Here is a 92,620-nt window from a genome sequence, read left to right as displayed (position 1 = left end):
TTCCCAAACTGATTGACGATTCGCGCGCCGTCGATGCACGACACGGGCGCGATCCGTCCTGCCTGATCCGCGCTTCGGGCGGCCGGCGAGGTATTCGGGGGATAGTTCTGGCCCGCGCACTGCGCGATAGCGGTATTTTGTCGCGCGATTGATATACTGTCCAATATCTATCTCGTCTTTCTGAAATAGCTTTTACAGATATCGCATGGAATTGCGCCATATCCGCTACTTTCTGGCCGTCGCCGAGGAACGCAACGTGACGCGCGCGGCGGAACGGCTCGGCATCGGTCAGCCGCCGCTCAGCCAGCAGATCCACGCGCTGGAAGATGAACTCGGCGTGCGGCTCTTCCGGCGCACGGGGCACGGCGTCGTGCTGACCGAAGCCGGCGAGACCTTCGCCGCCGATGCGAAGCGCCTCATGAACGACGCGCGTCTCGCCGTCGAGAAGGCGCAGAGCGCGGGACGCGGCGAAATCGGGCAGCTCAACATCGGCTTCACGGGGTCGGCGGCGTTCAATCCGGTCGTGTCGAAGCTCATCCGCTCTTATCGGCAGGCTTATCCGAATGTCACTCTGACGCTGACCGAAGGCAATACCGCGCAACTGCTCGCGCATCTCGACGCCGGCCGCGTCGATGTCGCGTTCGTTCGTCTGGGCAGCCAGTCGCCCGCTGGCGTGCAGATCAATCACATCGCGATCGAGCCGATGAAAATCGTGCTGCCCGCCACGCACACGCTCGCGAAAAAACGCAAGGTGCCGCTCGCGGCGCTCGCCGACGATCCGTTCGTGCTGCTGCCGCGCGAGGCCAGTCCGACCTTGCACGACGTCATCATCGGCGCGTGCCGCGAAGCCGGATTCGAGCCGGTCGCCGGGCAGCAGGCGCCGCAGCTTTCCTCAGTCGTGAATCTGGTCGCGGCGGAATTCGGCGTGTCGCTGGTGCCGGCGTCCGTGTGCCAGATTCAGGTCGATGGCGTCGCCTATACCGACGCCCTCGGCAGCGCCATCACGATTCGTCTCGCGCTGGCCTCGCGCATCGACGCGACAGCCGCCAAGACCGCGAACTTTCTGGACATCGCGCGGCGCGTCGTTATGTCATCGGCGTGACATTGTCATCAGAACAAGCGCGCATTGCATCGGACGCATTTTCGTTGAACACTTCGACTCGCAAGAAGAGCGTTCAGAAGGCCGAATCCCGTGAGATCGAGGAGCAAGGTCATGCGCGAAGAAATGAAGCATCCGTTGCAATGCACGCCCGCGTGCCGCCGGGGCTTTCTCAAATCAGTGGCATCCGCAACGATCGCCGGGCTCGCCGCACCGCCGCTTTTCACGACGCCCGCACATGCCGATGCCCTGACGCACGCGCAACGCGACGCCATGTCGCCCGAGCAGATTCTCGAAGCGATGAAGCGCGGCAACGAGCGCTTCCGCAAAGGTGAACGCAAGCCGCGCAATTACCTGAGCGAGCAAAAGGCGAGCGCGAAGGGACAATATCCCGCGGCCGTGCTGCTCAGTTGCATCGATTCGCGCGCGCCCGCCGAAGTGATCATGGATCTGGGCATCGGCGATATCTTCAATTGCCGCATCGCGGGCAATATCGAGAACAGCGATATTCTCGGCAGCATGGAATTCGCGTGCAAGCTGATGGGCGCGAAGGTCGTGCTCGTGATGGGGCACACGTCGTGCGGCGCGATCAAAGGCGCGATCGGCAATGTCGAACTGGGCAATCTCACCGGCCTGCTCGCGCGCGTCAAGCCGGCCGTGGACGCCACGCAGTACGACGGCGAGCGCACGGCGACCAATTACGCGTTCGTCGACAAGGTGGCGCGCAAGAACGTCGAGCTGACGATCGCGCAGATTCGCCGCGACAGCACCGTGCTCAGCGAACTCGAAAGCCAGCACACGATCAAGATCGCCGGCGCGATGTACAACCTGAGCACGGGCGCGGTCGACTTCTTCGGCTCCTAACTTTCGACGCGCTCGCAGCGCGCTTCCTTGCGCACGGCAGCACGCTGCGCCGCCGACCAATACTCGGTGCGCACGCCGATATCTTCCGACACGAAGCGTGCGCCGCGCGTCGCCCGGTAGTGCGCGAGCGCCTTGTACACGAGCGTCTGCCCGACCAGCAGGATCGGCACGTTGAGCAGCACCATCACGATATTCATCAGATCGGACAGCGCCCACAGATTCGGCAATTCGAGTCCGGCGAGCACCGTGAGCGCGCCGAACGGCACGAACACGAGCGAGCCGACGACACGAATGCCGATGATGAAACCTCGGCTGCGCGAAATGAAGTTGGCCGAGATTTCTGCGAACGAAATCATGCCGAGCAGCGTGGTGAACGCGAAAAGCCCATAGCACACGCACATCACGACTTTCACGACATGCGCGACGGAAACCGGCACGAGCGTTTCGACCGACGCGAGATAGACCGTGATCTTCGATGCCCTGACCGATTCCCACGCCTGCCCGTCGACCGTGCCGGTCCACACGTGCGCCATCACGACGATGAAGCCGGTCATCGTGCAGATGACCATCGTGTCGAAGAACACGCCGAGGCTCTGCACGAAGCCCTGCTCGCACGGATGATCGTTGTCGGCGATCGCGGCGGCCATCGTGATGGTCCCCTGCCCCGCTTCGTTCGACATCAGCCCGCGCTTGACGCCCTGCGCGAGCGCGGTGCCGATCGCGCCGCCGAAGAGCGCATGCGGCGCAAACGCGCCGACGATCACTTCATGAAAGAAGTACGGAATCAGCGGCAGATTGATCAGGATGATGACGAGCGACATCAGGCAGAAGAGCGTCGCCTTGATCGGCACGAGGACATCGGTGTAAGCGGTCACGCGGCGAATGCCGCCCATGATGATGAACGAGCACGCCGCGATGAGCACGACCGCGATGCCGTAATACACCGTCGACTGACGCGCGAGATGGGTGCCCGTCACGGTGTCGGCAATGGTCCCGATCGCGGTGAACACGTTGAAGGTCTGCGGCGGCACGTTGAAAAGCGCATAGATGATGAACACGAGCGATAGAAACGTGCCGACGGCGCGCTTGTCGCCGAGAATGCGCCGCCCGTAGAACGGCAGACCGCCGACGAACTCGTCGTGCTTCTTCTCCTTGAAAAGCTGCGCGAGCGTCGATTCCATGAACGCGGTCGCCATGCCGAAGAACGCGGCCACCCACATCCAGAACAATGCCCCCGGCCCGCCGACGGAAATCGCGCCCGTGATGCCGACGATATTGCCCGGCCCCGCGCGCATCGCGAGCCCGAGCATGAACGACGCGAGCGCGCTCACGCCGGTTTTCGACGACTGCCTGCGCAACATGATGCGCACGATCTTGCCGACGTTCATCGTCTGGATGAAGCGCGTGCGAATCGTGAAATGAATGCCCACGCCGACGAGCAAAAGGATCGCGAAGGAAAACTGCCCGAGCACGGGAATCTGCGACCAGGCCTTGAAATGAGTGGGGAAATCCCACAAGAAGTCCGAGACGGGTGCAATGAAGGCAAATAATGCGTTCACGGATTGGAAGAGACTTTCCACGCTTAGGCGTTCCTTTCTTGCTTCGACCTGTCTCAAACAGGCGTTCGGAATGTTGAGAAACCAGCGTCGTTCGAAGCTGGCGGACGTGCCCGCACGGGCACGCAAACGTATGCGAGGCCGCGATTATACGGCTCTGCGTCGGGTCGCTAACGGCCCGAGGCTTTCGGCAGACTCATGCTCAAACGCATGCGCAGACTCGTGGCCGTCTGCTCAGGCACGACGAGTTGCGCCCGAATGCTCTCGCAAAGCTCACGCGCCATTTCGATCCCGAACGGGTCATCGAGGGCATCGGACATGTTCTGTACGTCATGGCTTTTCGAACACACGATGTCGATATCGATTGCGACGAGCGCGCGGCTCCTGAGCGCGCTGTGCATCGAGATATCGATGCGCTCGCACACGAACGCGCCGCCGACATGCTCGATCAGGCTCGCGATGACCGACGCGCTGCGTGCTTCGTCCATCCAGACGCGCGTCGCGCGAACGGCGCGACGCTCGGCAAGGGCGCGTATCTCGTCGGCGGCGCGGTATCGGGCGAAGTGTCGGTCGGCGCATCGGGCAATGCGCGCCGCATCACGAATCTGTCGGCGGGCGCGGAGGACTCCGATGCCGTCAACGTCTCGCAACTGAAGGCGCTGGATAGCAGCATCCGCAACAATGCGGTGATGTACGACGGCGACACGAAACAATCCGTGACCTTCGCGGGCCACGGCGGCACGCAACTGAAGAACGTCGCCGACGCGACCGACGCCACCGATGCCGTCAACCTCGCGCAACTGAACGCGCTCGGCTCGGGCCTGCGCGACGGCGCGGTGATGTACGACGGCGACGCGAGCGGCGCGCCGGACTTCGGCCGCGTGACCTTGCGCGGAAACGGCGGCACCGCAATCGACAACGTCGCGGCGGGCGTGATTTCGTCGAATAGTCTGAAGTCGGCGCGGGACGGCATTGGTGAGCAGCGTCGTGAAGGCTTCGTTCGCACGAGCGAGCCTTCTTCGCGATGCGCGATGTCCGATGCTTCAAGGCGAAGTTGAACGAAGACCGTTAGTTGCGGCACATCCTCATGCGCATCTCGTTCTTCTCTTGCACAATCTCGTGCACGACGCCACGGGAGAACGAGATGACCGAACGACTCGCGAAACTTTTAGCCGTGGCTTCGATGGCCCTGCTCGCCTCGCTCGTCAGCTTCGGCAATCTGACCGACTACGGCAGCAACCTGCAATTCGTCGTGCATGTGTTGCGGATGGACACGACGTTCCCCGGCAATGCCAACATGTATCGCGCGATCACGTCGCCGATGCTTCAGCATCTCGGCTATGACTTGATCATTCTTCTCGAAACGGTCACCGCGCTGCTCTGCTGGGCGGGCGTCATCACGATGTGGCGGGCGCTGCGGCGGGAGAGCGAGGCATTCGCGCGAGCCAAACGCTGGGCGATCGCCGGTCTCACGCTCGGTTATCTCACGTGGCAGGTCTGTTTCATGTCGATCGGCGGCGAATGGTTCGCCATGTGGCAGTCCCAGCAATGGAACGGCACCGAAAGCGCGTTTCGCTTCTTCATGACGTTTCTCGTGATTCTGCTGTTCGTCACGCGTGCGGAACCGGAACCTCGTTCGCGAGGCGCGGACGAATGAATGCGAATGTACGATTCAGGCGCCGGCCGACTCGCGCCTGCGCAACCTCACGCGCACGCCGTTGCCCGAGCGGATCGTCACACGGCCGACGACGCGTGGCACATGGCTCGTATCGGGCTCGATGCGATAGCGACGCACGATGCTCGCGAGGATCAGCACCGCTTCCTGCGTCGCGAACGCCGCGCCGATGCACACACGCGGCCCCTTGCTGAACGGAATGTAAGCGCAGCGCGCCGCTTGCTTGCCGGCGTCGGTGTCGAAGCGGTCCGGATCGAACTCGTCGGGCCGCTCCCAGATCTGCCGGTGCCGATGCAACAGCCACGGCGAGATGAGAATGGGCGATCCGGCGGCCACGTCCTTGTCGCGAATGCACTGCGATTGCGTCGCCTCGCGCACGAAGAAGCCCACCGGCGGATAGAGACGCAACACTTCGCGGAACACGTTGCCGATCGTCGGCAGGTTCTTCATGTCGCTCATTTCGAACTCGCGCTCGCCGACATGCTCCTTGATCTCCAGATACAGGCGTTCCTGCAGATGCGGACAATTCGACAGCAGGTAGAGCGCCCACGTCAGCGCGCTCGCCGACGTCTCATGTCCCGCGAGAAAGAGCATGCAGACCTGATCGACGAGTTCGGCAAAGCCGAAGCGGTCGCCGCTGTGCGGATCGCTCACGTCCATCATGCCGCCGAGAATGTCGCCGTATGCGAGGGGCGTGCCTGCATCGCGTTCCACGCAGCGCCGCTCGATGATGCGCGACAGAATCGCGCGGATGCGCTTCGCCGAGCGCCGGCTCGCGCGCGTCCAGAGAAACGGCGGAAGACGATAGATCATCAGGATGGCCGCGCGCTGCGCGTGTCCCTGAAACTCGGTGAACGCGGTGTAGATCTCCCTCGCCTCGCCTTCGGTCAGGTCTTGCGAGAGGATCGTGCGGAAGATGATGTCGGCGGTGACGTAGGTCATCTCCTCGTCGACCTCGTACGAGCGGCCGTCGGCCACGGCGTCGAGACGCCCGAGCATGTTCGACGTCGATTCACGCATCAACGAAAACACGAGCTTCAGACGCGCCGCCGAAAACGCGGGTTCCATGAGACGACGCTGACGCTCCCACACGTCGCCGTTGGTCGTGAAGATGCTTTCGCCGAGCAGCGGCTCGAGCATCCTGTGCATCAACGCATGCTTCGGATAGCGCTTCGCATCGGCGAGAATGCCGGGAACCCATTTCGTGTCGTTGAGCATGAAGATCTTCATGCCGAACTGCGAGATGCTGCCCATCTTCATCGAATAGCTACGCTCGAAGAGCACGTCGATCCACGAGTTCCAGCCGCGCAGGAAACGCAGCAGCAGCGAGCTCTTGTTGCTGTGCGGCTTCGGATAGGGTGGCGTGAAGTTCATCGGTATCAGTAAGGGGTCAGGCGATAGGGGCCCGCGGTCATGCGGAAATAGTCGTATTGATTGGGCAGATCGCTCGCCATCAGATACTGGAAATGCAGGCGCATCTTGTCGCGCCGGATCTTCGCCCAGGCCGCGTCGCCGAACATGCGGAACGGCCGCACCAGCTGTGCGACGGGACGCCCGGCCGGCGCGCCCGCGACGCCCGACGCATCGAGCGGATTGACCTGCGAGAACGCGAGCGCGTCGGCGCGGGCATTCATGTCGAGCCACGGCAGATCGCGATGCTCGGCGAGCGTGCGCAGACACGCGCGAAATGCTTCGGCCCGCGGCTGCATGCCGAGCAGCGGAATGCACTGCCCGAGCGTGAGCATCGAGAGATTCGTGTGCTCGCCGGCGCGCGCGAGCGCGGCAAGACGCGCGCCCACCATCACCGCGACGATCGATCCGACGCTGTGGCCGATGAGCAGCACTTCATCGCAAGGCGCGCGACGGTGCTCGTCGACGATGTGTCTCGCGAGCGCGTCGGCGCGCGCCTCGATTTGTCGTTGCTTGTCGTCGTTCCATGCGCCGACGAATTCGTAGATCCTCAGCAGCCAGAACACGGCCGTGCGATTCGCGAGGCGCACGCCCGTCATGCACAACGCCGCCGCCGTGACGATGCCGCCCGCGACGCCCGCCACGCCCTGACCGCCTGCGCGTGTGACGAGGCCGGTCGCGGCGAGCCCGCCCAGAAGCGCCAGCAGCAGGATGAAGAACAGACAAGCGTGCGGATAGATCGAGCTCAGGAACGGGCCGCGGAAATCGCGACGCAATTGCGCCCACGCGCCGCAACGCGCGTATTGCACTATGCTCGCGAAACCGGCCCATGCGAGTTTCGCGAGATTGCGCTCCCAGTTGACGCGCACGATATCGTCCCAGTGCAGGAACTGATATTCGGTCGACACCGCGTGGCCCTTCCAGTCGGCGTCGACGCGCCACACGCTCGCATGCTCGCTTCGACGGGTACGCGGACCGGTCGTGATCTCGACGCCCAGCAGCGCGGCCTGCTTGCGCGCCTCGTCCTTGTAGAGCCGGTGATAGTAGCCGGGGCCGCGCGGGTCGAACCCGCTCACGTAGTACACGCGACGCGTCTTCACGCGCGCGCCGGCATCGATGGACGGCGTTTGCATCATCACAAGGTCCGGTCGTTCAGCCGCTTGCGCAGCACCAGATCGACGACGGGCTGCTCGCGCTTGTTCGCGCGGCGGCAATGATCGGTCTGGAAGCGGTCGGTCACCGCGATGATGAGCCTGGCCCAGCGGCGGTCGCGCTCGCGCCATGCGTGAGAGGAGATCGACTCCCACGCGTAGCCGTTGAACACGGTGGCGTTGACGAAATGATCGAGCGCACGCACGCCGGCGCGGCCTCGTTCCGTCCTGCCGAAGAACCCGACATAGACGATCAGCAGGTAGCCGAGCACGGCGAGCGGCACGATGACGGTCATCAGCATGACGCCGGCCAGGCGTTCTTTGAGGGAGTCGAACATCGGCGTTTCGGGTCGTATGGTTCAGGCGAGTTCGGCTTGTGCCACGGCCTGCTCGGGCACGGGGAGACGCACAGGTGCGTGCCGCTCGATCAGCGCGATGAAATTGCGCAGCGCATCGGCCTGATACTGCTGAGCATCGAAGCGTTTCGGCGCGGTCCAGCCGTTGAGCAGTTCAGTCAGACCATGCACGACGCCGCTTTCGCTGTTTTCGACGAGCAGGCCGTAGCCGCCTTCGAGCACGCTGTGCGGTCCCGGGATATCGGTCGAGACGACCTGCTTGCCGAGCGTGAGGGCTTCGAGCAGGACGAGACCCTGGCCTTCGTGGTCGGACGAGAGGATGAACGAATCCGCCCGGCGCATCAGCGGGAAGGGGTTGGCATGGCGTCCCGCGAATCTGACATACTCGCCCGCGCCCATCTCCCTGACCAGGCCCTCGAGCTTCGCACGCAGCGGCCCGTCGCCAATGAGCATCAGCTTGATGTCGGGAATCGTTTTGCGGACCGTGGCAAAAGCACGGATGAGCTTCTCCTGTCCCTTTTCGGGCGACAGGCGCGCGGCCGTCGCGATGACACGCGCGTCACCGATCCACGTCTCGATGGTCGGATCGACCGGTTCTTCGGCGAGCGCGAGAATGCGGTCCGTGTCGATCAGGTTGTTCAGCCAGGCGAAGCGACCGGCATCGATGCCGAGGCGGGGAGCGAGCGTCGTCAAATTCGCTTCGTGGACGCTGTCCGAGACGGACACGAGATCGTCGAATTGTCGATATAGGCTGAACAGCGCCTCCAGCTTCGGAAAGCGGACCTTCGACTCCTCCAGCATGTTGTTATGCAAATAGACGATACGGCCGATGTCGGACGTACCGGCTTCCGCGAACAATGACATCCAGAAAAGGTTGTAGCCTTCGAAAGCCACATACAGATCGAAGTGCGACTCGCCGAAGAGACGCCGGTACTCGCGCCGGAAGGCGCGCGCGTGTATCTCCTTGCGCTCGCCCTGGATCGGCGCTTCGAGAGGATCGTAGAACCTGTCGACAATGTCCCTTTCCTCGAGCGTCGCCACCATCGCGCCGGTCCGGCCCAGAATGGGAACCCTGTGGTCCAGCGCGTCGAGGGCGGCCCGGCACGCCGGATTCGCGTCGATCGTCTGATGATCCATGGCGACCGCGATGTCATAGCGCCCGTCGCGTGCCAGCTTGTTGATGAGACTGATGAACGACGACGTGATGCCGTTCACGTCGAAGAAGTTATAAAACAGCAAGCGAGGGCGTTCGCTTCGCGCAGTGATGACCTTGCCTGTCTGCTCGTCGTCGAAGAAGAAGGACATGGCGCGCTGCGTCGCCTGACCGTCGTCGTACATGCAAAACTTCGCGGCGGCAGAGGCATGGTCTTCGTCGTATTCGGGCCAGCGGCCGATCAGACCGGCGAGCGTGGACGAGAGTGCATCGATGTCGAAGCACTGGCTGCCCGGCATGTCTTCGAAACCGAAGTACAGGCCGCGCTGCGTCGAGTATTCCTCGTAGTCGTACGTGTAATAGACAATCGGCCGGCGCGTCGGGATGAAATCGAAGAATATGCTGGAGTAGTCCGTGATCAGGATATCGACGATCGACAACAGCTCGTTGGTATCGATGCTGCCCGGCACGCTCGCAATCTTTTTCTCCGCGAGCTTCTTCTCGACCAGATGATGTCCCTTGAAGAGCAACTGGCACGGCAGCGTCCTGAGTCGCGCCAGGTCGTTGATCATCCGACTGACTTCCGTCTGCTCCTTGCCGAGCTCGCCCCGCCAGGTCGGCGCATAGAGCACGACAGGCCTGTCGTTCGACAGCCCGAGACGTTCGCGCAATTCGAGCCGTGCCGACTGAGTCAGATTCAGCGTCGCATCGACACGCGGATAGCCCGCTTCCAGCATTTTGCCGGGGAAGCACCCTGCGACATCGTGGGACTCCAGGAGAATGCGGGACGTATGCGCATTCGGACTCAGCAGGTGAGTCGCCTGAAGCATGTTGCGCGCGGCGTTCGGCTGCAGCGTGCGCATGTCCTTGCCGAGCGTCTTCAGGGGCGTGCCGTGCCATGTGAACAGATAACGCTGCTCTTCCCTGCGGACGAAATACGGCGGGAACGTGTTGTTGTTGATGAGATACTTCGCGCTCGCCAGATAGCGGCGATAGCGATCGGATTCGCGCGTGACGAACACCACGTTCGCCCGCGTCCGATACTCCGGCGGAATCAGCCTGCGATCATTGAGCGCCCACACGTGAAGCCACGAACGATAGCGCGGGTCGTCCACGATCTGCCTGAACATCGCATAGGGATTGCAGCTCATGTTCGCGCCGTGGAAGGACTCGTAGACAATCACGTTCTCTTCAACGGGCAACGTCTCGTAGTATTCCGCATAGGCGAGCGCGCGCGTAACGTCGACTGTCTTGTACTTTTTCGCGTCGACGCCGTGAGGCAATCTGAAGGCGACCGTCTCGGCGAATGCCGCGCAAGCCTTCTCGTACGACCCCGCCCGCATGAGCGCGCGACCGAGACGGTAATACCAGTCGGGCTTGTAGCTGCTGCAACGCAAAAGCGCATCCTGACAGGCGCGCGCGGCAGCTTCCCATTCTCCGATAGCCTCGTGAGCGCGGGCGAGTTGCAGGTGAAGGTTTTCGTCGGTGGTGTTCGCCTCGATCCGCAGCGTCAGATGAGCGATGCGCAGCATCCAGTTGTCACGATCGCGCAGCGAAAGATGCTCCGGAATCTGCACCGCATAAGCGACGTTCTTGCGCACGTTCAGATAGGCAGAGCAGGCCGCGCGATGATCGCCGGCTTTCGAGAGCACGTAGCCGAGGCGATAGTTGCGATACGGACGATGCACCGCATCCGCGACGATCGCCGCGTTGTAGGCCTGCGCCGCTTCACGCCATTTCTGCTGACGCTCGAGCACGAATCCGAGGCGATAGTGCCAGTCGGCCTTCGCGTTGGGCGCAAGCGCCAGCGCTCGCCGATACGAGGCTGCGGCGAGATCCCAACGATAGGCGCGCTCTTGCGCGAACCCCACGCGAAAGCGCAGTTCCGCGCTATTGGGCGCAAGCCGCACGCGATCGAGATAAGACGCGAGCGCCAGCGCCCACAAACCGTCCTTCTGATGCCAGGCGCCGGTGCCCAGTCTGCGCAACTGCCCGCTCGCATCGAGCCTGGTCGCTTTCGCATACGCCTTCTCCGCGCCCGCCAGATCCCCCGCGCGCTCCATTGCCCGTCCGAGCCGGTATTGCCAGACCGAGCGCCCGGGCTTCAACGCCACCGCATCGCCGAAGGCCTCGGCGGCCTTGTCGAAACGCTTCATGCGCTCGCGCGCCTTGCCCAGCTCGTAATGCCACCGCGCATGTTTTCCCGCGCCTTCCACCGCGGCCTCGAACGCCGCGACGGCCTGCCACCATTTGCTCTTCTTGCTGAGCGCCAGCCCGAGCAGATAATGCGCGTGCGCGCGGCGCGGATCGCGCGCGATCGCCTCGCGCAGAGTCTGGTCCGCAGCCACCGTCTTGCCTAGCGTGAGCAGGCACAGTCCGCGCAGATACCGCGGATAGCCCCACTCGGGGAACCACTGCGAGATCCGCTGCAGATTCGCAGCCGATTGATTGAGCAGAAACACGCCGTAGCGCTTCTTGGCTTTCTTGTATGTCGCGACGAAATTCATGGCTTATGCAAATTGACGTCATCCGACGTCGGTGAAAATCGGCTAGGTTGACCTCGATGCCACGAACGCGCGCAGCACGTGCAATCCCTTGCGCCATTGCCGCGCCAGCCGATGGCTTCCGGCCGGCGCCCGAGCGCCCGCGCCCTGCGCGACGAGCAAACGGATCGCATCCTCGATCGAGCAGAATCCCCGCACGCCCGGCAATCGATATCGCGGATAAGCGCACAGCGCGACGTACACGAGCTCATCGAGCGTGAGCACGCGCGTGCGATGCGGCAGCGCCATGTGATCGACGGTCAGGCCCCAGCCCGCGTAGAACGGCCCGCCGTAGCAATGCACGGTCTTGTCGCGCAACAGCGCCTCGAAACCGGCGAGCGAAGTCATCGTGTGGACTTCGTCGACTTCGGCGATGCAATCGGAAATGTTGGCGTCGACGACGCATTCGTCCGCGAGCGACGCTGACAGCGCCGCATCGACGCCGCCGCTGCGGTTGCGCGCCACGACATCGGGATGCGGCTTGTAGACGATCCACGCATCGGGATTCGCCGCGCGGACCATCGCGAGCAGGTCGAGATTTCGGCGGACATGTGGCGAGCCGGCGAGAATCGACTGGTCGTCCTCCACCTGGCCCGGCACGAGAATGCGCCGTCTGCCGGCCGCCGCGTTTGCGCAGCGATACGCGACGCCCACGTTGTACTTGCTGATGCGCATGCGCACGAGCGCCTCGCGTAGCCACGCGGCGCGCGAGCGCTGGTGCGGGTCGAGTCGAACCTCGTGCGCGAGGCGCTCGAAGCGGCTTCCCGAGGCAGGATCGTAGTAGATCCCGTCATCGTCGACGGCGAGCGAAAGCGGCCCGCGCAAATCCGATCCGAGACCGACCGAGCGCACGAAGCCGTCCTCCACGCGCGAAACGCCGATGCCGCGCGCCTTCGCCTCGCGGCACAACTGCGCGTGACGGCCGCCCCAGACGACGAGCTTCGCATCGCGTTCGAGCTTGTCGAGCTGCGCCGTTTCGAGACCGGGCACGAAGCGCAGCCGGTTCGACGGCGTGCTCAGGAACGGCCGGATCACCGCGCGCTTCCACATGCTCATGCCGACGCAATACAGCGTGCCCCGGCTCGCTTCGTTGATCTCGCGATTGCGCGCGAGCCATTCGATCACATCGAAGAGCGTGCCGCGCCGCCCGCTCGCCGGATCGAGATAGCGCGCGTATTGCAGATACGCCGCCGTAAAAAGCTGCTCGACCGATCTCGGCACGGCGCGACGACGGCGCACTTCGTCGATGCCGGGATGACGGTCGTCGGTCAGGCTCCATCCCGCGTACCAGGGCATGCCGAAGCACGTCACGCGCTTGCCCAGCATCAACGCCTCGAAGCCGAGCTGCGAGGTCACGACATAGACGTGATCGAACTGCTCGATGAGCGACAGCGGACAACATGCCTGCGCGAGCACGTGTAAGCGTTCCCGCGCCCGCACGCCGCCCAGATAGCCGCGCTTGCGTCCGCTCGACACGTCGGGATGCGTCTTCACCCAGACTTCGGCGTCGGGATGTTCCGCTTGCGCGGCGGCGAGCATCCGCGCGAAGGTGTCGGCGTCGGCGCCGCCGAGCGTCACGGACACATCGCCCGCCGTCTGATCGACGACCAGCACGCGCGCGCGGGCCGTCGCGGGCGGCAATCGCAACGCGGGCGCGTCGTTGTACTTCGACAGGCGATGCCGAACGATCGCATCGATGCCGCGCCGCGCTTCCTGAGGCCCGGCTGCGTCGTCGGTGCAATCGGTTATCAGACGCTCGAGCCGCGAAGGACGACGTGCATCGTAATAGATGCCGAGATCGTCTTCGACGATCGACAGCGGCGGTGCGCCGTTCACGCCGAGACCGAGCGAGCGCAGGAATCCGTCCTCGAGCGCGAGATACGGCAGACCGCGCGCACGCGCGAGACGCCGCGCGCGCTCCGCGCCGGGCTTCGCGCCCCATCCCGCGATGGCGGCGAGCTTTCCCGTTCGCGCGCCAAGGCGCGCGCGCACGGGCGTCCCGGACAGCAGGCTGTCGAGATGCGGAATGCGCCAGATACCCGGCGACATGATGCCGATCGCGCGTGTCATCGTTCCGCGCCTCTCAAGTTTGCGTGCGCGGCGGCGAGCGTCGGCACGTCGAAGAACAGATCGATGCAGCGCCGGGTGCAGGAGCCAGCGAGCCGGTCCGGTGGAAGAAACAGCCCTGCGGCCGCGTCGAGACGATGCGCATCGGCCGGCTCGAAATTCGTTCGGGCCAGGCGTTCGAGGTCCGCGAGCACGGCTCGCCAGTCCCGATGCAACGGCCCGGGAAACACCGATTCCTGCGTGTAGACGAAGCCTCGTTCCTCGCTGCAATAGCGATCGTAATCGGGCACGAGACCGAGAATCGGCTTGCGCCTTGCGAGGAAGTCGACCCAGATGCTCGAATAGTCGACGACCAGCGCATCGGCGCGGCGCAGCAGCAGCGCGGCTTCGGCGAAGCGCGCGGGCGATGCGTCGATGATGTCGATGCCGTCGCACACCGCGTCGAGCGGGCGCTTCTCGTAGGGATGCGGGCGCAGGCCGAGCACGAGACCCATGCGCCGGCACAGCGCGCGGATCGCCGCGACGCAGGCGTCGTCCATCCAGTCCAGCGGCGAATTCGCGGTTTCGCGGAAGGTCGGCGCATACAGCACGAGCCGGCGGCCGCCGATGAGGGTATCGAGCGCGGCGGCCTGACGGCGCAGATCGCGCGGCAACGGCCAGTCGGCGCGCATGTAATCGAAGCGCGGCAGGCCGGTCGCATGCACGTTCTCGAAAGGCAGGCCGAACGCCTGCGCGTTCACCACGCGATCGACCGGGCTGCTCGCGATCAGCGCGTCATAGAGGCGCGCATTGCGGACCATGAGCGAGCGCCGCGCGCGCGATTGCGCATCGTCGCGCGGCTCCATCAAAAGTTCGATGCGCTTGAGCGCCACGCCATGCCACAGATTGATCACACGCCGGCCACGACGGCGGCCCGGCAGAAAGGCATCGCGCGCTGAATGGCTCAGCACCACGGTCGCGCTCGACAACACGAAGCACAGCGCTTCGATGCTGAAGCGCTCGAAAACCTTCACGCCCTTTTCCGCGAGCGCCGCCGCGGTTTCGGGAGCGATGGGACCGTCCTTGAACACGGCGAGCTCGCGACGCGACGTGCCCGCGGCCGCATCGGCCAGCGCGTCGAGCACGATGCGCAGATTGCCCGCGATCGCAACGTTTGGCCGCGTCACGAACACCGCGCGATGCGGGCGAACCGGCAGCAAACGATCGAGCAGCCGCGCCAGCCAGAGCCGGGTGCGACGCCGCGCGATCATGTTGTCGACGAAGCGCATTCAGGCAGCGAGCCAGCGGGCGTCGCCGTGCTTCGCGTGCGCCTTGCCGAAGCCGCCGGCCGCGAGCGGGCCGGACGCGCCGTCGCGAATGTGGCGCTTCAGTTCGGTCGACGAGATCGCCTCAGTGCGCGGCAGATAGACGACTTCGCAGTGCTCGTTCAGGAAATCGAACTTGCCGGCCCAGTCGTCGCCCATCACGAAGGTGCCGATCTGATAGCGGCCCACGTCGAGCACTTTCTGCTCCCAGTTCTCCTCCGGAATCACGAGGTCGACGCAGCGCAGCGCTTCCAGCATGTGGCGCCGGTCCTCGTAGGGAATCACGGTGCGCTTGTTCTTCATGTCGAGATTGAACTCGTCGGTCGACAGCGCGACGACGAGCCGGTCTCCTAAAGCCCTCGCGCGCCGCAGCAGGTTCAGATGACCCACGTGCAACAGGTCGAACGTTCCATACGTAATGACTGTTCTCATCGCTATCCCCGAGAATGATTGCCGGCCTCGCAACCGGCGCGTGGCCACTTTCTTTCGTTGTTCCCTGCAAACCTGCTCACGCTCAGAGTCCGAGCGCCACCTTCGCGCTGATCGCGATCTGATACAGAATCTGGAAGACATCCTTCGCGAACTGGCGCGTCTTGAAGTCCACCTTCGGCAGGACCATGATCTGATCGCCCGCGACGACCGTCTTGTCGCGCTTGCCGTCGCTGAACGTGCCGTCGAGATGCGCAACCACGACGCGCGACGTATCCGCGTCCTGCGAGAAGCCGCCCGCCTTGCCGATGTAGTCTTCGACCGAATAGCTCGAGTCCGCCGCGATCGCCGTCGGGAACAGCACCTCGCCGCCCACCAGCACGAGCCCGTCCTTCACCGGCACGAACAACACATCGCCGTTTTCGAGCAGCAGTTGATCGCGAATCTCGGGCTTGCCGACCACGGTCTGTCCGAGCGGCTGAATATGCTTCGCCCGCTCGACCCACTGCAGCACGAGGCTCGCCTCGTCCTTGCGCAGCGCCGCTTCCTCCTGCGTGCCCGAGCGCGCGGTCAGCACCGCCTCGGCGAGATGATTGAGCTCGGAGTCGAGCATCTGCTTCTGGCGCAGCTTCACGCTCGGCCGGAACAGTTGAATGTCGGCGACATCCGAGCGCTCGGTCATCGATACTTGCTGCAGCAGGCTGCCCAGACGGCTACCGTACGGCAACACGTATTCCTGCGGGCCGAGATGCTCGCCTTCCACGCGCACCGTGATCGTGCCGGGCTGCTTGTCCGCCGTGAAGCTGATCGCATCGCCGTTTTGCAGCCTGACATTGGCGGCGTCGGCGAGCGCGACATACTCGACATTCAGCGTCGGCCCCGTATTGCGCGTGATGCGCACGTGCGTCGCGGAAGGCTGAGGATGCGCAGCCGCGAGGATGCTCTCGAGCGGCGTGGTCTCGCCGAGGAACTCGATCTGCTTCGCGTTCTCCGCGAGTCCCGCGACCGTTACCGTGCTATGACGCGGGCCGACGAAGATCACGTCGCCATCCGCGAGCGGCACCGAAGGCAGCGTGCCGCGCAACAGGAAGTCGTACAGGTCGATCGTGCCGCGCACCTGTTCGCCGCGCTTGACCTGCACGTCGAGAAACGAGCCGCGGCTCGGATCGATGCCGCCCGCCTGGTCGAGATAGCGCAACACGCTGTCGTTCGACGTGCCGTTGTACATGCCCGGATGACGCACGAAGCCCGCGACATACACGCGAACCGGCTGCGCCATCTGCAGGTTGCAGTACACCGACACGCGGCTGCTGAATACCTTGCGCAGCGCGCCCGTGACCGTCGGCTGAAGCTCGGCGTTGCTCACGCCCGCCACGTGCAGCGGCCCGACGTGCGGCAGGAAGATGTTGCCCTGCTGGTCGACCGTCAGCACGGAGTCGAACTCGAAGCCGCCCCACATGCGCACGCGAAGCTGGTCGCCGACCGAGATCACGTAACCAGGATTGAAGTCGACCGATGTACCGTACGCGAACGCACCCGTGAAGAGATTCGCGCCGAACACGTGACTCGCGCTGTTCGCCTGATAGTCGGCGCGCTGCGACGGCGTGAGCGCGGCGAGCTTCGCCTGCGTTCCGGCCGAAGTCTCCTTGTGCGGCTCGAATTGCCCAGGCGTGTCCGCATTGAGCGCGGCAACGTTCATGGCATTGCCGCGCGCCATCGACGGCATGTTGGCGAAGTCGCTCGTTCTCAGGCGACTGATAGTCGAGGCATCGCCTGCGACGTCGCCGCCGTGCGCGGACGATGCGGCTTGCGCGCAAGCCGAACCGAGGACGCCGCAGAGAAAGCAGGTCAGGACAAAAGAACGGAACATGAATCAGTCAATCCCGGTGATCGCGGATGATCGCGCCGATCAGGTGAACGACACCGGCCACGAGCAAGGAAACGATGATGAAAACGACAATGTTGTAGAGACGCCGAGGCTGCATCGATGCCTGCGGCAGGGTCGGCGATTGCAGCACCTGAACGCTCTTGATCTTGCGTGTCGCCTCGACGCGCGCCTTTTCGAGCGCGGCGAGTCCGGTCTTGTAGACGTCTTCCGCGAACGTCGCCTCGACCTGAAGCCGGTGCTGCTCTTCCGCGAGGTGGTTGAGCGCGGTGCCGTTCTTCGACGCAACGCGATTACGCTCGACATTGATCTGTTGCTGCAGCGCGGATACCTGCCCTTCGATCTGCACGATGTCCGGCGCCTGCGGCGTCAGATAGCCGAGCATCGCGAGCTTCTTCGCTTCGAGCTGGCTGCGCTCCGATTCGAGGCGCTCGACCACTTCCGATACGCCTTGCGCCGTCGCGAGCGGCGATGCGAGACCGTTCTCGTTCTGGAAGGCGAGCAGACGCTTCTGCGCCGCGAACATCCGGTCGCGAATGGTCACTAGTTCGTTCTCGATGAACGCCACCTGCTGCTCCGCCACGGCGTTGTCCATGCGGTTCAGGTCCGACTCGCCTTCGTCGACCAACATGCGAACGATCGCCTGCGCCATCTGCGGCGTATAGGCCTGCGCCGTCACGACGAGATCCTGGCTGTAGTCGTCGTAGGTAACCGAGACGCGGCCGAGCAGATAACGCTGGAACTCTTCGTCCGGCGCGCCGCGATCCCAGAGAATCGACAGCCAGTCATGCTTGCGATCGCTGTAGTGCGCGCGCATGCCGAGCCGATGGTCGAGCTTGCGCATCATGTCGATCGACAGCAGCCGGTCGCGGAACAGCATCATGTCGCGCGAGTTGCCCGAGCCCGATATGAGCGACAGCAGGCCGCTCGCCGCCTCGTTGGCTTCCACATTCGTGCGCGTCACCACGATGTGCGCCTCGGACACGTACTGATCCGACTCGATCGCCCCCCAGTAGAGCGATGCGATGCCAACCGCGACGACAAGCACCACGCGCAGCCAGTGGCGGCGCCAGCGCACGGCCTTCATGCGCTCGCGCAGCGTGGGCTTGCGCGGCGCGAGAACGTCCATCGGTAGATCCCGGTTCATGCTGACAGACTCTCTTTGTAGCGAGCGAGGCCTTCGCTCAGATCATCGAACCAGAGCGCCTGACCATCATGCAGCCAGAGCGCGGTGTCGCAGAAGGTCTTGAGCGTGGCTTCGTCATGCGAAACCATGATCAGCCCGGCGCGCGCGGCGATGTCGCGGAATGCATCGCGCGACTTCTTGCGAAACGCCGCATCGCCGACCGACGTCAGCTCGTCGACGAGATACAGGTCGAAATCGAATGCGAGGGAAATGGCGAACGCGAGCCGCGAGCGCATGCCCGACGAATAGCTCTTCACGGGCCGCTCCAGCGCATCGCCGAGCTCCGAGAATTCGCGGATGAACGCGATGTGCCGATGCAGCGCCTCGTCTTCGACGCCGTGAACGCGCGCAATGAACTTGGCGTTCTGCGCGCCGGAGAGCGAGCCCTGGAAACCGCCCGAAAGCCCGAGCGGCCACGACACGCGGCATTGCCGCGAGACGCTTCCGCGCGTGGGACGGTCCATTCCGCCGAGAAGATTGAGCAGGGTCGACTTGCCCGCGCCGTTGCGGCCGATCACCGCGAGCTTGGACGAGCGCGGAATGTTCAGGCTGACGTCTCGCAGCACGTACCGTTCATCGTCGCTGCCGCGATAGCGCTTGCTCATGTTGCTGACTACGATCATCGCTCCACCAACCGCTTTGCAAAGCGAACGTGAAGGAAGAGGCCGGTAAGTATCCAGCCGAATACCCACGCCATCAGATATGCGGGACTGACGAGATCACTCGGCCGATACGACGTGAAGTACCCTTCGCGCATCAGTTCGACGGCATGCACGATCGGATTGAGGAAATAGACGGGTTGCCAGGAGGCCGGAATCCAGGACGTGGGATAGAGCACGCTCGATGCGAAATAGATGATCCCGAAAGCCATCCGCGTCAGGGTGCCGATCTCGTGAACGATCTCGGTAAGTACGGAAAGCGCGAGCCCGAGACCGAGCCCGAACAACCAGAAAAGCATGAACACGCCCGCCACCTGCAGCGGATGCCCCACGGAAACATCCACGCCGCACAGCGCGAATCCGACCACAAGTACGACGCCCACAACGAGAAAGATGAGCCCTTCGAGAATCGCACGCGCGATGACCGCGTCGACGGGCTTGATCTGCCGATAGACGAACAGCGCACGATTCGCCGGAATGGAGTCGATCCCGCGCAACGCGATGCTTTTCATCATGAAGTACGGCAAGATGCCGAGACCGACGAAAAGCGGCACGCTGACGCCGGGAATCAGATGGTGCTGCACGATGCCGTGCCAGATGATCAGCAGAACGATATGTTCGCCCTGCTCGATGATGATCCACACCCAACCGCCACGCCCGATGGAAAGACGCGTCACGGCTTCGCGAAGAAACAGGGCATGGATCACCGAGCGCATCACCGCCCATGACGAGCGCGGCGCGGGAGTATTCAACTCGCTATTCATCGCAAGCTGCCATGCCCGCGCGAGGTTGCACGAACCTTTCAATCGTCCATCGAGCGTTGAAATCAGGTTCAGAACTGAAAGATTCAAGTAAGCCAGGATTGTCAAATTTACTGACATCCCGCCATGCACCAGCCGTCACCTCGTGCTCCTTGCCATATTTCTGTTACGTATGTGTTACAGACATTGGTAAAAAAATGAATTATGCGTTACATTCTTTGACATTGCCAAGTAAGAAATACGGGTTTTTAAACAATTAGCTGAACCTTGCAACATATTTGCAACACGCGTTGACGGCGATAAATTAGTTTTTATTACAAACAGAAAAATCTTCCGGTCATGCGAAAAATAACGCGCATCCCGGTCAAAATTACCCGAACACGTTTCATATGCCCGCTCACGCCTTTGCCCGTTCAAGGCTTGATGAACTGAGCCATCATCAAAATCTTCTGCTGCTTCAGGGACCCAACGGACCGTTTTTCAAACAGGTTGCCGATCGCATGCGCGAACTGGGCGCCAATGTCGCGAAGGTCAATTTCAACGGCGGCGATTCATTTTTCTATCGGGATTCCTCATCAATTAGATTCGACGAATCGATCGAGAGATGGCCCGCTTTTTTGCGGCTTTTGATAGAAGAACGGAAGATCCGCGCGATACTGCTCTTCGGGCAGTGCCGTCCAATGCATCGGGTCGCGCTCTCGGTCGCGCGCGAGATGGGTGTGAGCGTCGTGGTATTCGAGGAGGGCTATGTCAGGCCGTGGTGGATCACGATGGAAACAGGCGGCGTCAATCACGCATCGCAACTTGCCTCTGCCGTGCCCGCCGCACTGCCGATCTATCCCCAGGTTCAACGGCCACGTCAATTCCGTTGGGCATTCACGCGCATGGGCTGGTATTCGTTTCTCTATTTCGCGGCGGGCTTGTTCGGGCGTCGTCTTTATCCGCACTACGAGCACCATAAACCGTTCCGAATGGCGGAGATGTTCCGGTGGCTGCGATCCGCGTATCGCAAGCATCTTTATCGTTCGATGGAGCGGGACATCATCGCTCCCCTGCTCGACACGTATGGACCCGATTTCTTCCTCGTGCCGCTGCAGATCAGCACCGACAGCCAGATCACGCATGCGAGCGGATGGAAAGACAACGGCGCGTTCATCGCAGCCACGATTCGGTCCTTCGCCGCGCACGCATGCGACTCGGATCTGCTCGTCTTCAAGCATCATCCGCTCGAACGCGGACACTCCGACTACGCGGCGGCGATCCACGCCACTGCAAGACAGTGCGGCGTGGCCGGGCGCGTGCTCTACATTCACGACGGGCACGTTCCTTCGTTACTGAAGCGCAGCAAGGGCGTGGTGACGATCAATTCGACTGTCGGACTGCAGGCGCTCTATCACGGCGTGCCCGTGTGCGTGACGGGCTCTGCGTTCTATGCGCGGCCGGGCATCGTCGAGGATGTCGGGATGGACGACTTCTGGCAGGAGCATGTCGAGCCGAACCGCAAATACTTCACGCGCTTTTATCGCTACATGATGCATACGACGCAAATCAACGCGTCGTTCTATGTCACGTCCAGCCTGCGCACACCGCGACGCGAAATAGGCCGCGGCGTGCTGATGCGCTTCGCCGGCGCGGGCGCGGCGCTGTTGCTCTTCGGCTCGGGTGAAGCGCCTTCGTTCGTGGAGAGGTCGGTTGCGTGGCTGACCTACGCGCTGCACGGGCTCTGATCAGCGCAACACCGTTACGGGCGCAACCGCCGCGGGGTCGCTGACGCCGGGCTCGCCGTTCTCGAGGTGTCCCGCGAAGCGGCACAGGAACACATCATCTTCAGCGACGGTGACGCTCAGGTCGTACCAGCGCGAGCTACGCTCGAGCGACCACGCCTCGGCGCGCTCGCCGTGCGCCGCGAGTCTGATCTTTCGCGCCGCCACGCCGTATGCGTTGTCGGTGATCGTCACGTTCGCGGGCGCGCTGCTTGCGCTCGATAGTTTGACCCGAAGGGCTGTCGCCTTCACATCGTATTGAACCGTCACGCCGACGCCGCTTCCCTCGCCCCTGCCGCGAAAGCGGCGCACGAATCCGTTCGGACCGTGGACTTCATACTCGTACCTCTTCTCCTGCGCGACGAGCGGCAAATTCGCCGTGAGCGACTTGCCCGCCTCGACGGTGTAACGCCACGGTCCATCCTCGCGGGCGATCGCGTAGACATAGAAATGCGCCCCTTGCCGGCCCGTGTTATCGAAAGCGAGTTCGAACGAGCGACCGTCGCGGCTCGGCGCGCCGCTCGCATGCAGTTCATAGGGCAGCGCGCGCGCCGGACGAACGCCGGGCTCCTGCGCATCGATCGTCCCCGGCACCGCGGGAACGATCGGCTTCGGATTGACCATGCACTGCCGCGTCGCCGCGGAGACTTGCGCCGTGGCATCGGGCAACGAAGGCACGCGCGCATCCGGCGCGCCGAAATCGAATGCCGAAGTCAGATCGCCCGTCACGGCGCGACGCCACGGCGTGATGTTCGGCTCGTGCACGCCGAACCGCGCCTCGATGAAACGAATGACCGACGTATGATCGAACACCTGCGAACAGACGAAGCCGCCCTTGGTCCACGGCGACACGACGGTCATCGGGACCCGCGGACCGAGGCCGTATGGCAGGCCGTCGGCGGTATAGCCCTTGCCCCGCCCGGGATTCACGATCGTATGCAACTCGTCTTCGACGCCGACCGTCGAGCGGCCTTGCAGGTCGTTCGCGGGCGGCTGCGGCGGCGGCACGTGATCGAAGAAGCCATCGTTCTCGTCGTACATGACGAATAGCACGGTCTTGCTCCAGACGTCCGGATTCGCCGTGAGCGCATCGATGACCTGCGCGATATACGCCGCGCCGAACGCCGGCATGAAATTCGGATGCTCCGAATAGATCGCCGACGGCAGAAGCCACGAGACTTGCGGAAGCTGGTCGGCCATGACGTCAGCACGCAATTCATTCAAGGTACGCGCGGTCAACGCGCGATCGTGCAGCGGCGTGCCGCGCTTCGCGTTGATGTAGTTCTCGAAATTCTGCAGGATGTTGGTGCCGAAGTTGCCTTGATAGAGGTCGCGTCCGTTCGTGCCTTGCTGATAGATCCGCCACGAAATGCCCGCTTCCTGCAGACGCTCCGGATAAGTCGTCCACGAAAGCACTTGATACTCAGGCGGCTTTCGATGGGTGATGTAGTCGTTATTGTCGAGCAGCGGGCCGCCCTTCGTGCCGCTCGAGTCGACGGTGCCGGTCATCAGATACGTGCGGTTCGGATGCGTCGGACCGGGCATCGAACAGAAGTAGGCATCGCAAATGGTGAATGCATCGGCGAGCGCGTAGTGGAACGGAATGTCGCTGCGCAGGTGATAGCCCATCGACATGTCGGTCTTGTTGGCCGGCCAGCGATCGTTGCGTCCGTTGTTGATCGCGCGATGCGTCGGATACCAGGTGTGATCCAGATCGCCGATGCATTGCGCGCTCGTCGCCGACGTGTCGAGATGAAATGGCAGGACGGGTCTGGCTGGATCGGACTTCGATGGCTGACACCACACCGGCTGCCCGTTCGCAAGCGGCACCGGGAAACGATCGTTATAGCCGCGCACGCCCCGCAGATGCCCGAAATAGTGGTCGAACGAGCGGTTCTCCTGCATCAGAACGACGATGTGCTGCACGTCGGCGATCGTGCCGGTGCGCGTGGCCGCGGGAATCGCGAGTGCCTTGCGGATCGATTCGGGCAGCGCGCCCATTGAACCTGCCGCACCGGCCAAGGCCAGCAGCCGCCCGAGAAATCGGCGGCGATTCACAGACACCATGACTACGGTTTCCTTTCGTTTTCTATCGGTATATCGCGGGTCGCATGCGCGAACCAGCGAGGCAATATACCGGAGACGCTCGTGTTGAGCATCAAAAGAAAACCGTCATCTGCTCATAGGCGAAGACCGCTCCCTCTCAGTTCAACGCCACCGCGGCCGCAGCGCCGACGGGCGAGCCTTCGATCGCCGCCGACTTCTGCCCGTCCGGCCCCACGGGCACATCCCCGACGAGCGTCGTGCGATACAACTGGCGATCGAAATCGAGATCGAAGATATCCGTCGGCGCGAGATGCGCGGTCGTGCGGTTGTCCCAGAACGCGATGCTGCCCGGCTCCCACTTGAATCGCACCGTGAATTCCGGCCGCGTCACATGCTCCCATAGCAGTTCGAGCAGCACCTGACTTTCACGCGGCGCCAGTCCCGCGATGTGCTTGAGAAAGCCCGGACTCACATACAGCGCGCGTTCGCCGGTCTCCGGATGCACACGCACGAGCGGATGCTCGCTCACGAGCGTGTGATCCGTCACGGCCTTCGTGAACGCATCGGTGCCGCTCGAGCCTTGCGGCGGCGCGAAGCGATGCACGCCGCGCAAGCCATCGACGAACGCGCGCAGCGGCGCGGACAGCTTCTCGTAGGCGATCACCAGGTTGGTCCATTGCGTATCGCCGCCGTACGGCGGAATGGTCACGCCGCGCAGGATCGATGCAAACGGCGGATTCACCGCGGCCGTCACGTCCGTGTGCCAGCCGGTCCACGGACGCACGAGCGACTGCCCTTCGAAGCGCGTGGCCTTGCGGAACTTCGAGATCGAGTAGATTTGCGGATGACCGTCCACGTGCCCGAATACCGGATGCCCCACCGTGAGCTCGCCGAACCGCGCCGAAAACGCGATGTGCTGCTCGTGATTCAGAAACTGCTCGCGAAAGAAAATCACGCGCCATTGGAGCAGCGCCGCGCGGATCGCGGCTGCCTGCGCGGAGGACAAAGGACGCGTGAGATCGACACCGCCGATCTCCGCGCCGATATGCGCCGAAAGCGGACTGACGGTCAATTCTGCTTCGTTTTCGATGGCGACTGCATTCATTTCGGAGTCCTTTTTATATGGGATGTAATGTCACGCAACCGCGCTGCAGCGGCAGGCAAGCGCCGCCATCGACGCGAACGCTGCGAAGCGGCGAGGCAATGAAGTTGTCGTCGTCATCGGGGATATCGTGGAAGAGCGGCGGCGAGCGATCAATGTACTAGCCGCTTCCTCACACGCGAACGAAGAAATCCCGATACGGATAGCTTCGTTCGCGATAAGCGCCGGGGCGGCGCTCACGACGATTCGATGCACCGCGCCGTCAGAAAGACGCGGTGCGTTGCAACGTGCTTACCAGTGGTAATTCATGCCGGCGAACACCTGGCGTCCGTAGCCGAACGCGCACCAGCTGCCGTAATAGCAGGACGCGACATATTCCTTGTTGAAGAGGTTCTGCGCGTTCACATAGAGGTCCACGCCCTTGAACTGCGGCAATGCACGACCGAGGTCATAGTTGAGCGTGGCATCGACGAGGAAGAAGCTCGACACCTTGAAGCTGTTGTCGCTGCTATACGTCGTGCCCGTGTAGCGTCCACCCGCGCCCATCGATAGGCCGGCGAGCGGGCCGCGATTGACCGTGTAATACGCCCACAACGAAGCCTGGTTCTGCGGAATGGCGGGAAGGAACTTGCCTTCGAGCCCGCTGTTGTCCTTCGTGTACTTCGTGTTGAGGTACGTATAGCTCGCCGTGACATTCAGCGAATCCGTGAGGCTCGCCTTCGCTTCGAGCTCGACGCCGAGCGATCGCGCTTCGCCGACGGCCGACTGGAAGTTCGGGTTGTCCGCGTTGACGGTCAGCAGATTCTTGCGCGTCAGGTCGAACAATGCGGCCGAGAAAAACGCGTTGTAGCCCTTCGGCTGAAACTTCACGCCGACTTCGTACTGACGTCCCTTCTCGGGCGAGAACTGCTGGCCGTTGATGTCGGTGCCCGCCTGCGGCGTGAACGATTCCGTGTAGCTGACATACGGCGCGATGCCGTTGTCGAACACATACGTGAGACCGGCGCGACCCGTGAATGCGCGATCGAACTGGTGCGAAACGATGCCGTATGTCGTGTTATTCGAATCGCTGCTCGCCCAGTCCTCGCGCCCGCCGAGCGTGAGGATCACGTTGCCCCAGCGCGCCTGGTCCTGCGCATAGACGCCGTACTGCGTGCCGCTCAGCACCTGGTGATAGCGGTCCGGCGGCGTGATCGTCTGGTTGTAGTTCGGCGCGTACATGTCGAGCGACGGCGCGGTGCCGAAGCCCGCATCGAAGTTGCTCGCGTAATGCTGATAGTCGAAGCCGAACAGCACCGTATGATCGATCGGACCGGTCGAGATATTGCCTTCGATCTGGTTATCGAGCGAGATCGTGTTGAGGTTGTCCTTCGAGGCCGCCGTGCCGCGATCCAGCGTGCGCAAATCGTCTTCGAGCTGGCTCGCGTAGACGCTCTTGTAGTCCTGCGCGAGGTGCAGCAGGCGTCCGTTCGAGCGGAACGTCCACGCGTTGTTGAGCTTGCGATCGAACTTGTAGCCGATCGATTCCTCCACGCGATTGAAGCTCTCGAAGTTGTGATCGCCGTCGTAGAAGTCGCTCGGCAGCTTGCCGTTCGGGTTATAGAGCACCGTACCTTGCGGCGGCACGCTGCCGTACGACGTGCTGCGCGGATCGTGTTGATACAGGCCGAACAGCGTGAGCGACGTCTGGTTGTCCGGACGCCACGTGAACGACGGCGCGATCGCGATGCGCTTGTTGTACGTCGATTGCACCTGGCCGTCTTCCGAACGCGCGATGCCGGTGATGCGGTACAGATAGCGGTCGTCGCCCGCGATCGGACCCGAGAAATCGAACTTGGCCGCCTTATGCGCGTAGTTGCCGAACTCGATGCCCACTTCGTGCAGCGGCACGACCGTCGGCATCTTGCTTTCCTGATCGAGCAGACCGCCCGCCGCCGCCTGGCCGTAGAGCACGGACACCGGCCCCTTGAGCACTTCGACGCGCTCCATCAGATACGGATCGATCTGCGGCACCGCGTACCAGCCGTTGTCGAGCAGCTTGAGGCCGTTCCAGTACTTGTCGGCGTCGAAGCCGCGCACTTTCAGCATGTCGTAGCGTGTCGCGACGCCGCCGCGCGTTTCGGGCGTCACGCCCGACACATAACGCACAGCCGCATTGAGCGTCTGCGCGTTCTGCTGATCCATCTGCTCGCGCGTGACGACCGACACGGACTGCGGCGTTTCCAGCAGCGACGTGCCCGTCTTGAGCGCGGTCGATTCCTTCGCGACGTAGCCTTTCGTCGGACCATACGGCTCGTCGACGTTCTGCGCCGTGACCTTCACCGCAGGCAGCGCGCTTTCGGCCGGAGCGTTCGCAGCCGGGGCCGCCGAGGCGCCCGATGGCGCGTCGGCCGATTGCGCGTAGGCCAGCGGCGCCGCCGCGAACAGCAGCAGCGCAGCCAGTTTCAGAGGCCGCATCGCGACCGGGCTCGTCGTACCTGATTTCATGCTCGTTTCTCTTGAATGTCGTTGCGTGTGTGAATGCGAATCGTTATTATTTGCGAGCGAATTGTGACTGGATGTTTTGTCCTTGTAAAGAAATGATTCGAGCTTTTCGATCCGAAAACGACACAGTCCGTCGAAAGCCGGCTGAAAAATCAGCGAGGGGAACGTGAAATCCGGCGCGCAGCCACTACCATGAAAAGCGAGGCCGCCAGGCCGGTTTGGCGGCGCGACATGGCGAGGCCACGCTCATGAACTCCTCTCTGTCAACCGCCAGCGCCTACGTGCTCGGCCATTCCGATCCGGAAGTGCAGCGACTCGAAAATCAGGCGCGCTTCATCGGCGATCTGACCGACGACATCCTGCGCCGCGCGGGCCTCGCGCCCGGGATGCGCGTGCTCGATCTGGGCTGCGGCTCAGGCGATGTCTCGTTTCTGGCCGCATCGCTGGTGGGGCCGGGCGGATCGGTGCTCGGCATCGATCAGGCGCCCGGCGTGATCGAGAAAGCGCGTGAACGGGCGCGGCACGTCAGCCTCGACAACGTGCGCTTCGACGTTGCGAGCGTCGCGGATTTCGATCTCGCGGAACCCGTCGACGCCGTCATCGGCCGTCTCATCCTGCTGCATCTGCCCGATCCCGCCGCGACCTTGCGCCGCCTCGCTGCTCAGGCAGGCGCCAGCACGCTCTTCGTGTTTCACGAAATGGACATGAGCACCGCGCGCTCGCTGCCCGAGTCGCCGCTCTGCGCGCAAGGCCTGCACTGGATCAGAGAGACGTTTCGACGCGCCGGTGTCGAGACCGACATGGGATCGAAGCTTTATTCGACGTTTCGACGCGCCGGCTTGCCCGGCCCGCAGATGCTGCTTTCGGGCCGCTTCGAAGGCGGTCCCGATTCGTTCGCCTATCGGTACATGGCCGAGGTATTGCGCACGCTGTTGCCGCTCGCCGAACGCTTCGGCGTCGCGAGCGCGGATGCGGTCGGCATCGATACTTTTGCCGCGCGCCTGCGCGATGAGATCGTCGCGCTCGATGGCATCATGCAGCCGCCGGCTTTCATCGGCGCATGGGCGCGCGTGGCTTAGCCGGTTGCTTTCTTCTTCGATTTCGCCTGATTGAACTCGATCGCCGCGCGCACGAGATTCTTCAGCGCGCGCGCGTCGATCTTGTCGCCCTCGAAGAAATCGATCGCGCGCCGCGCATTGCCTTCGAGTCCCGCGTTGAAGAGCTTGTCCGGATCGGGCAGGCTCGCGCCATGGGCAAAAGTGAGCTTCACCTTGCCCTTATGGGCATTGGCGACGGCGATCATGCCATCGCGATACCACACCGGGCTGCCCATGTACTTCCACTCCTCGACGATCCCGCCGTCCGCCGCGAGGATGACCTTGCGCACAGTGGCGAACGTCTCGCCGCGCCAGTCGGTGATGCCTGCGATCAACGCGTCGATGCGTTCCGATGCATTCATGGTTTCTCCGTGTCCTGCGATTTTCGATGGGCGATATCAACGGATGAGACCCGGGCTGCCTATCGTGATTTGCAGCCGTTGCGCCTGATCCAGATGAAAAATGAATGACGGGCGCGAGCGTATCAGCAAGGTCCGCGCTTCCGCGCTGCGCGCCGTCCGGATATAGCCTTCGACCGTATTGATCAGCTTCTGCAGAAAGACGATTTCGTGTTCGAGATACGCTTCGTCGAAATCGTAGGTGCTGGTCTGGTCGAGCTCGGCGAGATCGTCGTTGCTTTGTTTCGTCAGGGCGTCGCTCGTCGCGCTGCGTTGCGGCCGGGTGCCGAATCGCTGCGTGAGCGTGAAGATCTCCTGATTGACCTGCGCATGTTCCGACACGATCCGCTTCGCGAAGACTTGCAGGCTGTTCGAGCGCGTCTTGCGCAATGCGAGATTGGCCGCGGCAATTTCCGCCTGATTGGCGACGAAAACGACGCCGAGCATCTGTTCGTCCGAGAGTTGCGATTCCTGCGCGAACGCACGAGCCATGAACGCCAGCAGCAATAGCAGCGCCGCCGCGATGCGTTTGCCATTCATCCGTGCCTCCTATCATGTCGACGCCGATGACTTTACCGCGAAACACCCGCATCACGTTTGTCGAATCACGCGCGCCTTCGCCCAGTCCGCCTTCTTCGCGAGCGTGATGAACGCCGCAAGATAGTCGATGCCGGCATCGGCCTCGCGTGTGCCCAGAAAGATCTGCTTCGCGATGCCCTTCCTGCCGAGCTTGAGCACGGCGAGCGGCATGCGGTCCGCGTATTCCTCCGCGAGCCAGCGCGGCAGCGCCGCGACGCCGCGCCCGCTCGCGACCATCTGCATCATGATGTCGGTCGTCTCGATCACCTTGTGCCTGCGCGGAACGACATTCGCGGGTGTGAGAAACCGCGTGTAGATATCGAGGCGATCGGTCTCGACCGGATACGTGATGAGCACTTCGTGCGAGACCTGCTCCGGCGTGACATAAGCAGCTTCGGCGAGCGCGTGTCGTTCAGGCACGACGAGCACCTGCTCGTAATCGAATACTGGCGTGAAACGCAAGCCCGGTTTCTCCAGCGGATCGGGGGTCACGAGCACGTCGATGTCGTAACCGAACAGCGCGCCGATGCCGCCGAACTGAAAGCGCTGCTTCACGTCGACATCGACATCCGGCCAGCGCGCGAGATACGGCGACACGACCTTGAGCAACCACTGATAGCACGGGTGGCATTCCATGCCGATGCGCAAACTGCCGCGTTCGCCTTCGGCATATTGCCTCATGCGCGCTTCGGCCAGTTCGAATTGCGGCAGCATGCGGTTGGCAAGACCGAGCAGATACTGACCCGCCTGCGTGAGCCGCATGCTGCGCCCCTCGCGCGTCCACACCGGCGTGCCCAATTGCTGCTCCAGCTTCTTCACGGTATGGCTCAGCGCCGACTGCGAGAGATTGAGCATGTCGGCGGCGGCGGTCAGCGAGCCTTGTCGCTCGACCTCTCTGACGACCATCAGATGCGCGCGTTCGAGCATCGGCGTCTCCATGAATAAAGTTAATCGATGCATGAAATTAAACCATTTTTATTCATGCATCGAAAATTCTATCATCGCGGTCATTCGCCCTCATTTCGACAAGAAGACACACGATGGTCACGACACATAACCTGGGCTTCCCGCGCATCGGCGCGAAACGCGAACTGAAGTTCGCTCTCGAAAACTACTGGAAAAACCAGTCGTCGCGCGACGCGCTGAAGGCCGCCGGCAAGCAATTGCGCGCGCGGCACTGGAAAGATCAGGCGCACCTCGATCTCGTGCCCGTCGGCGATTTCGCCTTCTATGATCAAGTGCTCGACATGAGCTTCACGCTCGGCAATCTGCCCGAGCGCGTGCGCGGCTTTCACGGCGACGCGCTCGACAACAGCTTCCGCGTCGCGCGCGGGCGTTCATCCGAGAGCGCCGACGAACATGCCGCGTGCTGTGGCGGCGTGGCCGCCGGCGAGATGACGAAGTGGTTCGATACCAACTATCACTACATCGTCCCCGAGTTCGATGCGGCGACGCAGTTCACACTCGATACATCGCGTCTGGTCGAGCAACTCGGCGAAGCGCGCGCGCTCGGCGTGAACGCCAAGCCGGTCATCATCGGGCCGGTGACGTATCTGTGGCTCGGCAAGGCGAAGGACGGCTCGGACAGGCTCGCGCTTCTGCCGCGCCTGTTGCCCGTCTATGCGGCGCTGCTCGATCACTTCGCGGCGCTCGGCATCGAGTGGGTGCAGATCGACGAGCCGGCGCTCGTCACCGAACTGGATGCGCAATGGCGCGACGCCTTCGTCACCGCCTACGATGCGCTCTCGGCGCGCCGCGTGCGCCTGCTGCTCGCGACTTACTTCGGCCAGTTGCAGGACAACCTCGATCTCGCATGCAAGCTGCCGGTCGACGGCCTGCATATCGATGCGATCCATGCACGCGACGAAGTGGCAAGCGCGGCGTCGCGGTTGCCGGATTCGTCGGTGCTGTCGGTCGGCGCGATCAATGGCCGCAATATCTGGAAGACCGATCTGAACGCCGCGCTCGACTGGCTCGAACCGCTGCATGCGTCGTTGGGCGGCCGGCTCTGGATCGCGCCGTCGTGCTCGCTGCTGCATACGCCCGTCGATCTGGCGAGCGAGGTCGAACTCGACGCCGGGATCAAATCGTGGCTCGCGTTCGCGCTGCAAAAGCTCGACGAACTGAACGTGCTCGCGCGCGCGTTGAACGAGGGCCGTGGCTGCGTCGCCGATGCGCTCGCGCACAATGCGGCCGCGATCGAGAGCCGCCGCACCTCATCGCGCGTGCACAATCCGTCGGTGCAGGCGGCGCTCGCGAAGATCGACGCGGCGCTCGGCCAACGCGCGAGCCCATATGAAGCGCGCGCGAGGAAACAGGCGGAGATGCTCGATCTGCCCGCCTATCCGACGACGACCATCGGATCGTTCCCGCAGACGAGCGAGATCCGCCATGCGCGCAGCCGGTTCAGGAAGGGCGAGCTCGATGCCCCGGGCTATCGGGCCGCGATGGAACGCGAAATCACGCGCGCCGTGAAGGAACAGGAAGCGCTCGGACTCGATGTGCTCGTGCATGGCGAAGCCGAACGCAACGACATGGTCGAATACTTCGGCGAACAACTCGACGGCTACGCGTTCAGTCAGTTCGGCTGGGTGCAATCGTACGGATCGCGCTGCGTGAAGCCGCCGATTCTCTTCGGCGATATCAGCCGCCCGAAGGCGATGACCGTCGAATGGATCAAGTATGCGCAAGCGCAAACGACCAAGCCGATGAAGGGCATGCTGACCGGTCCGGTCACGATCCTGAACTGGTCTTTCGTGCGCGATGATCAACCGCGCTCGGTGTCGTGCCGGCAACTCGCGCTCGCGATCCGCGAGGAAGTGCTTGATCTGGAAACGGCTGGCATCCGCGTGATCCAGATCGACGAGGCCGCGCTGCGTGAAGGTCTGCCGCTTCGCCGCGCGCAATGGAGTGACTATCTGCGCTGGGCGGTGGAAGCATTCCGCATTGCGGCCAATGGCGTGCGAGACGAAACGCAGATCCATACGCACATGTGCTATTCGGAGTTCAACGACATCATCGCGTCGATCGCGGATATGGATGCCGACGTCATCACGATCGAGACGTCGCGCTCCGACATGGACCTGCTCGATGCCTTCGACGACTTCGCCTATCCGAATCAGATCGGGCCGGGCGTGTACGACATCCATTCGCCCAACATTCCGAGCGAAGCGCATATCGTGAATCTGATGAAGAAGGCGGCGGAGCGCATTCCGGGCGAGCGCCTTTGGGTGAATCCCGACTGCGGGCTCAAGACGCGTCAATGGGACGAAGTGATTCCCGCGCTGCGCAACATGGTCGCGGCCGCGCACGCACTGCGCGCATCTGCCTGACCCGGCTTCAGACGGTCAGCGTGTTGCGGCCCGCGAGCTTCGCCCGATACAGCGCGACATCCGCGCGTTGCAGCGCGTCGTGATAGCTCGCATCGTGCGCGCCGATCTGCGATACGCCGATGCTCGTCGTCCATTCCGGCATGCCTTCGGTGTATTTACGGCACGCGGCGTGGATCTGATTCGCGCAGGCTTGCGTGTCCGATGTGCGCGACGCCGGCAGAATCGCGACGAACTCGTCGCCGCCGAGCCGGCCGAACTCGCCGCCGAGGAACGCGACTTCCGCGCCCGCGAGCCGCGCGAGTTCGATCAGCACGTTATCGCCCGCGAGATGACCATGGCGATCGTTGATCTGCTTGAAATGATCGAGGTCGATGGCGAGCACGGCCGCGCCCGGCGCGGCGAGACGCCGCCCGTGAAGATCGAATCCGGCGCGGTTCCACACGCCCGTGAGCGGATCGCGCAGCGCCGCGTCGCGCAGACGCCGCTGCGCGCGTTCGGCGGGAATCGCCAGCAGGCCGAGATTGAGCACGCCCAGCAACAACTGATCCGAAAGCATCGGAATCAGTGCAAGGTAATTGATGCCCGAGTCCGTCCACACATAGGCCGCGAGCGTCACCGCGTAGCCGGGCAGATAGCCCAGCATCGCGAGGCCCGCGATGCACCGCGCGCTGCTCTTCTCGCGCCGCCCGCTCGACCAGAGCGTCGCACCGGTGATCGCAGCCGATATCGCGACGCCGATCGTGTCGCCCGCGTGCGTCAACAACGAGGTCATCGGACCCCGCCCGCCGATCCATCCCGGCAAAATATGCAAGCCGATGCAAGCGAGAACCGGCGCGAGCATCCATCCGCGCAACGGCGGCTTGCCGTCGAACGCGCGCAGGCCGGAAATGATCAGCATGTTGGTGGCCGCGAGCGCGCCGAGCAGCAGGCCGATCAGGAGCGGATTGCCCCGGGCAGGCTCGAAGCCGGTCAGCACGGCGGCGTAGAGGAACGCGCTCGCCGACCAGTGCACGAACTGCGGCTCGATCCGCCGGCCGAAACGCACTAGCGCGAAGACGAGCCCGAACGCCGTGCTCGCGAGCACGCTGCAAAGCCGGAGTGTTTCTGTATCAGGTGTGTGGAACATGGAAAAGCCCGCCGGATGCGGTGGCCGGCCGTATCATAACTTTCGCCTTCGACCGCCGCGAAACCCGCGCATTCATGTCATCGGCAGTTGTGCAGCGAAACTTTAGTCAATTCCGGGTGCGTGCGGCATACGCCTTGCTCGCCGTATGACGTTCCCGCACAGCCAAAACGGAAAGGAGACGCGCATCATGAAACTCTATTACGCGCCCGGCGCGTGCAGTCTCGCCGATCACATCGCGATGCACGAAGCAGGCCTGAACTTCGATCGCGTGAAAGTCGATCTCAAGAACAAGCTCACCGAAGGCGGCGAACCGTTCAGTGAAATCAATCCGAAGGGGTATGTGCCCGTTGTCGAGTTCGACGATGGCGGGCGTCTCACCGAGAACATCGCGATTCTCTGGTGGGTCGCGCAGAAAGCGCCGTCGCTCGGGCCTTTCGGTGAGGACGGCGGTATGCGTCTGCTCGAAATGCTCGCGTTCATTTCGACGGAAATCCACAAGCAGTTTGGACGCCTGTTCCGCCCCACCTCCGACGCGGAAGCGACGGCGGCCCGCGACAAGATCGGCCAGCGCTTCGCGCTCATCGCGAAGATGCTGCGCGGCGATTATCTGTTCGGCGACAAGGTGAGCGTCGCCGATGCTTACCTTTTCACGATGCTTACATGGGCGCGAAAAATGGGCGTCGATATGCCCGCCGAACTTCAGGCGTTCTACACGCGCATGCGCGAGCGGCCTGCCGTCAAGCTCGCGTTCGAGCACGAAGGTCTCGAGTGATGCATCGGAGAACGCCGCTTGCTCGCGTCGCTCGAAGCAAGCGCGTTCTCCATATGGCCGCGCGTTCCTGGCCATAACTGTTTGCGGATCAAAGCACGACCTGAACCCCCAATTCGACAACATCCTCGCTTCGAAGTCCGAAATATTCCGCACTCGATGCGGAATGAAACGACATCTCGCCGAAGAGCCGCTCGCGCCAGCGCGGCATCCGTCCATGCGAGCAGCCGGGCGTCGCCTCGTCGCGCGGCAGGAAGAAGGTCGTGTGCTTCGGGTCGAAGCGCCAGTCGCCGAGCTGTCCATCGAGCGACGCAAGCAGGCGCGGCAGATTCGGCCGCTCGACGAAGCCATGACGCGAGATCACCTCGTAGCAGCCCGCTCCCAGATCGCGCACTTCGATGCGCGTGTGCTCGTCGACACGCGGCGCCGATTCCGAGCGGTTCGCAAAGATCACCGTCGTCTCGTGCAGCACGCGGTTATGGCGCACATTGCTCGTGAGCGCGGAAGGCGTCGCGCCCGGCGTGCTGCCCGGATAGACGGCGGTGCCCGGCACGCGCGCGGGCGGCTCGCCATCTCTCAGCACATCGTGCAGGAATTCGGCGAGCGGCTGCGCGCGCGCCGCATGCGCCTGCGCAAGCTGGAGCCCGCGATGCCATGTCGCCATCAACACGAAAAGCACGACGCCGATCGCGACAGGAAACCACCCGCCTTGCGGAATCTTGTGAATGTTCGCCGCGACGAGCAGCGCGTCGATGCCGATGAGCGGCGCGCTGAGCGCAGCGACCGCGAGCCACGGCCAGCGCCAGATGTTGCGCGTGACGCTGACCATCTGCACGGTGGTGATCAGCATCGTCAGACCGACCGCGATGCCGTACGCGGAAGTCAAGCGGTCGGAGCCGCGAAACGTCAGCACGAGAAACATCACAGCCGTGAACAGAACCGCGTTCACAGCGGGCACATACACACTTGCCCGCGTTGCGACCGCGACGTCTGGATCACGCGCAAACGCGGCAGAAAGCCGAGTTCGATCGCCTGGCTCGTCATCGAGAACGCCCCTGAAATCACGGCCTGCGATGCGATCACGGTGGCGAGCAACGCGATCAGCACGGTCGGTATCAGCGCCCATGAAGGCGCGGCGAAAAAGAACGGCTGTTTCGCCGCGCCAGGCTGATGCAGGATCGTCGCGGCCTGTCCGAAGTAGCCGACGATGATCGCCGGAAACACGACGATGAGCCACGCGAGCCGGATCGCCCGCCGCCCGAAGTGACCGATGTCGGCATAGAGCGCCTCGGCGCCCGTCAACGCGAGAATCACGGCGCCGAGAATGGTGAACGCAAGCCCGGGATGCGCAAGCACGAGCGATCCCGCATAGGCCGGCGAAAACGCGCGCAATACGTCAGGATGCTCCACGATCCGATAGGCGCCCACCGCCGCGAGATAGACGAACCACAGCAGCATGACCGGCCCGAACGACTTGCCGACGGCCGCCGTGCCGCGCGACTGAAACAGAAAGAGCGCAAAGAGAATCGCCGCCGCGAGCGGCACGATGAATGGCTCGAACTTCGCACTCACCTGGCTCAGGCCCTCGACCGCGGAAAGCACGGACACAGCGGGTGTGATCATCGAGTCGCCGTAGAACATCGCCGCGCCGAAGAGTCCCGCCATCAGAAGAACGTGCGGTACGCGCCGCCCTCGCTGCTCGTAGCCCGAACGCGCGAGCGCCGTCAACGCGACGATGCCACCCTCGCCCTCGTTGTCCGCGCGCATCACGTAGCACACGTACTTGCCCATCACGACGATCACGACGGCCCACACGATCATCGAAAGAATGCCCAACACGATCGCCGCGTCGACCTTCCCCGCTTCGCTCACGCCTTGCCTGAGCGCATAGATCGGGCTCGTGCCGATATCGCCGAACACGACGCCTAGCGCACCCACCATGAGACCCGGCAGCGCTTTTTGCGACGCTCCCGCCGACTGACGATCGCTGGCTTCTCGTACGTCTTCGCGCGCGGGGCGCCGGGAGTGATGCTCGCGAGCATCGTTCGATGTCGATGTCATCCGGCGTATACATCCGATATTCGGTGTCGATCGCGAAGCAAAGCGCGTTCCGCTGGCTTGCATCATTCACTTGCTTCGCTGGATTGGTAATCCAAGGTAAGCGTTGCTTACACAAACTCACGTCATTTTTCCCTTTGATTGCGTAGAGTCCGGGCATCGATAACATTACTTCGTGAAGGAAGAACATGAAGAAGAGTCGAATCTTCGCCGCACTGGTTTGCGCAAGCATCGGACTGACGACCGGCGCCGCCTTCGCCCAGCCCTCGCCCGGTGGCCCGGACGGCTATCACGACGCGCATCGCGCTCCGGGTGGTCCCGGTGCGGCCGGCGGTCCCGGTGCGCCTGGTCACGGCCCCGAGATGAACGACCGCAACGGTCCGCGCCCGCCCGAGCACGCGAACAACGAGCCGCGTCATCCGGACTGGCGCAAGGGCGAGCGTCTTTCGGGCGATTACCGCAATCGCCAGTACGTCGTCGACGACTGGCACGGCCACGGCCTCCGTCAGCCGCCGCGCGGCTATCAATGGGTCGGCGTCGGCGCGGACTATCTGCTGGTCGCGGTCGCGTCGGGCATCATCGCGCAGGTCGTGATGTCGCAGTAACCGGAGTTCCGCTGCTCTCGGGCGCTCGAGCGCCGGAAATAAAAAGCCCGCCTATACAAGGCGGGCAATATGCGCTTGACGAGAGGGGGTCAAAGCGCACATCCAACACAGCGCGTCACAGCTTGAATCAGGTTTTTTAAGCCTTTCGGTGGATCGCTTCGGGCGGACTGCTCCGTTCCATCGCCCGGCCCGGCTGATCCGGCGCACTGGCCGTCTGATCGAAGATAAAGCCCATCGCGATATGCTCGGTGTTCGTGGAGCCGCATGCGGGGCACGTATCGTCTTCGAGAGCATCATCCGAGTAAATTAGCTTATTGCATGCTACACAGCGAATTAGCATTTGCACTCCCGATGTTCCATTGAGAACGTTTGATTTATATGTCAAAACGCACGCGTGGCCAATACTTTAATTCGCACTCTTTGACCTCGCTACGGAATCCGTATCCGGCCCGATCAGCCAAACTCGCTATCGCCACTGAAGACTGTAGCAATCGCCGAGCCTGCTTCCGCGAATCGCAGTGTTCGAACGCGTGAGTAACTCCGCCCCCTTCAATGCTGTGCCCGGACGATACGGCCACGAGCCTTCCGCGCTGCATCGGCTGCGCGTTTCAACGCGGATTGGCCGCGATAAGGTTCTTGATCGCCGTGTAAACCGGCTTTTTCGTCACGCCATCATTCAATATGATGCCGTACGGACCCTCGCCGGTAGGCGGATCGTCGTAAAGCTGATAGACCTGAATCGACTGGATGTTGTACTGCGGCGCAATCGCGAGCAGCGCGCCCATCATGTTGTCCGCCAAGAAGGCCGCTGCCTGATCGGCCGTGCCGGGGAAGTCCGGACGCATGCCCAGCTCATTGATCCAGATCGGCTTGCCGAACTTCTGGAGTGTGCCTATCACGTCGTAGCAAAGCGTTCCGCATACGTGGCGGATATCGCCCTGCTCCGAATACCAGTGCCACGCGGTGATGTCCCACGTAACGACCGGATGGCCGCTCGTTCCATCCGGCTGCGTACCGTTCGCGAGCATCACGTCGAAGCCGAGATGCATCCACGTATTGCCGCCAATGATGATCTTGCCGACGGTATCGACCGACCTGATGCCCGCGATCAATCCACGAATGACACCGCGTGCGATCTGGAAGCAAGCGTTGTTGTAATCGGTGCTGTTCACGCCGTCGACCCAGCCGACCAGGCATTGCGGCGCGAGCTCGTTGGTGACCTCGTAATAGGGATATCGCTGCACCTCGACGATCTGATGAGCGAGCGTGTAGCTCGCCTGATAGCCCGAGTTTTCGTCGGGGAAATCGAGGTTCTGCAAGATCACCGGATAAACCGTCACGCCGGATTGCGCCATCATTAGCGCGACGCTCGCGAGCTTCTTCGCGCCGGTCACGTTGGCGACGTCGTTGCGATATAGCTTGACGTTGAGATCCTTCAGTTGCGCGAGCTGTTGCTCGGGTGTGGACGTCTTGTACGGACCGGTCGCGTTGACGTGGCCATTCATGCCGTAAAACATGCTGTCCGAAGGCCTGTTCACGGGCGCCGCCGTGCTGCTCGCACCACTCACCGGCGTCGCGCTCGATGCGGCCGAAGGCGCCGACGCACCGCTTCCGGACGGAGTCGATGCCGCCGCGGGACTCGATGCAGTCGAAGGACTCGACGCACCCGAAGCCGTCGTTTGCGAACCGCCGGTCGTACTCGCGCCGCCACTGCCTTCGCCAGCGCCGCCGCATGCCGCCAGCATGAAAACAACGGCAACAATCAGCGGCATTGAAAGTCGTTCCGGCAAACGGCTGCAAAGCGGCTCGATTATGTGGCCAATAAATGAAATGGAAATGTTCTTTGTCATGGCAGGCTCGGATGATTAAAAGCGATATCGAGCGCCCGGTTCATTTTCGGGAATGAAACACCGCCTCGCTTCGATATTTCAGGCAAAGGGAGCACCCCGGCGGCCGATGCGCGGACAACGCGATGGCCCGGGCATGGCACTCACCGGACGCCACGAGAGACCTCCGCGCCATGGTCGAATCGGAGCGCGAAAAGGTATGTCGGAAAATTGCAGAACAGCTGAGCATGCATTCGTGGATGCATGTCGCGAATACGTTAGTACATCATAATGTCAGCGCCGGGTTATTCAAGCGCCATTGGAAGATCAATAAGATAGTTATCTATCGGATGGCATCAATTCAGTTGATGAATTTTTTCGTGAAATGAAACGCGCCTTTCGTCAGACCGCAAGGCGGTCGTCGGGTTTTACGGATTACTTCGGACCAAATGCTCCTCCGTCTGCGCACCGCTCGGCCGCAGACCGCTCGCTGGCTGCCTGCCAACGCATCGGCATATTTTCAGATTTACTAATTAATTAGAGAGAGTTCAGACTTGCACAGCGACAACGTCACGGATCAGCGCCGCGCGAGCACCGTATCGACGGCGACGAGATGCCGCGCGTAGCCCGCTTGCGCGAGCCATTCTCTCAGCCGCCTAAGCTCGCTCACGATGGCTTCGTCGTCGCGTCGCGTGCGCCATGCCGCGAGCACGCGCCCGCGGAACGCGAAGAGTTGCGACCACGGCAGCGGCTCCTTCTGCGTGTATCGTTCGAGCGCTTCGACATGACGCAGCGCACCGGCCGCATCGCCGCACGCAAGCATCGCATCGATGGCATCGCGATAAAACCACAGATGGTTATGACCGACCGCGCCGAGGCGCAGCAGCGCAGCGCCTTCTTCGAGCAGACGCGCACGCTCGGCTTCGTCGTCGACGGCGAGACTGAGCGCGCTCAACGCCTTCGGCGCGCTGAACTGCATGCCGACCTCGCGGCACAACGCGAGCGATTCGCGCAGCACGCGCACGGCCTCTTGGCGATCGCCGCTATCGAGCAGCAGGCGTCCTTGCAGCTCCAGGCTTTGCGCCTCGAAGCGACGCGCGCCGAGCTGGCGAATGAGCGCGCGTTCCCGATCGAGATGGGCCCGCATCGCGTGCGCATCGCCGAGTTCGTAGCACGCGAACACGCCGAGCGTCTCGCATAGCAACTGCGCACGCGGCTGCCCGACGAGCGCCGCCTCGCGCGAGCCGTCGACGGCATCGGCGCGCGCCTCGCGGGCCTCGTTGAGATACATGCGGCTAAAGCCCATCATCGAGCGATTCGCGACTTCGATGCGTCCGAATCCATGCTCTCGCGCGAGGGCGACAGCGCCGCTGAAATGCTCGAACGCGCTCTTCATGCAGCCTTGCGCATAGGCCGCGTCGGCGAGCCCGCCGAGTGCGCGCGCTTCGGCTTCGGGTGCGTGCAAGCGCTGCGCATGCGCGAGACCGCGCTCGTGCTCGATGCGGCATTCATCGATGCGCCCGAGCGGAAAAAGGATATTGCCGCGCAGATGATGCAGGCGCGCAAGCTCGCTCACGCGGTCGTCGCGTTGCGCTGTCTTCTGCGCGGCATCGATGAGCGCGAGCGCTTCGGCGAGCCCCTCGCTCACGCGCAGGCCTTCGGCGAGACCGAGTTGCGCATCGCAAAGACACGCGTCGTCGGGCGCTTGCGCGAGCGCCGCGCGATAGGTATCGATCGATGCCGCGATATCGCCCAGATCGCGTTGCAACTCGCCCTCGAAGCACATCAGCGCATGACGCTCGCGGGGCATGCGCGCGATTTCGAGCCCGCGTGTGACGAGACGCAGCGCCGCTTCCGTGAAGTGGCCCGCACGTTGCGCGATGGCCGCATCGAGCAATGCCTGCGGCGCGCGTTCGTCTTCCGCACGATCGAGATGCTGCGCGTGAAGCACCGGATCGTTCTTGCCGAACCACTCCGCCGCCCGCCGGTGCAAATCGCGGCGCGGTCCGCGCAGCAGCGTCGAGTAGGCGCTTTCCTGAATCAGCGCGTGCGCAAAGAGGAAGTCGTCACCTTCCGGCGCGATCAGCGCATTGGCGACGAGCGCGCCGCAGTCATAGCCCGGATCGTCGATCAGATGCCGCACGAGCGCCACATCGAAACGCTGCCCGATCACCGAGGCCGCACGAAACGCCGTCCGGTCGCGCACGGCGAGCCGGTCCATGCGCGCGAGCACGAGACTCTGGATCGATGGTGGAATCATGTCGCCGCTGCCTTCCTCCACGTTATGCAATAACTGTTCGAGAAAGAGCGGATTGCCGGCGGCGCGCTCGATGCACGCGAGCGCGACACGCTGGGTCGCGTCGATGAAATGGCTCGCGAGCGACAGCGATTCCTCGCGGCGCAGCGGACCGAGATCGATCGTCGCGAGCGGCCGGTCACGCAGGCGCGCGCGCCAGGCGGCATCGAGCGGATCGCCGTCGACACGCGAAGTCATCACGAGCAATCCCGCGCCTTGCGCGATGCCCGATGCGAATGCGGCGAGATAGCCGAGCAGTTGCGCATCGGCCCAGTGCAGATCTTCGACGACGATCATCGGCGGCGCGCGACGGCACGCGTGCGATGTCAGCGCCGCGACCACAGCCTCTTTGCCGCGTTTGCGCGCCGCGTGGTCCATCGCGTCGTAGAGCGAGCGCCATTCGCCCGCTTGCGGCAAATCGAGCAAGTCGTGCAAGAACATGCGCTGTTCCGGCTCGACGGCGTGAACATTCACCCATCGATCGACGGCGGCGGCGCGCGCTTCATCGTCGGCGGAAGAGGCGAGCCCGAGCAGACTGCCGATGATCGCGCGCACCGGGTCTTGCCCTTTGCCGACGCCGAAATCGAGCACGAAACCGCGATGCACCGTGAAGCCGAGCGTCTGCCCGAAGCCGCGCATCTCCTCGACGAGACGCGTCTTGCCGATGCCCGCCGGCCCGCGCACATACACGACATGGCCCTCGCGCTGCGCGACGCACACACGCGCGATGCCGCGAAACTGCTCCAGTTCTGCCTGCCGTCCGACGAAGCGGCCGCGGCTCGCCTGCACCGACTCGCGCGCCGCGCTTTGCAGCCGCCAGACGCGCGTGGGCGCATCGATGCCCTTGAAACGCATGTCGCCCATCGGCTCACAGAGCGCGCCGTCGCCGAGCGCGCGCTGCACGCCATCGGATAGCAAGGTCTCGCCCGCGCCCGCCGCCGCGACGAGGCGCGCGGCGAGATTCACCGAATCGCCGTGCACCGTGTAGTCCTGCGCGCCCGCGCGGTTGAGCGCACCCGCGACCACTTCGCCGCTCGCAATGCCGATATGCGCGCTCAGCGGACGTGCGTTCCTGGCGGTGAAGTCTGCAAGCGCTGCATGAATATCGAGCGCGGCGCGGGCGGCGCGCAACGGATCCGTCTCGTGCGCGCGGGGTGCGCCGAAGAGCGCCATCACCGCGTCGCCGATGTGTTTGTCGATGGTGCCGCCATAGGCGAGCACGATGTTATCGACGATGCCGGTGAAGCGGCCGATCAGCTCGCGCAGTTCTTCGGCGTCGATCGTTTGCGCGAGCGCCGTGTAGCCGCACAGATCGGCGAAAAGGATCGTGACTTGCCTGCGTTCGTCCGACGGCGCCGGTTCATCGGTATGCGTAATGGCCGCGATCGCCGCGAGCAGGCGCTTGCGATGCCCGAGCGAAACAACGCCGAGTTCCTTCAGATCCGCGTCGGAGAGCGCGGGCAGCGTCGCGGCGTCGATGTCGTTGTCGGCGAACGCCTGTGCGTATTGCCCGAGCTTCAGCCCGCCCAACCATTGTGCGATGTCCATCGTCGTCGCCCGACGCCACGGTTACTTCGATTCTAGTGCGGGCACAGTGCGATGGACACGAATCAGCGGCGCGCTTCGGTCGCCATTCTCAGCGCGAGGCCGGCGAGCACCGTGCCCATCAGCCAGCGCTGAATCAGCAGCCATGCGGGCCGGCGCGCGAGGAAGACGGCGATCGATCCGGCCGTCATCGCGACTGTCGAATTGATGGTGATGCTCAGCATGATCTGCACGACGCCGAGGACGAGCGACTGACCGAGCACGCCGCCGTGCGCCGGATCGATGAATTGCGGCAACAGCGACAGATACAGCACCGCGATCTTCGGATTGAGCAGATTGGTGACGAAGCCCATCGTGAAGAGCTTGCGCGGGCTGTCGACGGGCAACTCGCGCACCTGAAACGGCGAGCGCCCGCCCGGCTTTACCGCCTGCCATGCGAGATACAGCAGATAGAGCGCGCCGCCGAAACGCAGCGCGTCATAAGCGAACGGAATCGCAATCAGCAGCGCGGTAATGCCGAAGGCCGCGCACAGCATGTAGAACACGAAGCCCAGCGCGACGCCGCCCAGCGAAATAAGCCCGGCCGTTCGGCCTTGGCAGATCGAGCGCGAGATCAGATAGACCATGTTCGGTCCTGGCGTGAGCGCCATGCCGAGCGCGACGAGAGCGAATGCGAGCAGTTGCGGCGTGTGAGGCATCGGGCGGACTCCGGCTTGAACGAGGCCGATGCATTCTCGCGCCCGATGCTCGGTGAAGCCAGATACAAAACCGGCGCGGCCCGTCGATACACTTCATCGAAGCCGACGGGGCGGCGCCGTTCGCGTCAACGCATGCCGCCGCTCGCGATGAGGCTTTCGCCGGTCATCCAGCGCGCATCGTCCGATGCGAGAAACACTGCGATCGAAGCGATATCGTCCGGCTGACCGAGGCGTCCGAGCGGCGTTTGCGCGAGCGCGGCCTTGTCGAAATCGGAGTCGATGATGCCCGCCGCGTGTGTGCCTTCGGTCACCACGACGCCCGGATTGATCGAGTTGACGCGAATCTTTCTCGCGCCGAGCTCTCGCGCCAGCACGCCCGTGATCGCATCCACAGCGCCCTTGGTGCCGCTGTAGACTGCGCTCGTCGGCGGCGTGATGCGGGTCACGACCGAACTCACGTTGATGATGCTCGCGCCTTCGCCGAGATGCTTCGCGGCGGCCTGCGTCGTCAGGAGCGTGCCGAGCACGTTGACATTGAACTGCTTGTGGAAATGCTCTTCGGTGATCTCTTCGAGCGCCGCGAATTCGTAGACGCCCGAGTTGTTGACCAGAATATCGAGGCGTCCATAGGTCTCGACAGCGGCATTCACGATGCCTTGCGCATCGGCCGCCTTGGACACGTCGCCGCCCACTGCAATCGCCTTGCCGTTCGCCGCGGCGATGTCCGCGACGACCGCGTCCGCGCCCGCCTTGCTGCTCGCATAGTTGACGACGACCGACGCGCCTTCTGCCGCGAGCGCCTTCGCAATCGCCGCCCCGATACCTTTCGATGCGCCCGTGACGACCGCCACCTTGCCTGCCAGCTTGCTCATGATCGATTCCTTGAAGAGATTATTTAATGCCCGGATGTGCCGGTCGTGGATGCTGCATGACCGGCGCGACAGGATCTAATGTAGACATCTCTTCCGACGCGATAAAGCAGCGTAAAGTGAAAAGACTTGAGGGATCAGGCGAATAATCGATCGGAGGCCGCGCATGAACACGAACATGCTTCGCACGGACGCGAATTTCGCCGGCCAGATTCCCGCGTTGTACGACCGGCTGCTCGTGCCGATGCTCTTCGAGCCCTACGCGGCCGATATCGCGCAGCGCGCGGCGGCGCTCGGTCCATCGCGCGTGCTGGAAACGGCGGCGGGCACCGGCGCCGTCACGCGCGCACTCGCGCGTGCGTTGCCCGCGAATGTCGAGATCGTCGCGACCGACCTGAATCAGGCGATGCTCGATCGCGCCGCGATGACGCCCATCGAGCGGCCCGTGACGTGGCGGCAGGCGAACGCGTTGCAGTTGCCTTTCGACGATGCAAGCTTCGATGTCGTCATCTGTCAGTTCGGCGCGATGTTCTTTCCCGACAAGACGGCGGCCTTCGCCCAGGCGCATCGCGTGCTGCGCGCGGGCGGCGCGATGATTTTCAACGTGTGGGAACGCATCGAAGAAAACGAGTTTGCCGACACGGTCACCGCCACACTTGGCCGTCTTTTTCCCGACGATCCGCCGCTTTTCATGAAGCGCACGCCGCACGGCTATTTCGATTCGGAAGCGATTTCGCGCGACCTCGCATCCGCGGGCTTCGATGCCGCGCCGCGAATCGAAACGATCACGCAACGCAGCCGCGCATCGTCGGCGCACGAAGCCGCCATCGCCTATTGCCAGGGCACGCCTTTGCGCAACGAGATCGAATCACGCGCGGGCGCGACGCTCGACGAAGCGACCTCGACATGCGCCGAAGCGATCGCGGCGCGCTTCGGCTCCGGCGCGATCGATGGAAAGATTCAGGCGCACGTCATTACCGTCCAGCGCTGAAGCTAACGCGGCGTCTTTTGTCCGAGCATTCGATCGAGCCACGCGATCAGCGTATCCGATGAGCACGACGCGCTTCTGAAACCGATGTGCCCATCCGGCCGCACGGCCCACACCATGCCGTTCTTCGCGCCGAACGCGGCGGCGAACTCGCCGGCATCATCGTTCAATGTTCGATACGCTTCGGGCGCAGGCTCGAACGACGACGCATTCGCGGCCCGCGGCGAAACGATCAGCACCGCGCGCGCCGCCGTGCCGAGCACGTCGCCCCATGCATCGACGGCCGCTGCGAACGCGGCGAGGCGCGCGGCGTCGGCGGCGTCGTCGATATAACCGACGAGCGTGTGGCGTCCGCGTCCGAGATGGTCGTGCAATCGTTGGGCATGGCCGATGAACGCCTCCACGAGACCGCCGGCTTGCGGCGCGCGATCGCCGGGCGCGGGCAGCTCGGCCGCCATGTCTGCGCATTCGTCCACGACGATCGGACTGCTTCCGCGATAACCGACGAGCAATTGCGTCTCGCGCATCGCGGGTTTGATTTCGCCGTGCGCGAGCACCGTGTTCAACGCGCGGCTCGTCGATTCGACGACATCGAGCCCGACCGGACGCCGCTCCGCTTCATAACTGTCGAGCAGCGTGCCGCTCGCGAGGCCGCGCGACGCGAGCGTGAGTTTCCACGCGAGATTGTGCGCATCCTGCAAGCCCGTGTTCATGCCCTGTCCGCCGACGGGCGGATGAATGTGCGCGGCATCGCCCGCGAGAAACACACGTGAGCGCGAATAGTGCTGCGCGATCCGATGACTCACGCGATACACCGACGACCAGCGCATCGACGAAAGCCGGGTGTCCTTCGGCAGAATCGGCAGCATGATGCGCCGGATCTCGTCGAAGTCGGGCGTGGAGTTCAGCGTGTGACGGGCGGCATCGTCGGGAAGCAGGACCATCGAGAGGCGATAGCGGCGCGCCGAGCCGCGCACCGGCAGCGCGGCAAGCGTGGTCGATCCCGCTGCGCCCTCGCCCGATGCGTTGAAGCGATACATCCGCCCGCGCGGCAGATTCCAGTCGACATCGACATCGGCGAGCATGAAGGTCTGCGGATATTGATCGCCTTCGTACGCGACGTTCAGGTGACGCCGCACCGTGCTGCGCGCACCGTCGCAGCCGACGAGCCAGCGGCATCGGACGGTGCGGCTCTCGCCGCATGCGTCCTGAATGCGTGCGTCGATGAAGTCACCTGCTTCGATGAAATCGATGAGCGTCGCGCCGTATTCGACGTGTCCGCCATGGCGCGCGAGCGCTGCTTCCAGAATGCGCTCCGTCTCGAACTGCGCGAGCGAGAGCGCGCCGTACGGCAGCCCTGCGCGCGGAATCTCCGCGCTGAACACGGGCGCGCCGTCCTGAAACGTATCGGCGCCGGTGAGCCATACGCCTGCATCGATCGCGTCGCGCGCAATGCCCAGATCCTCGAAAATTTCCAGCGTGCGGGCCGTGACGCCCAGTGCCTTCACGAAGAACACGCGCTCGTCGTGAGCATCGATGATGCGCACGTTCACGCCATCGCGGCGCAATTCGGCGGCGAGCATCAGCCCGACGGGGCCCGCGCCGGCGATCAGCACATCGGTCGTATCGAACATGATGCGATTTCTCCTGAGGAAACCGGCTGATGTCATCGACTGCCGTCAGGGAGAATAACCGCTGTGTGCGCGCCTGTGGCGAATCGCGCGTCAGCCGGCGAGCGGCCCGAGACGCACGCCGATCACGCAGCCCGCCGCGATCACGGCGAGCACCGTCGCGGCGATCGTCACGTAGAGGTAGTTGCGTTGCCGTGCGAACACCGCGAGCATCAGCACGACGCGCAGAACCGGCAGCAGAATGAACAGCGCGACACCCGCCGTCAGCGCGTTCGAGCCGAAGATCAGTCCCGCGCCGATCATCGCGCAGGCGGTCCAGGTGCCGCACTGGAGAAAGGCGGCCAGCAAACGGTCCAGCGTGGCGGGCGTGGCGTGTTTCATCGAGCGACATGCTCCAGCAGATCGATGCCGAAGCCCTGCATGAGCATCTGACAGGCGACGAGCAGCAGCATCGACAGAAACAGAAGGCGCAGGCGCTCGCCGCGCACTTTCATCAGCACGCGCGCGCCCGCGATCGCGCCGATCACCGAGCCGAGCGCGACCGGCCCCGCGGTCGCGCTTACGATCTCGCCGCGCAAAAAATACGCGCTCGCGCTGGCGGCCGCCGTCACGCCGATCATGAAGTTCGAGGTCGCCGTGGAGACCTTGATCGGGAGACGCAGCGCGTTGTCCATTGCCGGAATCTTCAGGATGCCGCTGCCGATGCCGAGCAGCGCGGACACGAGTCCGGCCACGTACATCAACGTGAGACCGGCGGGCACGCGCCGCACTTCATAGGGAATCTCGCGGCGCAGCGCGCTGTCGGGATAGCTCGAATGCAGGCCGAGCGCAGCCGCCAGTCCTTCCGATGGAATCGGCCTCGACGCATCGGCCGGATCTTCGCGGCGGATGAACATCTGCCACGCCGACACCAGCAGCACGCCAGCGAAGAGGAAGTTCAGGGCGGCCACCGGAACGATGCCCGCGAGCAGCACGCCCGTCAGCGCGCCGAGCGTCGTGCCGGTTTCGAGCACGACGGCAAGCCGCACGTTCGTCAGGCCGCCGCGCAGGAAAGCGGCCGCGCCGCCGCACGAACACGCGATCACCGACACGATGCTCGTGCCGATGGCCGCATGCATGTCGATATGGAAGAGCATCGTCAGGATGGGCACGATGAACAGACCGCTCGCCATGCCCAGCATGCCGCCCGCCGCGCTCGAGAAAAGACCCGCGCAAAAGAGCCAGAATGTGACTTCGAGGCTCATTGCATCGGACTCGCTGAAAGTATCGCCATGCATACACTATAACATGTCATAACAAGTTGCAAAAGTCGGCGCCGGACGGTCTCGCGCTATGATTCCTCATCGCACGACAACAACGACAGCCGAACATGGCCCGACGAAGCAAACAGGAAGACATTCAGGCGGAGACCCTCGAGAATACGGACGACGACGCGTCATCCGGCGGCGGTTCCAGCTATCTCGTGCCGGGCCTCGAACGGGGCTTGCGCATCCTCGCGGAGTTTTCAGCGCGCGAGCCGGTGCTGGGCGCGCCTGAGTTGTCGCGACGCATCGGCATTCCGCGCACGACGACGTTTCGTCTGCTGCAAACGCTCGAATCGCTCGGTTTTCTGGAGCGCGTCAACGGTGACCGTAATTTCAGGCTCGGTGTCGCCGTGTTGCGGCTCGGTTTCGAATATGTGAACTCGCTCGAACTGACGGATTTCGGCACGCCGATTCTCGAGCGTCTGCGTGATGCGACCGGGCTGTCCACGCATTTGCTGATCCGCGATCAGCGCGATGTCGTGTTCGTCGCGAAGGCGCAGAGTCACGAGCCGCTGTTCAGTTCGGTGAAGGTGCATGTCGGCACGCGTCTGCCCGCGCACGCGACCGTGCATGGCCATGTGCTGATGGGCGATTTGTCGCTGGCTGCGCTCAGGGCGCTTTATCCCGACGCGCAACTGGAGAAGTACACGGAGCGCACGCCGGCGACCATCGACGAACTCTACGAACGCGTGCAGGAGTGCGCGGCGCTCGGCTATGGATTGAGCGAAGCATCGTTCGAGCGCGGGATATCGGTGGTGACCGCGCCGGTGCGGGATCATTCGGGTGCGATCGTTGCGGCGGTGGCGGCGACCGTGCCGCGGTCGGATATCGGTGCGGATGATGAGAAGGTGCGACTCGTCGGGACGATCTGTGCCGCTGCAATGGAACTTTCGATGCGGTTGAATTATCGGCCTTCGGCTGGTGATCCTACTGCTGCGCTTGCCGCGCTGGCTTGAGCTTTTTTCGCTGGGGCCCGTGTTTCGCGTCGGACTGTTTGCACTGCCCCTGTGCGGGGCGGCAGTCACTTTCTTTGCTTACTTTGCTGCTGTGTTCACCAGGGCTCTCGTGGAATCCCGTATTCGTGGCGGTCTATTAGCTCTGCCCCTGTGCGGGGCGGCAGTCACTTTCTTTGCTTACTTTGCCGCCGTGTTCACCAAGGTTCTCGTGGAATCCCGTATTCGTGGCGGTCTATTAGCTCTGCCCCTGTGCGGGGCGGCAGTCACTTTCTTTGCTGCTGCAAAGAAAGTAACCAAAGAAAGCAGCTTCTCCCATCCAAAGTACTCCACGCCGGCCGCGGCACAGGCGATTGGCCTAATGGTCCGCCAATAGCGAGTGCCCTCACAAGCAGATCACAGCTTGGATCGCGCACGGTCTGTCTCATCGCACCACACACCGAACGGGTTCAGCACGAAATAGCTCCGGCCCGCTTCGCGGCCGACCGGTTAATTGGGGATGCGCGTGCTTCTTTACTAACGCTTCCATCTCACTGCGATTGCAAACCGATGGTTTCCCTTGTGGACCCGGCGGCAGCGCGTAGCGCTGTGCCGGTGCTGTTTCGTGCTGAACCAGTGACCTCGAATTACTAGCACATCAGACCGTGTGCGAGCCAAGCCCTGTTCTGCTTGTTGGGGCACTCGCTACAGGCGGACCATTCAGCCAATCGCCTGTGCCGCGGCCGGTGTGAGGTACTTTGGATGGGGATAGCTGCTTTCTTTGGTTACTTTCTTTGCAGCAGCAAAGAAAGTGACTGCCGCCCCGCACAGGGGCAGTGCTAATAGACCGACACGAATACGGGATCCGGCGAAACCAAACCCAACCCCGAACGCGACGCATTCAGAACGAGTGATGAATACCCGCCAGCACGATCACCTGATTCGCCGTGCTCGAAACGCCCGCCGTAAAGAACGCCGCCTTCGCACCACCTGTCGCATGCTCATAGAGCGCATTGACATACAGTTGCGTCGACTTCGACAACATATAGATATCGCCGATTTCGAACTGCGTCCAGCGCCCGCCCGCGAAGGTCGTCGTCGCCGCACCGCCCGCGATCCAGTTCCACGCCACCGGCTTGAACGTAAGCCCCGCGTCATACGACTGGAAAGTATCCGACTGACCGTTCGACTGCAGCTTCACACGCGTATAAAGCCCGTGCACGACGAACTTGCCGATCTCATATGACGCGCCCGCGCCCATCTCCTCCTGCTTGTCCGCCATGTAAGTCGCGGCGGGCTGGCCCTGGAACGTCGTGAGTCCGGTCGTCGCGATCGCGGGCGTGCGGTTGTGCTCGTTCGAGTAAGTCGCCGCCGCCTTGAATCCACCGTTCGCGTAGGTAATGCCGAAACCGTAGTTGCGCCCCGTCGAGAAGTTGGTCGTGTTGCCGAGGCCCATCATCGCACCGGCGGAAAAGCCGTAGAAGTTCGCCGAGCGGAATTTCGCGGAGTTGTCATAGGGCACGACGCCCGTGTCCGCAAGCTGATCGATGTTGCCCGGATGGAACGCGTACCAGCTCGCCGCAAGATACGCGGTCGAGAGCGGCCCGAGCATGTCGAAGCTGAACGGCGTCTGATGACCGAGCGTCAGCGTGCCGACGTTCTCCTGATCCAGCCCGAGATAGGCCTGACGGTTCCACAGCGTGCCTGCCTTCGCGAAGTTACCCGTGTTCGTATAGAAGCCGTTCTCGAGTTGCGCGACCGTCTTCAGCCCGCCGCCCAGATCCTCGACAACACGAAAGCCCCAACGATCCGGCTGCATGTTGCCCTGTTCCTCCATCCACTTCGGATGGCCGCCGACATTGTTGATATATGCGATGCCGGCATCGAGGCTGCCGTAGAGCGTGACTGTGCTTTGCGCCGCCGCGCCGGTCGCGACCCCGGCTCCGATGAGCCCCGCTGCAATGATGTGCTTCACCCTTCGTTCTCCTAACCGTATGGTTCAAGGACGGGCCCTGTCCGCCAGCCCGTTCCCGCTTGTCGCCGTTATTGCGCTCTATCCCGGATAAGCTATTCGCCGATCGCGTTTTGTTCCATATACGGATCAACGTACTGCCTATGGAAAGTATAGTGAGGTTTCTTGCGCCAAAACAATAAATTTGCGAGGACATCGGGTAGACCCTGAGCGCCGTCGGTCGCACAAGATTTGCTGCAAAAAAAGCATAGGAATCAACGTCGAACGGACGTTCTTACTTCAGGAGAAAACTTTTAAGCGGACCGGATTCAGTGTTTTCACCTAGAGATTCAGATTTTTATTTTCCCGGGCTCAGACCACTCCTATAATGCCCATACACGAACTGCTGTTCCTTTAGTGGAACACAGACGAACCAGAGGAAAGGGTGAAAGATGTCTGAACAATGGCGCTGCGCCGGACATGCCGGCGATCTGTCGGAGGACGCACCGATCGAATTCAAGCTCGATGACGGCGCGGAAATCGGTATCTACAAGGTGGGCGACGAACTGTACGCGCTCGAGAACGTGTGCCCGCACGCATACGCATTGCTGACGCAGGGTTTCGTCGATGGCGACACCGTCGAATGCCCGCTGCACGAAGCGGTGTTTCACATCCCCACGGGCAAATGCCTGAAAGAGCCCGGCGGCCGCGACCTGAAGACGTATTCGGTACGCCTCGCCGGTGAGGAAATCCAGATCAAGGTGGCGTGACATGGAAAAAGTCGTGAACTTCAACCCGCATCTCAAGCCGTGGCTCGCGCCGCAGCCGAATAACGTCGCCGGCAAGGGCGTGATCGAGAAGCCGGGCGAAACCGAAAACTTCATCTGGCAGACGCGCAAGGCAGCGCCGACGCAATACGAAAACGACTTCGGCGATGCCCTCGAACGCGTCTTCGAAGCGGGCGCGCTGGAACTGGAACAAGTGGTCGCGGGCTTGAACAAGGACGGCTTCCGCACGCCGGAAGGCGCCACGTGGACCGCCGATCGCCTCGCCGCAGAACTGCGCACGCTCGCCGAATAAAGAAGGAGCACTTCCCCATGACGTCCCCTCAGCAATCCACGTCCGCCGCCGCCGATTCCGTTCAGGCTTATCTCGATCGCGGCTTGCGCAATTACTGGTATCCCGTCGCGCCGAGCTGGCAAGTGGCGAACGCGCCCATCGGCCTTACGCGCCTCGGCGATCAGATCGTGCTCTGGCGCGACAACGAAGGCAAAGTGCACGCGCTCGAAGACCGCTGCCCGCATCGCGGCGCGCGTCTGTCGCTCGGCTGGAATCTCGGCGGCAGCGTCGCGTGCTGGTATCACGGCGTCGAGATCGATGGCAGCGGCACCGTGCAGAAAGTGCCCGCCGTGTCGGCCTGTCCGCTCGAAGGCCAGAAGTGCGTGAAGTCGTATCCCGTCGAAGAGCACGCCGGCGCGATCTTCCTCTGGTTTGGCGACGACGCCAACAAGGAACCCGCACCGCTCGTGCTGCCGGAAGAACTCGTCGGCGACGAATACGCGAGCTTCCTGTGCATGTCGCACTGGAAGTGCAATTATCAGTATGCAATCGATAACGTGATGGACCCGATGCACGGCGCGTATCTGCACGCGACGTCGCACTCGATGGCCGAAGGCGACAAGCAGGCCGACATGCGCGTGCGCAAGACCGAAACCGGCCTCATGTTCGAGAAGGTGAATCAGCGCGACGTGAACTTCGACTGGGTCGAGCTGGGCGAGACCGGCTGCCTGTGGATGCGTCTCGCGATTCCGTACAAGAAGAAGTTCGGCCCGGGCGGCAACTTCGGGATCATCGGTTTCGCGACGCCCGTCGACAACGACAACTGCCAGGTCTATTTCTGGCGCACGCGCAAGGTGTCCGGATGGCAGCGCGATGCATGGCGCTTCCTGTATCGCAATCGTCTCGAAGGGCTGCATTGGGCGGTGCTGGAGCAAGACCGCTACGTGCTCGAAAGCCTCGCGCCAAACGCACGCGACCACGAATTCCTCTATCAGCACGACGTCGGCATGACGCGTGTGCGGCGCATGCTGAAGCAACGCGCGCAACAGCATCTTGCCGCGCTCGATGCGCTGCCCAAGAACACGGAGCACGCTCATGCGTGATGCGTCGAATGCGCTCGATGGCCGTCGCGTGATCGTGACGGGCGGGGCTCGCGGACTCGGCGCGGCGTTCGTCCGCGCGCTCGTCGCGCAAGGCGCGCGCGTCGCGTTCGGCGATGTGCTCCACGAAGAAGGCGAAGCGCTCGCGCGTGAACTCCGCGACGCGCACTTCTTCCCGCTCGATCTGAGCGATCCGCGCAGCGTCGCCGAGTTCGTCGAGCAAGGCGCGAAGGCATTGGGCGGTATCGATGCGCTCATCAACAACGCCGCGATCACCAACTCGGGCGGCAAGTCCGCCGACGAGCTCACGCCGCAAACGTGGGACGCGGTGATGAACGTCAACGTGCGCGGCACCTGGCTGATGAGCGTCGCGTGCCTGCCGCATCTGAAGGACTGCGGACGCGGCGCAATCGTGAATATCGCATCGGACACGGCTTTGTGGGGTGCGCCGAAGCTGCTCGCGTATGTCGCGAGCAAGGGCGCGGTGATCGCAATGACGCGCTCGCTCGCCCGCGAGTTCGGCGCGAGCAACGTGACCGTGAACGCGATCGCGCCCGGCCTGACCGAAGTGGAAGCCACCGCCTATGTGCCCGCCGAGCGCCACGAGTACTACCTCAAAGGCCGCGCACTGACGCGCGCGCAAGTGCCCGACGACGTGAACGGCCCCGTGCTGTTCCTGCTCTCGGATGCGGCGCGCTTCGTGACGGGACAGTTGCTGCCGGTGAACGGCGGCTTCGTGATGAATTGATTCGTTATCCAAACAAACCGGAGAAGGCAATGGCCGATGCAGACATCGAACGTAAATCGTGGGACCAGCCCGCCGACGCGAGCTTCGAGCAATGGATGGATTCGCGCGTCGCGCGGCTGGAAACGCGCCGCTACGACTGGGACGCACTGAAGTTCCAGGCCGACTACGACCCGAAGTATCGCCGCGCGCAGATGCGCTATGTCGGCACGGGCGGCACGGGCGTCGCGAAGGACATGAACACGATTCCCGCAGGCAGCTTCACGTTTTCGACGATGGTCATTCCCGCCGGCAACATCGGGCCGAGCCACATTCATATCGACGTCGAAGAGATCTTCTTCGTGCTGCGCGGAAAGATGAAAGTCGTCTGCGAAAAGGACGGCAAGACGTGGGAAGCCGTGCTCGGCGAGCGCGATCTCATCTCGGTGCCGCCGGGCGTGTATCGCACGGAGATCAACGTCGGCGAGGAAGACGCGCTGATGTGCGTGATGCTGGGTGCGCCCAAACCCATCACGCCGACGTATCCGCCGGATTCGCCGCTCGCGAAGCTCAAGCGCTGAGGCTGTCATGAACATCGAGACGCTCGCGTGTTTTCCGGACATGCAGATCGATACCGCGCACGGCATCACGGGTTATCGCGAGGCAGGTGCGATGCATCTGCGCACCCTGCCCGTCGTGCTGCTGCATGGGATCGGGTCGGGCGCGGCGTCGTGGGTCCGGCAACTCGACGCGCTCGGCATGAAGCGTCGCGTAATCGCGTGGGATGCGCCGGGGTATGGCGCGTCCACGCGTGTCGCGAGTGAAGCGCCGAATGCGTTCGACTATGCGCAAGCGTTGAGCGCGTGGCTCGATGTGCTCGATATCACGCGCTGCGTGCTCGTCGGCCACTCGCTCGGTGCGATCGTCGCGGGTTCGCTCGCAGCCGACGCGCCTGAACGCGTCGCGGGACTGTTGCTGATATCGCCTGCCGCGGGCTACGGCGCGGCGTCGAAAGAATTGCGCGAATCGAAACGCGACGCACGCCTGACGATGCTGAACGAACTCGGCCCGCAAGGACTCGCACGCGAGCGCTGCGCCAACATGCTATCGCAACACGCCGATGAATCCGCGCGCGAATGGGTTCGCTGGAACATGGCGCGCATCGTGCCCGAAGGCTACGCACAGGCGACGCATCTGCTCGCGAACGCGGATCTCGCGGCGGACATCGCGCGCTTTCACGGCCGCATCGCGGTTGCGGTGGGCGCGGAAGACACGATCACGCCGCCCGCCGCATGCGAGCGCATCGCGCAAGCCGCGCGTGTCAGCCTGCAAGTGATGCCGCGTGCGGGGCATGCAGGTTATGTCGAATCGCCCGCCGCCTATACGACGCTGATCGACTCGTTTTGCCAAAGCATCGAATGTCACCTGAAAGACGGAGTACCGCAATGACATCCCTCGCCACAGAAGAAGCCGACAAGGGCGAACCGACCTACATCGTGCCGGGACTCGAACGCGGGCTCAAGATCCTCACCGAGTTCTCGCCGCGCGAACCGGTGCTCGGCGCGCCCGAATTGTCGCGCCGGCTCGGCATCCCGCGCACGACGGTGTTCCGCCTGTTGCAAACGCTCGAATCGCTCGGCTTTCTGGAGCGCGCGGACAAGGATCGCAACTATCGGCTGGGGGTCGCCGTGCTGCGTCTCGGCTTCGAATATCTGAGCTCGCTCGAACTGACCGATCTCGGCTTGCCGATTATCGAAGCCTTGCGAGACGCAACCGGTCTCACGAGCCACATTCTCATTCGCGATGGCCGCGATGTCGTGTTCGTCGCCAAGGCGCAGAGCCACGCGCCGATCTTCAGTTCGGTGAAGGTGAATGTCGGCACACGCCTTCCCGCCCATGCGACGACGCACGGACACGTCCTGATGGGCGATCTTTCGCTCGATGAACTGCGCGCGCTGTATCCGGAACCGCATCTCGAACGCTTCACGCAGTCGACGCCGGAAACGGTCGAAGAACTGTACGAGCGCGTGAAAGAAGACGCCGAACGCGGCTACGCGACGAGTCAATCGTCCTTCGAGCGGGGCATCTCGGTCGTCACCGCGCCGGTTCGCAACGACACGGGACGCATCGTCGCCGTCATCACGACGACGATTCCGCGCCCCGAGATCGATGCCGCATTGCTCGGCAGCGGCCTCATCGACAAGGTGCGCGACGCCGCCGATGCGCTTTCGATGCGTCTGAACTATCGTCCGGCCGCGCGTTCTCCCGTGTCGAGCCGCTATATGAAGTCTCTGGGGCTGCAATGATTCAAATCGATCTCACTGGACAGGTTGCGGTCGTGACCGGCGGCTCGTCGGGCATCGGCTTCGCGACCGCGCGATTGTTCCTGCAAGCGGGTGCATCGGTGGCCCTTTGCGGGCGCGACGGCGAGCGGCTCGAACGGGCGCAAGCCTCGCTCGCGCAGGAATTCCCGCAAGCGCCGCTGCTCGCCGCACGCTGCGACGTGCTCGACGCCGAACAGGTGAACGGCTTCGCCGCGCAAGTGATGACGCGCTTCGGCCGCGTCGACATGCTCGTGAACAACGCCGGCCAGGGCCGCGTGTCCACCTTCGCCGATACCGCGGACGACGCGTGGCGCGACGAGCTGGAACTGAAGTACTTCAGCATCATCCGTCCGACGCGCGCCTTTCTGCCGATGCTGAAGGATGCGCCATCGCCCGCGATCGTCTGCGTGAACTCGCTGCTCGCGCTGCAACCCGAGCCGCATATGGTCGCGACGTCGTCGGCGCGCGCGGGCGTGCTGAGCCTCGTGAAATCGCTCGCGACGGAACTCGCGCCGCAGCGCATCCGCGTGAATTCGATTCTGATCGGCATCGTCGAATCGGGGCAATGGAAGCGTCGCTACCAAAACTATCTGAACGAAAGCGCCGCTGACCCCGCGCGCCAAAGCTGGGCGCAATGGACCGGCGAGCTCGCGCGCAAGAAAAACATTCCGCTCGGCCGCTTCGGCTTGCCCGAAGAAGCGGCGCAGGCACTCTTCTATCTCGCAACAACGCTGTCGTCGTACACGACCGGCAGCCATATCGATGTTTCCGGAGGCTTTGCTCGTCATGTCTGAAAAAACCACGGTCGGCGAACTGATCGCCGCGTTCCTCGAACAATGCGGCGTGCGCACGGCGTTCGGCGTCATCTCGATCCACAACATGCCGATCCTCGATGCGATCGGCCGTCGCGGCAACATCCGCTATGTCGGGGCGCGCGGCGAAGCGGGCGCGTTGAACATGGCCGACGGTCTCGCGCGCGTGTCCGGCGAACTCGGCGTCGCGTTCACGTCGACCGGCACGGCTGCCGGCAACGCGGCGGGCGCGATGGTCGAAGCGCTGACTGCCGGCACGGCGCTGCTGCATGTCACGGGGCAGATCGAAACCGAATATCTCGATCAGGATCTCGCGTATATCCACGAAGCGCCGGATCAGTTGTCGATGCTGCAATCGATCTCGAAGGCCGCGTTTCGCGTGCGCACCGTCGACACCGCATTGCCGACGATCCGTGAGGCCGTGCGTGTCGCGCTGACCGCGCCCGCGGGTCCGGTGAGCGTCGAGATTCCGATCGACATCCAGGCCGCCGAAATCGAATGGCCCGCCGATCTGGCCGCGCCGCACGTCGGCGCGCTCACGCACGACAGCCTGCGCGTGAAGCAGCTCGCCGATGCGCTCACGAACGCGAAGCGCCCGTTGCTGTGGCTCGGCGGCGGCACGCGCCATGCGCGCAGCGCGGTCGAGCGTCTCGTGAAGTTGGGCTTCGGCGTCGTGACGAGCGTGCAGGGCCGCGGCGTGCTGCCCGAGGATCATCCGGCGACGCTCGGTGCGTTCAACGTGCATCCGTCCGTCGAAGCGTTCTACAAGACGTGCGATGCGCTCGTCGTCGTCGGCTCGCGTCTGCGCGGCAACGAGACGCTGAAGTACAAGCTCGCGCTGCCGCAACCGCTCTATCGCGTCGACGCCGATGCGCTCGCCGACAACCGCGGCTATCGCAACGAGCTCTTCGTGCATGGCGATGCATCGCGCGTGCTCGACGAACTCGCGACGCTGCTCGAAGGCCGCATCCGCATCGATCCGACATTCGCGGGCGATCTCGCCGCCGCGCGCGAAACGGCCGTCGCGGAGGTGTCGAAGGGACTCGGACCGTACAAGCGTCTCGTCGATTCGCTGCAACGCGCCGTGGGCCGCGACTACAACTGGGTGCGCGACGTCACGATCTCGAACAGCACGTGGGGCAATCGCCTGCTGAAGATCTTCAATCCGCGCGCGGGCGTGCACGCGCTCGGCGGCGGCATCGGCCAGGGCATGCAGATGGCGATCGGCGCGGCGCTTTCTGGCGCGGCGAAGAAGACTGTCGCGCTCGTCGGCGACGGCGGCCTCATGGTGAACGTCGGCGAACTCGCGACCGCCGTGCAGGAAAAGGCCAACGTGATGATCGTGCTGATGAACGATCAATGCTATGGCGTGATCCGCAACATTCAGGACGCGAACTACGGCGGCCGCCGCATGTTCGTCGATCTGCATCAGCCGGATTTCGCGCAGTTCTGCGCGAGCCTCGGCCTCGCGCATCGCCGCATCACGTCGCTCGATCAGGCCGATGACATCGTGCGCGAAGGACTCGCCATCGAAGGTCCGGTGCTCGTCGAAGTCGACATGCTGTCGGTCGGCTCGTTCGCCACCGCGTTCGCCGGCCCGCCCGTGAAGAAGGAAGAGCCTAAGGAGCCGGAATATGCGTGATCCCCGCCATGCGCAGCATGCGATCGACATCGCGATGATCGGCTTCGGCGCGATCGGCTCGGCGGTGTTCCGTGCGCTCGACAATGATCCGCTCGTGCGCATCTCGCATGTGATCGTGCCCGAGCGTGACCGCGATCACGTGCGCTCGGTGCTCGGCCATCACGTCGATGTAGTGTCGCGCGTCGATGCGCTCGCTACGCACCCCGAATTCGCGCTCGAATGCGCCGGACACGCGGCGCTCGTCGATCACGTCGTGCCCTTGCTGAAGTCGGGCACGGATTGCGCGGTTGCGTCGATCGGCGCGCTGTCCGAAGCCGGTTTGCTCGATGCACTGTCCAATGCCGCCGACGAAGGCGCGGCCACGATCACGCTCCTTTCGGGCGCGATCGGCGGCGTCGATGCGCTCGCCGCCGCGAAGGAAGGCGGCCTCGACGACGTGCAGTACACCGGCCGCAAGCCGCCGCTCGGCTGGCTCGGCACGCCCGCCGAAGCGCTGTGCGATCTGAAGTCGCTGACCGAGGAAAAGGTCATCTTCGAAGGCAGCGCGCGCGATGCCGCGCGGCTCTATCCGAAGAACGCGAACGTCGCCGCGACCATCGCGCTGGCGGGCCTCGGGCTCGACGGGACACGCGTGCGCCTGATCGCCGATCCGGCGGTCGAGCGCAATGTGCATCGCATCGTCGCGCGCGGCGCGTTCGGCGAGATGTCGCTGGAAATGTGCGGCAAGCCGTTGCCGTCGAATCCCAAGACATCCGCGCTCACCGCATTCAGCGCGATCCGTGCGTTGCGCAATCGCGCCGCGCGCTGCGTCATCTAAGGAGCTTCTCGAAGATGAATCATCCCGACACTTCGCTCGTGACATCCGGCGATATCTTTATCGGCGGCGTCTGGCGCAAAGGACGCGGCAATCAGTACGCGAGCCTCTATCCCGCCGATCAATCCGTCAACGCGGAGATCAGCACCGCCGATGCCGACGACGCGCGCGAAGCCGTCGAGATCGCGGATCGCGCTTTCAGAAAGGCCGATTGGGCCGGATTGAAGCCGCATCAGCGCGCCGCCGTTCTGCATCGCATCGCGAGTCTGATCGAGGCGCGTCATGAAGCGCTCGCGCAATTGCAGCGACGCGACAACGGCAAGCCGATCAGCGAAACGCGCGCATTGGTGACGAGCGCGGCCAGCACGTTCCGCTACTTCGCGTCGTGCCTCGAAACGCTCGAAGAAGAACTGACGCCCTCGCGCGGCGACTATCTGACGATGAGCGTGCATGAACCGCTCGGCGTCATCGCGGCCATCACGCCGTGGAATTCGCCGATCGCATCCGATGCGCAAAAGCTCGCGCCCGCGCTCGCGGCGGGCAATGCGGTCGTGTTGAAGCCGGCTGAGGTCACGCCGCTCGCATCGCTCGCGCTCGCGCGCATCTGCGAGGAAGCGGGCGTGCCGAAGGGCGTCGTGAGCGTGCTGCCTGGCAAAGGCTCCGTGATCGGCGACGCGCTCGTGCGTCATCCGCTCGTGAAGAAAGTCGCGTTCACGGGCGGCACGGAAGTGGGCCGCGGCATCGCGCGTCTCGCGGCGGACAAGCTGATGCCGGTATCGCTGGAACTGGGCGGCAAGTCGCCGACCATCGTCTACGCCGATGCCGATCTCGATCATGCGGTAAGCGGCGTGCTGTATGGCATCTTCAGCTCGTCGGGCGAATCGTGCATCGCGGGTTCGCGGCTCTTCGTCGAGCGCAGCGTGTATGGCGAGTTCATCGCGCGTCTCGTCGATGGCGCGCGCAAGCTGCGCGTCGGCGATCCCACGCGCGAGAACACGCAGATGGGTCCGCTCATCACGGCGCAGCATCGCGAGAGCATCGAACGATATGTCGCGCTCGGTCTCGAGGAAGGCGGCACGCTGTTGTGCGGCGGAGAACGTCCGACGGGCGATGGCCGCGAAAAAGGCTTCTTCTATCTGCCGACGATCATCGAAGGTCTCACGAACGATGCGCGCATGTGCCAGGAAGAGATCTTCGGCCCGGTGCTCGCCGCCCTGCCCTTCGACGACGAAGCCGCGCTGCTGCAGCAAGCGAACGACAGCGTGTTCGGCCTCGCCGCCGGCATCTGGACGCGCGACTACAAACGCGCATGGAACGTCGCGCGCGCGTTGAACACCGGCACGGTCTGGATCAACACCTACAAGCAGTTTTCGATTTCGACGCCCTTCGGCGGCTGGAAGGACAGCGGCATGGGACGCGAGAAAGGCCGCCTGGGCCTGCGCGAGTACATGCAGCAGAAGAGCCTGTACTGGGGCTTGAACGATGCCCCGCTGCCGTGGGCGAACTGAAGGAGTTGCCATGACGATCCTTGGCATTGAACGAATCACCTACGGCGTGACCGATCTCGACACCTGCCGGCGCTTCTTCGCCGACTGGGGCCTGAAGGAAGTCGCGCACGATGAAACGCGCGCGCGTTTCGAAACCCTCAACGGCTGCGAAGTGCTGCTCGCGCGCTCGGACGACCCATCGCTGCCGCCCGCATTCGAAGGCGGTCCGACCTTGCGCGAAGTCACGTGGGCGGTCGCGACGCGCGACGAACTCGACGCATTGCGCGGACGCTTCGCGGGCCAGCCCGGCCACGTCGAAACCGATGACGCGGTGGGATGCATCGATCCGAACGGCATGGCGATTCGCATCGAAGTGACGAAGAAGCGCGACATCGACGTAAAGGGCTCGCCGTCGAACGTGTGGGGACAGACCTTGCGCGTCGATACGCCGAGCCCTGTCTATGAACGCGCGGAGCCGGTCGAAGTGGGCCACGTCGTGTTCTTCACGAACTGCGTTGCGGAGCAGGAGAAGTTCTATCACGAGCTGCTCGGCTTCGAGACGTCAGATCGATATCCGGGACGCGGCGCGTTCATGCGCTGCGCGCCGCACGGCGGGCATCACGATCTGTTTCTTCTGCAACTCCCCGATGGCAAGCGCGGCCTGAATCACGTCGCGTTCACCGTGCGCGATATCCACGAAGTATTCGGCGGCGGCCTGCACATCAGCCGCTGCGGCTGGACCACGCAGCTCGGGCCGGGACGTCATCCGGTTTCGTCGGCGTATTTCTGGTACTTCAAGAATCCGGCGGGCGGCCTCATCGAGTATTACGCGGACGAAGACGTGCTCACGCCCGACTGGCAGCCGCGCGAGTTCGAACCGGGCCCGACCGTGTTCGCCGAATGGGCCGTCGATGGCGGTCTCGACGGCAACACGCGCCGCCAGAAGGACGCGAAGGCGCCGGAAGGCAAGTTCATGACGGAGCGCAAAAATGGCTGATCTTCAGACAGTCGTCGTGATCGGCGGCGGACAGGCGGCGGGATGGATCGTGAAGACGCTGCGAAAGGAGGGCTTCGACGGCCGCCTCGTGATGATCGCCGACGAGATCCATCTGCCTTATGAGCGTCCGCCGTTGTCGAAGGCCGTGCTTGCGGGCGAAGCGGATATCGAAACCGTGCGTCTCGTCGATCACGATGCGTTCGCCGAGTTGAATGTCGAAGCCTGGCAGCCGGAATGCGCGACATCGATCGATCGCGACGCGCGCATCGTGCGCACCGCGAGCGGACGCGAGGTGCACTACGACCGGCTCGTCATCGCGACGGGCGGCGCGGCGCGGCGTCTGCCGCAGACGCTGGTCAAGACTTCGCACCTCGCCTATCTGCGCACGCTCGACGATGCGGTACATATCGGCAAGCGTCTGCGCGAAAGCCACAGCAAGCGCCTGCTCGTGATCGGCGGCGGATGGATCGGCCTCGAAGTCGCGGCGACCGCGAAGAAGCTCGGCGTCGACGTGACGGTGATCGAAGGCGCGCCGCGTCTGTGCGGACGTTCGGTGCCCGAGAGCGTGTCGGATTTTCTGCTGAAACTGCATCGCGATAACGGCGTCGATGTGCGGCTCGGTGCATCGCTCGTCTCGCTCGACGACTTCGAGAGCGGCGTGCGCGCGCAACTCGCCGATGGCACGACGCTGGATGCCGACTTCGCTGTCGCGGGCATCGGCCTCGCGCCGCATACGGAGATCGCGGAGCGCGCGGGCATAGAGGTGAACGACGGCATCGTCGTCGATGAATTCGGCGCGACGAACGATGCGAACGTGTTCGCGTGCGGCGATGTCGCCAATCATCCGAACGCGTGGCTCAAGCGCCGCGTGCGCCTCGAATCGTGGGCGAACGCGCAGAACCAGGCGATCGCGACGGCGCGCGCGGTGCTCGGCGTGCGCACGCCGTATGCGGAGATTCCGTGGTTCTGGTCGGATCAGTACGACGTGAACCTGCAGATTCTCGGCGACATTGCGCCGGGCGCGACGCCTGTCGTGCGCGGCGATCTGGAGGCGCGACGCGCGTCGCTGTTCTTTCTCGAAGGCGACGCATTGCGCGGCGTCATCGCGATCAACGCGACGCGCGATCTCAAGGTCGCGAAGAAATGGATGAGTCAGGGGCGCGCGGTCGATATCGCGACGCTCACGGATACCGCGAAAGCACTGGCATAACACATAGACGGGAGCAGGCATGAGGAGCATGGGCAATACGGCCGTCCAGCACGGCGGCACCGCCACGACAGTCGCCGATGCGGCTGCGGCCGCTCACGCGGTCACGAAGGGATCGATCATCGCGCGCATCGAACGGCTGCCCGCCAACGCGATGCAGGTGCGCGCGCGTATCCTGATCGGCGCGGCGACTTTCTTCGATGGCTTCGATGTCATCGTCATCGCGGCGACCTTGCCGCTGCTGATCCAGAGATGGGGGCTTACGCCGGGGCAGGTCGGCTTTCTGATCGCGTCCGGATCGATCGGGCAACTGATCGGCGCCTTCCTGTTTCCGTCGCTCGCGGAACGCTTCGGGCGCGTGCGTTCGATCGCGTGGAGCTCGGGCATCATCGGCTTGACGAGCATCGCGTGCGGATTCGCGCCATCGTTCGCTGTGTTCGTCGCATTGCGCATCGTGCAGGGGCTCGGGCTCGGCGGCGAATTGCCCGTTGCCGCGACCTACATCAACGAGATCACGCGCGCGCACGGACGCGGGCGCTTCGTGCTGCTCTATGAGATCGTGTTCCCGATCGGCCTGCTCGCCTCGAATGCGCTCGGCGCGTGGATCGTGCCGCGTTTCGGCTGGGAAGCGATGTACTTCATCGGCGGCATTCCGCTCGTGCTGTTCTTCCTGCTGCGCACGCTGGTGCCGGAGTCGCCGCGCTGGCTCGGTGAACGCGGCCGCATGAGCGAAGCGGGCGATGCACTCAGCGCATTCGAAGCGACCGTGAAGCAACCGCTGCCGCCGCTCGGCAATCTCGCCGAGTTCGAAGCGATGGCGAATCGCCATCCGAAGCGTCGCCGTCTCGATCTGATCGGGCCGGCTTATCTGAAGCGCACCATTGCGGTCGCGCTGCTGTGGATGACGTGCGGCGTGCTTCAGTACGGCCTCTCGACATGGCTGCCGACGATCTACAAGACCGTGTATCACGCGCCGTTGCAGCTCGCGTTGAACCTCGCGGTGGCGGCGTCGGTGCTCGGCGTGCTCGGCTCGCTGACGTGCGCGCTGATCGTCGACAAGGTCGGGCGCAAGCCGGTCATCAACTGGTCGTTCGTGTTGTGCGCGGTGTCGCTGGTGTGCGCGGGCGTGTTCGTCACGCAGTCGGTATATGTGGTCGCGACGTTCTGCGCGCTCGCACTCGGATTCATGGCGTGCGGCTTCATCACCGCTTATGTCTATACGCCCGAGTTGTACCCGACCAGCATCCGCGCTTTCGGATGCGGACTGGGCGGCGCATGGCTCAAGATCGCGGCGATCTTCGCGCCGGCTCTCGTCGGCAAGACGCTGATGGGCGGGAACATGAACATCGCGTTCTATGGGCTCGCGGTGGTGCCGGTCGTCGCGGCGGTTGCGGTGCACTTCATGGGCATCGAGACGAAGGGCAAGGTGCTGGAGCAGCTGGAGGCGTGAGGGGTTGGATGGGGGGCCTGGCGGCGGGTGCTGCCGGGCCTTTTCGACCGTAGATGTTGGATTGCGCCGGCCCCGCACTTCGACGGGAGCTGCGGTCCGCGAAGAGGAAAAAGACGCGCGATCAAGCGATCGCTGCAGCAGCATCCAACGAAACGTCATTCCTGGCCAGGCTCCGGTCCGGAACATAAGAGACGTTGCCGAAGTACATTATTCGCCAGTTCTGGAGCCTTGACATGTCCAGTCCAAAGCCCGCCACGGAATCATGGACGAGATAGTCGAAGAAGGCGAGTAGCGTTTGCCTGTTTGCCTCGCTCATCTGTGATGCCGCTTCAAGAGCGGTCGCCAAAGCGGCCTCACGTCAGTTCCTACGCAAAAATTACTTTCGCCTTGCTCGCCAATCGCGAGAAACGCTCTACCTATTCGCGGAAATGTGATGAAAGGCATCGGCAACGCCGATCGTGCTCGCGCATGGCGAGCGGCGCCGCGCCCGCGGAAATTCGGCTCGCGCATTCGGAAGACGGCAATCTGACGATCGAGTTCATCGATCGCGCCGAACCTGCGCGTGCCACGGCCTGAAGCCAGAGCGTATGCGAGGGGACGATCCGAAGCCGCGTCCCCTCGCCTCAGAGCACGCGCTACTTATGCCATTGCCCCGCCCCGCCCGCGAACGCGGGCACGCCCATCTCCTCGCGGTTTTGCGCTGCGCGCGCCTCATCGGCTTCGACGGTCTTGCTGGTGTCGATGAAGAGCGCCGCGACCGCGCCGACCGCGAGCAACGCGGCTGAGATCGTGAACGGCACGTTATAGCTGCCGGTCTGCTGGATCAGATAGCCGAAGGCCACCGGCGACACCATGCCCGCCAGACCGAAGCCCGTGTTCATCATGCCGCCCGCCGTGCCGGCATACTTGCCCGCGATATCGAGCGGCAGGGTCCACAACACCGGATTCGTGATCTCGAGGAAGAAGAACGATGCCGTCAGGAACCACACTGCCGTGATCGGGCTCGGCGCGTTGACCATCGGCAGAAGGAAGGCCAGCGAACCGCCCATGCCGACGACCAGAACGCTGCAACGCGCGAGACGCAGCCGGCCCGTCATCCTGAAGATGCGATCCGAGACCACGCCGCCGAGCGTATCGCCGATCACGCCCGCGAGCAGCGGCAATGCGGTGAAGAGCGCGAGATGCTTCAGATCGAAACCGCGCGATTCCTTCAGATACGAAGGCAGCCACGTCAGATACACCCACAGCAGCCAACCGTAGCAGAAGTCGACGAACGTCACGAGCCACATGCGGCGAATCAGCATGCGCCACGGCGTCGGGTTCTTTCTGGCGCGGGCGCAGTCGCCCGCGCGATAGCCGATCTCGGCGGTCTCCTCGGGCGTCACGCGACGGTTTTCATCGGGTGAATTGGTGAAGACGAAGAGATACAGCACCGTCCATGCGAGGCTCGCGACGCCCAGCAGAATGAACGCTTCGCGCCAGCCGCTCGCCGCCACGACTGCCAGCACGAGCGGCGGCGTCACGGCGCCGCCCAGCCGCGCGAAGCTATGCGTGATGCCTTGCGCGAAACCGCGCTCCTGCACGGGCATCCAGAACGTGAAGGCGCGCGTCGCGGTCGGAAACGCGCCGCCCTCGCCGATGCCCAGCGCGAGGCGCAACAGCACGAGCATGCCGATGCTGCCCGCGAAGCCCGTCGCGAGCGTCGCCGCGCCCCAGATCAGCGAGAGCACGGTGAGCACGAGCTTCGGCCCGAACCGGTCCGCCAGCCATCCGCCGACGATCTGCATCACCGCATACGGATACGCGAACGCCGAAAACACGAGCCCGAGCTGCACGGACGTCAAGCCCATCTCCTGGCGGATCAACGGCCCCGCCACGGCGATGTTCACCCGGTCGATGTACGAGATGAAGTACATCAGACACATCACGCCGAGAATGATATGGCGCGTCTTGATACGCTGACGATGCTTGTTCACAGTGTCTCCTTCAATCCATCTGATGTGGAATGTCAAGCCGTGAGAGCGAATCCGCCTTTGTTCATCCAGCGGGCTGCGGATTCTGAACGAGCTTCAGGCGCTGCACCTTGCCTGAAGGACCGCGCGGCAATGCATCGGTGAAGCGGAATTCGCGCGGTGTCTTGTAACGGCCGAGCTCGCGCAGACAATGCGCGCGCAACTCGGCCACATCGAGCGAAGCCGCGCCGCCGCTCGGCACGATGTACGCGACGATGTCCTGCCCATAAGCCGCATCGGGCACGCCGACCGCGGCCGCTTCGAGCACACCCGGATGTCGCAGGAGCGCTTCGTCGATCTCGCGCGGCGCGATGTTCTCGCCGCCCTTGATGATCAGTTCCTTCGCGCGCCCGTTGATATAGAAGAAGCCCGCCTCGTCGCGATAGCCGAGATCGCCGGTGCGCAGCCATCCGTCGGCGGTGAACGCGTTGCGCGTTTCGTCCGGGCGCTTGTAATAGCCGCTCATCAACTGCTCGCCGCGCAGCACGAGTTCGCCGGTTTCATGCGCCGCGCATTCGCGCCCGTCGATGTCGACGATCTTCGCCTCGCTGCCCGATGGCAGGCCGATACTGCCGAGCCTTCTCTTCGTCTCATCATACGGATTACTGAATATCGGCGCGGCGGTCTCCGTCATGCCCATCGTTTCGATGATGCCAATGCCGAAGCGCTCCTCGAACGCGCGATGATGATCCGCCGGCAGCGCCGCCGATGCACTACGGCAAAACTTCAGCGCCGAGATATCGCAGCCCTGCGCGCCCTCGCCGTTCAACAGGTACGCGACGATGGTCGGCACCACGTTGATCCACGTGCATCCGGACCGCGATGCCTCGCTCCAGAACGTGCGCGCCGAAAAGCGCGGCGTCATCACGGCCGAGCCGCCATGCCAGAGCGGCGACAGCAACGCGACCACGAGACCGTTGATGTGATAGAGCGGCAACGATACGAGCACGCGATCGTCGTCGGAGAGCCGATGCTCCGCGCTGACGTTGCGCATGTTCGCGAGCAGACTCCGGTGGCTCAGCAGCACGCCTTTTGGCGCGCCCGTCGTGCCCGAGGTGTACATGAGCAGTGCAGTGTCGCCGGGATTCATCGCGCCGGATTCGCTCGCGACGATTCGCGTTCCTGGCGCTTCATCGCGCACGGACGTGATCGTGCGGGCGGGAAGCATCGGGATCTCGGGCAACACGTTCGTATCGGGCGACGTTCGCACGACCGCGATGTCGCGCGTCATGCCCTCGCGACGCAACGCATCGATCGCTTCGACGATGATGTCGTGCGTATCGTCCGCGACGAAAATCGCGCGCGTATCCGAATGCTCGACGATGTAGCGCACCTGCGAAGGCTGGCACAACAGATTCAGCGGGTTGGCGACGAGCCCGCTGTACATCGCCGCGAGGAGCAGCCGCGCGGTCTGGATGCCGTTGCCCATGAAGACGGACACGACATCGCCCGGACGCAGGCCCGCCGCATGAAAACGTGCTTCCAGCGCGAGACATTCCGCGCGCAATGCGCCGAAGGTCAGCACGTCGTCCTGAACGGCGGACAGCACGAACGGCCTGGCGGGCGCGTGTCGGGCGCGCGCGTCGATCAACGCGCGCAAGGTCGGCGCATCGGACGGCGCGCGATCGGGTGAAACGATTCGATCCGGCAATGCGCTCATCGTCCGACCCTCCGGAAGTAAACGCCGAGCAGTGCATCGACTTCCGGCACGCGCTCCGCGATCGGACGTGCGACGCGCGTCACGTTGAGGTATTGCCGGTAACCGAGGTTCGAAGAGAAATTGTTGCCGCCCCACGTGCCGCAGCCCATCGAGAGCGAGAACGGCAGGCCGTTGTCGAAGTTGCCGCCGGTCGCGAGGCAATGCGCCTGATCGACGATCACGCGCGCAACCGGCAATTGCGTGCCGAGCGCGACGGCGAGCGCATCGTCGGCGCCATGCACGCCGACCGAATGACCCGCGCCCATGTAGCCGTAGATGCCGCGCACGATATCGACCGCGTCGTCGATGTCGCGCGCGCGATAGACCGTCAGCACGGGCGAGAGCTTCTCGCCGGAAAACGGAAATTCGGGCCCGTAGCCGCTCTCGTCCACCATCAGGAACTTCGGCTCGCGCGCGGCGATATCGTCGAGGCCGGCTTCGCGCGCGATCGCCGCGGCCGAGCGCGCAGTGCAGCGCGCCGAGAGCTTGCCGTCCTGCCACATGGCCGCCTGCAAGCGAGCCTTTTGCGCGGCGTCGAGCAGCACGCCGCCTTGCTTCGTCAACGCTTCGAGCATGCGCGCGTGGATCGCGTCGACGATCACGACGCTGTTCTCCGACGAGCAGCTCGTCGCGTTGTCGAACGTCTTGGACACGGCGATCTTGCGCGCCGCATCATCGGGATTCGCGTCCGCCGTGACGATCGATGCGACATTGCCCGCGCCCACGCCGAACGCCGGCGTGCCGCTCGTGTAGGCCATGCGCACGTTGGCCTGCGAACCCGTGGCGACGACCAGATCGGCGAGCTTCATCAGCGCGGCGGTCGCGGCCTTGCCGATCGGATGCGGCAGCATCTGCACGAGATCGGGATCGAGACCGGCTTTCGCGAATTCCGCGTGAATGAAGTCGATGAGCAACGCGCACGACGAATAGCCCTTCGGCGAAGGCGCGACGATGACCGCGTTGCCGCACTTGAGCGCATTGATGATCTTGTTCGCGGGCGTCGCGGCCGGATTGGTCGATGGCGTGATCGCCGCCACCACGCCGACCGCGCGCGCGATCTCGACGATGCCGTGCGCCTCGTCGCGTGCGATCACTCCTGTCGTCGCGACGCCGTGCAGATCGCGCAGCAGGCCGAGGGTCTTGCGATGGTTCTTGCGGAACTTGTCGTCGGCATTGCCGAGGCCGGTGTCGCGCACGGCCAGATCCGCGAGCCGCCGGTTGCGCGCAGGCTCCATGATCGCCCACGCGGCGGCGGACGCGGCAGTGTCGAGGGTCTCCTGCCCCGCTTGCTCGAAGCGTCGCTGCGCCGCGCGCGCACGCGCCACGAGCGCCGCAACGGTGCGTTCCACGTCGGGTTCTTGTGTGTTCGGCGCATTGTCGCGGGGACGCGCGAGCGTTGCACCGCTTGCCATGTGATTCATGCGATAGACCTCGGCTGTTGGAAGATTGCAGGTGCTATCCAATCTAGCCAGCCGCGTCTGTCGTGCGGTCCCGTTTTCTGGACTAACGCATGCAGCGAAATCGTCCGCATCGGAAATTCAGGTTTTCGGGACTTCCCTGAGTCCCGAAAACCAGTGTTTTCGACGCACAATGAAATAAAAACGCAAAGCAAGCAGACGGAGACAAGCAACGTGACGTCGAATCAATCGAATGCCGCCGCCGTGCGCGCGTTCCGCGTGCTGGAAACGCTCGCCGAAGCGGATCGCCCGCTGTCGATGTCCGAGCTCGTCGATGCGTTGGGGCTGCCCAAGCAGACCGTGCATCGCATCCTCGTGCAACTGATGGACGCATGGCTCGTGACGCGCGGGGCGAGCGACAAGCTCTACGAATGCTCGGCGCGCGTGCGCACCCTCGCCATCAACGTGCTGATGCATGCGGGCCCCGCTGCAGCGCGTCATGCGCTCCTGGAACAGCTCGTGACGCGCGTCGGCGAGACCTGCAATCTGACGATGCTGGCAGGCAACGACGTCGTCTATGTCGATCGCGTCGAAACGGGCTGGCCGCTGCGCATGCACTTGCAACCGGGCTCGCACGTGCCGCTGCACTGCTCGGCGAGCGGCAAGCTGCTGCTGAGCTTTCTGCCGAAGGAACGACGCGAGCGCATCATCGAACGCTTGCCGCTGCGTTCTTACTCGGAGCGCACGATCACCGACCGCGATGCATTGCGCAAGGAACTGGCGTTGACGCGCCGCCGCATGCTCGCCATCAACAATCAGGAGCATTTGCAGGGGCTCGTCGCGATCGCGGTGCCGGTGATGCTCGATCGCAATCGCGCGTGCGCGGCGATCGCGATTCAGGCGCCGGTGGGACGCGTCGCGCTCGATCAGTTGCTCGCCTTCGAGCCGGATCTGCGCCGCACCGCGGAAGAAACCGCCAAGACGTTCAGAGAATGAAAAAAGCCGGTTTGCGATGCAGCAAACCGGCCTTGGCGTCGATGCTTATCGCTCGACTGTCTGCAGGTGCCGGGTCGCGTGTTCGTCGTCTTCCGCGACGACTTCCTTGCGGCCGCGCTTGAACACGACATACGCGACGATCAGAATGCCGAGACTCGCGACGCCCAGCCACAACGGTTTGCGCTGATCGGGGATGAAGGCCATCGCGACGAGGATCGCCGTCATCCCGAAGATCGCAAGCCATGTGAGATAGGGAAATCCCCACATGCGCACGCGCAGGTCGCTCACCTCGAAGCTCGTCATGCGGCCGCGAAGACGCAGTTGCGAAAACGCGATCAGCAGGTACACGAAGATCGCCACCGTGCCGTACGAGTTGACCAGGAACGCGAACACCGTATCCGGCGATACATACGACATCACCACCGACACGTAGCCGAACACCGTGCCGAGCAGGATGGCGCGTACCGGCACGCCGCGCTTGTTGACCTTCGCGAGGCCGAGCGGCGCATCGCCGTGACGCGTCAGCGCGAACAGCATCCGCGATGCGGCGTACAGGCCCGAATTGAGCGCGGACAGCACTGCGGTGAGCACGATCGCGTTCATCACGTTCGCGGCGGCGGGCATGCCCATCACTTCGAGCGCGCTCACATACGGGGTCGCCATCTGATGCGAATTCCACGGCACCAGCGCGACGACGAGCGCCACCGAGCCGACGTAGAACACGAGCACCCGCGTAATGACCGAGTTGGTCGCCTTCGCGACGGCCTTGGCGGGTTCCTTCGCTTCGGCCGCCGCGATCGTGACGATCTCCGCGCCGAAGTAGAAGCCCGTCGCGGCCACCGCGCCTGTCATCACGGGCCCGATGCCCTTGGGCATGAAGCCGCCGTGGCCGAGGAACGTCGCCGCGACATCGGTCGTGTGCATCGATGCCGGCCAGAAGCCGCACACATACAGGCCGCCGAGGAACAGGAACACGATGATCGCGCCGACCTTGATCGACGAGAACCAGAACTCGAACTCGCCGTAGCTGCCGACCGAAATGAGATTGGTCAGCGTGAGCACGACGAGCAGCACGAGACTGATCATCCATGCAGGCACGTCGGGTATCCAGAACTGCACGAGCTTCGCGCCCGCGACCGCTTCGAGCGCGATCACGATGACCCAGAAGTACCAGTACATCCATCCGGTCAGAAACCCGGCGAGACGGCCCGGGCCACGCTGCGTCTTGAAGGCGAGGCGCGCATATTCGTAGAACGAGCCGACGGTCGGCATCGCGCAGGCCATCTCGCCGAGCATGCGCATGACGAGGACCACGAGACCGCCCGTGATGAGAAACGAAAGAATCGCGGCGGGCCCGGCCTGCTGGATCACCACACCGCTACCGACGAAAAGACCGGCGCCTATGACGCCGCCCAATGCGATCATCGTCATGTGGCGCTGCTTGAGGCCGCACTTGAGATCGCCTTGATCCGTGCTCGACTGCATGTCCGTCTCCTGATTTGCTTTGTGTCGATTCAGCGCCCGCCGGTTCATTGCCGGCGGGTCGAGGCGTTTCGTTCAATGATTCGTCAAAGCGCCGGACGATCCTTGCGATAGGCGTTCTTCACCGCGATCTTGCCATCGCTGAACGTGAAGACATCCACCATGCGCGCCTCGATGCGCGAGCCGTCCGCCTTCGTGCCGCGAAACGTCGATTCCGACACGCCGCGTTCGCCGCTCACGAAGTGCTCGCCTTCCTTCCACGATGCATCGGGAAAGGTTTCCCATGCGAGCGCGAAGCCCTTGCGCACTTCGTCGCGGCCCGTGAAGGTGCGGCCCAGCGCGTCGGGTCCGGCCACACCGTGAAACACGCATTGCTCCGCCATGCAATTCATCAATGCATCGATATCGTGGCGATTCCACGCATCGTTGAATGTCTCCAGCAAGCGGATGTAGTCCTGATTCGTCTGAGTGCTCATGTGTCGATATTTTCAGTGCGTTGCGAAAGAGTTCAGCGCTTCTCGTCCTGCGCCAGATACTTGTGATACAGAAACCGTTGACCGACGCGACGGAACGGCGCGAAGCCTTTCCAGCGCACCATGCCCATCACGTTCGGATATTCGAGCGCGGAGTCGTAGATCGGCAGATCGTCGCGGCTCTGCTGCCACTTGCCCGCGACGCGCTCGGCCATGCGCCGCCCCGCATGCGCGGAGAACGACACGCCGTTGCCGCCGTACCCGAGCGCGTAGTAAATGCTCTGCTGCGGATCGGGCTGCGCGACGCGCGGCATCATGTCGTGACTCACGTCGACCCAGCCCCACCACGAGTAGTCGATGCGAATACCCTTCAGCGAAGGAAACTTGCGATGCAAGCCTTCGATGAGCACATCCATGTGCCGGGGATTCGCCGCATCGGCGCCCGTGATCGCGCTGCGGCTGCCGATCTGCACGCGGTTGTCCGGCAACAGGCGATAGTAGAAGCGCAGCGTGCGCGTATCGGTGATGACCTGGCGCGAGAGGAAGTTGGTCGATGCGAGCTCGTCCGGCGTGAGCGGGCGCGTGACGAGCGAGTTCGAGAGAATCGGCATGATCTTGGCCGACAGCGTGCGATGCATGTCGTTGCGCGTATAGCCGCCGGTCGCGAACGCAACGGCCTTCGCGCGAATCACGCCGCGCGGCGTGCGCACGTGATGCACGCCGCGTATCGTCTCGACATTGAGCACCGGTGTGCTCGGATGCACCTTCACGCCGAGCGAGCGCGCCATGCGCATATACCCGAACGCGAGCTTGAGCGGATGCACGCCGATGCCATCGGGCTCGAGCAACGCGCCGCAATTTTCGCGATCGTCGACATACGATTGCGCGACTTCCTTCGCGCTCAGCATGCGCGCGTCGTAGCCGAACACATCGCGCATCACCTTGCATTCGTTCGCGAGAAAATCCATCTTGCGCGCACGATGCGCGATATACAGATGGCCGCCCGGCTGCGGATCGCACGCGAACTCGCCGATCAACTGCTTGAAGGTGTCGAAGCCCTCGCGGATTTCGGCGTCGAGCCTGAGCGCTGTCTGCTTGCCCCAGCGCTCGATCCATTGCGAGCGATACAGGCGGCCGCTCGCGTTCTGGCCCTGTCCGCCATTGCGGCTCGTGCAGCCCCACGCGGTGCGATTCGCATCGACGATGGTCGCGCGGATGCCGTGTTCGCGCGCCAGAAAGAGCGCGGTGGAAAGGCCGGTGAATCCCGCGCCGACGATCAGCACGTCGACGTCGGCATCGCCGGGCAAGGGGCCGTCGTCTTCGGGCGGCTCGCCCGCGGTCGCGACCCAGTAGGTCGGCGCGTAGTCCATCGCCTGGCGGCCGATGGGCGAAACGAGCGGGTCGTAGAGCGGATCGTATGGGGCGCACGCGCCACGAAGGGCCGGCGCAACGTAATCGAGAGTAGCCACCGATAACTCCTTGGAAAGTACCCTCATACTGCACCGAAGCTCACGCATCGTTTAGAGCCACGCCGGAACCATCGTTAGTGCCAGGTCAGTGCCAGAGCGCGCGGCCGCTGGCCCCAGCGATTGGTCCTGTCTGGCACTACGACCCGCGCTTTTTGTCTGGTCATACTGCGCCGAATCCTCTATCTCTCGCGCAATGCGTGCCCCCGCGCGGGCCAATGGTCATACGGAGTGAGCCATGCTGAAGCTTTTGATCGGACTCGGTTTGCCTTTTGTCGGCGTCATCGGCTTGTTGCCGTGGGCGGCCTCCAACGATTTTTATGTGCTCGGCGTTCCGTTTATTTATGCGTGGATCTTCGGCTGGTTCGTGCTGACGTCGGTTTGTCTCCAGCTTTGCTGGGTACTGTTCGACAAAAAAACGGAACAACGCGAAGCGCGCGGCGCATAAGGAGACATTGGCATGGCTTCCACGGTATTTCTGGGCTTCATCGCACTGTCGTTGTGGCTCGCGCTGCGCGCGGGCAAGGGGCGCGGCTCGCAAAGCGTGCATGACTTCTTCGTCGCGTCGCGCCAGTTCGGTGCGTGGCTCGTGTTCTTTCTCGCGGCGGGCGAGATCTACAGCATCGGCACGATGGTCGGCTTTCCAGGCGGCATCTACGCGAAGGGACCGACGTACGGCGTCTGGTTCCTCGGCTATATCCTGCTTGCCTATCCGATCGGCTATTTTCTCGGTCCGAAAATCTGGGAAGCGGGCAAGCGCTATAACGCCATCACGCTGCCCGATCTGTTCAAGAGCCATTTCTCGAGCCGCGCGCTCGAACTGATCGTCGCGATTTCGGCGCTGATTTTCCTGCTGCCGTGGGGCCAGTTGCAGTTCACCGGACTCGTCGCCGCGCTCAAGGGTCTCGGCTGGAACCTGAATCCGGTGGTTCTCATTTTGATCTCGGCGCTGCTCGCGTTCACGTATATCGCGATCGCCGGCGTGCGGGCATCGGCGTATATCGCGATCCTGAAGGACATCCTGATGGTCGCGGCGATCGTCGTCACGGGCGTCGCGGTGGCGTGGGAAGCGGGCGTCGAGCCGGTTTTCAGGGCCGCGAGCCAACACGTATCGAACGCAATGAGCCCGCATCAGCTCACTTTCTCGATGAGCACGATGCTCTTCCAGTCGCTCGGCTTCTACGTGATGCCCTTCGCGATCCAGAACTTCTTCACCGCGAAGAGCGCGAACACGATTCGCCGCTCGCAAGTGGTCATGCCGCTGTACATGCTGATGTATCCGTTCCTCGTGGTCGCGTCGTACTATGCCATCGCGCAGAACGTGCCGCTCGCGTCGCCGAACGAGGCGTTCTTTACCGCTGTCGTGCATCTGTTGCCGCCGTGGCTCGTCGGTCTCGTCGCGGCGGGCGCATCGCTTTCGGGGCTGCTCGTGCTCGCGGGCATCTGCCTCGCCATCGGGCCGGTGGTCACGCGCAATCTGCTGCCGAACATGCCGGAGACGCGCCAGAAGGCCGGTGCGAAAGTGGTGATCGGGCTCTATCTGATGCTCTCCATCGGCATGACGCTCGCGACGCCCAACCTCATGCTCACGCTCATCAACATGACGTATTACGGCGTGACGCAGTATTTCCCGGGCGTCATCGCGATCGTGCTCGGCCTGCGCGTGAGTGCGCGCGCCATCGCGTCGGGACTTCTCGTGGGACAGGTACTCGCCGTCGTGCTGTACGTGTTGCATGTCGATATCGCCGGGCTCAACATCGGCCTCATTTGTCTCGCGGCGAACGTGCTCGTCGTGTTTCTCGCCAATCCGGGCGCGGGCCGCAAGCCCGTTCACGCCGACCTGATCCACTCGAACGACTCATGACCCAGACCGACAACAACGCAGTGAAAGTGCTCGTCGCACGCAAGATACTGACGATGAATCCGCGTCGGCCGGTTGCGACTCACGTCGCGATACGCGACGGCAAGATCCTTTCGGTCGGCACGCTCGACGATATCCGCCAATGGACCGATGCCGAGCCCGACACGAGCTTCAGCGACAAGGTGCTGATGCCCGGCCTTGTCGAAGGCCATTCGCATCTGATGGAAGGCGCGATGTGGAGCGCGGTGTATGTCGGCTACTACGAGCGTCGCGGACCCGACGGCACGCGCTGGCCCGGCCTGCAATCGCTCGATGCGGTGATCGAGCGTCTGCGGGAAGCCGAGCGCAAGCTCGAAGACGCCAGCGCGCCGTTGCTCGCATGGGGCTTCGATCCGATCTTCTTCGGCAGCGAGCGCCTTACGGCAGCGCAACTCGATCGCGTATCGGCGACGCGCCCCATCGCAGTCCTGCATGCGAGCGTGCATTTGATGAACGTGAATTCGCCGATGCTCGCGCTCGCCGGCATCGACGAGGACACGGATGTCGACGGCATCGTGAAGGACGAGAGAGGCCGGCTCACGGGCGAGCTGCAGGAGTTCGCGGCCATGTTCCCGGTGTATCGCGTGATCGGCGCGAAGCTCTCGCTTTCGGCGAGCGACAACCCCGAGGCCATCCGCGCGTTCGGCAAGGTCGCGCAACTCGCGGGCGTCACGACGGCCACCGACCTGCTGAACGATCTGTCCGACAAGGGCATGCGCAATCTCGTCGAAGTGACGCGCGACGTGCGCTTTCCGCTTCGTCTCGTGCCCGCGTTCGGACCGCAACGCAATCCTGAAGGCGGTCCTGCACGCGTGCTCGAAGCCGTCGCGCTCAACTCGGACAAGCTGCGCTTCGGGCCTGTGAAATTCATCGTCGACGGCTCGATTCAGGGCTTCACCGCGCGCCTGCGCTGGCCGGGATACGTGAACGGGCGGCCCAACGGCTTGTGGCTGATTCCGCCGGAGCAGTTCGTCGATACCTTCCTGCCCTTTCATCTCGCCGGGCTGCAACTGCACATCCACACGAACGGCGACGAAGCCACCGAACTCGTCCTGGATGCGATCGAAACCATCCTGGACCGGCATCCGCGATCGGATCATCGGCATACGTTGCAGCATTGTCAGATGGCCGACAGAAGGCAGCTCGAACGCGCCGCGCGTCTCGGCATGTGCGTGAACTTCTTCGCCAACCACATCTACTATTGGGGCGATGCGCACTACGCGCAAACGATGGGCGCCGACCGCGCGAACCGCATGGACCCCGCCGGCACCGCCAACGAACTCGGCATCACGTTCGGCCTGCATTCGGATGCGCCGATCACGCAACTCAACCCGCTTTTCACCGCGTGGTGCGCAGTGCAACGTCAGACCGCATCGGGCCGCGTATTGGGCGCGGCGGAATGCCTGAGCGTTGCCGATGCGCTGCGCGCGATCACGCTCGGCGCGGCGTACACCATCGGCATGGATCACGCGATCGGCAGCATCGAGGTCGGCAAGTTCGCGGATTTCGCCGTGCTGCATGAAGATCCCACCGACGTTCCCGCCGAACGTCTCGGTCAGTTGCGCGTGTGGGGCACCATTCTTGGCGGCCGCACGTACGAGGCGCCGGCATGACGGCGCCGATACCGCTCGCCGTTATCGGCGGCTACCTCGGCGCGGGCAAGACGACGATGATCAACGCGCTGCTGACGAACACCGATGGCCGCCGCGTCACGGTGCTCGTCAACGATTTCGGTTCGATCAACATCGACGCCGCGCTGATTCGCGCGCGCAGCGACGATGTGATCGGACTGGAGAACGGCTGTGTCTGCTGCTCGATCGGCGGCAAGCTGATGGAGACGCTGATCGAGATCAGCGCGCGCGACGTGCGCCCCGACTTGCTCGTGATCGAGGCGAGCGGCGTGTCGGACCCGCTGCGCATCGCGCAGGTCGGCCTGCTCGATCGTGCCTATCGGTTGCAGGGCATCGTGGTCGCGGTGGATGCGCAGCGCATCGAAGAGACACTGGCCGATGCGTATATCGGCGATACCGCACGACTGCAGATAGAAGGCGCGACATCGATCGTACTGACCAAGACCGATCTTCTGGGCAGCGAAGAAGCACGCGACGTGCGAACGCGCGTGATGGAGATCGCGCATACGCGCATCGTGTTCGAAGGCGACCGTGGCAAGGTGCCGAATACGCTTTTCTTCTTCGATGAGCCGCCATTGCGAGAAGGCATTACATCGCGGGTATTCATGCCATTCAGTCATGTTCCGGCCGGACTGCGCAGCGTTGCCTTTCGCTCCGACGAGCGCTTCGACCGGCGACAGATCAAGGCCGCGTGCATGTCGTTCAGCGATCGGCTCCTGCGTGCAAAAGGCTTCGTGCGGCTTCTTGACAGCACGTGCGCGGAGATTCATGTCGTCGGCAAGCGCTGGCATGTCACGCCTTGCCGCGATGTCGCCGAAACCGAGATCGTCTTTATCGGCCTCTTCGAAACCGACGACATACATCGCGCATTAAGTGCTGCTTCTGCGCTGCGCGCCGAGCCATGCAGCGAGCTTCGCGAATAACGTCATATCGGGCGGGACCGACAAATCGACCGCGAAGTGATGTCGATAGTAAGGGCTCAGATCCAGCCCGACGCCGAGCCCGAGCACTTCCACTCTCCGCGATGCTTCATGCCGCTCGACGACTTCTCGCAGATGCTGGTCGAGATAGTTCGGATCGTTGGCTTGTGCGGTGGCGCTGTCCATCGGGCTGCCATCGGAGATGACGACGAGGATTCGACGCGACTCGTCACGCGCGAGAAGCCGCGCAGACGCCCAATCGACCGCTTCACCGTCGATACCTTCGCGAAACAGATCGGCCTTGAACAGCGCGGCGATATCGCCACGCGCCGCGCGCCAGCTTGCTTCGCCTTCCTTGAAGATCATGTGGCAGGCTTCGTTGAGCCGGCCCGGATGCTTCGGCCTGCCCTTCGCGAGCCAGTCGAGCTTCGCGCGCCCGCCGTTCCACGCGCCGGTCGTGAAGCCCAGCACTTCCGTCGCGACGCCCGCCATGCCGAGCGCGCGCACGAGCACGTCGATCATGACCGTGACCGGTTCGATGCTCGCTTTCATCGAGCCCGAGCAGTCGATGAGAAAGCTCACCGCGCAATCCGCCTGCGGACGTTCACGCTCACGCCTGAAGACACGCCGCTCGTCCGGCGACGTCACCACTTGCGCAAGCCGGCGCCCGTCGATGCGCCCTTCTTCCTCGCCGAACGACCAGCCATCGCGTCGCGACACCGTGATCGACGCCTGCAACATGCGCGCGAGACGCGGCACGTTGATATGCCGCGCCGCAATCAGATCGTCGAGCCGCTCGCGATATTCGCGCAGCAACGCGGCGCGAATCAGCGTGGACGGCCGAATGGTCTTGTCATGGCGCGCAGTGAACACGCGATAGTCCTCGCCCGACGCCTCGCGCGCGCTGCTGTCTCCGCTCGCGGCGAGCGCGAGCCTTTCGACGTCGCCTTCTTCGTCGTCGATGTCGAACCATGTGCCGAGCGTGGTGCGCGCGGCTTCGTCCTTGTCATCGTCGGTCGACGCATTGCTTTCGACGAACGCATGACGCACGTCGCGCACCCGCTCGGCCATCTGTCGCGCGATATCCAGCGCATGAACCGCGTACGCTCGCTGGTCACCGCAGTTGCGGCGCATGCCCGCCAGCGGATGGCCGAGCGAGGGCGCGAGCGCCGCCCGCGTCGCTTCGATCAGCCCTTCGGTTTCTTCGAGCACGGCGCGGCCCGACAGGCGCGATTCGGCCATTTGCGCGACAGTGTAGATCAACAGACCGATATCGCTGTCGAGCAGACCCGATTCGTAGCACGCGCGCGCCCATGTATCGAAACGATGCCGCACATTGCGCCTCACGCCTTCCATGCCCGCAGGCACGCGCGTTTCGCAGCGCAACTGTTCGAGCATGTCGAAGACCATGCGCGCGACAGGATCATCGGGCGCGAGCTCGCGATGCAGCGCCGCATCCGAATACGCGATGCGCAACGCGGACGCATCGGCCGCGCCGCGCGTCGAATCGAAGTCTTCTTCGTCTCGTCGCTCACCGCGCAAGTGCGGCGCATGCAACGGCACCGGCCGCAAGTGGCGATACAGCCTGCCGCCGCGATAGTGCAACGCGTCGTCGCCCGTCAGTGCGCGCACGGCCGCGGCGCATAGCGCATCGCGCCGCGCAAGTTCGCGCGAGCCGTTCACTTGGCCGGCTCGCCGTGCCATTGCGACGGCGTATCCAGTTCCTCGCCGAACGCGCGCTGAAAATATTCCGCGACGATCGGCCGTTCCGCTTCGTCGCATTTGTTCAGGAAAGTGAGACGCAGCGCGAGCTTCGTATCGCGGAACACTTCGCAGTTTTCCGCCCAGCTGATGACGGTGCGGGGCGACATCAGCGTCGAGAGATCGCCCGCCTCGAAGCCGCGCCGCGTGAGTCCGGCCATGCTCACCATCGAATCGACGAGCGCGCGGCCCGCGTCGTCATCGAGCTGCGGCACGCGTGCGAGCACGATGCGCGCCTCTTCTTCGCGCGACAGATAGTTGAGCGTCGCGACGACGTTCCAGCGGTCGATCTGCGCGTGATTCAACATCTGCGTGCCGTGGTACATGCCGTTCAGATTGCCAAGGCCGATCGTGTTGGTCGTCGCGAACAGCCGGAAAAAGCGGTGCGGCTGAATCACGCGATTCTGGTCGAGCAGCGTGAAACTGCCGTCGCGCTCCAGAATGCGCTGGATCACGAACATCACGTCGGGACGGCCGGCGTCGTATTCGTCGAACACGAGCGCAACCGGCCGTTGCAGCGCCCACGGCACGATGCCTTCCTGAAACTCGGTGATCTGCACGTCGTCGCGCACGACGATCGCGTCCTTGCCGACGAGATCGAGCCGGCTCACGTGACCGTCGAGATTCACCCGCATGCACGGCCAGTTCAGCCGCGCCGCCACTTGCTCGATGTGCGTCGATTTGCCGGTGCCGTGCAGACCCTGCACCATCACGCGCCGATTGAACGCGAAGCCGGCAAGAATCGCCAGCGTGACTTCGGGATTGAAGCGATAAGCCTCGTCGATTTCCGGAACGTGCGGATCGCGCGTGCTGAAAGCCGGCACCTGCAGATCCGCATCGATTCCGAAAAGCGTGCGCACGGACACTTTTCGATCCGGCTCGTCCAACCATGTGTCGCGCATCATGAGGCTTCGTCTCCCAAAACAGTGGCTCTCAGCATAACAACAAATGTTTTTCGGAACAATTCATTTCGTTTATTTTTATCCAAAGGGCCTATGGGGCCGGATCGGTGCGTCAACTAGAATAATGCCGAACGAATTCACATGGAAATCAACGCCGATGGACAAGCCCGACACGCCCACGCTTCGAGCCTTCGCGCTGCTGGAATATCTGGTCCAGGCGGGCACCCCCGTGTCGCTGACCGACATGGCCGATGACATCGGCATGCCGAAACCGTCGCTGCACCGCATGCTGGCATCGCTCGAAGCGGGCGGACTGGTGATCCGAGAGCCCGGCGACAAGAACGCCTATGTCGTCGGCCCGCGTCTCGCGCAACTGGGGCTCAACGTGATGACGCACGCGGGCGCGCGGCGGCTGCGCCACGCGATCCTGACGCGGCTCGTGTCCGATCTCGGCGAGACCTGCAACCTGACGATGCTGCATGAGAACGAAGTGCTGTATCTGGACCGCGTGGAAGCGCCGTGGCCGCTGCGGCTCGATCTGAAGCCCGGCTCGCACGTGCCCGTGTGGTGCAGCGCGAGCGGGAAGCTGTTGCTCGCCTTGCAGCCGCGCGAGGAGCGCAACGCGCTCGTGCGGGCGATGAAGCTCGAGCGCTACACCGCCAACACGATCACCGATACGGAGATGCTGGAAGCGGAACTCGATCGCATCGCGAAGAAGGGCGTCGCGATCGACAACGAGGAGTTCGTGCAGGGCATCGTGTGCGCGGCAGCGCCGATCGCCGACGAGCACGGCACATGCATCGCGGCGATCGCGGTTCACGCGCCGGTGTCGCGCACGCCGCTCTCGCGCGCGCTGGAGATGGTGCCACGCCTGAAGGAAGCCGCTGCCGAACTGGGCAAGACTTTCTGAGCGGCGCGCCCCTCGAAAAGATAAAAACGCAACCCGGTGTTCCGAAAATTGTGGCGCGTCGCGGGATTATCGGCGTAAAGTAGCCGTAATCCGAAACCACTTGTTCCGTTTCCGGTTCATGCGCGACGTCACACATCTCGATCCCGCCGAGCATGTCGGCGATGAAGCCCGGACGCTTCGTCCGCTCGCCGTGCTCGAACAACTGGCCGCGGCGGGTCAGGCCTACACGCTCTCGCAGCTCGCGGCGCGCGTGCGCATTCCCAAGGCAACACTGCTGCGCCTGATCGATTCGCTGGAGGCGCAGGGCTATGTCACGCACATGCCCGACTCGCGCGGCACCGATCGCGGCATCGCGCTCGGGCCGCGCGCCGCCCAGCTCGCGCTCGCCACGCTCGCCAATAACTCGTTCACGCGGGCATGCCGCTCGATCCTGCGTTCGCTCGTCGACGTGATCGGAGAAAGCTGCAATCTCACCGCGCTCGACGGCGATACGGTCCTTTATATCGAACGCGTCGAGACGGCGGAACCGCTGCGCCTGCACATGCAGGCCGGCATGCGCGTGCCGCTGCATTGCACGGCGAGCGGCAAGCTGTTTCTGTCGCAGATGCCGCTCGCGGAGCGCCGCCAGATTCTCGGCCGCCTCACGCTCACGAAAAAGACGCATCGCACACTGACCGACCAGTCATTGCTCGAAGCCGAACTCGACCGGCTCGCCACGCGCGGCATCGGCATCGACAACGAAGAATTCGTGCTGGGAATGGTGGCGGTCGCGGTCCCCATCACCGATGCGGCGACCGGGCGCGTGCTAGCATGCCTCGCCGCGCACGCGCCGACCGCGCGCGCCAACCTCAACGATCTGCTCCAGGCCGTGCCGCAACTGCGCGACACCGCCGTCAGGCTTGCCACGCTCATCGATACATCCGATGGACTGACGCTCATGGCGCGCCATCGCCCCGCCGCCCGCTAACGCTCATCGCTTCCGCCGAACTTCCCGCCGAAGCCCGCCGCACGGACCCCGGCGGAGGCTCGCCGTCGCCGAAGTGCCAAAATTCCGAATTTTTTAGAGACAAAACATTCCGTTTATTTGAAAAACAGGTTGACGTCGGAATCGACTCGTCCTACGATGTGTTCACGATACATATTCCGGAACCAAACGTTCCGTTTTATTTCACCCGGAGACACACATGAGCGAGCACGATCAAGCCCGTCCTTCCCAGACCACTCTCGCCGCCAGCACGGCGACCAGCGGCCCGCAGGCGATGACCCCGTCCGAAGCATTCGTCGAAACGCTCGCCGCCAACGGCGTGACCGAGATGTTCGGCATCATGGGTTCGGCATTCATGGACGCGATGGACATCTTCGCGCCCGCCGGCATCCGTCTGATTCCCGTCGTGCACGAACAAGGCGCGGGCCACATGGCCGACGGCTATTCGCGCGTGTCGGGCCGCCATGGTGTCGTGATCGGCCAGAACGGCCCGGGCATCAGCAATTGCGTGACGGCCATCGCCGCGGCTTACTGGGCGCACAGCCCGGTCGTGATCGTCACGCCTGAGGCGGGCACGATGGGCATCGGACTCGGCGGCTTTCAGGAAGCGAAGCAACTGCCGATGTTCCAGGAATTCACGAAGTATCAGGGGCACGTGACGCACCCGGCGCGCATGGCCGAATTCACCGCACGCTGCTTCGATCGCGCGATGTCGGAAATGGGCCCGACCCAGCTCAATATTCCGCGCGACTACTTCTATGGCCAGGTCAAGGTCGAGATCCCGAAGCCGCAGCGTCTCGATCGCGGCCCCGGCGGCGATCAGAGCCTGAACGAAGCGGCCGATCTGCTCGCGCAAGCCAAATTCCCCGTCATCATCTCGGGCGGCGGCGTGGTGATGTCCGATGCGATCGAGGAATGCAAGGCGCTCGCCGAGCGTCTGGGCGCGCCGGTGGTCAACAGCTATCTGCATAACGACTCGTTCCCGGCGAATCATCCGCTGTGGTGCGGCCCGCTCGGTTATCAAGGCTCGAAGGCCGCGATGAAGCTGCTCAGTCAGGCCGATGTCGTGATCGCGCTCGGCTCGCGTCTCGGACCGTTCGGCACGCTGCCGCAGCACGGTCTCGACTACTGGCCGAAGGAAGCGAAGGTCATCCAGATCGACGCGGATCACAAGATGCTCGGCCTCGTGAAGAAGATCTCCGTCGGCATTTGCGGCGATGCGAAGGCGACGGCCACAGCGCTCACGCAACGTCTCGCGGACCGCAAGCTCGATTGCGATGCAACGAAGGATGCCCGCGCGAAGACCATTGCCGCCGAAAAGGCCGCGTGGGAGAAGGAGCTCGACGACTGGACGCACGAGCGCGATGCATACAGCCTCGACATGATCGAGGAGCAGAAGAACGAGAAGCCGTTCAGCGGCGGCCAGTATCTGCATCCGCGTCAGGTGTTGCGCGAGCTCGAAAAGGCGATGCCGGAAGACGTGATGGTGTCGACGGACATCGGCAACATCAATTCGGTCGCGAACAGCTATCTGCGCTTCAACAAGCCGCGCAGCTTCTTCGCGGCGATGAGCTGGGGCAACTGCGGTTACGCGTTCCCGACGATCATCGGCGCGAAAGTGGCGGCGCCGCATCGTCCGGCCGTCTCGTATGCGGGCGATGGTGCATGGGGCATGAGCCTGATGGAAACCATGACGTGCGTGCGCCATAACATTCCGGTGACGGCTGTCGTGTTCCATAACCGTCAATGGGGCGCGGAGAAGAAGAATCAGGTGGACTTCTACAATCGCCGCTTCGTCGCGGGCGAGCTCGATAACCAGAGCTTCGCCGAGATCGCGAAGGCGATGGGCGCGGAAGGCATCGTCGTCGACAAGCTGGAGGACGTGGGACCGGCGCTGAAGAAGGCCATCGATCTGCAGATGAATCACGGCAAGACGACCATCATCGAGATCATGTGCACGCGTGAGCTCGGCGATCCGTTCCGCCGCGACGCGCTCGCGAAGCCTGTGCGCATGCTCGACAAGTACAAGGACTACGTCTAAGTCCTTCCTCACGCCGCTCCGCGCCTTCGGAGCGGCGTTTTTCCGACTGACCGATCACCGAGAGCCCGACATGAAAGCCATGCATCGCATCATCGATCAGGCTCGCGACCTGCCGATGCGCATCGTCCTCTCCGAAGCCGAAGACACGCGCGTGCTCCAGGCGGCGCGACGCGCGCACGAGGAAGGCATTGCGCGCATCGTGCTCGTGGGCGCGCGGACGCGCGCCTGGCAGGTCGCGGATGGCGCGGGCATCGACCTCGAAGGCATCGACGTGATCGATCCTTCTGCATCGCCGCTCGGCGAACGCTTCGCCGAAGAACTCTTCACGTTGCGCGAAAAGAAGGGCATGACGCGCGACCAGGCGCGCGCCGCCGTGCTCGATCCGCTGTGCTTCGCGAACCTGATGGTGCGCACCGGCGAGGCGGACGGCTCGGTGTCCGGCGCGGTCAACACGACGGCGGATGTCGTGCGCAACGCGATTCAGATCATCGGCATTCGCCCGTCGTTCAAGCTCGTTTCCAGCTTCTTCCTGATGATGCTCTGCGAGCCCTTTCATACGATGAAAGGCGGTCTCATCTTTTCCGATTGCGCGCTCGTCGTCGAACCGAATGCGGAGCAACTCGCCGAAATCGCGATGGCCGCCGCCGACAGCGCACGCAGCCTGCTGATGGAAGATCCGCGCGTCGCGATGCTGTCGTTTTCCACGAGCGGCAGCGCGCATCATGCGGCCGTCGACAAGGTCGTCGACGCGACGCGGCGCGTCAAGGAAGCGCGCCCCGGCCTCGCGATCGATGGCGACGTGCAGCTCGACGCCGCCATCGTCGCGGAAATCGCGATGCGCAAGGTGCAACACTCGCGGGTCGAAGGCCACGCGAACACGCTGATCTTCCCGAGTCTCGAAGCCGGCAACATCGGCTACAAGCTCGCGGAACGCATCGGCGGCGCGAAGGCCATCGGGCCGTTGCTGCAAGGGCTCGCGAAGCCCGCCAACGATCTGTCGCGCGGTTGCAGCGCCGACGACATCTATCACGTGATCGCCGTGACCTGCGTGCAGGCGCAGGCTGCGCGGCTTCACACGGCATGAGTGCGCATCATGGATACGCGAGCCGATACCGAAGCGTTCGTTCAGACTGAATCGGCGGATAACGCGCCGCTCGCCGAAAGCGCCGCGCGCGCCGACACCCCTACGCTGCGCGCATTCAGCGTGCTCGAACATCTCGTCGCGGCCAAGGGCGCGATGTCGCTCGCGGAGCTTGCCAGCATCATCGAGCAGCCGAAGGCATCGCTGCATCGCATGTTGCAATCGCTCGAAGCGGGCGGCTTCGTCGCGCGCGAGCCGGGCCAGAAGAACGCTTACGTGATCGGCCCGCGCCTCGAACGGCTCGGCGTCGACGTGATGATGCACAGCGGCGCGCGACGTCAGCGCCACGCGATTCTGGAGCGTCTCGTCGCCGATCTCGGCGAAACCTGCAACCTGAGCACGCTGCACGACACGCAGGTGCTCTATCTCGACCGCTGCGAATCGCCGTGGGCGTTGCGGCTGGAGCTCAAGCCCGGCTCGCATGTTCCGGCGCATTGCAGCGCGAGCGGCAAGCTTCTGCTCGCCGCGATGCAGCGCGACCAACGCGCCGCGCTCATCCGCGCGATGCGCCTCGAACGCTTCACGCCCAATACGCTCGACGATCCGAACCTGCTCGAAGCGGAACTGGATCGGGTCGCGCACAAGGGCATTGCCGTCGACAACGAGGAGTTCGTCGTGGGCATCGCGTGCGTCGCCGTGCCGGTGCTCGATTCGCGCGGCAAATGCATTGCGGCCATCGCTGTGCATGGGCCGGTCTCGCGCATGGCGCTGTCGCGCGCGCTGACGTTCGTGCCGCGTCTGCAGGAAGCCGCGGCCGAACTCACGGCGACCTTCTGACGCGCCGCAGCATCTCTATTTCGGATACCGAATCAATAATCCGGTACTCCGTGACAACCCCAATCCCCTCTCGTTTCTGATTCGGATTTCGCATTTTCCGTTTCACTTTCACGACTTTCCGCGCTTTTCTCTTGGCTTCCTTGCCCGCTTCTTCCACATTGAACGAAACACAGGCGGAACGATTCGTTTCAAAAGAAGACCTCAGGAGACAGGTGTCATGCAGCAGGAAGTCGATTACGTCATCGTCGGTGCGGGCTCGGCAGGTTGCGTGCTCGCCAACCGGCTGAGCGCCGATCCGTCCAACACGGTGCTGTTGCTCGAAGCGGGCGGCCCCGATGCGAGCCCGTGGATCCATATTCCCGTCGGGTACTTCAAGACGATGCACGATCCCGAGCTCGACTGGTGCTATCGCACCGAGCCGGACAATGCCGTCGCCGGGCGCAGCATCGACTGGCCGCGCGGCAAGGTGCTCGGCGGCTCCAGTTCGCTCAACGGGCTGCTCTACGTGCGCGGCCAGCACGAGGACTACGACCGCTGGGCCGAACTCGGCAACGCGGGATGGAGTTTCAAGGACGTGCTGCCCTACTTCAAGAAATCGGAAGATCAGGAGCACGGCGCGAGCGAATATCACGGCGCCGGCGGCCCGCTGAAAGTATCGGACCTGCGCCTGCGCCGCCCGATCGCCGATCACTTCATCGCGGCCGCGCAGGAAATCGGCATTCCGTTCAACGATGACTACAACGGCGCGAACCAGGAAGGCGTCGGCTATTTTCAGCAGACGGCCTACAAGGGTCTTCGCTGGAGCACCGCGAAGGGCTTTCTCAAGCCGGCGCGCGACCGGCGCAACCTGATCGTGAAGACGCGCGCGCAAACGCGCAAGGTGCTGTTCAACGGCAAGAAGGCGACCGGCATCGAGTACCTGCATGAAGGCGTCGTGAAGACGGTTCGTGCGCGCGTCGAAGTGATTCTCGCGGCCGGCGCGATCGGCTCGCCGCAGATCTTGCAGAATTCGGGCGTCGGGTCCTCGGACGTGCTGAACGGTGCTGGCGTGCAGGTCAGGCACGAGTTGCCCGGCGTCGGCCGGAATCTGCAGGATCATCTGCAGGTGCGGCTCGTCTTCAAGACGCGCGAGCGCACGTTGAACGACGAGGTCAACAATCCGCTGAAGAAAGCGCTCATCGGCCTGCAATACCTCATCTCGCGCACCGGCCCGCTCACGCTCGCGGCGAGTCAGGTCGCGATCTTCACGCGTTCGTCGCCTGAGGTCGCGCGCCCCGACATCCAGTTTCACATGCAACCCCTTTCCGCCGACAAGCCCGGCCAGGGCGCGCATCCGTTCTCCGCGTTCACGTCGTCGGTGTGTCAGTTGCGGCCGTTCAGCCGCGGCAGCGTCGAAATCCGCTCGAACGATCCGCTGCAGTATCCGGCGATTCACGCGAACTATCTGTCCGACGAACGCGATCATCCCGTCGTGATCGGCGGCATCAAGGTGGCGCGCCGCATCGCCGCCGCGCCGTCGCTGGCGAAGCACATCGTGTCGGAGTTCATTCCCGGTTCGGCGTATCAGTCCGATGCCGAGCTGCTCGACGTCGCGCGCAAGTTCAGCCAGTCGATCTATCACCCCGCCGGCACCTGCAAGATGGGCAGCGACGCGCTCGCGGTCGTCGATGAACGCCTGAAGGTGCGCGGCATCGGACGCCTGCGCGTCGTCGATGCGTCGATCATGCCGGAGCTCGTATCGGGCAACACGAATGCGCCCGTCATCATGATCGCGGAGAAAGCCGCCGACATGATTCTCGAAGACCAGCGCTATCAGCACGTCACACGCGTGGAAGACGCACCCGAAGTCGTTGTGAAAAAACCGATGGCCCATTCGGGCCAAAGAGACTGAGCACAAGTCTCACACCCATCACGGAGACAACCATGAATGCACTGCCCCGAACCGATGGCAAGCAGATGAGAAAGGTCGTCGTCGCAAGCCTGATTGGCGCGACGATCGAGTGGTACGACTTCTTTCTATACGGCGTGGTCGCCGGCATCGTCTTCAACAAGCTCTATTTTCCGAGCGGCGATCCGCTCATCTCGACGATGCTCGCGTACGGCACGTTCGCCGTCGGCTTTCTCAGCCGGCCGCTGGGCGGCGTGATCTTCGGCCACTTCGGGGATCGCGTCGGCAGAAAGAGCATGCTCGTCATGACCCTGACGATCATGGGCGTCGCGACGGTGTTGATCGGCATGGTGCCGACCTACGCGCAAATCGGTATCTGGGCGCCGTCGCTGCTGTTGTTCCTGCGCGTGCTGCAGGGCATCGGTCTCGGCGGCGAGTGGGGCGGCGCCGTGCTCATGGCGTTCGAATATGCGCCGCAGAACAAGCGCGGGTTCTACGCGAGCATTCCGCAGATCGGTCTCGCGCTCGGGTTGTGTCTGTCGTCGGGTGTCGTCGCTGCGTTGTCGCTCACCCTGACCGATGCGCAGTTCCTCGCGTGGGGCTGGCGTGTCGCTTTCTTCCTGTCGTTCGCGCTCGTGGTCATCGGCATGTATATCCGCTTGAACGTGATGGAAACGCCGGAGTTCGCGCGCATCCAGAAGACGGGCGGCGAAGCGCGCATGCCGATCGTCGACGTGATCTCGAAGTATCCCGGCAACACGATCGCGGGCATGGGCGCGCGCTTCATCGATGGCGTGTTCTTCAACGTGTTCGGCGTGTTCTCGATTTCGTATCTCACGGGCACGCTGCATCTGCAACGCACCGACGCGCTGCTCGGCGTGATGGTCGCCGCGTTCGTGATGATCTTCACGATCCCGTTCTTCGGGCGGCTGTCCGATCGCGTCGGGCGGGCGCGCATCTACTTCTGGGGCTCGCTCGCAACGGGCCTTTCCGCGTTCTTCGGCTTCTGGCTCATGAAGAACAGCGGCGGCAACACGATGCTCGCGTGGCTCGCGGTCGTGATTCCGCTGGGCGTCGTCTATGCATCGATCTATGGTCCCGAAGCGGCGCTTTTCTCCGAGCTGTTCGATGCGAAAGTGCGCTACTCGGGCATCTCGTTCGTGTATCAGTTCTCGGGGATTTTCGCGAGCGGCATCAGCCCGATCGTCGCGACCTGGCTCCTGCAACGCAACGGCGGCGACCCGTGGATGATCGCGGGCTATTGCCTCGCCGCGGGGATCATCAGCGCGATGTCGGCGGCGTGGGTCGGGTTGCGGCAGCGGCGCGAGCTGGCGGCGTTCTCGGTGAGTTGAGCGCCCTCGCGCGAAGGACGGACAGCCGCCGCGCCGGAGCATCGGCGCGGCGGTTTTTTATCGCGCTGGCAAGCCGTGCAAGCCGCACGTAATATCTAAGGATCATTCAAATTTTCGCAGGAGACATGCATGCCGACCCGCCCAACCGCCACGCTTTGGGCGCAGCTCTTCGAGCGCTCGCGGGTCTCGGGAATGAGCTTGCAGAACCAGATCCGCCAGATGATCGTCAATGCGATCCTGAGCGGTCATATCGCGCCCGATTCCGCGTTGCCTTCGAGCCGCGAGCTCGCCGATCAGCTCAACGTGTCGCGCAATACGGTGGTGCTCGCGTATCAGCAACTGGTCGAGGAAGGGTATCTGGTGTCGCGCGAGCGCAGCGGCCACTTCGTGAATCCGGCGACGGAGGAGCTGCAGCGCGGCTTCACCGCGACCGGACTCGCCGACAGCCCGACCATCGAGACGCAGCAAGGTCATCCCGACTGGAGCGCGCGCATCCGGCACGCGCCTTCGCATCAGCGCAATATCGTCAAGCCGTCGAACTGGCAGAGCTATGAATATCCCTTCATTTACGGGCAGTTCGACACCGAGCTCTTCCCCACGAGCGACTGGCGCGAGAGCTGCATGCACGGCCTCTCGGTGATGGAAATCCGCAACTGGGCGCCGGATCTGATCGAACGTGACGACGAGACCCTCGTCGAACAGATCCGCACGCGGGTGCTGCCGCGCCGCGGCGTGTTCGCGATGCCCGAGGAGATCGTCGTCACGAACGGCTGTCAGCAGGCGCTGTATCTGATGGGCGCGCTATTGTGCGGCGCGCAGACGAAAGTCGGCATGGAGAACCCCGGCTATCCCGATGCGCGCAACATCTTCCAGCATCACAACGCGCAGATCGTGCCGCTCGAAGTGGATGCGGACGGCGTCGTCATCGACGATGAAAGCGTGATCGCGCCTTGCGATTACGTGTATGTCACGCCGAGCCATCAATGCCCGACGACCGTGACGATGCCCATCGAACGGCGGCGCAAGCTGCTGGATCTGTCGGTGAAGCACGATTTCATCGTCGTGGAAGACGACTACGAGAGCGAGAACACGTTTTCGGGCACGCCGCATCCGGCGCTGAAGAGCCTCGATACGGCCGAGCGCGTCGTGTATATCGGGTCGCTGTCGAAGACGCTTGCGCCGGGTTTGCGGCTCGGGTATATCGTCGCGCCGCGCACGCTGATACGCGAGTTGCGCGCGCTCAGACGATTGATGATCCGCCATCCCGCCGCGTACATTCAGCGCGCGTTCGCGACCTTTCTCGCGCTCGGGCATCACGACACGCTGTTGCGCAAGCTCGGGCGCGTCTACAAGGAACGGGCCGAAGTGCTGATGGCCGCGCTCGCGACGCATCTGCCGGAGTTGCGCGCATCGAACGTGACGGGCGGCGCATCGTGCTGGGTCGAAGGCCCGCCCTGGCTCGACGCGACGCGCCTCGCAAAAGACGCACAGGCGCTCGGCGTGCTGATCGAGCCGGGCAGCGTGTTCTTCGCCGATCCCGCCGACGGCCAGCGCTGCTTTCGCATGGGCTTTTCCGCGATACGCGCGGAGTTGATCGAACCGGGCGTGCGGGCGCTTGCTCAGGTCGTGCAGCAGCGGCGCCCTTGAGCGTGCGCGCCTATTTCCACGGCGCCATTGCGTGGAAAACGCCATCGCGCCGCACGAGCGCATGAAACAACGCGGCGGCGAGATGCACGACGATCAGCGCGAAGAAGCACAACGCGAGGAACCGGTG

General features: G+C 63.7%; 79 protein-coding genes (1 of these 79 only partly in view). 40 read left to right on the top strand and 39 right to left on the bottom strand.

Annotated features, from left to right (window positions below; genetic code table 11):
* The first annotated feature begins 205 nt into the window (after positions 1 to 205).
* Positions 206 to 1,102, top strand: coding sequence for a LysR family transcriptional regulator (locus U4Y90_RS15950; protein ID WP_321795830.1), 897 nt, complete (start codon positions 206 to 208; stop codon positions 1,100 to 1,102).
* Between the two features lie 111 nt (positions 1,103 to 1,213).
* Entirely contained in the window at positions 1,214 to 1,963 is a 750-nt protein-coding gene (locus U4Y90_RS15945; RefSeq protein WP_321795829.1) for a carbonic anhydrase family protein, read from the top strand.
* Here U4Y90_RS15945 and U4Y90_RS15940 read toward each other — a convergent pair.
* Positions 1,960 to 3,543, bottom strand: a complete 1,584-nt coding sequence (locus tag U4Y90_RS15940) for an amino acid carrier protein (protein ID WP_321795828.1) — start codon at positions 3,541 to 3,543, stop codon at positions 1,960 to 1,962. The genes U4Y90_RS15945 and U4Y90_RS15940 overlap by 4 nt on opposite strands.
* A 146-nt stretch (positions 3,544 to 3,689) precedes the next feature.
* Complete coding sequence (locus U4Y90_RS15935; protein ID WP_321795826.1) at positions 3,690 to 4,007, bottom strand: hypothetical protein; 318 nt, start codon at positions 4,005 to 4,007, stop codon at positions 3,690 to 3,692.
* Here U4Y90_RS15935 and U4Y90_RS15930 point away from each other — a divergent pair.
* Positions 3,960 to 4,577, top strand: a complete 618-nt coding sequence (locus U4Y90_RS15930; protein ID WP_321795824.1) for a hypothetical protein — start codon at positions 3,960 to 3,962, stop codon at positions 4,575 to 4,577. The genes U4Y90_RS15935 and U4Y90_RS15930 overlap by 48 nt on opposite strands.
* Positions 4,578 to 4,663: 86 nt before the next feature.
* Entirely contained in the window at positions 4,664 to 5,176 is a 513-nt protein-coding gene (locus tag U4Y90_RS15925) for a DUF2165 domain-containing protein (protein WP_321795822.1), read from the top strand.
* A 15-nt stretch (positions 5,177 to 5,191) separates the two neighbouring features.
* Here U4Y90_RS15925 and U4Y90_RS15920 read toward each other — a convergent pair whose 3' ends face one another.
* The 11 genes from U4Y90_RS15920 to U4Y90_RS15870 all read right to left on the bottom strand — a co-directional run bounded on the left by U4Y90_RS15920 (position 5,192) and on the right by U4Y90_RS15870 (position 20,089).
* Positions 5,192 to 6,568 (bottom strand): cytochrome P450, encoded by a 1,377-nt coding sequence (locus U4Y90_RS15920; RefSeq protein ID WP_321795820.1) that lies wholly within the window; start codon positions 6,566 to 6,568, stop codon positions 5,192 to 5,194.
* 5 nt (positions 6,569 to 6,573) lie between these two features.
* Positions 6,574 to 7,740 (bottom strand): hypothetical protein, encoded by a 1,167-nt coding sequence (locus U4Y90_RS15915; RefSeq protein WP_321795818.1) that lies wholly within the window; start codon positions 7,738 to 7,740, stop codon positions 6,574 to 6,576.
* The gene (locus U4Y90_RS15910; protein ID WP_321795817.1) at positions 7,740 to 8,093 is read right to left on the bottom strand and encodes a hypothetical protein; all 354 of its coding nucleotides are present in this window, start codon (positions 8,091 to 8,093) and stop codon (positions 7,740 to 7,742) included. The genes U4Y90_RS15915 and U4Y90_RS15910 overlap by 1 nt, the downstream gene beginning before the upstream one ends.
* 21 nt (positions 8,094 to 8,114) lie before the next feature.
* A complete protein-coding gene (locus U4Y90_RS15905; RefSeq protein WP_321795816.1) occupies positions 8,115 to 11,771 on the bottom strand; it encodes a CDP-glycerol glycerophosphotransferase family protein in 3,657 nt (1,218 codons plus the stop codon).
* A 42-nt stretch (positions 11,772 to 11,813) separates the two neighbouring features.
* Entirely contained in the window at positions 11,814 to 13,877 is a 2,064-nt protein-coding gene (locus U4Y90_RS15900) for a capsular polysaccharide biosynthesis protein (protein WP_321795815.1), read from the bottom strand.
* Positions 13,874 to 15,142, bottom strand: a complete 1,269-nt coding sequence (locus U4Y90_RS15895; RefSeq protein ID WP_321795814.1) for a CDP-glycerol glycerophosphotransferase family protein — start codon at positions 15,140 to 15,142, stop codon at positions 13,874 to 13,876. Before U4Y90_RS15895 ends, U4Y90_RS15900 begins: the two co-directional genes overlap by 4 nt.
* Positions 15,143 to 15,610: a glycerol-3-phosphate cytidylyltransferase gene (gene tagD, locus U4Y90_RS15890; protein ID WP_321795812.1), complete on the bottom strand. Its 468-nt coding sequence runs from the start codon at positions 15,608 to 15,610 to the stop codon at positions 15,143 to 15,145.
* 82 nt (positions 15,611 to 15,692) lie between these two features.
* Positions 15,693 to 17,477 (bottom strand): polysaccharide biosynthesis/export family protein, encoded by a 1,785-nt coding sequence (locus tag U4Y90_RS15885; RefSeq protein ID WP_321795810.1) that lies wholly within the window; start codon positions 17,475 to 17,477, stop codon positions 15,693 to 15,695.
* 7 nt (positions 17,478 to 17,484) lie between these two features.
* On the bottom strand, positions 17,485 to 18,639 hold the full coding sequence (locus U4Y90_RS15880) for a chain-length determining protein (protein WP_321795809.1): 1,155 nt from the start codon (positions 18,637 to 18,639) through the stop codon (positions 17,485 to 17,487).
* Entirely contained in the window at positions 18,636 to 19,301 is a 666-nt protein-coding gene (locus U4Y90_RS15875; RefSeq protein ID WP_321795808.1) for an ABC transporter ATP-binding protein, read from the bottom strand. The genes U4Y90_RS15880 and U4Y90_RS15875 overlap by 4 nt, the downstream gene beginning before the upstream one ends.
* Positions 19,298 to 20,089, bottom strand: coding sequence for an ABC transporter permease (locus U4Y90_RS15870; RefSeq protein ID WP_321795806.1), 792 nt, complete (start codon positions 20,087 to 20,089; stop codon positions 19,298 to 19,300). Before U4Y90_RS15870 ends, U4Y90_RS15875 begins: the two co-directional genes overlap by 4 nt.
* A 398-nt stretch (positions 20,090 to 20,487) precedes the next feature.
* On the opposite strand from U4Y90_RS15870, the gene U4Y90_RS15865 reads away from it, so the two are divergent.
* Complete coding sequence (locus tag U4Y90_RS15865; RefSeq protein WP_321795805.1) at positions 20,488 to 21,825, top strand: capsular biosynthesis protein; 1,338 nt, start codon at positions 20,488 to 20,490, stop codon at positions 21,823 to 21,825.
* Here U4Y90_RS15865 and U4Y90_RS15860 read toward each other — a convergent pair whose 3' ends face one another.
* The 3 genes from U4Y90_RS15860 to U4Y90_RS15850 all read right to left on the bottom strand — a co-directional run bounded on the left by U4Y90_RS15860 (position 21,826) and on the right by U4Y90_RS15850 (position 27,496).
* Positions 21,826 to 23,928, bottom strand: coding sequence for a phosphocholine-specific phospholipase C (locus tag U4Y90_RS15860; protein ID WP_321795804.1), 2,103 nt, complete (start codon positions 23,926 to 23,928; stop codon positions 21,826 to 21,828). It lies immediately after the preceding gene.
* A gap of 136 nt (positions 23,929 to 24,064) precedes the next feature.
* Complete coding sequence (locus U4Y90_RS15855) at positions 24,065 to 25,012, bottom strand: TauD/TfdA dioxygenase family protein (RefSeq protein WP_321795803.1); 948 nt, start codon at positions 25,010 to 25,012, stop codon at positions 24,065 to 24,067.
* 288 nt (positions 25,013 to 25,300) lie between these two features.
* Positions 25,301 to 27,496, bottom strand: coding sequence for a TonB-dependent siderophore receptor (locus tag U4Y90_RS15850; protein ID WP_321795801.1), 2,196 nt, complete (start codon positions 27,494 to 27,496; stop codon positions 25,301 to 25,303).
* A 245-nt stretch (positions 27,497 to 27,741) separates the two neighbouring features.
* Here U4Y90_RS15850 and U4Y90_RS15845 point away from each other — a divergent pair, with 245 nt between their 5' ends.
* The gene (locus tag U4Y90_RS15845; RefSeq protein WP_321795799.1) at positions 27,742 to 28,572 is read left to right on the top strand and encodes a class I SAM-dependent methyltransferase; all 831 of its coding nucleotides are present in this window, start codon (positions 27,742 to 27,744) and stop codon (positions 28,570 to 28,572) included.
* Here the strand turns inward: U4Y90_RS15845 and U4Y90_RS15840 are convergent.
* The 3 genes from U4Y90_RS15840 to U4Y90_RS15830 are packed head-to-tail and all read right to left on the bottom strand — an operon-like array spanning position 28,569 to position 30,494.
* Positions 28,569 to 28,952: a DUF1801 domain-containing protein gene (locus tag U4Y90_RS15840; protein WP_321795798.1), complete on the bottom strand. Its 384-nt coding sequence runs from the start codon at positions 28,950 to 28,952 to the stop codon at positions 28,569 to 28,571. The two genes, U4Y90_RS15845 and U4Y90_RS15840, sit on opposite strands and share 4 nt — an antisense overlap.
* Positions 28,953 to 28,988: 36 nt before the next feature.
* Entirely contained in the window at positions 28,989 to 29,528 is a 540-nt protein-coding gene (locus U4Y90_RS15835) for a DUF4142 domain-containing protein (protein ID WP_321795796.1), read from the bottom strand.
* Between the two features lie 51 nt (positions 29,529 to 29,579).
* Positions 29,580 to 30,494 (bottom strand): LysR family transcriptional regulator, encoded by a 915-nt coding sequence (locus tag U4Y90_RS15830; protein ID WP_321795794.1) that lies wholly within the window; start codon positions 30,492 to 30,494, stop codon positions 29,580 to 29,582.
* 113 nt (positions 30,495 to 30,607) lie between these two features.
* On the opposite strand from U4Y90_RS15830, the gene metE reads away from it, so the two are divergent.
* Positions 30,608 to 32,899 carry a 5-methyltetrahydropteroyltriglutamate--homocysteine S-methyltransferase gene (gene metE, locus U4Y90_RS15825; RefSeq protein ID WP_321795792.1) on the top strand — a complete coding sequence of 764 codons (2,292 nt, stop codon included), beginning with the start codon at positions 30,608 to 30,610 and terminating at the stop codon, positions 32,897 to 32,899.
* Between the two features lie 7 nt (positions 32,900 to 32,906).
* Here the strand turns inward: metE and U4Y90_RS15820 are convergent, their stop codons facing one another.
* Positions 32,907 to 34,025 (bottom strand): GGDEF domain-containing protein, encoded by a 1,119-nt coding sequence (locus tag U4Y90_RS15820; protein WP_321795790.1) that lies wholly within the window; start codon positions 34,023 to 34,025, stop codon positions 32,907 to 32,909.
* 187 nt (positions 34,026 to 34,212) lie between these two features.
* Between U4Y90_RS15820 and U4Y90_RS15815 the strand changes: the two genes are divergently transcribed.
* The gene (locus U4Y90_RS15815) at positions 34,213 to 34,797 is read left to right on the top strand and encodes a glutathione binding-like protein (RefSeq protein WP_321795788.1); all 585 of its coding nucleotides are present in this window, start codon (positions 34,213 to 34,215) and stop codon (positions 34,795 to 34,797) included.
* An 88-nt stretch (positions 34,798 to 34,885) separates the two neighbouring features.
* On the opposite strand, the gene U4Y90_RS15810 is transcribed toward U4Y90_RS15815, so the two are convergent.
* Both U4Y90_RS15810 and U4Y90_RS15805 read right to left on the bottom strand, forming a co-directional pair.
* Positions 34,886 to 35,743, bottom strand: coding sequence for a KUP/HAK/KT family potassium transporter (locus U4Y90_RS15810; protein WP_321795787.1), 858 nt, complete (start codon positions 35,741 to 35,743; stop codon positions 34,886 to 34,888).
* Positions 35,740 to 36,855, bottom strand: a complete 1,116-nt coding sequence (locus tag U4Y90_RS15805) for a KUP/HAK/KT family potassium transporter (protein WP_321795785.1) — start codon at positions 36,853 to 36,855, stop codon at positions 35,740 to 35,742. Before U4Y90_RS15805 ends, U4Y90_RS15810 begins: the two co-directional genes overlap by 4 nt.
* Before the next feature lie 185 nt (positions 36,856 to 37,040).
* Between U4Y90_RS15805 and U4Y90_RS15800 the strand changes: the two genes are divergently transcribed.
* Positions 37,041 to 37,457 (top strand): RcnB family protein, encoded by a 417-nt coding sequence (locus U4Y90_RS15800; protein ID WP_321795783.1) that lies wholly within the window; start codon positions 37,041 to 37,043, stop codon positions 37,455 to 37,457.
* Between the two features lie 608 nt (positions 37,458 to 38,065).
* Here the strand turns inward: U4Y90_RS15800 and U4Y90_RS15795 are convergent.
* Positions 38,066 to 38,974: a lipopolysaccharide biosynthesis protein gene (locus U4Y90_RS15795; protein WP_321795782.1), complete on the bottom strand. Its 909-nt coding sequence runs from the start codon at positions 38,972 to 38,974 to the stop codon at positions 38,066 to 38,068.
* Between U4Y90_RS15795 and U4Y90_RS15790 the strand changes: the two genes are divergently transcribed.
* Positions 38,973 to 39,326, top strand: a complete 354-nt coding sequence (locus U4Y90_RS15790; RefSeq protein WP_321795780.1) for a hypothetical protein — start codon at positions 38,973 to 38,975, stop codon at positions 39,324 to 39,326. The two genes, U4Y90_RS15795 and U4Y90_RS15790, sit on opposite strands and share 2 nt — an antisense overlap.
* 534 nt (positions 39,327 to 39,860) lie before the next feature.
* On the opposite strand, the gene U4Y90_RS15785 is transcribed toward U4Y90_RS15790, so the two are convergent.
* The 3 genes from U4Y90_RS15785 to U4Y90_RS15775 all read right to left on the bottom strand — a co-directional run bounded on the left by U4Y90_RS15785 (position 39,861) and on the right by U4Y90_RS15775 (position 44,694).
* Positions 39,861 to 43,127, bottom strand: coding sequence for an adenylate/guanylate cyclase domain-containing protein (locus U4Y90_RS15785; RefSeq protein WP_321795778.1), 3,267 nt, complete (start codon positions 43,125 to 43,127; stop codon positions 39,861 to 39,863).
* A 62-nt stretch (positions 43,128 to 43,189) separates the two neighbouring features.
* Positions 43,190 to 43,822, bottom strand: coding sequence for a LysE family translocator (locus U4Y90_RS15780; protein WP_321795777.1), 633 nt, complete (start codon positions 43,820 to 43,822; stop codon positions 43,190 to 43,192).
* Positions 43,823 to 43,947: 125 nt separating this feature from the next.
* Entirely contained in the window at positions 43,948 to 44,694 is a 747-nt protein-coding gene (locus tag U4Y90_RS15775; RefSeq protein WP_321795775.1) for a glucose 1-dehydrogenase, read from the bottom strand.
* 163 nt (positions 44,695 to 44,857) lie between these two features.
* Here U4Y90_RS15775 and U4Y90_RS15770 point away from each other — a divergent pair, with 163 nt between their 5' ends.
* The gene (locus tag U4Y90_RS15770) at positions 44,858 to 45,682 is read left to right on the top strand and encodes a class I SAM-dependent methyltransferase (protein WP_321795773.1); all 825 of its coding nucleotides are present in this window, start codon (positions 44,858 to 44,860) and stop codon (positions 45,680 to 45,682) included.
* A 2-nt stretch (positions 45,683 to 45,684) separates the two neighbouring features.
* Here the strand turns inward: U4Y90_RS15770 and U4Y90_RS15765 are convergent, their stop codons facing one another.
* The 3 genes from U4Y90_RS15765 to U4Y90_RS15755 form a co-directional block, all read right to left on the bottom strand.
* On the bottom strand, positions 45,685 to 47,313 hold the full coding sequence (locus tag U4Y90_RS15765; RefSeq protein ID WP_321795770.1) for an FAD-dependent monooxygenase: 1,629 nt from the start codon (positions 47,311 to 47,313) through the stop codon (positions 45,685 to 45,687).
* A 90-nt stretch (positions 47,314 to 47,403) separates the two neighbouring features.
* Positions 47,404 to 47,691 (bottom strand): DUF1634 domain-containing protein, encoded by a 288-nt coding sequence (locus tag U4Y90_RS15760; RefSeq protein ID WP_321795768.1) that lies wholly within the window; start codon positions 47,689 to 47,691, stop codon positions 47,404 to 47,406.
* On the bottom strand, positions 47,688 to 48,554 hold the full coding sequence (locus tag U4Y90_RS15755; RefSeq protein WP_321795766.1) for a sulfite exporter TauE/SafE family protein: 867 nt from the start codon (positions 48,552 to 48,554) through the stop codon (positions 47,688 to 47,690). The genes U4Y90_RS15760 and U4Y90_RS15755 overlap by 4 nt, the downstream gene beginning before the upstream one ends.
* 125 nt (positions 48,555 to 48,679) lie before the next feature.
* Here U4Y90_RS15755 and U4Y90_RS15750 point away from each other — a divergent pair, with 125 nt between their 5' ends.
* Complete coding sequence (locus tag U4Y90_RS15750; protein WP_321795764.1) at positions 48,680 to 49,570, top strand: IclR family transcriptional regulator; 891 nt, start codon at positions 48,680 to 48,682, stop codon at positions 49,568 to 49,570.
* Positions 49,536 to 49,943: a hypothetical protein gene (locus U4Y90_RS15745; RefSeq protein ID WP_321795762.1), complete on the top strand. Its 408-nt coding sequence runs from the start codon at positions 49,536 to 49,538 to the stop codon at positions 49,941 to 49,943. Before U4Y90_RS15750 ends, U4Y90_RS15745 begins: the two co-directional genes overlap by 35 nt.
* 504 nt (positions 49,944 to 50,447) lie before the next feature.
* Here U4Y90_RS15745 and U4Y90_RS15740 read toward each other — a convergent pair.
* On the bottom strand, positions 50,448 to 51,521 hold the full coding sequence (locus tag U4Y90_RS15740; RefSeq protein ID WP_321795760.1) for a porin: 1,074 nt from the start codon (positions 51,519 to 51,521) through the stop codon (positions 50,448 to 50,450).
* 428 nt (positions 51,522 to 51,949) lie between these two features.
* Here U4Y90_RS15740 and U4Y90_RS15735 point away from each other — a divergent pair, with 428 nt between their 5' ends.
* The 14 genes from U4Y90_RS15735 to U4Y90_RS15670 are packed head-to-tail and all read left to right on the top strand — an operon-like array spanning position 51,950 to position 65,113.
* Positions 51,950 to 52,267 carry a non-heme iron oxygenase ferredoxin subunit gene (locus tag U4Y90_RS15735; protein ID WP_035500201.1) on the top strand — a complete coding sequence of 106 codons (318 nt, stop codon included), beginning with the start codon at positions 51,950 to 51,952 and terminating at the stop codon, positions 52,265 to 52,267.
* A 1-nt stretch (position 52,268) separates the two neighbouring features.
* Positions 52,269 to 52,577 carry a recombinase-like helix-turn-helix domain-containing protein gene (locus U4Y90_RS15730; protein WP_321795755.1) on the top strand — a complete coding sequence of 103 codons (309 nt, stop codon included), beginning with the start codon at positions 52,269 to 52,271 and terminating at the stop codon, positions 52,575 to 52,577.
* A 17-nt stretch (positions 52,578 to 52,594) separates the two neighbouring features.
* Positions 52,595 to 53,659: an aromatic ring-hydroxylating dioxygenase subunit alpha gene (locus U4Y90_RS15725; RefSeq protein WP_321795753.1), complete on the top strand. Its 1,065-nt coding sequence runs from the start codon at positions 52,595 to 52,597 to the stop codon at positions 53,657 to 53,659.
* On the top strand, positions 53,652 to 54,404 hold the full coding sequence (locus U4Y90_RS15720; RefSeq protein ID WP_321795751.1) for an SDR family oxidoreductase: 753 nt from the start codon (positions 53,652 to 53,654) through the stop codon (positions 54,402 to 54,404). The genes U4Y90_RS15725 and U4Y90_RS15720 overlap by 8 nt, the downstream gene beginning before the upstream one ends.
* A gap of 29 nt (positions 54,405 to 54,433) precedes the next feature.
* Positions 54,434 to 54,961: a cupin domain-containing protein gene (locus U4Y90_RS15715; RefSeq protein ID WP_321795749.1), complete on the top strand. Its 528-nt coding sequence runs from the start codon at positions 54,434 to 54,436 to the stop codon at positions 54,959 to 54,961.
* A gap of 7 nt (positions 54,962 to 54,968) precedes the next feature.
* Positions 54,969 to 55,829 carry an alpha/beta fold hydrolase gene (locus U4Y90_RS15710; protein ID WP_415749359.1) on the top strand — a complete coding sequence of 287 codons (861 nt, stop codon included), beginning with the start codon at positions 54,969 to 54,971 and terminating at the stop codon, positions 55,827 to 55,829.
* Positions 55,826 to 56,686 (top strand): IclR family transcriptional regulator, encoded by an 861-nt coding sequence (locus U4Y90_RS15705; RefSeq protein ID WP_321795747.1) that lies wholly within the window; start codon positions 55,826 to 55,828, stop codon positions 56,684 to 56,686. Before U4Y90_RS15710 ends, U4Y90_RS15705 begins: the two co-directional genes overlap by 4 nt.
* Complete coding sequence (locus U4Y90_RS15700; protein ID WP_321795745.1) at positions 56,683 to 57,498, top strand: SDR family oxidoreductase; 816 nt, start codon at positions 56,683 to 56,685, stop codon at positions 57,496 to 57,498. The genes U4Y90_RS15705 and U4Y90_RS15700 overlap by 4 nt, the downstream gene beginning before the upstream one ends.
* Positions 57,491 to 59,158 (top strand): thiamine pyrophosphate-binding protein, encoded by a 1,668-nt coding sequence (locus U4Y90_RS15695; RefSeq protein ID WP_321795743.1) that lies wholly within the window; start codon positions 57,491 to 57,493, stop codon positions 59,156 to 59,158. Before U4Y90_RS15700 ends, U4Y90_RS15695 begins: the two co-directional genes overlap by 8 nt.
* On the top strand, positions 59,151 to 59,975 hold the full coding sequence (locus tag U4Y90_RS15690; RefSeq protein WP_321795741.1) for an aspartate dehydrogenase: 825 nt from the start codon (positions 59,151 to 59,153) through the stop codon (positions 59,973 to 59,975). Before U4Y90_RS15695 ends, U4Y90_RS15690 begins: the two co-directional genes overlap by 8 nt.
* 14 nt (positions 59,976 to 59,989) lie before the next feature.
* Positions 59,990 to 61,480 carry an aldehyde dehydrogenase gene (locus tag U4Y90_RS15685; protein WP_321795738.1) on the top strand — a complete coding sequence of 497 codons (1,491 nt, stop codon included), beginning with the start codon at positions 59,990 to 59,992 and terminating at the stop codon, positions 61,478 to 61,480.
* Between the two features lie 10 nt (positions 61,481 to 61,490).
* The gene (locus U4Y90_RS15680; RefSeq protein ID WP_321795736.1) at positions 61,491 to 62,456 is read left to right on the top strand and encodes a VOC family protein; all 966 of its coding nucleotides are present in this window, start codon (positions 61,491 to 61,493) and stop codon (positions 62,454 to 62,456) included.
* A complete protein-coding gene (locus tag U4Y90_RS15675; RefSeq protein WP_321795734.1) occupies positions 62,449 to 63,666 on the top strand; it encodes an NAD(P)/FAD-dependent oxidoreductase in 1,218 nt (405 codons plus the stop codon). The genes U4Y90_RS15680 and U4Y90_RS15675 overlap by 8 nt, the downstream gene beginning before the upstream one ends.
* A 28-nt stretch (positions 63,667 to 63,694) precedes the next feature.
* Positions 63,695 to 65,113, top strand: coding sequence for an MFS transporter (locus U4Y90_RS15670; protein ID WP_321795840.1), 1,419 nt, complete (start codon positions 63,695 to 63,697; stop codon positions 65,111 to 65,113).
* A gap of 635 nt (positions 65,114 to 65,748) precedes the next feature.
* On the opposite strand, the gene U4Y90_RS15665 is transcribed toward U4Y90_RS15670, so the two are convergent.
* The 3 genes from U4Y90_RS15665 to sauS form a co-directional block, all read right to left on the bottom strand.
* A complete protein-coding gene (locus U4Y90_RS15665) occupies positions 65,749 to 67,089 on the bottom strand; it encodes an MFS transporter (protein ID WP_415749358.1) in 1,341 nt (446 codons plus the stop codon).
* 61 nt (positions 67,090 to 67,150) lie between these two features.
* A complete protein-coding gene (locus tag U4Y90_RS15660; protein WP_321795732.1) occupies positions 67,151 to 68,785 on the bottom strand; it encodes an AMP-binding protein in 1,635 nt (544 codons plus the stop codon).
* Entirely contained in the window at positions 68,782 to 70,245 is a 1,464-nt protein-coding gene (gene sauS, locus U4Y90_RS15655; RefSeq protein WP_321795731.1) for an acylating sulfoacetaldehyde dehydrogenase, read from the bottom strand. The genes U4Y90_RS15660 and sauS overlap by 4 nt, the downstream gene beginning before the upstream one ends.
* A gap of 210 nt (positions 70,246 to 70,455) precedes the next feature.
* On the opposite strand from sauS, the gene U4Y90_RS15650 reads away from it, so the two are divergent.
* Positions 70,456 to 71,217, top strand: coding sequence for an IclR family transcriptional regulator (locus U4Y90_RS15650; RefSeq protein WP_321795729.1), 762 nt, complete (start codon positions 70,456 to 70,458; stop codon positions 71,215 to 71,217).
* 45 nt (positions 71,218 to 71,262) lie between these two features.
* Here the strand turns inward: U4Y90_RS15650 and U4Y90_RS15645 are convergent, their stop codons facing one another.
* The 3 genes from U4Y90_RS15645 to U4Y90_RS15635 all read right to left on the bottom strand — a co-directional run bounded on the left by U4Y90_RS15645 (position 71,263) and on the right by U4Y90_RS15635 (position 74,641).
* On the bottom strand, positions 71,263 to 72,702 hold the full coding sequence (locus U4Y90_RS15645) for an amino acid permease (RefSeq protein ID WP_321795727.1): 1,440 nt from the start codon (positions 72,700 to 72,702) through the stop codon (positions 71,263 to 71,265).
* Between the two features lie 83 nt (positions 72,703 to 72,785).
* Positions 72,786 to 73,175 (bottom strand): nuclear transport factor 2 family protein, encoded by a 390-nt coding sequence (locus tag U4Y90_RS15640; protein ID WP_321795725.1) that lies wholly within the window; start codon positions 73,173 to 73,175, stop codon positions 72,786 to 72,788.
* A gap of 32 nt (positions 73,176 to 73,207) precedes the next feature.
* On the bottom strand, positions 73,208 to 74,641 hold the full coding sequence (locus tag U4Y90_RS15635; RefSeq protein ID WP_321795723.1) for an FAD-binding oxidoreductase: 1,434 nt from the start codon (positions 74,639 to 74,641) through the stop codon (positions 73,208 to 73,210).
* 235 nt (positions 74,642 to 74,876) lie between these two features.
* Here U4Y90_RS15635 and U4Y90_RS15630 point away from each other — a divergent pair, with 235 nt between their 5' ends.
* Genes U4Y90_RS15630 through U4Y90_RS15615 form a run of 4 tightly spaced genes read left to right on the top strand, consistent with a single transcriptional unit; the run spans position 74,877 to position 79,092 of the window.
* Positions 74,877 to 75,086 (top strand): DUF3311 domain-containing protein, encoded by a 210-nt coding sequence (locus U4Y90_RS15630; RefSeq protein ID WP_321795721.1) that lies wholly within the window; start codon positions 74,877 to 74,879, stop codon positions 75,084 to 75,086.
* Positions 75,087 to 75,098: 12 nt separating this feature from the next.
* Entirely contained in the window at positions 75,099 to 76,502 is a 1,404-nt protein-coding gene (locus U4Y90_RS15625; protein WP_321795719.1) for a sodium:solute symporter family protein, read from the top strand.
* The gene (locus tag U4Y90_RS15620) at positions 76,499 to 78,151 is read left to right on the top strand and encodes an amidohydrolase (RefSeq protein WP_321795717.1); all 1,653 of its coding nucleotides are present in this window, start codon (positions 76,499 to 76,501) and stop codon (positions 78,149 to 78,151) included. The genes U4Y90_RS15625 and U4Y90_RS15620 overlap by 4 nt, the downstream gene beginning before the upstream one ends.
* Positions 78,148 to 79,092, top strand: coding sequence for a GTP-binding protein (locus U4Y90_RS15615; protein WP_321795716.1), 945 nt, complete (start codon positions 78,148 to 78,150; stop codon positions 79,090 to 79,092). The genes U4Y90_RS15620 and U4Y90_RS15615 overlap by 4 nt, the downstream gene beginning before the upstream one ends.
* On the opposite strand, the gene U4Y90_RS15610 is transcribed toward U4Y90_RS15615, so the two are convergent.
* Both U4Y90_RS15610 and U4Y90_RS15605 read right to left on the bottom strand, forming a co-directional pair.
* A complete protein-coding gene (locus U4Y90_RS15610; protein ID WP_321795714.1) occupies positions 79,039 to 80,793 on the bottom strand; it encodes a cobaltochelatase CobT-related protein in 1,755 nt (584 codons plus the stop codon). The two genes, U4Y90_RS15615 and U4Y90_RS15610, sit on opposite strands and share 54 nt — an antisense overlap.
* Complete coding sequence (locus U4Y90_RS15605; protein ID WP_321795712.1) at positions 80,769 to 81,755, bottom strand: AAA family ATPase; 987 nt, start codon at positions 81,753 to 81,755, stop codon at positions 80,769 to 80,771. Before U4Y90_RS15605 ends, U4Y90_RS15610 begins: the two co-directional genes overlap by 25 nt.
* A gap of 154 nt (positions 81,756 to 81,909) precedes the next feature.
* Here U4Y90_RS15605 and U4Y90_RS15600 point away from each other — a divergent pair, with 154 nt between their 5' ends.
* From U4Y90_RS15600 to U4Y90_RS15565, 8 genes are all read left to right on the top strand, one after another.
* Positions 81,910 to 82,662: an IclR family transcriptional regulator gene (locus tag U4Y90_RS15600; RefSeq protein ID WP_321795710.1), complete on the top strand. Its 753-nt coding sequence runs from the start codon at positions 81,910 to 81,912 to the stop codon at positions 82,660 to 82,662.
* 118 nt (positions 82,663 to 82,780) lie between these two features.
* Entirely contained in the window at positions 82,781 to 83,629 is an 849-nt protein-coding gene (locus tag U4Y90_RS15595) for an IclR family transcriptional regulator (protein WP_321795709.1), read from the top strand.
* Between the two features lie 217 nt (positions 83,630 to 83,846).
* On the top strand, positions 83,847 to 85,688 hold the full coding sequence (gene xsc, locus U4Y90_RS15590) for a sulfoacetaldehyde acetyltransferase (RefSeq protein ID WP_321795708.1): 1,842 nt from the start codon (positions 83,847 to 83,849) through the stop codon (positions 85,686 to 85,688).
* Positions 85,689 to 85,758: 70 nt separating this feature from the next.
* On the top strand, positions 85,759 to 86,772 hold the full coding sequence (pta, locus tag U4Y90_RS15585; protein WP_321795707.1) for a phosphate acetyltransferase: 1,014 nt from the start codon (positions 85,759 to 85,761) through the stop codon (positions 86,770 to 86,772).
* A gap of 9 nt (positions 86,773 to 86,781) precedes the next feature.
* Positions 86,782 to 87,606, top strand: coding sequence for an IclR family transcriptional regulator (locus tag U4Y90_RS15580; RefSeq protein WP_321795704.1), 825 nt, complete (start codon positions 86,782 to 86,784; stop codon positions 87,604 to 87,606).
* Positions 87,607 to 87,823: 217 nt separating this feature from the next.
* Complete coding sequence (locus tag U4Y90_RS15575) at positions 87,824 to 89,497, top strand: choline dehydrogenase (RefSeq protein WP_321795703.1); 1,674 nt, start codon at positions 87,824 to 87,826, stop codon at positions 89,495 to 89,497.
* 41 nt (positions 89,498 to 89,538) lie between these two features.
* The gene (locus U4Y90_RS15570; protein ID WP_415749360.1) at positions 89,539 to 90,846 is read left to right on the top strand and encodes an MFS transporter; all 1,308 of its coding nucleotides are present in this window, start codon (positions 89,539 to 89,541) and stop codon (positions 90,844 to 90,846) included.
* A gap of 129 nt (positions 90,847 to 90,975) precedes the next feature.
* The gene (locus U4Y90_RS15565; protein WP_321795699.1) at positions 90,976 to 92,493 is read left to right on the top strand and encodes a PLP-dependent aminotransferase family protein; all 1,518 of its coding nucleotides are present in this window, start codon (positions 90,976 to 90,978) and stop codon (positions 92,491 to 92,493) included.
* A 10-nt stretch (positions 92,494 to 92,503) separates the two neighbouring features.
* Here U4Y90_RS15565 and U4Y90_RS15560 read toward each other — a convergent pair whose 3' ends face one another.
* On the bottom strand, positions 92,504 to 92,620 hold the final stretch of the coding sequence (locus tag U4Y90_RS15560; RefSeq protein ID WP_321795697.1) for a cytochrome b. It continues 417 nt past the right edge of the window; 117 of the gene's 534 nt are visible here — the last part of the coding sequence; its start codon lies beyond the right edge, outside the window; the stop codon is at positions 92,504 to 92,506.

It is taken from the genome of Caballeronia sp. J97 (assembly GCF_905220305.1).
Lineage (GTDB): Bacteria > Pseudomonadota > Gammaproteobacteria > Burkholderiales > Burkholderiaceae > Caballeronia.
This window is presented reverse-complemented; position numbering and strand designations above follow the sequence as displayed.

Excerpts from the sequence above, each read along its gene's own strand:
- U4Y90_RS15610 (WP_321795714.1), bottom strand. The coding sequence starts at position 80,793 with ATGGCACGGCGAGCCGGCCAAGTGAACGGCTCGCGCGAACTTGCGCGG.
- U4Y90_RS15910 (WP_321795817.1), bottom strand. The coding sequence starts at position 8,093 with ATGTTCGACTCCCTCAAAGAACGCCTGGCCGGCGTCATGCTGATGACC.
- U4Y90_RS15880 (WP_321795809.1), bottom strand. The coding sequence starts at position 18,639 with ATGAACCGGGATCTACCGATGGACGTTCTCGCGCCGCGCAAGCCCACG.
- U4Y90_RS15845 (WP_321795799.1), top strand. The coding sequence starts at position 27,742 with ATGAACTCCTCTCTGTCAACCGCCAGCGCCTACGTGCTCGGCCATTCC.
- U4Y90_RS15945 (WP_321795829.1), top strand. The coding sequence starts at position 1,214 with ATGCGCGAAGAAATGAAGCATCCGTTGCAATGCACGCCCGCGTGCCGC.
- U4Y90_RS15595 (WP_321795709.1), top strand. The coding sequence starts at position 82,781 with ATGCGCGACGTCACACATCTCGATCCCGCCGAGCATGTCGGCGATGAA.
- U4Y90_RS15690 (WP_321795741.1), top strand. The coding sequence starts at position 59,151 with ATGCGTGATCCCCGCCATGCGCAGCATGCGATCGACATCGCGATGATC.
- U4Y90_RS15830 (WP_321795794.1), bottom strand. The coding sequence starts at position 30,494 with ATGCTCGAACGCGCGCATCTGATGGTCGTCAGAGAGGTCGAGCGACAA.
- U4Y90_RS15620 (WP_321795717.1), top strand. The coding sequence starts at position 76,499 with ATGACCCAGACCGACAACAACGCAGTGAAAGTGCTCGTCGCACGCAAG.
- sauS (WP_321795731.1), bottom strand. The coding sequence starts at position 70,245 with ATGAATCACATGGCAAGCGGTGCAACGCTCGCGCGTCCCCGCGACAAT.
- U4Y90_RS15790 (WP_321795780.1), top strand. The coding sequence starts at position 38,973 with ATGCTGTCCGAAGGCCTGTTCACGGGCGCCGCCGTGCTGCTCGCACCA.
- U4Y90_RS15765 (WP_321795770.1), bottom strand. The coding sequence starts at position 47,313 with ATGTTCGATACGACCGATGTGCTGATCGCCGGCGCGGGCCCCGTCGGG.
- tagD (WP_321795812.1), bottom strand. The coding sequence starts at position 15,610 with ATGAGAACAGTCATTACGTATGGAACGTTCGACCTGTTGCACGTGGGT.
- U4Y90_RS15775 (WP_321795775.1), bottom strand. The coding sequence starts at position 44,694 with ATGAGCAAGCTGGCAGGCAAGGTGGCGGTCGTCACGGGCGCATCGAAA.
- U4Y90_RS15660 (WP_321795732.1), bottom strand. The coding sequence starts at position 68,785 with ATGAGCGCATTGCCGGATCGAATCGTTTCACCCGATCGCGCGCCGTCC.
- U4Y90_RS15785 (WP_321795778.1), bottom strand. The coding sequence starts at position 43,127 with ATGGACATCGCACAATGGTTGGGCGGGCTGAAGCTCGGGCAATACGCA.
- U4Y90_RS15805 (WP_321795785.1), bottom strand. The coding sequence starts at position 36,855 with ATGACATCGACATCGAACGATGCTCGCGAGCATCACTCCCGGCGCCCC.
- pta (WP_321795707.1), top strand. The coding sequence starts at position 85,759 with ATGAAAGCCATGCATCGCATCATCGATCAGGCTCGCGACCTGCCGATG.
- U4Y90_RS15935 (WP_321795826.1), bottom strand. The coding sequence starts at position 4,007 with ATGGACGAAGCACGCAGCGCGTCGGTCATCGCGAGCCTGATCGAGCAT.
- U4Y90_RS15625 (WP_321795719.1), top strand. The coding sequence starts at position 75,099 with ATGGCTTCCACGGTATTTCTGGGCTTCATCGCACTGTCGTTGTGGCTC.
- U4Y90_RS15915 (WP_321795818.1), bottom strand. The coding sequence starts at position 7,740 with ATGATGCAAACGCCGTCCATCGATGCCGGCGCGCGCGTGAAGACGCGT.
- U4Y90_RS15645 (WP_321795727.1), bottom strand. The coding sequence starts at position 72,702 with ATGCAGTCGAGCACGGATCAAGGCGATCTCAAGTGCGGCCTCAAGCAG.
- U4Y90_RS15925 (WP_321795822.1), top strand. The coding sequence starts at position 4,664 with ATGACCGAACGACTCGCGAAACTTTTAGCCGTGGCTTCGATGGCCCTG.
- xsc (WP_321795708.1), top strand. The coding sequence starts at position 83,847 with ATGAGCGAGCACGATCAAGCCCGTCCTTCCCAGACCACTCTCGCCGCC.
- U4Y90_RS15640 (WP_321795725.1), bottom strand. The coding sequence starts at position 73,175 with ATGAGCACTCAGACGAATCAGGACTACATCCGCTTGCTGGAGACATTC.
- U4Y90_RS15850 (WP_321795801.1), bottom strand. The coding sequence starts at position 27,496 with ATGAAATCAGGTACGACGAGCCCGGTCGCGATGCGGCCTCTGAAACTG.
- U4Y90_RS15840 (WP_321795798.1), bottom strand. The coding sequence starts at position 28,952 with ATGAATGCATCGGAACGCATCGACGCGTTGATCGCAGGCATCACCGAC.
- U4Y90_RS15900 (WP_321795815.1), bottom strand. The coding sequence starts at position 13,877 with ATGACACGCGCGATCGGCATCATGTCGCCGGGTATCTGGCGCATTCCG.
- U4Y90_RS15705 (WP_321795747.1), top strand. The coding sequence starts at position 55,826 with ATGACATCCCTCGCCACAGAAGAAGCCGACAAGGGCGAACCGACCTAC.
- U4Y90_RS15895 (WP_321795814.1), bottom strand. The coding sequence starts at position 15,142 with ATGCGCTTCGTCGACAACATGATCGCGCGGCGTCGCACCCGGCTCTGG.
- U4Y90_RS15565 (WP_321795699.1), top strand. The coding sequence starts at position 90,976 with ATGCCGACCCGCCCAACCGCCACGCTTTGGGCGCAGCTCTTCGAGCGC.
- U4Y90_RS15575 (WP_321795703.1), top strand. The coding sequence starts at position 87,824 with ATGCAGCAGGAAGTCGATTACGTCATCGTCGGTGCGGGCTCGGCAGGT.
- U4Y90_RS15865 (WP_321795805.1), top strand. The coding sequence starts at position 20,488 with ATGCCCGCTCACGCCTTTGCCCGTTCAAGGCTTGATGAACTGAGCCAT.
- U4Y90_RS15730 (WP_321795755.1), top strand. The coding sequence starts at position 52,269 with ATGGAAAAAGTCGTGAACTTCAACCCGCATCTCAAGCCGTGGCTCGCG.
- U4Y90_RS15820 (WP_321795790.1), bottom strand. The coding sequence starts at position 34,025 with ATGTTCCACACACCTGATACAGAAACACTCCGGCTTTGCAGCGTGCTC.
- U4Y90_RS15760 (WP_321795768.1), bottom strand. The coding sequence starts at position 47,691 with ATGAAACACGCCACGCCCGCCACGCTGGACCGTTTGCTGGCCGCCTTT.
- U4Y90_RS15680 (WP_321795736.1), top strand. The coding sequence starts at position 61,491 with ATGACGATCCTTGGCATTGAACGAATCACCTACGGCGTGACCGATCTC.
- U4Y90_RS15860 (WP_321795804.1), bottom strand. The coding sequence starts at position 23,928 with ATGGTGTCTGTGAATCGCCGCCGATTTCTCGGGCGGCTGCTGGCCTTG.
- U4Y90_RS15750 (WP_321795764.1), top strand. The coding sequence starts at position 48,680 with ATGGCCCGACGAAGCAAACAGGAAGACATTCAGGCGGAGACCCTCGAG.
- U4Y90_RS15600 (WP_321795710.1), top strand. The coding sequence starts at position 81,910 with ATGGACAAGCCCGACACGCCCACGCTTCGAGCCTTCGCGCTGCTGGAA.
- U4Y90_RS15720 (WP_321795751.1), top strand. The coding sequence starts at position 53,652 with ATGCGTGATGCGTCGAATGCGCTCGATGGCCGTCGCGTGATCGTGACG.
- U4Y90_RS15780 (WP_321795777.1), bottom strand. The coding sequence starts at position 43,822 with ATGCCTCACACGCCGCAACTGCTCGCATTCGCTCTCGTCGCGCTCGGC.
- U4Y90_RS15630 (WP_321795721.1), top strand. The coding sequence starts at position 74,877 with ATGCTGAAGCTTTTGATCGGACTCGGTTTGCCTTTTGTCGGCGTCATC.
- U4Y90_RS15875 (WP_321795808.1), bottom strand. The coding sequence starts at position 19,301 with ATGATCGTAGTCAGCAACATGAGCAAGCGCTATCGCGGCAGCGACGAT.
- U4Y90_RS15695 (WP_321795743.1), top strand. The coding sequence starts at position 57,491 with ATGTCTGAAAAAACCACGGTCGGCGAACTGATCGCCGCGTTCCTCGAA.
- U4Y90_RS15815 (WP_321795788.1), top strand. The coding sequence starts at position 34,213 with ATGAAACTCTATTACGCGCCCGGCGCGTGCAGTCTCGCCGATCACATC.
- U4Y90_RS15930 (WP_321795824.1), top strand. The coding sequence starts at position 3,960 with ATGCTCGATCAGGCTCGCGATGACCGACGCGCTGCGTGCTTCGTCCAT.
- U4Y90_RS15675 (WP_321795734.1), top strand. The coding sequence starts at position 62,449 with ATGGCTGATCTTCAGACAGTCGTCGTGATCGGCGGCGGACAGGCGGCG.
- U4Y90_RS15685 (WP_321795738.1), top strand. The coding sequence starts at position 59,990 with ATGAATCATCCCGACACTTCGCTCGTGACATCCGGCGATATCTTTATC.
- U4Y90_RS15735 (WP_035500201.1), top strand. The coding sequence starts at position 51,950 with ATGTCTGAACAATGGCGCTGCGCCGGACATGCCGGCGATCTGTCGGAG.
- U4Y90_RS15835 (WP_321795796.1), bottom strand. The coding sequence starts at position 29,528 with ATGAATGGCAAACGCATCGCGGCGGCGCTGCTATTGCTGCTGGCGTTC.
- U4Y90_RS15700 (WP_321795745.1), top strand. The coding sequence starts at position 56,683 with ATGATTCAAATCGATCTCACTGGACAGGTTGCGGTCGTGACCGGCGGC.
- U4Y90_RS15800 (WP_321795783.1), top strand. The coding sequence starts at position 37,041 with ATGAAGAAGAGTCGAATCTTCGCCGCACTGGTTTGCGCAAGCATCGGA.
- U4Y90_RS15715 (WP_321795749.1), top strand. The coding sequence starts at position 54,434 with ATGGCCGATGCAGACATCGAACGTAAATCGTGGGACCAGCCCGCCGAC.
- U4Y90_RS15755 (WP_321795766.1), bottom strand. The coding sequence starts at position 48,554 with ATGAGCCTCGAAGTCACATTCTGGCTCTTTTGCGCGGGTCTTTTCTCG.
- U4Y90_RS15950 (WP_321795830.1), top strand. The coding sequence starts at position 206 with ATGGAATTGCGCCATATCCGCTACTTTCTGGCCGTCGCCGAGGAACGC.
- U4Y90_RS15725 (WP_321795753.1), top strand. The coding sequence starts at position 52,595 with ATGACGTCCCCTCAGCAATCCACGTCCGCCGCCGCCGATTCCGTTCAG.
- U4Y90_RS15605 (WP_321795712.1), bottom strand. The coding sequence starts at position 81,755 with ATGATGCGCGACACATGGTTGGACGAGCCGGATCGAAAAGTGTCCGTG.
- U4Y90_RS15615 (WP_321795716.1), top strand. The coding sequence starts at position 78,148 with ATGACGGCGCCGATACCGCTCGCCGTTATCGGCGGCTACCTCGGCGCG.
- U4Y90_RS15710 (WP_415749359.1), top strand. The coding sequence starts at position 54,969 with ATGAACATCGAGACGCTCGCGTGTTTTCCGGACATGCAGATCGATACC.
- U4Y90_RS15885 (WP_321795810.1), bottom strand. The coding sequence starts at position 17,477 with ATGTTCCGTTCTTTTGTCCTGACCTGCTTTCTCTGCGGCGTCCTCGGT.
- U4Y90_RS15580 (WP_321795704.1), top strand. The coding sequence starts at position 86,782 with ATGGATACGCGAGCCGATACCGAAGCGTTCGTTCAGACTGAATCGGCG.
- U4Y90_RS15920 (WP_321795820.1), bottom strand. The coding sequence starts at position 6,568 with ATGAACTTCACGCCACCCTATCCGAAGCCGCACAGCAACAAGAGCTCG.
- U4Y90_RS15795 (WP_321795782.1), bottom strand. The coding sequence starts at position 38,974 with ATGTTTTACGGCATGAATGGCCACGTCAACGCGACCGGTCCGTACAAG.
- U4Y90_RS15670 (WP_321795840.1), top strand. The coding sequence starts at position 63,695 with ATGGGCAATACGGCCGTCCAGCACGGCGGCACCGCCACGACAGTCGCC.
- U4Y90_RS15905 (WP_321795816.1), bottom strand. The coding sequence starts at position 11,771 with ATGAATTTCGTCGCGACATACAAGAAAGCCAAGAAGCGCTACGGCGTG.
- U4Y90_RS15855 (WP_321795803.1), bottom strand. The coding sequence starts at position 25,012 with ATGAATGCAGTCGCCATCGAAAACGAAGCAGAATTGACCGTCAGTCCG.
- U4Y90_RS15770 (WP_321795773.1), top strand. The coding sequence starts at position 44,858 with ATGAACACGAACATGCTTCGCACGGACGCGAATTTCGCCGGCCAGATT.
- metE (WP_321795792.1), top strand. The coding sequence starts at position 30,608 with ATGGTCACGACACATAACCTGGGCTTCCCGCGCATCGGCGCGAAACGC.